This window comes from Streptococcus sp. SN-1 (genome assembly GCF_041154385.1).
GTDB lineage: Bacteria > Bacillota > Bacilli > Lactobacillales > Streptococcaceae > Streptococcus > Streptococcus mitis_CT.
This window is the reverse complement of the sequence record NZ_AP028929.1, coordinates 1,153,429-1,268,771: the sequence shown is the minus strand read 5'-3', so window position 1 is coordinate 1,268,771 and position 115,343 is coordinate 1,153,429. Positions and strand designations below refer to the sequence as shown.

Below are 115,343 nucleotides of genomic sequence, written 5' to 3'. Positions count from 1 at the left end.
CATAAGAAAACGAGCATTTCCAACTGAGGAGGTGCTCGTTTTTTGATAGTTAGAAGTAGTTTTTATCCGTCTATTTAGAGTTGATTACAAGAAATTATTGACTTGAATGTGGATATAAGATTTATTCACTGATTATAATGTTTAAATAGCGTTCCAAAGCAAAGAATTATCCTCATGAGTATGAATCTTATAAATTAACGACCTCCAGACCGTGTTCTGTCAGGCGGTAGATGCTTGAACAGACCTCTTTTAAGAAACGACGGTCATGCGAAACAGTGATGATACCGCCTGGATAGGTTGCAAAGAGTTTTCTGATTTGGGGTTGAGAAGTTGGAGAAAAGTTTCGTGTAGGTTCATCCAACAGGAGAAAGTTTGGTTTGCACAAGACTAAATCCAAAAGCAGGAGTTTACCCTGTTGTCCGCCAGATAAGGAGCGAATTTGATGCTGCATTTCTGGATAACTGAAATTGAGACTGGCTAAGTGAGATTGGATTTTTTGTAGTTCCTCTTTTTCCCCAGTTTTGCTGAAATAGGCTATTGGTGATAAATCCAATTGCAGTTTTTTGTGGTAATCTTGTGGCATAAAACCAAGCGAAATTTCTCTTTTGGCGCTAAGCAGCTGTTGAAACTTGGCTAGCAGAGTCGATTTTCCAATACCATTTGGGCCGATAATACCGATTTTTTCTTGTCCACGGACAGTTAGTCGTAGTTCTTGAACCAAAACTCGCTCGCCAATAGACAAATTTTCTTTTTCCAGTTGGATTAAAACTTTAGAAGCAGGTAATGGTTGAATGTCTGAAAAGAAAAGTTGGATTTGTTCCTCTTCAAGTGGCTTTTGGGTCATGGACTGAGCTGTCTTTTCAAAGCGTTTTTCTTGAGAGAGGACATTTTTCATCTTTTTAGCCAATAGGCGACCGGCAGTACTGTCTTTAGTAGCTCGAAGCACAGTTTCTACATTTTGCTTGACTCGCCGATGTTTTTCCATGGTTTTATCGTAGGCTCTTTGGTCGTTGGCTGCTTGCTGGCTTTGTCTGGCAAAATTAGCCTTTCTCTGCTCACTATAACTATCATAGTCTAAATGCTCTACTAGTGTTTCCGCTTCTTTACGGTGCTTGACCAGTCGCAAGTGAACAATAGTGTCTGCCGTTTCAGAAAGAAAGTCCTCATCATGGGAAATGAAAATAACGGTTTGCCTCATCTTCTGTATCTGTCTTTTTAGCCAATCAACCGTTTCAAGGTCTAGGTCATTTGAAGGTTCATCTAAAAATAGAATCTCAAAGGGTTTGGCTAACTCATGGATGAGCTGAATTTTCAAAGCTTCGCCCCCTGATAGACTGCCAATCTCTTGATCGCTAGCGAAACGGTTGCTATCAAAGTGTAACTCCTCCGCCAAACGATAAAGAATGCTGTAGTCTAAATCAATAGAATCTAAAAAGAAGTAGTCGTGTAGACTTCTCTTTTTCAGCTTCTCGGGAAGTTTTTGAGGAATGTAGGCCAGAGAATGATGGTCAGACTGGATGTCTCCCTTTATAGTGAAATCAGGCAAAGCTTCCCCCATTAAAGTTTTAAGCAAGGTTGATTTGCCATTTCCTTCTTCGCCAATAATAGCGACCTTCTTTCCGTCTTGAATGCTCATGTTTAAGTCTGAGACAAGGTCTCGTAAATCTTTGTTTTGAGTGATGGTCAGGTGATTGATTTTTATCATATGAATTGCCCTTTCTAGAATGTCCATAGTGCATAACAAAAAGCTCTACTTTATCTAGTAGAGTCAAAGTTTATGTCAAAAAAACTCTATTAATACTCTTCAAAAATCTCTTCAAACCACGTCAGCGTCACCTTACCGTAGATATATGTAACTGACTTCGTCAGTCTTATCTACAACCTCAAAGCAGTGCTTTGAGCAACCTGCGGCTAGCTTCCTAGTTTGCTTTTTGATTTTCATTGAGTATAAAATGCCAGAAAAAGAGCATAAAAGAGCACACAAAAAGAGACAAAAACAAAATCTACTAAATAAAGGTTCTTTATTTGATAGACTTAGTTGTTCATGTCTCCCTTACCTCCGAGTATTAGTATCTTTATACTATACCTTTAAGGAAATTTTGTCAACAGAAAACTGGAAATTCCAAGTTCTAAAATCCAAAAACAGGTCCATAAAGAGTCAGTACGTGTTTGACATGCTCGTAATGGAATTTGTCGTAGTTTCGCCAAGCAATGCGTGCTTGGTCGTTCAGTTTTAGGCTACCGAGGCCTATCAGAAGACTGGTACGTTGGTAAAATTTCTCAAGGTCGATTAAGATACTGTTGTTCAACTTTTCCGCTTTTTTGAGCTCTTGCAGAGTAGTATTTAGCAGCTCTTGCAGTCGAATATCATCTGCCGTACCTTGTTTACAGTTTTGGTAGCTTTTATTTAACTCGGATAGGAGTTGGGTTGCATTTGTAATGAGTTCTTTGTCTTCCATAGGGGCATCATCCTTGCTATCATGTATTCTTGCCTATAGTATAGCACCAAAAAATATAGTGATAAATATATTAAAAAAATCGAATTTTAATTACAAAGTTTGGTGGGCTGATTTGTAGCCTTTTCATGGTATAATCAAGAGAGTAAATCTTTATGGAGGAAGTATGAAATTAAATATTCAAGAAATTCGTAAGCAGTCTGAAGGCTTGCATTTTGAACAAACCTTAGACCTAGCCGCAGACCTGCATGCACGTAATCAAGAAATTTTAGATGTAAAATATATCCTTGCAGTTGGGAAAGTACAGTACGAAGACCGTATGTATTTCTTAGATTATCAACTATCTTATACCATTGTTCTTGCTTCAAGTCGCAGTATGGAGCCAGTTGAGTTAGTTGAATCTTATCCAGTAACGGAAGTTTTCATGGAAGGCGCAACCAACCAGCTAGATCAGGAAGTTTTAGATGATGATTTGGTCTTGCCTATCGAAAATGGAGAACTTGACCTTGCTGAGAGCGTGTCAGACAATATCCTACTAAACATTCCTATCAAGGTCTTGACGGCTGAAGAAGAAGCTGGTCAAGGATTTGTGTCAGGAAATGACTGGCAAATCATGACTGAGGAAGAATACCAAGCTCAACAAGCAGTTAAGAAAGAAGAAAACAGTCCTTTTGCTGGCTTACAAGGACTATTTGATGGAGACGAATAATGGTCTTGTCAAAAAAACGTGCACGAAAGGTGCTGGAAGAAATCATTGCTCTGTTTCCAGATGCCAAGCCAAGTCTTGATTTTACCAATCATTTTGAACTCTTGGTTGCGGTCATGTTGTCAGCCCAGACGACAGATGCAGCGGTAAATAAGGCCACACCAGGTCTCTTTGCTGCCTTTCCAACGCCACAAGCCATGTCTGTTGCAACAGAAAGTGAAATTGCCTCACACATTTCTCGCCTGGGACTGTATCGAAATAAGGCTAAATTCCTTAAGAAATGTGCCCAACAGTTACTAGATGATTTTGATGGTCAAGTTCCTCAAACACGTGAGGGATTGGAGAGTTTGGCAGGTGTTGGTCGCAAGACAGCCAATGTTGTCATGAGTGTAGGATTTGGGATTCCAGCTTTTGCAGTGGATACTCATGTGGAGCGTATTTGTAAACACCATGATATTGTCAAAAAATCAGCGACACCGCTTGAGGTGGAAAAGCGGGTTATGGATATTTTGCCACCTGAAAAATGGTTAGCAGCCCATCAGGCCATGATTTATTTCGGACGGGCTATCTGCCATCCTAAAAATCCAGAGTGTGACCAGTACCCACAGTTATATGATTTTAGCAAGTTATAAGATGGGGTTTCAAAAGTTTTTGCTTGATTTTAAGCATGCTTTGTGCTATAGTAATTGATAATTAAATATTCCTTTAAACCTGTCCCGTGAGGCAGGCAAGGAGCGTGATAAAGTAGAAGGGTGAAGTCTATACTGTTTGTAGTAGGGCTTACTTAGCTATACATTTCAAGTCTCCTTGTTTAAGGGGACTTTTCTTTTTGGAGGTTTGTCATGAAGGCAAAAGAAGTTGTAGACGAATTGACCGTCAAACGAGCGATTACGCGTATTACTTATGAGATTATCGAACGCAACAAAGATTTGAATAAAATCGTCTTGGCTGGTATTAAAACTCGCGGTGTCTTTATCGCCCACCGTATCCAGGAACGTTTAGAGCAGCTAGAAAACCTTTCAGTTCCGGTTGTAGAATTGGATACTAAACCCTTCCGTGACGATGTTAAAAGTGGAGAAGATACTTCTTTAGTTTCTGTTGATGTGACAGACCGTGAAGTTATCTTGGTGGACGATGTGCTTTATACAGGCCGCACTATCCGTGCTGCTATTGATAATATTGTAGGTCATGGTCGTCCTGCGCGCGTGAGTTTAGCAGTTCTAGTCGATCGTGGACATAGAGAATTGCCAATCCGTCCAGATTACGTTGGAAAAAATATCCCAACCAGTCGTTCTGAAGAAATCATCGTAGAGATGGCAGAACTTGATGGCCAAGACAGAGTTCTGATTACTGAAGAAGCTTAGAAAGCTAAAGGAGTAGCCATGTCAGAAAATCAACAAGCATTGAACCATGTGGTATCCATGGAAGACCTCACTGTCGATCAAGTGATGAAATTGATCAAGCGAGGAATTGAGTTTAAAAACGGAGCTCAGCTTCCCTATGAGGACCATCCGATTGTCTCCAATCTTTTCTTTGAGGATTCTACACGGACGCATAAGTCCTTTGAAGTGGCAGAGATTAAACTGGGATTGGAACGACTTGACTTTGATGTGAAAACTAGTTCGGTTAATAAGGGTGAGACACTTTATGATACCATCCTGACTCTGTCTGCTTTAGGAGTGGATGTTTGTGTGATTCGTCACCCAGAGGTTGACTACTACAGAGAGTTAATTGCAAGTCCAACGATTACGACTTCCATTATCAATGGTGGAGATGGTTCGGGCCAACACCCTAGCCAGAGCTTGCTTGATTTGATGACCATTTATGAGGAATTTGGCCACTTTGAGGGGCTCAAGGTTGCGATTGCAGGTGACTTGGACCACTCACGTGTTGCTAAATCCAATATGCAGATTTTGAAACGCTTGGGAGCTGAACTTTATTTTGCTGGACCTGAGGAATGGAGAAGTCAAGAGTTTGCAGACTATGGACAGTTTGTAACTATTGATGAAATCATTGATCAGGTGGATGTCATGATGTTTCTTCGTGTGCAACATGAACGTCATGATAGTGGAGCTGTCTTTTCGAAAGAAGACTACCATGCTCAACATGGCTTGACTCAAGAACGTTATGATCGCTTGAAAGAAACAGCAATCCTCATGCACCCAGCTCCAGTCAATCGTGATGTAGAAATTGCAGATCACTTGGTTGAAGCACCAAAATCACGGATTGTCCAACAAATGACCAATGGTGTCTTTGTTCGAATGGCAATCTTAGAATCCGTACTGGCGAGTAGAAACGCCAACTAAAACACAAGACGTTAAAAGACGCCAGTGAGCGTCCACGAGAGGTGAAAATATGACAAAAAGACTTCTAGTATTAGAAGATGGAACAATTTTTGAAGGCAAGGCCTTCGGAGCAGATATCGATGTAACAGGTGAAATTGTCTTTAATACAGGTATGACCGGCTACCAAGAATCCATTACAGACCAGTCTTATAATGGACAAATCTTGACCTTTACCTATCCTTTGGTAGGAAATTATGGAATTAACCGTGATGATTACGAATCCATTATTCCAACTTGTAAGGGAGTTGTTGTTTTCGAAGAAGCACGTAGAGCAAGCAACTGGCGCAACCAAATGACCTTGGATGAATTTTTGAAAGCCAAGAAAATTCCTGGTATTTCAGGGATTGATACGCGTGCACTTACCAAGATTATCCGTAAGCATGGTACCATGCGAGCAACCTTGACTCATGTTGGAGATAGTATGGACCATGTGACGGACCAGCTCCAAGCGACAGTCTTGCCGACAGACAATATCAAGCAGGTTTCTACTAAAACTTCCTATCCAGCTCCAGGAGTTGGTTTGAGCGTGGTGCTAGTGGACTTTGGTCTCAAGCACTCAATCTTACGTGAACTTTCTAAGCGCAACTGTAACGTGACGGTTGTTCCGTATTCGACAACGGCTGAAGAAATTCTCCATCTCAATCCTGACGGAGTTATGTTGTCAAACGGTCCAGGTAACCCAGAAGATGTTCCACAGGCACTGGATATGATTCGCGGTGTGCAAGGAAAAATTCCAATCTTTGGTATCTGTATGGGGCATCAACTTTTTGCAATGGCAAACGGGGCTAAGACTTACAAGATGAAGTTTGGTCACCGTGGATTCAACCATGCGGTACGCGAAATTGCTACAGGCCGTGTAGACTTTACCAGCCAGAACCATGGTTATGCAGTTAGCCGTGAGGATTTGCCAGAACACTTGATTATCACCCACGAAGAAATCAATGACAAGTCAGTTGAAGGTGTGCGTCACAGATACCAACCTGCTTTCTCTGTTCAATACCATCCAGATGCAGCTCCTGGTCCTCATGATGCAAGCTACCTATTTGACGAGTTTATCGAGATGATGGAAGCTTTTAAACAATCAAACTAAGAACGAGTAAAAGCTCGTCGGAGAATTTATGTAACTGAACACGGACGGAAAGCTCGGAATTTAGAGAAACCAACTTGGATTGTCAATCCTTCCTTAGTTTCCTAAAATTCAATCGCTTTCTATTCGTCCTTTGTATCTTATTTAATGTCGCTCTGTGAGGCGACGAATAGAAAGGCAGGTCGTTTCTTTTAGTCGCTATCAGGCGAACTAAAAACTCCCTGCACTAGATTTTTTACCGAAAAGTATCGTTTCGCTAAAAAATCGTCGGAGAATTTATTTAATGGCAACCTGAGAGTTGCCGAATAGAAAGGAGAAGATACATTGTTCGCGGAAGTGAACACGCCCTAAGAACTGTGTGAAAAAGATAAACATTGTCTTGACGCTGAAGGCGTCTGCACCGAGTTTCCTATTTTCACTGTGTTCTTTACGGGCTTTGTATCATAAACTATGCCTAAACGTACTGATATTCAAAAAATTATGGTGATTGGTTCTGGTCCGATTATTATTGGTCAGGCTGCTGAGTTTGACTACGCTGGGACCCAGGCTTGCTTGTCGTTGAAAGAGGAAGGTTATGAGGTTGTCTTGGTTAACTCAAACCCTGCCACCATCATGACGGACAAGGAGATTGCGGACAAGGTTTATATTGAACCGATTACACTTGAGTTTGTAACGCGTATTCTTCGTAAGGAACGTCCAGATGCCTTGCTACCAACCCTTGGTGGTCAGACAGGGCTCAACATGGCCATGGAATTGTCTAAAAATGGTATCCTAGATGAACTTGGTGTTGAGCTTCTGGGAACTAAATTATCTGCCATTGACCAAGCGGAGGACCGTGACCTCTTTAAACAATTGATGGAAGAGCTCAACCAACCAATTCCAGAATCTGAAATTGTTAACACAGTAGAAGAAGCAGTTGCCTTTGCAGCAACAATTGGCTACCCAGTCATCGTCCGTCCAGCCTTTACACTTGGTGGTACTGGTGGTGGTATGTGTGCCAACGAGGAAGAATTGCGTGAAATCGCTGAAAATGGTTTGAAATTGTCACCTGTTACCCAATGTTTGATTGAGCGTTCAATCGCAGGTTTCAAGGAAATCGAATACGAAGTGATGCGTGACTCAGCTGACAATGCCTTGGTTGTTTGTAACATGGAAAACTTTGACCCTGTTGGAATTCACACAGGGGACTCTATCGTATTTGCCCCTGCGCAAACCATGTCAGATTATGAAAACCAAATGCTACGTGACGCGAGCTTGAGCATCATTCGTGCCCTTAAGATTGAAGGGGGATGTAACGTTCAGTTGGCCCTTGATCCCCACAGCTTCAAGTACTATGTCATCGAAGTAAACCCTCGTGTATCGCGTTCGTCAGCCCTTGCTTCTAAGGCGACAGGTTACCCAATTGCCAAATTGGCTGCTAAGATTGCCGTCGGTTTGACCTTGGATGAGGTTATTAACCCAGTCACGGGTTCAACCTATGCCATGTTTGAGCCAGCCCTTGACTACGTCGTTGCCAAGATTCCACGTTTCCCATTTGACAAGTTTGAAAAGGGTGAGCGCCGTCTTGGGACACAGATGAAGGCCACTGGAGAAGTCATGGCAATCGGTCGAAACATCGAAGAATCTCTCCTTAAAGCTTGTCGTTCCCTTGAAATTGGTGTGCACCACAATGAAATGCCTGAGCTTGCAGCAGTTTCTGATGATGCCTTGATTGAAAAGGTTGTTAAGGCCCAAGATGACCGTCTCTTCTATGTGTCAGAAGCTATTCGCCGTGGTTACACACCAGAAGAAATTGCAGAACTTACAAAAATCGATATCTTTTATCTCGATAAACTTCTACATATCTTTGAGATTGAGCAGGAGTTGGGTGCCCATCCACAAGATCTTGAAGTGTTGAAAACTGCAAAATTGAATGGATTTTCAGACCGTAAGATTGCTGAACTATGGAAAACGACAGCTGACCAAGTTCGCCAACTTCGTTTGGAAAACAAGATTGTCCCAGTCTACAAGATGGTCGATACTTGTGCGGCAGAATTTGACTCTGAAACACCATATTTCTATTCAACCTATGGTTGGGAAAATGAATCTATCAGATCTGATAAGGAATCTGTACTAGTTCTAGGTTCAGGTCCAATCCGTATCGGTCAAGGGGTCGAGTTTGACTACGCAACTGTTCATTCAGTTAAGGCTATTCAGGCGGCTGGCTATGAGGCCATCATCATGAACTCAAACCCAGAGACCGTCTCTACAGACTTCTCTGTATCAGACAAGCTTTACTTTGAACCATTGACATTCGAAGATGTTATGAATGTCATCGACTTGGAGCAACCAAAGGGCGTTATCGTTCAGTTCGGTGGTCAAACAGCCATCAACCTTGCGGAGCCATTGGCAAAAGCAGGTGTGACCATCCTTGGTACACAGGTCGCTGACCTAGACCGTGCGGAAGACCGTGACCTCTTCGAGCAAGCTCTTAAAGATTTGGATATTCCACAGCCACCAGGACAAACGGCTACAAATGAAGAAGAAGCAGTGCTTGCAGCTCGCAAGATTGGCTTCCCAGTCTTAGTTCGCCCATCTTATGTTTTAGGTGGACGTGCTATGGAAATCGTAGAAAATGAAGAAGATCTTCGTTCTTACATGCGTACAGCGGTTAAGGCTAGTCCTGACCATCCAGTCCTTGTTGACTCTTATATCGTTGGACAAGAGTGTGAAGTTGATGCTATTTCAGACGGAGAAGATGTTCTCATCCCTGGTATCATGGAGCACATCGAACGTGCCGGTGTCCACTCAGGTGACTCAATGGCCGTTTACCCACCACAAACCTTGTCGCAAAAGGTGCAAGAAACAATCGCAGACTATACTAAACGTCTAGCAATCGGTCTTAACTGCCTTGGAATGATGAACATCCAGTTTGTTATCAAGGATGAAAAAGTCTACGTTATTGAGGTCAATCCACGTGCCAGCCGTACGGTACCTTTCCTTTCAAAAGTAACTAATATTCCAATGGCTCAGGTAGCTACTAAGCTCATTCTTGGTCAAAACCTTGAAGAACTTGGCTACCAAGATGGACTTTACCCTGAAAGCACTCGCGTTCATATTAAAGCACCAGTCTTCTCCTTCACGAAACTAGCTAAGGTAGACAGCTTGCTCGGTCCTGAAATGAAGTCAACAGGTGAAGTTATGGGTTCTGATACGACTTTGGAAAAAGCTCTCTATAAAGCCTTTGAAGCTTCTTACTTACACTTGCCAACCTTTGGTAACGTTGTATTCACTATCGCTGATGATGCAAAAGAAGAAGCCTTGGACTTGGCTCGTCGTTTCCAAAATATTGGCTATGGAATCCTCGCGACAGAAGGGACAGCAGCCTTCTTTGCCAGTCATGGATTACATGCTCAGCCTGTTGGTAAGATTGGTGATGACGATAAGGATATTCCAAACTTTGTTCGTAAAGGAAGAATCCAAGCTATTATTAACACAGTGGGAACCAAACGTACTGCTGACGAAGATGGTGAGCAGATTCGCCGTTCAGCCATTGAACACGGTGTGCCCCTCTTCACAGCCCTAGATACAGCTAACGCCATGCTCAAAGTGTTGGAAAGCCGTAGTTTTGTCACAGAAGCGATCTAGTTGAGAAAAATTTTTCACATTTTTAAAGCCAGCGTTTTCTGACGCTGGCTTTTGCGATATTAGTGCAGGCTATTCAACTATCAGTTCTTCACTCAAGGATGATTATGAATTGTGATACGATAAGAATAAATTGAGAATGGCTTATGATGTTAATCGTTCCCCTTTTTTGTAATTCTAGTATATCAGATCAATATAAATTTGCATGCTACTCCCTTTTGAAAAATGGCTATTTCAGGTTAAAAAAACGACATTTTAGATTTTCTGTTCCAGAAAAAGCTATCGCTATGATATAATTATTTTATGATTATTACCATTCCTATAAAAAACCAAAAAGATATTGGTACACCATCTGATTCAGTCGTTGTTCTCGGCTATTTTGATGGTATACACAAGGGGCATCAAGAATTATTTCGCATTGCCAATAAGGCTGCGAGAAAAGATTTATTACCTATCGTCGTTATGACCTTTAATGAATCTCCAAAGATTGCTTTAGAGCCTTATCATCCTGATCTGTTTTTACATATTTTGAACCCTGCTGAACGTGAGAGGAAATTAAAGCGTGAAGGCGTAGAAGAATTATATCTCCTTGATTTTAGTAGTCAATTCGCTAGTCTCACGGCAGAAGAATTTTTTGCAACCTATATCAAGGCTATGAACGCCAAAATTATTGTTGCAGGTTTTGATTATACATTTGGTTCTGACAAAAAGACGGCAGAAGACTTAAAGGATTACTTTGATGGAGAAGTCATTATCGTTCCACCTGTAGAAGATGAGAAAGGAAAGATTAGTTCAACTCGTATCCGTCAAGCTATTTTAGATGGAAATGTAAAAGAAGCAGGAGAACTTTTGGGGGCACCGCTTCCATCAAGAGGTATGGTGGTTCATGGCAATGCTCGTGGTCGTACGATTGGTTATCCAACAGCTAATTTGGTGCTTTTAGATCGTACTTATATGCCAGCAGATGGCGTTTATGTCGTTGATGTTGAGATTCAAAGACAGAAGTATCGTGCTATGGCTAGTGTCGGGAAAAATGTGACCTTTGATGGAGAAGAAGCACGTTTTGAAGTCAATATTTTTGATTTTAATCAAGATATTTATGGGGAAACCGTCATGGTTTATTGGCTTGATCGCATTCGAGATATGAGCAAATTTGACTCAGTTGACCAATTAGTGGATCAGTTAAGGGCTGATGAAGAAGTAGCTCGGAATTGGTCTTAAGAGTTTGGGTAATTAAAAAAGAGGCTGTTTGTAACCCAAAAGATAGATGAATAAGTCTAACTTTTGAGGTCACTACACTACCTCTTTTATTCTTTTTCAAAGGTGAATCCTTCTCCAAGGATTTCATGGGCTTCTGTAATGGTTATAAAGGCTTGAGGATCGATTCGATGAATCATTTCCTTCATTTTCACAATCTCATTTCTACCGACAATACAGTAGATAATCTTCAAATCTTTTTGACTATAGTAGCCTTGACCAGAAATAAAAGTAACGCCTCTTCCTAGATCATCATTAATCGCTTTAGCAAGTTGGTCAGGACGTTTTGTGATAATCATAAAGCCTTTACCAGCATAGCCACCTTCTCCAATCAAATCAATGACACGAGAAACGATAAAATCAAATAAGAGCGTGTAAGAAACCAATCTCAAGTCCTTGAAGATTAGGAGAATGAGCATGAGAATACAAAAATCTAAGATAAAGAGCAGTTTTCCCATTGATATATGAGTGTATTTATTGAGAATACGAGCTAGAATATCAGTACCACCAGTTGTACCTCCAGCATTAAATATAATTCCAAGACCGATTCCCAATAGAATTCCCGCTATAAGAGCTGTGATTAGTAAATCACCTTGAAGGTCAATATGAAGGGGAATACGCTCGAAAAAAGCCAACCAGGCAGACAAGGCTAAGGTTCCGAGCAAACTAGAATAGAGGGATTTTGCTCCAAATATTTTCCAAGCTAGGATGAAAAGGGGAATGTTAATCAGCAAGTTCATGAGCGAAACAGGGATTTTAAAAAGATAAAAGGTGATGAGGGTAATACCTGTCGCCCCTCCTTCAAAGAGATGACGGGGAACTACAAAATAAGTCAGTCCAAAAGCATAAATAGCAGCACCTAGTAAAATGGTTAAAATGGGGTAAATTTTTTTAATCATAGGACACCTCTTTTCTTATAAGTTGATTATATCAAATTTTTACGGAAAATTTGATTGACTCCATTAGGATTTTTAATCTTTTTTTGATATAATTAGAAGTAAGAAAACCAATCTGAATCCTAAAATAGAAAGATTGATACTATGACAAAAATTAAGATTGTAACCGATTCATCTGTTACTATTGAACCAGAACTAGTAAAACAATTAGATATTACAATTGTTCCATTATCTGTAATGATTGATAATGTTGTTTATTCTGATGCGGATTTGAAAGAGGAAGGTAAATTTCTTCAGTTGATGCAAGCAAGTAAGAATCTTCCTAAGACAAGTCAACCTCCTGTAGGTGTCTTTGCTGAAGTTTTTGAAGACCTATGCAAAGATGGTAGCCAGATTCTTGCTATTCATATGTCCCATGCTCTTTCGGGGACTGTAGAAGCAGCACGCCAAGGTGCCAGCCTATCTACTGCCGACGTGACAGTTATCGATAGTTCCTTTACTGACCAAGCCTTGAAATTCCAAGTTGTTGAGGCTGCGAAATTAGCACAAGAAAGCAAAGATATGGCGGAAATTTTATCTCACGTTGAAGAGGTAAAAAACCATACGGAGCTCTATATTGGTGTTTCTACTCTAGAAAATCTAGTAAAAGGTGGACGAATTGGCCGTGTAACTGGATTGTTGAGCTCACTTCTCAATATCCGTGTTGTCATGCAAATGAAAGACCATGAATTGCAGCCAATTGTTAAAGGTCGTGGAGCTAAAACCTTTAAAAAATGGTTAGATGAGTTGACAACATCTCTCTCTGAACGTTCTGTAGCAGAGATTGGAATTTCATATTCTGGTAATGCTGACTGGGCAAAAGAGATGAAAGAAAGTTTACAAGCCTATGTTGAAAAACCAATTTCTGTTTTAGAAACCGGTTCTATTATTCAGACTCATACAGGTGAGAATGCGTGGGCTATTTTGGTACGTTACCATTCCTAAAAAAATAAAGAAAATGCGAATAAACAGCGTTTTTAACTTGACCTATAAGGGATTTTAGGATATGATTATATTTGTTAATTAGAAATTAATTTGGAGGAATCATTAACATGGCAAACAAACAAGATTTGATCGCTAAAGTAGCAGAAGCTACAGAATTGACTAAGAAAGACTCAGCAGCAGCAGTTGAAGCTGTATTTTCAGCAGTAGCTGACTACCTTGCAGCTGGTGAAAAAGTTCAATTGATCGGTTTTGGTAACTTTGAAGTTCGTGAGCGTGCTGCACGTAAAGGTCGCAACCCACAAACTGGTAAAGAAATCACAATTGCAGCTTCTAAAGTTCCAGCATTCAAAGCTGGTAAAGCTCTTAAAGACGCTGTTAAATAATTAGTCTTTAAAAAGCCTGTCATATCAAGCATTTGAGCTTGTGTGACAGGCTTTTTTGTGGCTCTTTGTCAACTGTAGTGGGTTGAAGAAAAGCTAAGATCGAGAAAGGACACATTTCGTCCTTTCTTTTTTGATATTGAGAGCGATAAAAATCCGTTTTTTGAAGTTTTCAAAGTTCCGAAAACCAAAGGCATTTCGCTTGATAAGTTTGATGAGATTATTGGTCGCTTCCAATTTGGCGTTGGAATAGGGTAGTTGAAGGGCGTTGACAATCTTTTCTTTATCCTTGAGGAAGGTTTTAAAGACAGTCTGAAAAAGAGGATGAACCTGCTTTAGATTGTCCTCAATAAGTCCGAAGAATTTGTCAGGTTCCTTGTTCTGAAAGTGAAAAAGTAAGAGCTGATAGAGATTGTAGTGGTGTCTCAAGTCTTCTGAATAGCTCAAAAGCTTGTCTAGAATTTCTTTATTTGTTAAGTGCATGCGAAAAGTAGGGCGATAAAAACGTTTATCACTGAGTTTACGACTATCCTGCTGTATGAGCTTCCAGTAGCGCTTGATGGCTTTGTATTCATGGGATTTTCGCTCAAATTGATTCATGATTTGGACACGAACACGACTCATAGCACGGCTTAAGTGTTGTACAATGTGAAATCGATCTAGAACGATTTTAGCACATGGAAAAAGCTGTTTAGCCAAGGCATAATAAGGACTAAACATATCCATCGTAATGATTTTCACCTGACAACGAACAGCTCGCTCGTAGCGCAGAAAGTGATTTCGTATGATAGCCTGTGTTCTGCCTTCAAGAACAGTGATGATGTTAAGATTATCAAAATCTTGTGCAATGAAACTCATCTTTCCCTTGGTAAAGGCATACTCGTCCCAAGACATAATCTCTGGAAGACGAGAAAAATCATGCTTAAAACGGAAGTCATTAAGCTTGCGAATGACAGTTGAAGTTGAAATAGCCAGTTGATGAGCGATATCGGTCATAGAAGTTTTTTCAATCAATTTTTGCGCAATTTTTTGGTTGATAATACGAGGAATTTGGTGATTTTTCTCGACGAGAGAGGTCTGTGAGACCATCATTTTAGAGCAATGATAGCACTTGAAACGACGCTTTTTAAGGAGGATTCTGGTAGGCATACCAGTTGTTTCAAGGTAAGGAATTTTCGATGGTTTTTGGAAGTCATATTTCTTCATTTGACTTCCACATTCAGGACAAGATGGGGCCTCATAATCCAGTTTAGCGATGATTTCCTTGTGGGTATCTCTATTAACAACATCCATAATTTGGACATTAGGGTCTTTGATATCGAGTAGTTTTGTGATAAAATGTAATGGTTCCATATGATTCTTTCTAATGAGTTGTTTCGTCGCTTTTCATTATAGGTCATATGGGACTTTTTTTCTACACAAAAATAGGCTCCATAATATCTATAGGGGATTTACCCACTACAAATATTATAGAGCCTTTTTTGTTTGTTTTGGGGCATTTTTGGGGCAAAACACTATTTTTCCCTTTGTTACTTGTTTTAGGATGATATCAATCTGCGTTTTCATTGTTTTATAAGAGAGATGAGTCTTTATTGTTTATCCGTAGGATGATCGACTATTTTAAATAATACTGTATTTCTAGCTTATACTCTTTTAAAATCTCTTCAAACCACGTCAGCTTCACCTTGGATTATATATGTGACTGACTTCGTTAGTCTTATCTACAATCTCAAAGCAGTGCTTTGAGCAACCTGTGGCTAGCTTCCTAGTTTTCTCTTTGATTTTCATTGAGTATTATTTGTCTCAAAATCAAACCATGAAGATGGATAATTGCATTCTATGATATTATATTGATTTTCAGCTGAAGTCATATTAAAAATATTTAAGTAGAAAGAAAAGTCATATACTGTCTATTGAAAATATTATAAATCAGATACAAAGACAGGTGAAACCTTCTGTGTTATACTAGAGATATGTTAGATTTGAAAGAATATGGTATCGTCATGTGGCCGGAGGAGAAGATCCTTTCTTTTCGTGAGAAACTCCTCAACTGGTATGATGGAAACAAGCGAGATTTACCGTGGCGTAGAAGTAAAAATCCTTATCATATCTGGGTGTCTGAAATTATGCTCCAGCAGACCAGGGTGGATACGGTTATTCCTTACTATGAACGGTTCTTGGACTGGTTTCCAACAGTGGAAAGTTTGGCGAATGCGTCTGAAGAGCGTTTGTTAAAGGCTTGGGAGGGACTGGGATATTATTCTCGAGTTCGTAATATGCAGGCTGCAGCCCAGCAGATTATGACTGACTTTGGTGGTCAATTTCCAAACACCTATGAAGGAATTTCCAGTTTGAAAGGAATTGGCCCTTACACGGCCGGAGCCATATCCAGTATTGCTTTTAACTTGCCTGAGCCAGCTGTAGATGGTAATGTTATGCGTGTTTTGGCCCGCCTGTTCGAAGTCAACCATGATATTGGGATTCCAAGTAATCGCAAAATTTTTCAGGCAATGATGGAAATCCTGATTGACCCAGAAAGGCCTGGTGACTTTAATCAAGCCTTGATGGACTTGGGCTCAGATATTGAGGCGCCTGTAAATCCAAGACCAGAAGAAAGCCCAGTTAAGGACTTCAGTGCGGCATATCAGAATGGCACAATGGACTGTTATCCAATTAAGGCTCCCAAGAAAAAGCCTGTCCCAATTTATCTTAAAGCCTTGGTGGTCAAAAATACTCAAGGACAATTTTTACTTGAAAAAAATGAGAGTGAAAAGTTGTTGGCAGGATTTTGGCATTTTCCCTTGATAGAAGTAGATGAGTTTTTGCAAGAGGAGCAGTTTGACCTCTTTCATCAGGTTGCAGAAGAAAGTGTAAACTTTGGCCCCAGTCCAGAAGAGAGTTTCCAGCAGGACTATGACCTAGAAGTTGATTGGCTTGATGTTTGTTTTGAGACTGTCAAGCATGTCTTTAGCCATCGAAAGTGGCATGTTCAAATTGTAGCAGGTCAGGTGAGTGACTTTCATGATTTTTCAGATAGGGAAGTTCGCTGGCTTTCACCAGAAGAGTTCAAGGATGTTCCACTTGCCAAACCCCAACAAAAAATCTGGCAGGCTTATGCACAAGCCAACTTAGACAGTAGCAAAGACTAGCTATTGTGTCTTCTTGCTATTTTTTTGGTATAATAGTAGAGAAAAAGGTGAACATATGAAAAAAATATTAATTGTAGATGATGAAAAACCAATCTCAGATATTATCAAGTTTAATATGACCAAGGAAGGTTACGAAGTTGTAACTGCTTTTAACGGTCGTGAAGCGCTAGAGCAATTTGAAGCAGAGCAGCCAGATATTATTATTTTGGATTTGATGCTTCCAGAAATTGATGGTTTAGAAGTTGCGAAGACTATTCGCAAGACTAGTAGTGTGCCTATTATCATGCTGTCAGCTAAAGACAGTGAATTTGATAAGGTTATCGGTTTGGAGCTTGGAGCGGATGACTATGTGACAAAACCCTTCTCAAATCGTGAGTTGCAGGCGCGTGTTAAAGCTCTTCTTCGTCGCACGGACTTGGTTTCTGTAGATAATCAAGAATCAGATGAAAATAAAACTCAACCCTTGCAAATTGGGGACTTGGAGATTGTTCCAGATGCCTATGTTGCTAAGAAATACGGTGAAGAACTAGATTTAACCCACCGTGAATTTGAACTCTTGTACCATTTGGCTTCTCATATCGGTCAAGTGATTACACGTGAACACTTGCTTGAAACGGTCTGGGGTTACGATTATTTCGGAGATGTTCGGACTGTTGATGTAACTATCAGACGTTTGCGTGAGAAGATTGAAGACACACCAAGTCGTCCTGAGTATATCCTAACACGTCGCGGTGTTGGTTATTATATGAGAAATAATGATTAAACTAATTAAAGATACAGTTTTAACCAGTGATTTTATCTTTATCCTCATTCTACTTGGCTTTATTTTAGTGGTGACCTTGCTCTTACTAGAAAATCGTCGGGATAATATTCGGTTGAAGCAAATCAATCAAAAGGTAAAAGACCTGATTGCAGGAGATTATTCTCAGGTATTGGATATGCAGGGAAGCTCTGAAATCACCAATATTACTAATAATCTCAATGATTTATCAGAAGTAATTCGTTTAACCCAAGAAAATCTGGAACAAGAGAGTAAACGATTACATAGTATCCTATCTTACATGACCGACGGAGTCCTTGCGACCAATCGTCGTGGTAAGATTACTATGATTAATGACATGGCTAAGAAACAGTTAGGTGTTCAGAAAGAAGATGTTCTTAACAAGAGTATCCTAGAGTTACTTAAGATTGAAGATGAGTATGAACTTCGTGATTTGATTACCCAAATTCCTGAGCTCATCATTGATTCTCAGGATGCTAATGGTGAGTATCTAAGCCTCCGTGTTCGCTTTGCCTTGATTCGTCGAGAGTCTGGCTTTATTTCGGGTCTGGTTGCTGTTTTGCATGATACGACGGAGCAGGAGAAGGAAGAACGCGAACGGAGGCTCTTTGTTTCCAACGTTAGTCATGAGCTACGTACTCCTCTAACTAGTGTGAAATCTTATCTTGAAGCCTTGGATGAGGGGGCTTTGTGTGAAACTGTAGCACCAGACTTTATCAAGGTATCTCTAGATGAAACCAACCGTATGATGCGAATGGTGACGGATCTCCTCCATCTCTCACGGATTGATAATGCGACCAGTCACCTAGATGTGGAACTGATTAACTTTACTGCCTTTATTACTTTTATCCTCAACCGTTTTGATCAGATAAGAGGGCAGGATGAAGAGAAAAAATATGATTTGGTAAGGGATTATCCAATTACCTCTGTCTGGATTGAAATTGATACAGATAAGATGACACAGGTGATTGATAATATTCTTAACAATGCCATCAAGTATTCGCCAGATGGTGGAAAAATCACAGTGACCATGAAGACGACTGATGATCAGATGATTTTATCCATCTCAGACCAAGGTTTGGGTATTCCTAAGCAGGATTTACCACGTATTTTTGACCGTTTTTATCGTGTGGATCGTGCTAGAAGTCGTGCCCAGGGTGGAACAGGTCTGGGACTGTCTATTGCCAAAGAAATTATCAAACAACATAAAGGCTTTATTTGGGCCAAGAGTGAATACGGTAAGGGATCAACCTTTACCATTGTGCTCCCTTATGATAAGGATGCAGTGAAAGAAGAAGTATGGGAGGATGAAGTAGAAGACTAGAATGAGTGAAACAGGCTTTAAATACAGTATTTTAGCGTCGGGTTCCAGTGGAAATTCCTTTTATCTGGAAACTCCAAAAAAGAAGCTTTTAGTGGATGCAGGCTTGTCTGGCAAGAAAATTACCAGTCTCCTTGCTGAAATTAATCGCAAACCAGAAGATCTGGATGCTATTTTGATTACGCATGAGCATTCAGACCATATCCATGGAGTGGGTGTTTTGGCTCGCAAGTATGGTATGGATTTGTATGCCAATGAAAAGACTTGGCAGGCTATGGAAAATAGCAAGTATCTTGGCAAGGTAGATTCTTCACAAAAGCATATCTTTGAAATGGGCAAAACCAAAACCTTTGGAGATATCGATATCGAGAGTTTTGGTGTGAGTCATGATGCAGTCGCACCGCAGTTCTATCGCTTTATGAAGGATGATAAGAGTTTTGTCCTTTTGACAGATACTGGTTATGTTAGTGACCGTATGGCAGGGATTGTCGAAAATGCAGATGGCTATCTTATCGAGTCCAACCATGATGTAGAGATTTTACGAGCAGGTTCCTATGCTTGGCGACTCAAACAACGAATCCTATCTGATCTCGGTCACCTTTCTAACGAGGACGGTGCTGAAGCCATGATTCGGACGCTAGGAAATCGCACTAAGAAAATCTATCTTGGTCACTTGTCTAAGGAAAACAATATCAAGGAGCTGGCTCACATGACCATGGTCAACCAGCTAGCACAAGCTGATCTGGGAGTTGGAGTAGACTTTAAGGTTTATGATACCTCACCAGATACCGCAACACCATTGACAGATATATAAAAAGAAGGCGAATGTGCCTTCTTTTTTAGATATCTAGTAGGGATTTGGTGTGGTATAATGTTTACAAATGATATAGGAGAAGTAGTGTGAAAAGAAAATGGTTATTTGAGGATTACTATGACACAACTATTATCATACTTGCGTTAATCTCTGTTATTCTGGTATTGCTTGGATTTGCTGAGATGGTCGATTTGGACAATCCTACGTACAACATTATTGATTTACTACTTTGGGGTGTTTTTGTGGTAGATTATGGCTGGCGGTTCTTTTTAAGTAAAGAGAAATGGCGATTCATAATTGAAAATATCTTTGATCTGCTAGCTATCCTACCTTTAAATGCTATTTTTATAGTGTTTCGATTAGGACGTATCTTTCGCTTAGCAAGGATGACAAAATTACTGAAACTGACTCGTTTACTTAGAATAATTGGACTTACAGGTAAATTAGAAAGAAAAATTAGTAGATTCTTACGAACAAATGGCCTGATTTATATCTTGTATGTTAATATCTTTATCGTGCTAGTAGGAAGTTCAATTTTATCTGTAGTTGAAGAAAAATCATTCTCAGATAGTCTTTGGTGGGCTCTTGTGACAGTAACCACTGTTGGTTATGGTGATATTGTTCCAGTTTCCCTTTTTGGGAAATGGATAGCTGTTTTATTAATGTTGGTAGGGATTAGTACAATAGGAATGTTAACAAGTACCTTAACGAACTTTTTTGTAAAGGAGAATCCAGACGAACAGATACAATTTGATAAACTCCAAGATGAATTATCTAGTCAGAGAATATTAATAGAGAAACAATCTGAAAAGATAGAAGAACTACATCGAATGATAAAAGACTTAGTTGAAAAAATATAATAAAAGTGAGACAAAACTTGATTCGAGGAGAAATCAAGTAAGTCTTGACACAATAAAACGCATAATATCAAGGTCTGGCACTTTACATTATGCGTTTTTGTGATTTTTATTAGAATGGCAATTTCCCGGCGAAAGCACCTAATTTTTTCTTAGTCGTTTCATCGATTTGTTCAAGAGCAGAGTTGATGGCTTGAACGGTCATATCAGAAAGGGTTTCGAGGTCTTCTGGGTCAACGACAGCTGGATTGAAGTCAATGCTGACAACTTTCTTATCTCCAGTTAAGGTCGCTTGAACAAGATCTTGAGCAGATTTGCCAACAAATTGCATAGCAGCAAGTTCTGCTTGGCTTTGTTCCATCTGTTTTTGAAGTTTTTGTGCTTGGCGCATCATGTTTTGCATGTTCATCATGTTGATTTACAGTTTCCTTTTATCTTATTTTCTTTCTTATTTTATCAATTTTGAGGTTAAAAGTCTATTGTTAGTATAAATCCCCCAACATTAAATTTTCTGAAAATCTATTAAAAAATGAGTGGAAACGTGGTATAATGAGACGTAAAATTAATTCAGATTTCCTGAACCGATAGGAGTAAACAATGAAAAAACTAGGTTTTGTCCTTTTATCTTCAGCCTTGCTATTGACAAGCTTGTGCTGTTAGGTTTGAAAAATCAGCAGATACAACCGATTCATCTAAGGTCACAGCCTTGTTTGAAGACAAGCAGAAAATGCTTGATAAGGCCACTGCGGAATATAAGACTTTTGTGCAAGAGCAAATCGATAAACTTTTGACAGATACGGAAGGCTTTGTCAAACTTTTGAAAGAAGGTAAGTTAGAAGAAGCCAAGAAGGTCAATTCACTGATTCGTATGTCTTATGAGCGTTCAGAACCAATCGCTGAGAGTTTTGGTGAGTCAGATGTCAAGATTGACTTCCGTTTGGCAGACTATATGGACGAAAACAAGACCGAGAAAGGTTGGTCAGGTTTCCATCGTATCGAGCGTATCCTTTGGGAAGACAATACAACAAAAGGATCTGAAAATCTAGATAAGGAAGAGTAAATCTGCTCTAATAAAAAAACTTTGTTCTCTAGAAACCATCGTTTGGCTAGCTAGAGTGCAAAGTTTTTTTATTTTCTAGTTAAAATGAAGACTGTATTCTTTATAATCACAAGGCTATTAAGGGAGCAGTTGACATTAAAATGATGATTTTGAGTTTTTATTATTTTTGCTTTGTAGCAAGGTAACATAGTCGCTTTTTGTGTGGAATAAGTGGGAAAGAAAAACAGTTCTTTGAGTTTGATCGATAAAGTAAAGCAAGATATATTGCCCGATAATTTTTCCTCGTGTGGGGTACTTACTATTGATTTTAAGTCCGATTTTTTCATCTGCATCAAAGCCAGCTTCAGGAAAGGTTTCTAAACTTTTTAAGCCGTCTAAAATTTTAACCACAGTATTTTTAGCAGACTGAGGTGATAAAAGAACAGTAGTGATATAATCATGAATACTGTCAATTGCCTGACTCACTTCAGTAGATAGAATCACTTTATAAGCCATATCGTAGCCTCATATCGTCTAGGGAAGTTCCTTGTCCGGATTCATATTCTCTTAAGGCGCGTTCCGATTGGGCTTGTAGTTCCTGAATCAATCGCTCACGATGTAAATCTTCTGCAGTTTTTATTGGCAAATCCTGTTCGAGAACAATCTGCTCGATAAAAAGACTAATAGCATCAGTCATGGTCATTCCTTTTTCCCTGATGATAGCTCTAGCTTGTTCCATTGATGACTCATTGATTTTAAAATTGTACTGCTTAGTAAGTGATGTAGTCATGGCATATCTCCAATCTATACTATATATAGCTAGTATATATCTTTTCTATTTTTTAGGCAAGGAAAAACTTTGTAGTCTAGAAAGTATCGCGTGGCTAGCTAGAGTGCAAAGTTTTTTTGAGTCTGGAATATGAAAACAGCAGTTAATTTCAAGAAACAAAAAAAGAACAGCCGAAGCTGTCTTTTTATCATTATTTGAGACCGTATTTTACAAAGGTATACTCTGTAATATTTAAATCCTTATTAAATCAACGTTTCTAAAGGGAAAGTAGCTGTAAAATATTATATATATAGCGTATTATTAAACCAAGACGGTACCAAAAAGGTACCAAAAATTAAGGTTTCGGAGCTTATAAAATAAAGAAAGATGTCTCAGGTATTTGAGATTTTTTTTTGCAAAGAAAAAACTCTTGAATATAATCCAAGAGTGAAACGAACAGGACCGATGGTAGTCAGGGGTCTTTACAGCACAAGGCTGAAGGCAGTCCCATACCAGTACCAGAAAATGGCACCTTTGAACGATCTGTTACCAGTCGTCCTACGTTATCCTATCCTTAGTTATAGTTTAGGATAAATAATAAAGAATGTCAACAATAATTTATATTACCTTAGGTGGTTGGAACAATTGGCTTATACTTGATTGTTTTATTCCAATTTCCTTTTGACAACAAGTAACCTATGACTTCTTATTCCTGTTGTAATCGGTCGGCAACTTTCCAGTCTGCCGACACGACCCAACTAGTCTAATTCGTCATAGCTTGCTGTCAAAAGTTTTCTCGGCATAAAGAGGTTGTTCAGCGTTCTAGAGTTTGTTCGTAGATTTTTTTGATGACTTTGACAGCACCAACAAGTTTAATAGGTTTGAAAGCATTAAGTTGTTTTGTAAGGTTTTGGAATTCCTTTTGTTTCATGTAGTTTTTAGCCTGATTTCTCCATACCCCAAGCTTTCTGCTGGCTATATTTAGACGGTCACGAAGTTGTGAAATTTTATTTTTCAAGCTATTGTTTTCAATTTCTAAAATTCGTTTTTGATTTTTAGTTTCTCGAAGTTCGTCTAATATCTCATTTTTATTACTTGCTACATTTCTCAGTAGATTTAATTCCTTATTTTGTTGCTGGACAGTTTGTGACAGTTGGCGGTTCTCGTAGAAGTGTTGGATTACAGATTTTATTAGATTATTAAGTGTTTCAGGGGAGAGTTTAATTTTGCCATCGAGAGTTTTTTTACCTATCGTTCCACTTTCAAGCTGACTGATGTTCAGTCCGTCGAAGTTTTGATATTTTTGAAGGTACTCTCGAAGTTGCTTGGTAAGTTCGTTGATAGTACCTTGTTTTGTCTTTATATCTTGGTTCATACTATCAATTGTTTCACTTTTACTACCTATGATGCTGTCTACGATATCTAGATCTTCTTTTTTGATATTAATTTCTTTTTCAAGATGTGATAGTGTATCTTGTTTTTCACTTAGCTCATGATCTAGGTTTGATAGCATTTCATTTTTTTCTTCGTTTATGAATTTAAGTTCTTCGAGTTTGTTTTTTATTTCCTCGTCAACTATTTTTATATCTTCAACTTTATTTTTCAAATCTTTATTCATTTGGTTTAGTTGGGTGTTAAATTCTATTGTTTTATCGAATTTTTCGTCAATTTGTTTTTCGATTTTTTGAAGAACCTCTTGCTTGTCCTTGTATTCCTGTGTTGATAAATGTTTTTTTGTACTATCAAGTTCTCCTCGTTGAAGATGAAAACCATGTTGAGATAAATACTTGGGGAGTTCATCTTGGATTTTTTTCAACTCTTCACGATTAAAAATTGATTTGGATGATAACTTTCCTTGCTTCATTGGTACAATTCCCATATGCATGTGTGGTGTGTTTTCGTCTAGGTGAACACTAGCATAGGCAATATTTTCTAAACCATAGTTTTCAGCGAAATAATTTTTAGAAGTTTCAAAAAATCTTCTTGTCTCCTCGGGAGTAAGTTTAGCAAAAAAATCTTTATCAGATGTTATAATCCATTCATCGCAGAGAACCGCATCTTTTCGAATAGCTCGTTTAGAAATTTTGTTCTCGTCTATATAGTTTTTGATTTGCTTTTCGTACGACACAGAGCGGTCACGATCCGTCAACTCATAGTTGAGGTGTGACCTGCTCGTGTCGATGTCTTTGTTTGAGTGCTTTTCAAAAATACGTTCATTGTGTTTGTAAGCTCCACCTAAATTACCTGATTTGTACTTCGTCATTCTGGCTACAACGTAACTCATAATTCGTCCTTTCTCGGCTCAAAGGGTCGCCGAGCGTGTGGCTAAAAATTGCCACACATAAGCAAGCCTCTATGCAGTGTTCTTTACTGAGAACGGCACTACTTCCAAGTAAAGTATAACGCACTATACTTTACCTCCGGAAAAGTGTGCGGTCTCCGACGGTTTTGCTCTCTCGAAAGAGAGCAATCGGACTGTCGAAACAGTCCGATGAAAAGAGAAGTTCGAGCCACAAACTTCTCTTTTTGTTTCGCTCCGAAGAGCGAAAGGCATTCCGAAGAATGCCTAACGACCCCCATAAAAAGCAAGTTGTTTTTCTAGTTTGGGTCGTTCTTTATGTAACAGATTTTTCATCAATTGCAAATAATCAGTATCGGAAGTTTGATGAGTTTCCAAAATTTTCTTGTATTTACTTCTAGTGTTTTTGCTAACTTTATTCCAGATTCCTTTATCACGTGTTAAAGCTAATAGATAAAGTTGTGTTTCAATTCCTAGAGTTTCAAAATAAAACGGTTTGAATATAATAGTGTCAATAACCTCAAAAATATTTTCAACGGAGCGACTTCGTAACTGAAATTCTAATCTCCACCAATGTTCATATTGTTGTGCGTTTTGTCGTTCATCTTCACTTCCGTTCGTCAGTTGTTCAACTTTTTTATCGTATAGTCGAATTTGTTTTTCTGACCTTGAAGCTCCTAGATATTTTGTTTCAAGCTTACCATTTTTATCTCTCCATTCTTTTGTTGCAGTAGGTCGTCCCTTCTTTTCTAAAATGAATTCACTACAATCAAGATTAAAAAAATCAAAAGCTAAGTCAGCTCGAGTGATTGAAATATCTTCGAGATATGGTATAATCGTATTAAGAATTTCAGTATCAACTGTTCGGAGTTTGTTAGGATTAAACTCCATTCGGAAAGGGCGAGCATTTCGAGCTTGTCCTTTTAGTTTATCATACTCTAAATGGAGGATAACTTGCCCCCCAGACTTGGTATAGGCTTGAAACATATCTGTCATAGCTTTTTGAGTGATGATTGCAATATGGTTGCTAACTAATTTTTTAAAATTATTGAAACTACTGTGGCGTATTTCAGCAGTTATAGTAATATTATCTAAACTAACTTTTAAATCCAAATAAACCTCCTTTCTTTTAGAGGTCGCCTATCGGCGCCTCTTTTTTGTCTGCGTAAAGACCTCCGTAAAATGACATTCTTGGGGGAGCAACCCCAAGCCGACTTCGTCGGACCATTTTCATTTTGCTACGGTCAAACTTGCCAAAAAATGGGTGTAGTAAAATCCCACGAAATGGGAACATAGCGTGCTGTTAGAAGCGCACGCGTTATAAATTTTGACGAAGCTCAAAAAGTTAGTCTCAAATTTTCGTTTTCAAAATATTTTCATAGTCGTTTTCATAAGTACCTTAACTCATCTGGACAGTAAAAATATCTGTATCTTTTTCTTCAAAAAACTCATTGATATCGACTTCAAAAATATCGGCCATAGCTTCAATACAATTTTGAGGAGGGAGAAGTGATAAGCTGCGATATTTTTTTAATTTGTTACAGAATCTGTTGAAGTCCATAGTTGTTGTTTCTACAGTATGCGTCAACTTAAAGATATTCTGATACAGTGTTAGATATCTTATGTTGGCTTTAGAGCGATAAAAGGAAACATTGTTCCAAAATGTACGACCTAGAGAAATTTCATTAGCTTTTCTAAGAAGTGCTTTCCTTTCATATTCTTTCTGCTGTCGTGTCAAAAACTGACTTAAGTCATCAACCCAAATATTACTTAAAATATGACTATCTGTTTCCAGCAAAGGTAAATCTAAGTATTTCTTCTTGTCCATCAAAATCGTATCTACAAAGCTTTTCATAGTAGTCTTATTATCTAGCTTATAGTGCCAACTTGTCCGTTTGAGAAAGCTGAAACAGTCTTCTGTTTTTGTAAAAAAACGAAGAAGATCAGCTTGAGTCAGTTCATCAATAGTATAGCTCTGAAATAGAATGTTATGCTTTAGTAGCCATTGCTCTATGTTATGACGTCTTACGGCATTATTATCAAAATATAGCTTTAGCATGTTTAAATCTCCTTGATATAAATTCTTGTCGGTAAACTTCCTCTTGTTTCAGATATACGTTGTTCACATTCAATTAACCCACATAATTCTAAAGCGTTACGATAATAAATAAATGTAGGCTTGCTACACTGTAATATCCGTAATAGGCCTTTGTTAGAGAATTCTATATAGACATCTCCATTTTCATCAAATTGTCCTCTTTCAGCTGCTTTTCGTTGCTCATCACATAAAATGGCATAAGTCAATCTTGCCTTATCTGAAAGAAAAATATAGTGAGGGTCAGTATATAAGACTTTAGGTATTAAGTAATAATCTTTTTCATAATCAATCATATATCTCACCTCTCATATTGTTGTAACCATTGAGCGACTTTGTGTTTATCGTACAGGGTCACTCCGTCAATTACCATGTGGGGCATACCTTCACGTTGCCATTTGACAACGGTAGTAGTTGATACATCAAGCCAACGGCATAAACCTGACATTCGTAGCATAGGTTTATAAAGTTCCTGATCTTCAAAAGCTTTTTCGATAGCTTTCTGAAGCATAGTATCGTAACGGGCAAGCAACTTCTTTTCTGTTGCTTTTGGGAGGTGGATAGTAAAGTTTTCTGTCATATTCTGACCCCTTTCTTAATTTTATAAACCCCGAATCAGATACACAAATGTGTATCTTGAGTTAAATTATAATCTCTTTTGTGTTCTGTGTCAAGAGTTTTTTCTCTTTTGTGTAATTTGTGTTATAATATGCTTAAAAGGAGGATGATTATTTGACAAACTTTCAAACACTTGTTAAAAACAGTAAATTATCTCTTAAAGAAATAAGTGAGGCAACTGGTATAGGATACTCTACTCTTGGAAATTACAACCAAGGGAGTAGAAGTCCAAATGCTAAAAATGCGCAAATTCTATCAGAATATTTTGGAGTGTCTATACCTTACTTGCTGGGGCTTGATGATAATCCTGTATTAAAAGATCCAGGTGCACCAAAAGAAATGATCAAAGATTTCTATAAAGTGTTGACAAAAGGTACGAGTATAGAGCATAAAATTACTAAATGGACTCCATTTGGTGATGAACTTGCCATTATACTTAAAGAACTCAATCAGTCAGAGGCATTGTCTGACTACATTGATTTTTTAGCAAGTAAAAAGGACTTGCACCCTGTTTTGGTGAAAGCTGTTAAGGAATTTATAGCTGATGAGAAACAAGGTCTTATTCCTTTCCTGATTAACAAATCAGGAGCAGAAGACTCTCCTTATCATTATGTATGGGAGGCATGGATAAATTCTGACGAATATAAGAGATTGCAGGAAGAGAAACAGAGTAAGAAATAACTGACAATCATGATTTCTTTATTTTATAAGCCCCGAAACCTTAAAAAATAAAGGAGAAATTAGAATGTCTATTATTAAATATAAGGCTAAAAAGTCTAAATCAGGGTATCTTTATAAGGTCAGAATCTATAGGGTGATTGATGGCAAACGTAAAGACTTCTTTAAAGGCAGTTTTAAGAGCCGTAGAGAAGCTAGACAGTATGAAGCTATGATTTACCACAAAAAAGCGTTAGGAGACCTCTCAGAACTTCTGAGAGTTTCTGAGAGACGTTTTGATGAAGTTTTTGAGGAATGGTTCAAAACTTATCAAAACACAGTAGAGAGGACGACAAGCGTCCGTACAGATGATTTGTTTAGAATTCATATCTTGCCAGTTCTTGGAAAGGTGAAAATTTCCAAAATTACTCCTTGGCAATGTCAGGACTTTATTACCGAAAAAGGTCAGACTTTTAGGAATATCAAACAGGTCAAATCTTACACTAGTCAAGTGTTTGATTTTGCTTTGAAAATGAAATTGATTACAGACAACCCAATGAAACAAGTGATACTCCCAAAAAGAGAGCGGAAGAAGTCAGATAACTTCTTTAGCGTTGAGGAGTTGCATGAGTTTTTAGACATTATTAAAGCAGAAGAGCCTTATAAAAACTATGCCTTATTTCGTTTGTTAGCTTATAGTGGCTTAAGGAAAGGGGAGCTGTATTCTTTGAGGTGGTCCGATATTGATTTTGATAATCAATTACTTTCTATCAACAAAAACTTAGGTAGAATCAAGGGGAAAGCCGTTGAGAAAAGCACCAAAAACAAGTTTTCAATACGGCAAATTCCTTTAGATACTGAGACAGTCTCGATTTTGAAAGAGTGGAAACAAAAGAGCAGAAAAGAAAAGGGGCAACTGTCAGTTACCCCATTGATTGATAGTGATTATATGTTTACGTTTGTTGGCCGAGATGGAAAGATAGAGCCTCTATATCAGGACTATATAAATAGTGTTCTAAAGCGGATTATCAGGAAACATGGCTTGAAGAAGATAACTCCTCATGGCTTCAGACATACTCATGCAACCTTGATGATTGAAGTAGGGGTTGACCCTGTCAATGCGGCTAAAAGGTTAGGGCATGCAAGTAGTCAGATGACTCTGGATACTTATAGCCATTCTACAGTAGCAGGAGAGAAGAAAGCTATCACAAAATTTGTAGATTATCTGGATAGTGCAAAAGGTTAGTTTTCCAAGACGGTACCAAAAATGGTACTAAAAACAAAAAAAGCCAATTCCAATTTCTTGGAAAAGGCTTTGTATCAACGTTTTTAAGCAATAAATGCGGTTGATTATTTGAGACCGTATTTTTTGTTGAAACGATCCACGCGTCCATCTGCTTGAGTGAACTTTTGACGTCCAGTGTAGAATGGGTGTGAGTCTGATGAAATTTCCACACGGATCAATGGGTAAGTTTCGCCTTCGAACTCAACTGTTTCGTTAGAGCGTTTTGTTGAACCGCTAAGGAATTGGTAACCAGTAGTTGTGTCCATGAAGACAACTGGGCGATATTCTGGATGGATATCTTTTTTCATTTTGCAATATTTCCTTTCTGCCATGGTCTCTTTGCGAGCCATAGATTGTTACCATACTAGTCTATCAGATTCTGAAAAGTTTGGCAAGTATTTTATCAGTTTTTAAGCAAGTTTTTTAACTTTTGGTAGATGATTTCGTTTTCCTCTAGGCTATAGGAATTAGCACCACTTGCTAGAGGGTGGCCTCCACCATCATGTTCCTTGGCGATTTCATTGATAGGATGAATTTTACTGCGTAAGCGAACACGGTAGTGGCCATCAGCCTGTTCTACAAAAATTCCCCAGAGACTGACGCTGTCAATACGTCCAGGTGCACCGACAATGGCTGCAGTTTCAGCATCGGTAACATTGAATCGTTTTAAGATTTCCTGACTCAGGATAACGCGAGCAGCACCATTTTCATCCACTTCCAGATGGTCGTAGATGTAGCCTTGAAGTTTAGCAATTTTGTAACTCATAGTGTCCATTTTGCGAGTGAGAGCCGCAAAGTCAAAGTTATGTTCTCTCAGATAGGCAGCCAGGCGAAGAGTCCGTACAGTGGTAGAAGGGTAGAGGAAACGACCTGTATCACCAACAATACCTGCAAAGAGCAACTCAGCAGCACGATCTGACAAGGCCAGTTGAGCTGTTTGGGCAAATAGGGTAATCATCTCGCTAGCGCTACTTGAACTAGTATCTACCCAAGATAGGTCACCATATACATCATCATTTGGATGGTGGTCAATTTTAATGAGAAAATCACCTTGACTATAGCGCTTATCATCGATACGAGCAGTATTAGCTGTATCACAGACGATGACAAGGGCACCTTGGTAAGCACTGTCTTCAACAAGATCCATCTCAGCCATCCAAGTTAGAGTTGGCTCATCATAACCAACGGCTTTGATGGTTTTTTCAGGGAAATGATATTCCAGCAAGGCTTTCAAGCCCACCTGACTTCCCAAGGCATCAGGGTCTGGTTTCATATGACGGTGAATGATAATCGTGTCGTATTCTTTGATTTTTTCTAAAATTTGATGGCAAATGTCCATAAATAACCTCAATTCTTTCTCATTTCATTGTAGCACAAGAATTTTTATTTTTAAAATGAAAAAGATGTGATATAATGGAGAAAGATAAATTGAGGAGGACGATATGGCATTAGCAAAAATTGTATTTGCCAGTATGACCGGTAATACCGAAGAAATTGCAGATATTGTAGCAGACAAATTACGTGACTTGGGCTTGGATGTCGATGTTGATGAATGTACAACTGTTGACGCTTCAGACTTCTTGGAAGCAGACATCGCTATCGTTGCGACCTATACTTATGGTGATGGTGAATTGCCAGATGAGATGATGGACTTCTACGAAGACCTAGCAGATCTCAACTTGAATGGTAAAATTTACGGAGTTGTCGGTTCGGGTGATACCTTCTACGATGAATTCTGTAAGGCTGTCGATGACTTTGACCGTGTCTTTGTGTCAACAGGAGCAGAAAAAGGTTCAGAGTGTGTTAAAGTTGATCTTTCTGCTGAGGAAGAAGACATTGAACGCTTGGAACAATTCGCAGAAGAATTGGCTGCTAAAGTAGGATAAGCATAAAAGTGTGCTGATGTAATCAATCAGTGCATTTTTCTTATCGTGAGTTGGGATTTTACTAGCCTATTTGGTGGCTTTTTGATACAATAATTCAAATAAAGGAGGAGACTGTATGGATTTAGATATTATTCGCCAAGAAATTGATCAAATCGACGACCAAATTGTTAAACTTCTAGAAGAACGAATGCATTTGGTTGAGGGGGTAGTTGCTTATAAGAAAGCATCAGGTAAACCGATTTTAGATACCAAGAGAGAATCAATTATCTTTGAAAAGGTTAGAAGTCGTGTAGGAGATAAGCGCTATCAGGAGACTATTGTAGCGACTTTTTCTGACATACTCAAACGTTCGCGTGATTATCAGGATCAAAACATCAAATGAAAAAAGAACAATTTTATCCGCTAGGGATTTTTCTAGTTGCTATGTTGGGCGGACTTGTCCGCTACCTAGTTTCCACTTGGTTACCATCCAGTCCTGACTTTCCTTGGGGAACCCTTCTTGTTAACTATCTAGGCATTTTCTGCTTGGTGTATCTTGTTAAGGGCTATTTAGTCTATAAGGAAACCAGTAAAGGCGTTATTTTAGCACTGGGGACGGGCTTTTGTGGAGGTTTAACAACCTTTTCTAGTCTCATGCTTGATGCTGTGAAACTGCTTGATACAGGGCGTTATCTGAGTTTGGTCATGTATTTGCTTTTGAGCATTGGTGGAGGCCTACTTTTGGCTTATTTTCTAGGGAGGAAAAAATGGTAATGGTCTATCTTGCAATCGCTTGTGGTCTTGGAGCCCTGGTACGGTATTTCTTTTCCCGCTATAATCAAGCTTCTAAATTGCCACTTGGAACACTCATAGCCAATCTTTTGGGTTGTTTTTTAATTGGATTATTTTACAATCATGTGGAATCTAAGGAAGTCTATGCTATTTTAGCAACAGGATTTTGTGGAGGTTTGACAACCTTCTCTACCTTGAATGACGAACTCCAAAGGTTGCTGAGCGATAGGAAAGTCTTTTATTCTTACCTAGCCTTAACCTACCTAGGTGGTTTAGTTGCGATTTTTTTAGGAATTCTGCTATAAATTTCTTTACTTTTTTGTGGAAATTTGGTAAACTGTATCTTGTGTGTAATGGACGCACAAAAATACAGTTTATCCGCTGAGGAAGATTCCTCAAGATTGACAAAGATAGGAGAATAAAATGAATCCATTAATCCAAAGCTTGACTGAAGGTCAACTTCGTACAGATATCCCATCATTCCGTCCTGGTGACACTGTTCGTGTACACGCGAAAGTTGTCGAAGGTAACCGTGAACGTATCCAGATTTTTGAAGGTGTTGTTATCGCACGTAAAGGTGCTGGCATCTCAGAAAACTACACAGTTCGTAAAATCTCTAACGGTGTAGGTGTTGAGCGTATCTTCCCAATCCACACTCCACGTGTTGAAAAAATCGAAGTTGTTCGTTACGGTAAAGTACGTCGTGCGAAATTGTACTACTTGCGTGCTCTTCAAGGTAAAGCAGCTCGTATCAAAGAAATCCGTCGTTAATTCGACTAAAAAACTCTGCTTCTTCAGCAGAGTTTTTATCTAGCTCCCTTAGTTCAATGGATATAACAACTCCCTCCTAAGGAGTAGTTGCAGGTTCGATTCCTGCAGGGGGCATTTTTAGAAATGTAAAGAAGCATGAAGAATATTCAAAGTGTTTGTTTATGGGCAATCATCACAATTTAGTTTTTTAAAATAGGTTAGTATTTTTGGAATCTTTGACCAAATTTTGATCAATGATTACAGAATAAAGTGGATCTGCATAGTAACTTTGACATCTATTAGTTAAAAAATAAGGACTTCCTTTATTAGAATGTCCTTATTTTTATTATGGAATTGGGACAAATGAGGTTAAGTCCCAGATCTATGAACTCAGAAAGTAAGTACAAAGCTTTAAACAGCTTTCAAAAAGATTTGGTGTGGATTTTTCGGGCTAAGGTATGTGACAAAATGAATTGATTATTATGAAATAGAGAGCCTAAAAAATGGGGAAAATCGATATTGTTTCCCTGAATTTGATATGTTGTAAAAGATTATTTCTGGTCTGTTAAAAATATCAATAACAAAATTTAAACATGATAGTCTAATATCTAATCCATTTAAAGTGAATACGTTTATCAATCGTTTGAGTAAGAAAATCTCAAAAGAAGAAGGGCTAGGTTTTCAAAAATAACCTATCTAGTCATTGCTTATATATAATTTGTATCTTTTGGTTTATTAATTTGTATTTAAAATTTAATCATGTTACAATTGAAATCGAATAGAAAAGGAAAATGCAAACGTGGGCACATTATTAGCAACAAGATTAAAAAATAGACGAAAAGAATTAAAAATGTCTCAGCGAGAATTGGCTGAGGGGATATGTAAACAGGGACAGATTAGTCGATTAGAAAATGGAGAATTTACTCCAGGAGCAGACTTTTTATATGCTCTGTCTAAGAAGTTAAAAGTTAGTATAGATTATTTTTTTAATGAGCAGATTGTAGAAGAGATTGATGAACTATCAGAGTTTAAGAAGTTAGCCCAGACATTTATCACAAATCGAAATTATGAGTCTTTGAAATATATATATGAATTAGAGAGTGTAAAGGTACATCGCTTCTCTCTAGTAAATAAATTTTATATGGAGTGGATAAAATCTCTTATAGATTTTTATTTCTATGGGCAAAAAGAGGAGGCTGTGGCAAGATTGGAGAAGGTACTGTCTCAGTTAAGTGTAACCGACTTGACCTACCTTCAAGTTACAAATACTCTATTCAATTTTTATTATGATATTGAAGATTTAGAGAGTTTTAATGAAATTAGAGAAAAGTTAGAGTATCAAGTAAATCAACTCAAGTTAAACACAATCGAAGAATTAAACCTTTCTATTAAATTTAATTATAATGTTTGTCGCTATCTATGGTTGCAGAATAATACTGAAGAGGCTATTACTAAAATCACAGATACGATAAAGCAATGTAAGACGTATAGAACAACATATCTTTTGGCTGATTTGTATGTATTGATGGGAAATGTCAGTAAGAATTTTTCTTCTAAAGTTGCAGTAAAAGAGTACTTTGAAACGGCTTATTTCCTATATAAGCTTGAGGGCAATATGTCAATGGCTCTTAAAATCGAGCATTATATTGCAGATATGACAGAATAGTAAAGACGATGCTCAATTAAGCATCGTTTTTTTAATCCAAAATAATACAAATATGTATTTAATGAAAATAAATAAAAAAATATTATCAAAATAATTGACATAATAACATCGAAGTGCTAAACTAAAGGCAAAAAATAAAAGGAAAAAACGCTGTGAATATCAATAAGAAAACGTTTTATACCATTACTTTTGGTGAGTTTATATCAAATGTTGGAGATAGATTTCAGAAAATTGCTTTTCCAATCTTAATTTACCAAGAGTTTCATTCGTCTTTTGCAATGGGAGGAATGGTGATTATTGAATTGTTACCTCAATTCTTGTTGGGATTCGTTATGGGTTACTTATTAGATAATTTCAATAAGAAAAAAATACTATTATGGTCTACATTAATACCTGCATTATTATGTAGTGTAATACCGATATTATCTAAATATTCAGTTTCTATATTTTTTTACTATGTTATTGCATTTTTGATACCTTTATTTTCGACACTTTTTCAAACAGGATTCTCAGTCATTACTCCTGCTTTATTTGAGAAGGAAGAATTACAAAAATATAATTCTCAATTTCAAGGTGTACGAACTATTTCAAAATTAATTTCTCCAGCTCTAGCAGGGGTATTAATGTTAAAGTTTAATATTAATAGTATTTTTTTTATAAATAGTGCTTCTTTCTTATTGTTATTTCTTTCAATACTAATTTCATATATTCCAGATCAAGAACATAAGGAGAATGGTAATGATGATATAAAAGAAATTTTTGTAGGTTTTAAAGAGAACTTTACAAATATTAAGTTGAGGATTACTTTACTCTTTACTATTGTTGTGAATATCGCTATGCTAGGCTTCAATGCAACGATTATTTATTATTTACAGGATCAATTAAAATTATCAAATAGTCTTGTTGGGATTGTTTACTCCATTGCTGGATTTGGTAGTTTGATAGCAGTAACCCTTCTTTCTACTTTTTTGAATAAGAAGGATACCTTTATCTTAATGAATATATCAATGGCAACTATCCCACTTGTCATTATGGCAAGCGGAATAGTAGAAAATTGGATTTTTTTTGGAATTTGTTACTCAATTTTGAGTGGACTAATTACAATAGCTTCTGTCTCAATTACAACAATACAGCAACAAGAAAGTACTGAGTATAATATTGGTAAAATACTTTCTAGTTCTTTTGTAATAGCTACCATTTTTGCTCCTTTTGGAGGGATACTGGCTGCTTATTTTAATTGGCTTTTAAACCCGAGATTAAGTCTAGTTATTTTGGGATTACTAAGCAGTTTATTGGTTATTCTTATAAAGAGTTATGAAAAAAAGCTAACTAAGAAAAGAACTGCAATATTTATAAAGGAAGATTAGTGGATTAATTATCATTAGAAAAAATAATATTAATTCGTAGTAAAATAAAAAATTGAAAAAGGTTTTATATAATGTACTACCTTTTTCAGATTTAATAATTATTGAGGGGATAGAACTAGAGAACAAAAATACTGAATTTTAAACTGCACCCCAAAAGTAAGATTTTTTCTGTCTAACTTTTGGGGTCAGTACATTATCTCTAACTTCTGGGGTGCTTTTTCTATATTCAAATTATTTTACAGTACCCATGTACGGATGGCATGGGCAACGCCAGATTCATCGTTAGATTTAGTGATGTATTTGGCGATTTTTTTGATTTCTGGATTTCCATTTTCCATGACAACAGGGTTGCCAACGACTTCCAGCATGGCGCGGTCATTTTCTTCGTCTCCGATTGCCATGGTTTCATCTTTGATCAATCCTAGTTTTTCAGCCAAGTGAGTGATGGCTGAACCTTTGTCTACATTCTTTTTAAGGAGTTCGAGGTAGAATGGAGCAGATTTGTTGATGGAGTAGCGTTCGTAAAATTCTGCTGGAATTTTTTTAATCGCAGCATCGAGAATCTCAGGCTCATCGATGAACATACATTTGACAATTTCCTTGCCAGCCATTTCTTCAGGTGTACGGTAGAAGATGGGCATGCTGACGAGGGTTGATTCGTGAACGGTGTATTTTCCGATATTGCGATTGGCAGTGTAGATACCGTCCTTGGTAATGGCGTGCATGTGGACACCGAGTTTACGACTGAGAAATTCCATATCCAGATAATCCTCATAGGTCAAGGATTCGCTGATAATCTCATGGCCAGTAGCAGTTTCTTGGACAAGGGCACCGTTGAATGTTACGACATAGTCCCCCTCGTCTCTCAACTGCAAGTCATCCAGCAGTTTGGCAACACCAGCGATAGGGCGGCCAGTTGCAATCACGACTTTGACACCAGCTTCTTTGGCATCTTGGATGGCAGAAAAGACCTCAGGAGTAATCTCCTTTTTACTATTGACTAGGGTTCCGTCGATATCAACGGCAATTAGTTTAATACTCATAAATTTCCTCTTCTAGTTTTTATTTGGGGTAAAATGATCGTTCTCAATCAAGTGTAAAAATTGCTGGGTAATGCTAGCAAAGATACTATTTTGGTCTAACATTTCTTTCGGGAAATAGAAACGATTATCTCCGTGACGACTACCAGCAAGGGATTGGACGATAGGAGACAGGCTAGAGAGTTCGGCCAGTTCTCCATTCTTTTGTAAAATCTCAATCTGTGTCCGTGGATTTTCAGATTCGGGACGATAGATATCATAAGGGAGGTCGAAGTTCTTATGAATGGCAGTGTAATAGTCTGGATCAAAGCCGATATCCTCAACTAATTTTCTCATGCTGGCGAGTTGGTCTTGTTCCTCTTGTGAAAAGGTAATGGATTTAAAGACCTTGCGGTTGACAAAGCGTTGCGACAGGTCTGCAAGAATCTTATCAGGACTGGTCATCCAGAGCTGGAAGTAGGTATTCATCACACCATCATCTAGAGCCAGATAGTCAGATAAGGTCACATTTTTTTCAAAGAAAGGTAGGAGGTGTGGGGAAGTTCGTGCAAAGAAGTCTTTGTCCTCAGGATAGAGTTCCTTGGCGCGCTTGAGGAGATTCTGTAGGAGAACTTCCATGGCGCGTGTTGCGGGGTGGAAATAAACCTGCATGTACATCTGGTAGCGACTGAGGACATAGTCTTCGATGGCGTGCATGCCATTGCGCTGAAAGGCGATACCATTTTCGACAGGACGAATGACTCGGAGTATGCGAGTCAGGTCAAATTCCCCATAGGATGCTCCTGTAAAATAGGAGTCACGCAAGAGATAGTCCATGCGGTCTGCATCAATTTGACTAGAAATGAGTTGCACGACCTGCTTGTTAGGATAGGTATGGTCGATGACACTGGCCACCTTTTCTGGAAAATCTGGCGCCACTTGTAGCAGAACTTGGTGAATCTCTGTCTCAGGACTTTGGATGATTTCCTGAGTAATGGCCTCATGATCTGTATCAAAGAGATGTTCAAAAGTATGGGAGTAGGCACCATGCCCAAGGTCATGTAGGAGAGCAGCTGTCATGGTCAAGAGGGACTCGGCAGGATTCCATTCCTCAGGATATTTTTCTTCAAAAATCTCCGTGATACGTCGTGCAATTTCATAGACTCCTAGACAGTGAGAGAAGCGACTGTGTTCTCCACCGTGGAAGGTATAACTGGAAGTTCCCAGTTGCTTGATACGGCGCAAACGTTGAAATTCTTTTGTATTGATCAAGTCATAGATGATTTGATTATTGACATGGATGTAGTTGTGAACTGGGTCACGGAATACTTTTTCGTTCATATGACCATTATAGCAAAATCCTGCTCTTTTTGGTAAAATAGTAGGACAAGAGACAAGAAAGAGGACCTGATGTGAAGATTCGGATGCGAAATAGGATTCAGTTTGATGAGCAGTTGGAAGTGATTGACCAGCTTTATGACGTGGAAGTGCATGAAAAAGGAGATTATAGCTACCTGCTTTTTTATAATGAGGAAAAGGAAAAAGTAGTTATTAAATTTCATGATCAAGAACTGGTGATGAGTCGATTTTCCAATCCCAAGACCATTATGCGCTTTCTAAAGGATAGTGATAGTTTAGCCTATATTCCCACACCTATGGGTATGCAGGAGTTTATCATCCAAACGAGCCATTATCAAGTTGATAGGCAAAAGATTGAACTAGATTATCAACTACAAAATCAAGAGGGACATCCCTTTGCCAGCTATCAATTGGAAATTACTTGGGGCTAGGCTCATGTCTTTTTCAAATTTAGCTAGCTATCTTCTTGGATTGGCTCCCTAGTGTGGTAGATTAGGCTATTTTTTGGTATAATAAAAGTTATGGAAATCGAAAAAACCAATCGTATGAATGCGCTCTTTGAATTTTATGCGGCGCTTTTGACAGATAAGCAAATGAATTATATAGAGCTTTACTACGCTGATGATTACAGTCTTGCTGAAATTGCCGAGGAATTTGGTGTCAGTCGTCAGGCTGTCTATGATAATATCAAGCGGACAGAAAAGATTTTGGAAGATTATGAGATGAAATTGCACATGTACTCGGATTACATTGTCCGTAGTCAAATTTTTGACCAGATTTTGGAGCGCTATCCCAAGGATGACTTTCTGCAGGAGCAGATAGAAATTTTAACAAGCATTGATAATAGAGAATAAGAGGAAGAAACATGGCATTTGAAAGTTTAACAGAACGTTTGCAGAACGTCTTTAAAAATCTACGTAAAAAAGGAAAAATCTCAGAGGCTGATGTCCAAGAGGCAACCAAAGAAATTCGCTTGGCCTTGCTCGAGGCCGATGTTGCCTTGCCTGTTGTAAAGGACTTTATCAAGAAAGTTCGTGAGCGTGCAGTCGGACATGAGGTTATTGATACCCTTAATCCTGCGCAACAGATTATTAAAATCGTTGATGAGGAACTGACAGCTGTTTTAGGTTCTGATACGGCTGAGATTATCAAGTCACCTAAGATTCCTACAATCATCATGATGGTTGGTTTGCAGGGGGCTGGTAAAACAACTTTTGCTGGTAAATTGGCCAACAAACTCAAGAAAGAAGAAAATGCCCGTCCTTTGATGATTGCGGCGGATATTTATCGTCCTGCTGCCATTGATCAGCTTAAGACCTTGGGACAACAGATTGATGTTCCTGTCTTCGCACTTGGGACAGAGGTTCCAGCTGTTGAGATTGTACGTCAAGGTTTGGAACAAGCCCAAGCTAATCATAATGACTATGTCTTGATTGATACGGCAGGTCGTTTGCAGATTGATGAGCTTCTGATGAATGAGCTTCGTGACGTGAAAGCACTGGCTCAACCAAACGAAATTCTGCTCGTCGTTGATGCCATGATTGGTCAAGAAGCAGCCAATGTGGCGCGTGAGTTTAATGCTCAGTTGGAAGTGACTGGGGTGATCCTTACTAAGATTGATGGGGATACTCGTGGTGGTGCGGCTCTATCGGTTCGTCACATTACTGGAAAACCAATCAAGTTCACTGGTACAGGTGAAAAGATTACAGATATCGAAACCTTCCACCCAGACCGTATGTCTAGTCGTATCCTTGGCATGGGGGATATGCTCACTTTGATTGAGAAAGCTTCTCAAGAATACGATGAGCAAAAAGCCCTTGAAATGGCTGAGAAGATGCGTGAAAACACTTTTGATTTTAATGATTTCATCGATCAGTTGGATCAGGTGCAGAACATGGGGCCAATGGAAGACTTGCTCAAGATGATTCCAGGTATGGCCAACAATCCAGCCCTTCAAAACATGAAGGTAGATGAGCGCCAGATTGCTCGCAAACGTGCTATTGTGTCTTCAATGACACCTGAAGAACGTGAAAATCCAGATTTGTTAAATCCGAGCCGTCGCCGTCGTATCGCTGCTGGTTCTGGAAATACCTTTGTCGAAGTCAATAAATTTATCAAGGACTTTAACCAGGCTAAACAGCTCATGCAGGGTGTCATGTCTGGAGATATGAACAAGATGATGAAGCAGATGGGAATCAATCCAAACAACCTTCCAAAAAATATGCCAAATATGGGAGGAATGGATATGTCTGCCCTTGAAGGAATGATGGGACAAGGTGGCATGCCTGACCTGTCAGCTCTCGGAGGAGCAGGAATGCCAGATATGAGCCAGATGTTTGGTGGCGGACTAAAAGGTAAAATCGGTGAATTTGCCATGAAACAGTCCATGAAACGCATGGCGAATAAAATGAAAAAAGCGAAGAAGAAACGTAAGTAAGACAAAGGAAGGCCGCGGGGCTTTCCTTTTTTGGAAAGAAGAAAAATGAGCACTTCCATAGTTGGAAATGCTTGTTTTTTGATGTGTTTAGACTCTTATACTCAATGAAAATCAAAGAGTAAACTAGGAAGCTAGCTGTAGGTTGCTCAAAGCACTGCTTTGAGGTTGTAGATAAGACTGACGAAGGCAGTCACATATATAATCCAAGGAGACGTTGACGTGGTTTAAAGAGATTTTCGAAGAGTATTAGTCTTTATTTTCGTATGGCAAGATTAAGTTCAAGATGATTCCTGTCATAGCTGATAGGGCAGTTCCTGAAAGGGTAACTGGACCAAGTTTAAGGATCCTCCAAGTCCAAGGAGCAACATAGCGCTTGCGATGATGAGGTTACGCATTTGAGCGAAATCAACACGTTCTTTGATCAAGACTTTCAAATCGTTGCTGGCGATAACCCCATAGAGAAGGATTGACATACCACCAAGTACAGTTGACAAAGAGCCAAAAAAGGAACCAAAATGGTTCCTAAAACTATTATTAATTACTTGCTCCAGATGTAGCGTCTGCGCCACCACCGTGACCTCCAGCATCACCTGAATCAGAAGCTCCAGATGTAGCATCTGCACTGCCATGTCCTCCAGCAGGAGCTGCAGCATTTCCACCAACTAGACGTTGACCAGTTGTATTGAGGTACCAGTCAAGCCATGGTTGGAAATTAAAGATGATTTCATTGATTCCAGCATATGAACCATCTGGATAGTACATTGCTTGGTAATTATGGGTATTAATAACGCCTTCTGGTGTTCCTGGCACAATTGTACGGACATATTCTTGATCCCCGTTACGCAATACGCCGACAACCCATTCAACGTTTTTCATTCTAGAATCTGGCAATGAACCGTGTACAGTTCCTAAACGGTTTCCTGATTGAGCACGTACACGTTTACCAAACATTGTATTTGGATCTTGGTGGGCGTTATTAAAGTACAAGAACTGGTTATTATCATCTGCAAATGTCAATTCAAATGGCATTGCTTTCAAGAACATGTCAATTTGGTTAACTGTCAAGATACCGTGGTCTAATTTAACGTAAGTATCTCCAGAAACAGCTCCAACAAGTTCAGCTGCTTTTTCTACCCATTCAGGATCATCTGGATCAACACCTTGAATGGTAGTTGCAATTGAATTTGTACAATATAAATCTTCTGGTGCAATTGGTTTTGGTTTTTTCAATTTTGAAACGACTCCCACATATTTTACAAAGTTGTCCAAGCATGTTTCAAGGAAATTAATAGTTCCTTCATTTGTGATATTGCCCTCTGTGTCAAATGCTTCTTTGGCTTTACCAAGAAGGAATTCATTTCCTGGAAGAGTGTAGGCATTGACACCTGGGGCGTCAAGAATCTTACGAAGGTGAACTTGGGCACGAGAAGTACCTTGGTCATAGTAAGAAGCTCCCACAATCATGACTGGTTTGTTTTCAAATGGATGAACTTCGTATGAAAGCCATTCAAGAACAGATTTAAGAGAAGCTGAGATTGTGTGGTTGTGCTCAGGAGTAGCAATAATGACACCATCAGCACGAGTAATTCTGTTATACAAGAGACGCAATTGGAAACTTTCATCCCATTTTTCGTCTTGGTTGAACATTGGAACTTCGTCAATTTCGAGAACTTCTAATTCAAATTTGAGTTTGAAGTGACGACGGATGAATTCCAAGAGTTTACGGTTATATGATTGATCGTAGTTTGATCCTACAAGTCCAACAAATTTCATTCTTTTTGGTCTCCTATCTTACAAATTTTCCCAGTCAAATTCTTCAGCATCTTTGCGAAGTAGGGCTTGTGCGTTGCGCAATCTTTCTGTGATTTTTACAAAGATACGGAAGTCGTCAAAAGTGGCATCCAGTTTTTTAATAACATCAAGATCTACTAGATCTCCACTTGGATTAAAGGCTTGAAGAGAATGTGAAAGCAAGAATTCATCAGGAAGGACACTTGCTTTGATTTCTGGTGCGTTTAAGATTTGGCGAAGTTGTAATTGGGCGCGTGATGAACCAAGTGTACCGTAAGAAGCACCTGTAATCATGATTGGTTTGTTCAAGAGTGGGTAAATACCATAAGACAACCAAGCAAGAGCGCTCATCAAAACAGCTGGGATAGAGTGGTCGTACTCAGGAGTACCGATAATAACGCCATCTGCCTCTTCGATTTTAGCAGCAATTTCCAGAATTTCAGCAGGTACTTGCTTGTCAGCTGGCTTGTTAAAGACAGGGATATCCTTGATTTCAACAAGTTCAATTTCAGCTTTGTCAGCAAAGTGTTTTTGCATGTATTGAAGCAATTGACGGTTTGTAGAACGTTTTGAATTTGTTCCAACAATAGCAATAAGTTTTAACATGAGATTTCCTTTCTCTTTTTACATAATACGATTTTAAAACTCCATTGAAACAGTTGTCTCTATAGAGTAGGAATTCCTGAAGAACAACTTAGGTGGCCTTCCTTATCAATCAGAATCGCTTCGATTCCCTCCAAACTTTCGACTTGCCAAAGGATAGAAGCAGGTCTTTCTCCAAATAAACGAGTTGTCCAGATTTCACCATCGACTGATTTATCAGAGATGATTGTGAGACTAGCGAGTTCTGTTTCAACAGGATATCCTGTATGGCTGTCAAAAATGTGATGGTAATCTTGTCCATCGACGGTCAGGTGACGTTCATAAATGCCTGAAGTCACGACAGATTGATTGACAACAGGGATGGTCATTAAGTGATTTCCCCTCGGATTGGCGGGGTCTTGAATCCCGATTTGCCAAGGTTGATTCCCTCTTGCCTGATTTTTTCCAATGGTCAGGATATTCCCTCCCAGATTAATCAGGGCAGAAGTCACACCCTCTTTCCTAAGAAATTGGGCAACCTTATCCGCACTGTATCCTTTGGCTAAACAACCTAGATCGATCTTCATTCCTTTCTGTTTTAAAAACACAGTGGAAGTAGAAGAATCTAACTCGATAGAATGAGGATTGATTAAAGGGAGCACCGATTCAATTTCTTGAGGTTGGGCAACTTTGGCATCTGAAAAACCGATACGCCAGGTTTGAATTAAGGGACCAATGCTGATGTTGAGATGGCTAGAGGGCGCTAGGCTATGCTCTAACCCAAGTGAAATCAGTTCAAACAGGTCTGGATGAACCTTGACGGGGGCTATTCCAGCTTGATGATTGATTTCCATCAACTCAGATTCTTGGCTATTGGCGTTGAAGCGGTATTCAAACTCTCTGAGTAAATCAAAGGATTTCTGGAGCAAGATATCTGCTCGCTCATCCACTAATGAAATAGTGATAGTGGTTCCCATTAGGCGTTCAGAATGTGAACTAAGAGGCAAGCTACCAACTCCTTTCTCTTATGAAAAGAAGGTTGAAATATAGTAAATTTATGAAAAATGAACCCCTTACATTTTCTTTCCATGATACTAGCATACCATAAAGTCAGCGTTTTCACAAATAAAATTTGTAAAGATGTCAAGAAATATGCTCAGGAAATGAAGAAAAATTGCAAGAATCCGTGTTAAGATACAGATTATTTACAATTTTTTACAAAAAAATAGGAAAAATCGGCCAAACTCTTGTAAACGCTAACAGTAAATGTTATACTAGTAGGGTAAATTTAGAATGAAGGTAGGAAATTTTTTATGAGTAAGATCGTTGTAGTCGGTGCTAACCACGCTGGTACAGCATGTATTAATACTATGTTGGATAATTTTGGAAATGAGAACGAAATCGTTGTATTTGACCAAAACTCTAACATCTCTTTCCTAGGATGTGGAATGGCCCTCTGGATTGGTGAACAAATTGACGGTGCTGAAGGCTTGTTCTATTCTGATAAAGAAAAATTGGAAGCTAAAGGTGCTAAAGTCTACATGAACTCACCAGTTCTTTCAATCGACTATGATAACAAAGTAGTTACAGCGGAAGTTGAAGGAAAAGAGCACAAAGAATCATATGAAAAATTGATTTTCGCTACAGGTTCTACACCAATCTTGCCACCAATCGAAGGTGTTGAAATTGTTAAAGGAAACCGCGAATTTAAAGCAACTCTTGAAAATGTACAATTCGTGAAATTGTACCAAAACGCTGAAGAAGTGATTCACAAATTGGCTGACAAGAGCCAACACCTTGACCGTATCGCCGTTGTTGGTGGTGGTTACATCGGTGTTGAACTTGCTGAAGCCTTTGAACGTCTTGGAAAAGAAGTTGTCCTTGTTGATATTGTTGATACTGTCTTGAACGGTTACTATGACAAAGACTTCACACAAATGATGGCGAAGAACCTGGAAGACCACAATATCCGCTTGGCTCTTGGTCAAACTGTTAAAGCAATCGAAGGTGACGGTAAAGTTGAACGCTTGATTACTGACAAAGAAACTTTTGATGTGGATATGGTTATCCTTGCAGTTGGTTTCCGTCCAAACACAGCTCTTGCTGATGGTAAGATTGAACTCTTCCGCAACGGTGCCTTCCTTGTAGATAAGAAACAAGAAACTTCAATTCCAGGTGTATTTGCAGTTGGTGACTGTGCGACTGTCTATGATAATGCTCGTAAAGACACTAGCTACATTGCCCTTGCTTCAAATGCTGTTCGTACTGGTATTGTTGGTGCCTACAATGCTTGTGGACATGAATTGGAAGGAATCGGTGTGCAAGGTTCAAACGGTATTTCAATCTACGGTCTTCACATGGTTTCAACTGGTTTGACTCTTGAAAAAGCTAAAGCTGCTGGTTATAATGCAACTGAAACAGGCTTTAACGATCTTCAAAAACCAGAATTCATGAAACATGACAACCATGAAGTAGCAATTAAGATTGTCTTTGACAAAGATAGCCGTGAAATTCTTGGTGCCCAAATGGTTTCACATGACATTTCAATCAGCATGGGGATTCACATGTTCTCACTTGCTATCCAAGAGCATGTAACAATTGATAAATTGGCCTTGACAGATCTCTTCTTCTTGCCACACTTCAACAAACCATACAACTACATTACAATGGCTGCCCTTACAGCTGAAAAATAAAAATGAATGAACTATCTGGCCTTAACTTAAGGTCAGATAGTTTTTTCATCATTCTGTACCCATACAATTATCTTTTTTTTATCTTGTGATTCATTCTAATCTAACTTAAAATGAAATGGTAGCTACCAATATAAATGATGAGGAAAAAGAAATGACTGAAAATCGTTATGAACTAAATAAAAACTTGGCACAGATGCTCAAAGGTGGGGTTATCATGGACGTTCAGAATCCTGAACAGGCCCGTATTGCAGAAGCTGCTGGTGCGGCAGCTGTGATGGCCTTGGAGCGGATTCCAGCTGATATTCGTGCAGCTGGTGGAGTTTCCCGCATGAGCGATCCAAAGATGATTAAGGAAATCCAAGAAGCGGTTAGTATTCCAGTGATGGCCAAGGTTAGAATCGGGCATTTTGTTGAAGCTCAGATTTTAGAGGCTATTGAGATTGACTATATCGATGAGAGTGAAGTTTTATCGCCAGCTGACGACCGTTTCCATGTGGACAAGAAAGAATTCCAAGTTCCTTTTGTCTGTGGTGCTAAGGATTTGGGTGAAGCCTTGCGTCGTATCGCTGAAGGTGCTTCTATGATTCGTACCAAAGGAGAACCAGGTACAGGGGATATCGTCCAAGCTGTTCGTCATATGCGTATGATGAATCAGGAAATTCGCCGTATTCAAAACTTACGTGAGGACGAACTTTATGTTGCTGCTAAGGACTTGCAAGTCCCTGTAGAATTGGTTCAATACGTCCATGAACATGGGAAATTGCCAGTTGTAAACTTTGCGGCTGGAGGTGTTGCAACGCCAGCTGATGCTGCGTTGATGATGCAATTAGGGGCAGAGGGTGTCTTTGTCGGTTCAGGTATTTTTAAGTCAGGAGATCCTGTTAAACGAGCGAGTGCTATTGTTAAGGCTGTGACTAACTTCCGTAATCCTCAAATTCTAGCTCAAATCTCTGAAGATTTAGGAGAAGCCATGGTGGGTATTAATGAAAATGAAATCCAAATTCTCATGGCAGAGCGAGGAAAATAGATGAAAATCGGAATATTAGCCTTGCAAGGTGCTTTTGCAGAACATGCAAAAGTACTAGATAAATTAGGTGTCACTAGTGTAGAAATTAGAAATCTAGATGATTTTCAGCAAGATCAGAGTGACTTGTCGGGTTTGATTTTGCCGGGTGGTGAGTCTACAACCATGGGCAAGCTCTTACGAGACCAGGATATGTTGTTTCCTATCCGGGAAGCAATTCTATCTGGCTTACCAGTGTTTGGGACCTGTGCGGGCTTGATTTTACTGGCTAAGGAAATCATTTCTCAGAAAGAAAGTCATCTTGGAACTATGGATATGGTGGTCGAGCGCAATGCCTATGGGCGCCAACTAGGAAGTTTCTACACGGAAGCAGAATGTAAGGGAGTCGGTCAGATTCCAATGACCTTTATCCGTGGTCCAATTATCAGCAGTGTTGGAGAAGATGTAGAAATTTTAGCAAGAGTTGATAATCAAATCGTTGCAGCTCAAGAAAAAAATATGTTGGTAACTTCTTTTCATCCAGAATTGACGGATGATGTTCACTTGCACCAGTACTTTATCAATATGTGTGACAAAAAGATAGTGGAATAAAAAGTGATAAATCAAGTTTCGATTCGCTTTTTCCAAAGAATCATTTTTTAAGTCATCTGACAGTATTCTGTGATTTTAGATTTATTTACGATAAATTAGAAAAGAATGATTGTTTTGACTTAGGGCATAAAGCTTATATGCTGAATATGGTGTTCAAGTGTCTTTTATTGAAAGCACTTTAGAGGATGGAGTTAAAATACTATTCTATACTGCTTAATACTCTTCGAAAATCTCTTCAAACCACGTCAGTTTCACCTTGCCGTAGGTATGGTTACTGACTTCGTCAGTTCTATCCACAACCTCAAAACAGTGTTTTGAGCTGACTTCGTCAGTTTTATCTGCAACCTCAAAGCTGTATTTTGAGCAACCTGCGGTTAGCTTCCTATTTTGCTCTTTGATTTTCGTTGAGTATAAAAATGATGTATAGGACTGGTCAAAAAGATCACTTCGAAAATAGCAAAAAACGAGTATCTCTACAGATGGAGATACTCGTTCTATTATGTGTGAAGCTATGAGTCTGTCTTGCTCCATAGGATGCGCGTAGAAGTTTATACCAAAAAAATTCCAAAAGCGACACAATAAAGGAGATTAAGACAATTTTAAATTTTTTTTGAGATGTAGGTAATGAGTTAAAATCAATGGCGGTTAAACAGGGTGAAAAGGATCAAGCAAAAAGTCTTTAAAATCAAAAAAACGCATAATATCAGGTGTTTTACAACGTTTTTTATTTTATTCTTTGGTATTCTTTTGCAAAAAAAGAATACAACATTTTGTTGTATCCTAAATATTAAATCAAGTCCTGAATTTTCTTAAGTTTTTATCATATTTTCTGTTATAATTAAGGTGCCTTAAGAAAAATAATGAAAAAACTAAATGTTTTTCATATAGTTTTCATTGTTTTAATAGTTTAAAGTCAATCTTATTTTTCTCTAATAGAAAATAATGAAAAAGTAGGTTTAGAAAGAGGTAAGTATCTATGTCTTCTCATAAAAAAGTGTCACTCTCTGAGATTAATCAATCTATCGATACTCCAAATAACAATCATTTCTGGCAAAATTTAAAGGCCTTCTTGGGTCCAGGTGCCCTTGTCGCAGTTGGTTATATGGATCCAGGAAACTGGATAACCAGTGTGGTTGGAGGTGCATCCTATAAGTACAGTCTCTTATTTGTCATCTTGATTTCATCACTCATTGCTATGCAACTTCAGCAGATGGCAGGAAAGCTTGGAATTGTAACTCAAATGGACTTGGCTCAAGCAACGGGTCATCATTCACCCAAATGGCTTCGTTATAGCTTATGGGTGATTTTGGAGTTGGCCTTGATGGCGACAGACCTGGCAGAAGTTCTAGGTTCAGCGATTGCTCTCAATCTTCTTTTTAAGATTCCGATTATGATAGCCATCCTTTTGACGGTTCTAGATGTCTTTCTCTTATTGCTTTTGATGAAATTTGGCTTTAAGAAGATAGAAGCTATTGTGACAACACTGATTTTAACGATTTTAGCAATCTTTACTTATCTGGTAGCTTTATCAAATCCAAGTTTCCAAGGAATCGCTGAGGGTTATTTACCCAATTCGACCTTATTTGAGAGTCCTTTGCCAGGTCATGAAAGTCAATTAACTTTAGCTCTGGGGATTGTAGGTGCGACGGTTATGCCTCATAACCTCTATTTGCATTCTTCCTTGTCTCAAACTCGGAAAATCAATCACAAGGACAAGGATGATGTTCGAAAAGCGGTGCGCTTTATGACCTGGGATTCAAATCTCCAATTATCCTTGGCCTTTGTGGTTAACTCCCTTCTATTAATTCTCGGGGCGGCTCTCTTTTTCGGCCATGCATCTGAGATTTCTGCCTTCTCTCAAATGTATAATGCCTTGCAGGATTCTACTATTGCAGGAGCTATAGCTAGCTCGACCTTATCAACCTTGTTTGCCTTGGCTTTATTAGCCAGTGGTCAAAATTCGACAATTACGGGTACCTTGACTGGACAAATCGTTATGGAAGGTTTCTTGCATATGAGATTACCTCAATGGTTCATTCGTTTGGCAACTCGTCTCTTTGCCTTGTTGCCTGTCATGATTGTAGCGGTTCTGTTTGGTCATCAGGAAAAAACATTGGATCAGTTATTGGTTTATTCACAAGTCTTTCTTTCGATTGCTCTTCCATTTTCAATCTTCCCACTGATTTATCTAACTTCTAAGAAATCACTGATGGGAGAATTTACCAATGCCAAATGGAATACCATCCTTGGCTATATCGTTTCCATTATCTTAACAATTCTCAATGTGAAATTGTTATTTGATATTTTCTAAGAAATTCACCCGAGTTATAAAACAATCATATAAGAAAAAAGATACCCAAGATTTCTTGGGTATCTTTTTTAAAATAAACGGAAGACATGGGATTCGAACCCACGCACGCTGTTACACGCCTACCGCGTTTCCAACACGGCCTCTTAAGCCTCTTGAGTAATCTTCCAATACTTACTCAAATAGTCTACCATAAAGGCTCTTATCTTGCAATAAAAATTCTGGAAATAAGAAAAATGATAGAATTTGAAAGAAAATGATAAAAAATGCTTGACTTTGAAAGGAAGTATGATAGAATGAATAGTGTAAACGATAACAGGAGGTGATTCAGTGTTAAAAACAGAGAGGAAACAACTGATTTTAGAGGAGTTAAATCAACACCATGTAGTTTCTCTAGAGAAATTAGTTAGTTTGCTAGAAACGTCAGAATCAACGGTTCGAAGAGATTTGGATGAATTGGAAGCGGAAAACAAGCTTCGTCGCGTGCATGGTGGAGCAGAATTGCCCCATTCCTTGCAGGAAGAAGAAACCATCCAAGAAAAATCTGTCAAAAACCTTCAAGAGAAGAAGTTGCTAGCTCAGAAAGCAGCCTCTCTCATCAAGGAACAAGATGTCATCTTTATCGATGCTGGAACAACAACTGCCTTTTTGATTCATGAATTGGTTAATAAGAATATTACTGTTGTGACTAATTCGATTCACCACGCCGCTCAGTTGGTTGAAAAGCAGATTCCTACGGTCATGGTTGGAGGTAGTGTCAAGATGGCGACAGATGCGAGCATCGGGGGCGTTGCTCTTAACCAGATTAACCAATTGCACTTTGACCGTGCCTTTATCGGGATGAATGGTGTGGACGATGGTTATTATACGACTCCTGATATGGAGGAGGGGGCTGTGAAGCGTGCTATTTTAGAGAATGCTAAACAGACCTATGTCTTGGTGGATTCGTCAAAAATAGGACAAACTTGCTTTGCCAAGGTAGCACCACTCAAACGCGCTATCGTTATCACAAGTCAAGGGCATGAGCTCTTGCAGGCTATTAAGGAGAAAACGGAGGTAATAGAAGTATGATTTATACAGTCACACTCAATCCATCTATTGACTATATCGTGCGTTTGGATCAAGTCCAGGTCGGTAGTGTCAATCGTATGGACAGTGATGATAAGTTTGCTGGTGGGAAAGGAATCAATGTCAGCCGTGTCTTGAAGCGCTTAGATATTCCAAATACAGCGACGGGCTTTATCGGAGGCTTTACTGGTAAATTTATCACGGATACTTTGGCTGATGAAGAAATCGAGACACGTTTTGTCCAAGTGGCAGAAGATACTCGTATCAATGTTAAAATCAAAGCAGATCAAGAAACAGAAATCAACGGAACGGGTCCAACTGTTGAACCAGCCCAGTTAGAAGAATTGAAAGCTATTTTATCTAGTTTGACTGCAGATGATACGGTCGTGTTTGCTGGTTCAAGTGCTAAAAATCTAGGCAATGTCATCTATAAGGATTTGATTGCCTTGACACGTCAGACGGGTGCGCAAGTGGTTTGTGACTTTGAAGGACAGACCTTGATTGATAGTTTGGACTATCAGCCGCTTTTGGTCAAACCAAACAATCATGAACTTGGAGCTATCTTTGGAGTGAAACTCGAAAGTTTAGATGAAATCGAGAACTATGCTCGTCAGTTACTGGCCAAAGGAGCTCAAAACGTCATTATCTCTATGGCTGGTGACGGTGCCTTCCTTGTCACATCTGAGGGAGCTTACTTTGCTAAACCAATCAAGGGAACTGTGAAAAATTCAGTTGGAGCTGGTGATTCTATGGTTGCCGGATTCACAGGTGAATTTGTCAAATCCAAAGATGCAGTAGAAGCCTTCAAATGGGGAGTAGCTTGTGGAACAGCAACTACCTTCTCGGATGACTTAGCAACAGCAGAATTTATTAAAGAAACATATGAAAAAGTTGAGGTAGAAAAACGATGAAAATTCAAGACCTATTGAGAAAAGATGTCATGTTGCTGGATTTGCAAGCAACTGAAAAAACAGCTGTCATCGAAGAGATGATTAAAAGTTTGACAGACCACGGTTATGTGACAGATTTTGAAACATTTAAAGAAGGCATTTTGGCTCGTGAAGCTCTCACTTCTACTGGTTTAGGTGATGGTATCGCAATACCTCACAGCAAAAATGCTGCTGTCAAAGAAGCGACTGTTCTCTTTGCTAAGTCAAACAAGGGTGTTGACTACGAGAGCTTGGATGGACAAGCAACCGACCTCTTCTTTATGATTGCAGCTCCAGAAGGTGCTAATGACACTCACTTGGCTGCCTTGGCAGAATTGTCTCAATACTTGATGAAAGATGGATTTGCTGACAAACTTCGCCAAGCAACATCAGCTGACCAAGTCATTGAGCTTTTTGACCAAGCTTCAGAAAAAACTGAGGAACCTGTTCAAGTACCTACCAATGACTCTGGTGACTTTATCGTTGCTGTTACAGCTTGTACAACAGGTATTGCCCACACTTACATGGCCCAAGAAGCTCTTCAAAAAGTAGCTACTGAAATGGGTGTTGGAATTAAGGTCGAAACCAACGGTGCTAGCGGTGTTGGAAATCAACTAACTGCAGAAGATATCCGCAAGGCTAAAGCTGTTATCATTGCGGCAGACAAGGCCGTTGAAATGGATCGTTTCGATGGCAAACCATTGATCAATCGTCCAGTTGCTGACGGTATCCGCAAGACAGAAGAGTTGATCAACTTGGCTCTTTCTGGAGATGCTGAAGTCTACCGTGCTGCTAATGGAGCCAAAGCCGCAACAACCTCTAACGAAAAACAAAGTCTTGGTGGTGCCTTCTACAAACACTTGATGAGTGGTGTCTCTCAAATGTTGCCATTCGTTATCGGTGGTGGTATCATGATTGCCCTTGCCTTCTTGATTGACGGTGCTTTGGGTGTTCCGAATGAAAACCTTGGTAATCTTGGTTCTTACCATGAGTTAGCTTCTATGTTCATGAAAATTGGTGGTGCAGCCTTTGGATTGATGCTCCCAGTCTTTGCAGGTTATGTTGCCTACTCTATCGCTGAAAAACCAGGTTTGGTAGCAGGTTTCGTGGCTGGTGCTATTGCCAAAGAAGGTTTTGCATTTGGTAAAATTCCTTATGCTGCAGGTGGTGAAGCAACTTCAACTCTTGCAGGTGTCTCATCTGGTTTCCTAGGTGCCCTTGTTGGTGGATTTATTGCAGGTGCTTTGGTTCTTGCTATCAAGAAATACGTTAAAGTTCCTCGTTCACTTGAAGGTGCAAAATCAATCCTTCTCTTGCCACTTCTTGGGACAATCTTGACTGGATTTGTTATGCTAGCTGTTAACATCCCAATGGCAGCAATCAACACTGCTATGAATGACTTCCTAGGCGGTCTTGGAGGCGGTTCAGCTGTCCTTCTTGGTATCGTCCTTGGTGGAATGATGGCTGTTGACATGGGTGGACCAGTTAACAAAGCGGCTTATGTCTTTGGTACAGGTACGCTTGCAGCTACTGTTTCTTCAGGAGGTTCTGTAGCCATGGCAGCAGTTATGGCTGGAGGAATGGTGCCACCACTTGCCATCTTTGTCGCAACTCTTCTCTTTAAAGACAAATTTACTAAGGAAGAACGCAACTCTGGTTTGACAAACATCATCATGGGCTTGTCATTTATCACTGAGGGAGCGATTCCATTTGGTGCAGCTGACCCAGCTCGTGCGATTCCAAGTTTCATTCTTGGTTCAGCAGTAGCAGGTGGCCTCGTTGGTCTTACTGGTATCAAACTCATGGCGCCACACGGAGGAATCTTCGTTATCGCCCTTACTTCAAATGCTCTCCTTTACCTAGTTTCTGTCTTGGTAGGAGCAATCGTAAGTGGTGTGGTCTATGGTTACCTACGCAAACCACAAGTATAAAAATTAGATATAAAATCAAAAGATTGGACCGTTTGGTGCAGTCTTTGTCTCTTTCCGAAATGCCTGTGAAATATGGTATAATAGAAGAATGGCAAACAAGAATACAAGTAAAACAAGACGGAGACCGTCTAAAGCAGAACTCGAAAGAAAAGAAGCGATTCAACGAATGTTGATTTCTTTGGGAATCGCGCTTTTATTGATTTTCGCAGCCTTCAAATTAGGGGCTGCAGGTATAACCCTTTACAATTTAATTCGCTTGCTGGTGGGCAGCCTAGCTTATCTAGCAATATTTGGTATCTTGCTCTACCTCTTCTTTTTCAAGTGGATACGAAAACAGGAAGGGCTCTTATCTGGATTTTTCACCATATTTGCTGGCTTGCTCTTGATTTTTGAGGCCTATTTAGTTTGGAAATATGGTTTGGATAAGTCGGTACTAAAAGGGACCATAGCCCAAGTTGTGACGGATTTAACAGGCTTTCGAACGACCAGCTTTGCTGGAGGGGGCTTGATTGGGGTCGCTCTTTATATGCCAACCGCCTTTCTTTTTTCAAATGTCGGTACTTACTTTATTGGTTCTATCTTGATTTTAGCTGGAGCCCTCCTAGTTAGCCCTTGGTCTGTTTACGATATTGCTGAATTTTTCAGTAGAGGCTTTGCCAAATGGCGAGAAGGACATGAGCGTCGAAAAGAGGAACGCTTTGTCAAACAAGAAGAAAAAGCTCGTCAAAAAGCTGAGGAAGAGGCTAGATTAGAACAAGAAAAGGCTGAAAAAGCCTTACTCGATTTGCCTCCTGTTGATATGGAAACAGGTGAAATTCTGACAGAAGATGTTGTGCTTGACGTTTCACCTGTTCCAGAAGAAGAATGGGTAGAACCAGAAATCATCCTGCCTCAAGCTGAACTTGAATTCCCTGAACAGGAAGATGGCTCTGATGATGAAGATGTACAGGTTGATTTTTCAGCCAAAGAAGCCCTCGAATACAAACTTCCAAGCTTACAACTCTTTGCCCCAGATAAACCAAAAGACCAGTCTAAAGAGAAGAAAATCGTTCGTGAAAACATCAAAATCCTAGAAGAAACCTTTGCTAGCTTTGGTATCAAGGTAACGGTTGAACGGGCTGAAATTGGGCCATCAGTGACCAAGTATGAAGTTAAGCCAGCAGTAGGTGTAAGGGTCAACCGCATTTCCAATCTAGCAGATGACCTTGCTTTAGCCTTGGCTGCCAAGGATGTCCGAATCGAAGCACCTATTCCAGGGAAATCTTTAGTGGGAATTGAAGTCCCTAACTCTGAGATTGCGACAGTTTCTTTCCGCGAACTATGGGAACAATCTCAAACGAAAGCAGAAAATCTCTTGGAAATTCCTTTAGGAAAGGCTGTTAATGGAACCGCAAGAGCTTTTGACCTTTCTAAAATGCCCCACTTGCTAGTCGCAGGTTCAACGGGTTCAGGGAAGTCAGTAGCTGTTAACGGCATTATCGCTAGCATCCTCATGAAGGCGAGACCCGATCAAGTTAAATTTATGATGGTCGATCCCAAGATGGTTGAGTTGTCTGTTTACAATGATATTCCCCACCTCTTGATTCCAGTTGTGACCAATCCACGTAAGGCCAGCAAGGCCCTTCAAAAGGTTGTGGATGAAATGGAAAACCGTTATGAACTCTTTGCTAAGGTGGGAGTTCGGAATATTGCAGGCTTTAATGCCAAGGTAGAAGAGTTTAATGCCCAGTCTGAGTACAAGCAGGTTCCGCTACCACTCATTGTCGTAATTGTAGATGAGTTAGCTGACCTCATGATGGTGGCCAGCAAAGAAGTGGAAGATGCCATTATCCGTTTGGGGCAGAAGGCGCGTGCTGCAGGGATTCACATGATTCTTGCAACCCAGCGTCCATCTGTTGATGTCATATCTGGGTTGATTAAAGCCAATGTCCCATCACGTGTGGCGTTTGCAGTTTCATCAGGTACAGATTCCCGTACTATTTTAGATGAAAATGGAGCTGAGAAACTACTTGGACGTGGAGATATGCTCTTTAAACCAATCGATGAAAATCATCCAGTTCGTCTGCAAGGATCCTTTATCTCGGATGATGATGTCGAACGTATCGTAAACTTCATCAAGGCTCAGGCGGATGCGGATTACGATGAGAGTTTTGATCCAGGTGAGGTGTCTGAAAATGAAGGAGAATTTTCAGATGGTGAATCTGGTGGGGATCCGCTTTTTGAAGAAGCCAAGGCTTTGGTAATCGAAACCCAGAAAGCCAGCGCCTCTATGATTCAGCGTCGTTTATCAGTTGGATTTAACCGTGCGACCCGTCTCATGGAAGAGCTTGAGATGGCAGGTGTCATTGGTCCAGCTGAAGGTACTAAGCCAAGAAAAGTATTGCAACAATAAATTTCTCTCTTATACGGAAATGTGAACCTGACGTGATTTGAAGAGGTTTTTGAAGCGGATTATCTATGATGTATAATTAATTGAATCTAAAATAGTACGAAACGACTTTTAAAGCATGAAATTGATTTGAATTCCCTAATAAATTTGTTCACATTTTATTCAAACATTATATCAAGCTGAAACAGATTTAGAATTTCTTTTAGATATATGAAGACTCCCCTTATAGTTTCTAGTGAATATTTGTTTTTCACTAGAAACTATAAGGGGAGCTTTTGTACTCATGTATGAGATAGATTTCTTTTTTTGTTTTATTAAGCTACATAGCTCACTTTTCAGCAGGAATCAGCTATTGTATTCGCTAGCTGTTAGCTGACATCAATTCACTACTGTTTAAAATTTTGAGAGTTCTGCAGTTTTTGAGTTCAGTTTCTGTTTATTCACCAAAGAAAAATGGTGGAGCGAACCGTTTCAGCTCTTCAAAGCAATGTTGGGCTGCCTCTGCATCTTCACAGATGACAAGGCAGACATCATCACCACAGAGGGTAGCAATAGCATCAGGGAAACTCAAAGCATCAATGATAGAACCAAATGATTGAGCCAGTCCAGGAAGGGTTTTTAGTAGGACTTGGTGTTGAACTGGGCGCATCAAGACAAGGGCATCTTCCATGTAGAGTTCGAGACGTTTTTCCCATTTTGAGATAGAGCCTGTATTTAGCACATAGTAAGAGTTATCTTCTTCTCGTACTTTTGACAGGTTCATACTTTTAATATCTCTCGAAAGTGTCGCTTGTGTAACTTGAATATCATTATCGGCAAGAAGAGATTGTAACTCAGCTTGTGTGTGAATCTTATTTTTCGTTACAAGAGCTCGTATGAGTTGGTGTCGGTGTTCAGATTTATTCATAATAATTTAACTCCTTTTTTAGTGAGGTAGGATAAGTGTAGACTGTTCAAGATCAACAGTCAGCTGGTAAGCGGTATTGTCACGTATGGTGATTTCAAAGTCAGTAGTATAGAGGACTAAACGAAGAGTATCTCCTTCTTTTAACTTGTAAATAGTAGGTTGTAGTTCAAATTGCACATCTATCCATTCATCTGCAGTAATATCCTCTACTAACAGTAAATCATTTCTATTTTGTAAATTGAGGTAACCTTTTGTCACGACTCGTTGTGCATTTGGTCTAAATGGTAATTCACAGAGATTTTCCAACATGTGGTAGCGTCCATTATCAATGGTTCTAGCACTTAAAATAGCTGGATAAGGTTGTAGGTATTTCTTCTGTCCAAATTCAAGCAGTTGTGCAGATAAGAGCCCCTTATTTGTACTGGATTTGATACGAAGATTGAGTTGGGCACGACCGTTCAAGTGAAGATCTTTGGTTACAGGAAGGTCAATAGTAATCTGATTGACTTTCCCTTGATAGAGTTCTGTATTGAAGGTCTGGTATGTTTTACCATAACGTTCAAAATCCTTATCTGAGTATTGGTTTTGAATAATTTGCTCTTCTTGACCAAGTGAGAAGGATTCAAAGCTTTCTTGCCCACCGAAGTTATCAAGTGATAACCAAGTCTGAGGGGCTGTATTGTCCTGCCAGATAACAGTAGGAAGTTGGAAATCTGTATCTTGTCCCAGTAATTTCTTTGTCAACAAAGCATTCATGGACTCACGGAAGTCAATGGATTGCCAGTTGTTCATATAAACATGGGCACCATTATGGAAAAAGAGATGCTTATTGATATGAGATGGAAGAGCATGGAACATCTGGTAAACATGAAGTGGTTTGACATTCCAATCCTGTGAACCGTGGGTAAAGATAACATCTGCCTTTACTTTATGGGCATTGAGCAGATAATTGCGGTCATGCCAAAACTGATTGTAGTCGCCAGTCTTGCGATCCAGTTGCTCTTTTACTTTTTCCAAATCAGCTTGGTGAGCATCATTACCACGAATATAGTCGCCAGCTAAGAGATTACGAGAGTAGGTTAGTTCAGCAAGGGAGTCAAAATCCTCACCTGGATAACCACCTGGGCTAGTGACCAGACCGTTTTCACGGTAGTAGTTGTACCATGAAGAAATACCAGCCTCGGCAATGATGACTTCTAAACCATCGACACCTGTAGTCGCAAGACCATTGGACATGGTACCAAGATAGGAAAGTCCAGTTGTGGCCACTTTTCCGTTTGACCAGTCAGCCTTGACTTGACGCTGGCGCGTGTGATCAGTAAAGGCACGGCAACGACCATTGAGCCAATCGATGACATTTTTATAAGCCTCGATTTGTTGATAGTCGCCATTAGTCATGAAACCAGTAGAGTCTTTGGTACCAACACCTGAAACATATAGATTAGCAAACCCTCTTGGAAGGAAGTAGTCGTTGAGAGTATAGCTAGCGTTGATGTGCGTTAGCTTTTCCTCAGATTTTGACACAAGCTCAGCTTGACCTTGAGGTTGGGCGATATTTAGTTGAGGTTCCTCTAGCTCAATCTTATGAGCAGGTTTAACCTCAAGTTCTTGCTCCATCTTGTAGAGAGCCTTATCGCTTGCCTTGTCATTGGTTCCCTGATGATAAGGACTGGCTGTCATGATGGCAGGGATTTGCCCCTCATAACGTGGACGAATAATGCTAACCTTGACTAAGTCTGGTAGACCTTTTTGGTCAGTATCGACACGAGACTCAACGTAGACCACTTCTCGAATAACATCATGGCTGGAAAAAGTTGCTAAACTCTTGCCGTTAAAGTAGTGGTAGTCATTATCCTCAGGAATAAGACCATCACTAACAAGTTGGTCGATAAGGGTATTCCCCTTTTTGGTGCGAGTATTGAGTAACTGATAGAGATTTTCAATCAAGTCACCATATACAATGGGAAATTCAGTTTTTTTACGAAAAGCTTCACTATCTTCGAAGTCAACCAAATAAGAAAAGCCTAAAAGTTGAAAAGCAACAGTATAAAAAATATCTGCTGTCAGTTCATCTTCTGATTGAAAAAATGTTAGCAGGTCTGTTTTTTTATCAGCTGCTAGGATGGAAAGTGGGTAGTTGGTGTCTTGATAAGTGAAAAAGAAACGACTTAGAAAAGACTCCAATATCTTTTTATTTGTTGACTCAGATGGAAAATCAAATCCATACTTTTTTAATTCATATAAAATAGTATCTCTTGGAAGTGATAAATAGCTGAATTGATTAAAGCGCATAAAACCTCCTTGTAAAATAATAATTAAGGTTATTATATCAAAAAAATAGGAGAAAGGGAATCATTAAGTGAGAAAGAAATTAATTAAAGAATAATGAATATTATTTATATGAAAAACAGGTACAACTCTATAGTTCAAAACAAGTTATAATAGTAAATAGATTAACTTGATGTGTCTTTCTATTTTAAAAGATATATTCACTTCTTGGGATAAAAAAGTAAAAAAATTACCGGATCATTTGATTCTTTAAATGTATTTTTGCTTTTTTCATTCAAAAAATTTTACTTTAAGGATAAAATAGAGATAGGAGTCATTGCTTTTGTCTTTCTCTTTTTGAAAATGGTATAATATAGTGAGAAGGATAGAGGAGAAGTGTAAATTGATCGCACAACTAGATACAAAAACAGTCTATAGTTTTATGGAGAGCGTCATTTCGATCGAAAAGTATGTGAGAGTAGCTAAAGAATACGGCTACACTCATCTGGCTATAATGGATATTGATAATCTTTATGGTGCTTTTGACTTTCTAGAGGTTACAAAAAAATATGGCATTCATCCTTTATTAGGGCTTGAAATGACTGTATTTGTGGATGCTCAGGAAGTGAATTTGCGCTTTTTAGCTCTATCTAGTGTGGGCTATCAGCAGTTGATGAAGCTTTCAACAGCCAAGATGCAGGGGGAGAAAACTTGGTCAGTCCTGTCCCAGTACCTGGAGGATATCGCGGTCATTGTGCCTTATTTTGAAGAGCTTGAATCACTAAATCTAGGCTGTGATTACTATATAGGGGTTTACCCAGAAACACTGGCCAGCGAATTTTATTGTCCTATTTTGCCACTTTATCGGGTCAATGCCTTTGAAAGTAGGGATAGAGAAGTTCTTCAAATTTTAACAGCGATTAAAGAAAATCTACCGCTCAGAGAAGTTCCTTTGCGCTCACGACAAGATGTCCTTATATCAGCAAGTTCTTTAGAGAAACTATTCCAAGAACGTTTTCCTCAAGCCTTGGACAATTTAGAAAAGCTGATTTCAGGTATTTCTTACGATTTGGATACGAGTCTGAAACTGCCTCGTTTTAACCCAGCTAGACCAGCAGTAGAGGAGTTGAGAGAGCGTGCTGAACTGGGGCTTGTTCAGAAGGGATTGACTAGTAAAGAATATCAAGATCGACTAGACCAAGAATTGGCTGTTATTCATGATATGGGCTTTGATGATTATTTCTTGGTTGTTTGGGATTTGCTGCGTTTTGGACGTTCGAATGGCTATTATATGGGTATGGGACGGGGTTCTGCAGTTGGTAGCTTGGTTTCCTATGCCTTAGATATCACAGGGATTGACCCAGTAGAGAAAAATCTGATTTTTGAACGCTTTCTCAATCGTGAACGCTATACCATGCCTGATATTGATATTGATATTCCAGATATTTATCGTCCAGATTTTATCAGGTATGTTGGAAATAAATATGGCAGTAAACATGCTGCACAAATCGTTACTTTTTCTACCTTTGGAGCAAAGCAGGCCTTACGAGATGTTTTAAAACGTTTTGGTGTGCCAGAGTATGAATTATCTGCAATTACCAAGAAAATCAGTTTTCGTGATAATCTTAAGTCAGCCTATGAAGGGAACCTACAGTTTCGTCAGCAAATCAATAGTAAGTTAGAATACCAAAAAGCCTTTGAAATTGCCTGCAAGATTGAGGGTTATCCAAGACAAACCTCTGTCCATGCGGCTGGTGTTGTAATCAGTGACCAAGATTTGACCAACTACATCCCCCTAAAGCACGGTGATGAAATTCCACTGACTCAGTATGATGCTCATGGAGTTGAAGCTAGCGGGCTTTTGAAGATGGACTTTTTGGGACTGCGAAATTTGACCTTTGTCCAGAAGATGCAAGAATTACTTGCAGAAACAGAAGGTATTAAGATAGTTATCAACGAGATTGATTTGGAAGACAAAGAAACGCTAGCTCTTTTTGCTTCTGGCAATACAAAAGGTATCTTTCAATTTGAGCAACCTGGTGCCATTCGCTTGCTCAAACGTGTGCAACCAGTTTGTTTTGAAGATGTCGTAGCGACTACTTCCCTAAATCGACCAGGTGCTAGTGATTATATCAATAATTTTGTAGCTAGGAAACATGGGCAGGAAGAAGTGACTGTTCTAGATCCAGCTCTGGAGGATATTTTGGCTCCAACCTACGGAATTATGCTCTATCAGGAGCAGGTTATGCAGGTTGCCCAGCGATTTGCTGGATTTAGTCTTGGGAAAGCCGATATTTTGCGTCGAGCTATGGGGAAAAAGGATGCTTCTGCTATGCATGAGATGAGGGCTTCCTTTATTCAAGGCTCCATAGAAGCTGGTCATACTGCGGAAAGAGCAGAGCAGGTTTTTGATGTTATGGAGAAGTTTGCAGGCTATGGTTTTAACAGGTCACACGCCTATGCCTACTCAGCCTTGGCCTTCCAGTTGGCTTATTTCAAAACGCATTATCCAGCCATTTTTTATCAGGTCATGTTGAATTCTGCCAACAGTGATTACTTAACAGATGCCTTAGAAGCAGGCTTTGAAGTAGCGCCTCTCTCCATCAACACCATTCCCTATCACGATAAAATTGCTAACAAGTCCATCTATCTAGGTCTGAAATCGATTAAGGGAGTCAGCAAGGATTTGGCACTTTGGATTATTGAAAATAGACCTTATTCTAACATTGAAGATTTTATAGCTAAATTACCTGAAAATTATTTGAAACTTCCTTTGCTGGAACCCATAGTAAAAGTTGGTCTTTTCGATTCATTTGAAAAAAATCGTCAAAAAGTATTCAATAATTTAGTTAATCTATTTGAATTTGTAAAAGAGTTAGGAAGCTTGTTTGGGGATACAATTTATAGCTGGCAGGAATCGGAAGATTGGACGGAACAAGAAAAATTCTATATGGAACAAGAGCTTTTAGGGATAGGTGTCAGCAAACATCCCCTACAAGCTATTGCAAGTAAGGCTATTTATCCGATTACCCCAATTGGGAATTTGTCAGAAAATAGCTACGCTATTATTTTGGTTGAAGTTCAGAAAATAAAAGTAATTCGTACCAAAAAGGGCGAAAACATGGCTTTCTTACAGGTAGATGACAGTAAGAAAAAATTGGATGTCACTCTCTTTTCAGACTTATATCGTCAGGTTGGGCAGGAAATAAAAGAGGGAGCCTTCTATTATATAAAAGGAAAAATCCAGTCACGTGATGGCCGTCTGCAAATGATTGCACAAGAAATAAGAGAAGCAGTTGCTGAACGCTTTTGGATACAGGTAAAAAATCATGATTCGGATCAAGAAATTTCACGTATTTTAGACCAATATAAAGGCCCAATCCCAGTCATTATCAGGTATGAAGAGGAGCAGAAAACAATCGTTTCTCCCCATCATTTTGTAGCTAAATCCAATGAATTAGAAGCGAAATTGAATGAAATGGTTATGAAAACGATTTATCGCTAAAAATACGGAAAATAGAAGAATTTTAAAATCAAATGTGGTATAATCAATAAGAATGTTAAAAGAAAAAGGAGCATAACCAATATGAAACGTATTGCTGTTTTGACTAGTGGTGGAGACGCCCCTGGTATGAATGCTGCTATCCGTGCAGTTGTTCGTCAAGCAATTTCAGAAGGAATGGAAGTGTTTGGTATTTATGACGGATATGCTGGTATGGTTGCCGGTGAAATTCATCCCCTAGATGCAGCTTCAGTAGGAGACATCATTTCTCGTGGTGGTACTTTCCTTCACTCAGCTCGTTACCCAGAATTCGCTCAACTTGAAGGGCAACTTAAAGGGATTGAGCAATTGAAAAAACACGGAATTGAAGGTGTAGTTGTTATCGGTGGTGACGGATCTTACCACGGCGCTATGCGTTTGACTGAACATGGCTTCCCAGCTATCGGTCTTCCAGGTACAATCGATAACGATATCGTTGGTACTGACTTTACAATCGGTTTTGACACAGCGGTTACAACTGCTATGGATGCTATCGATAAGATTCGTGATACATCATCAAGTCACCGTCGTACTTTTGTTATTGAAGTTATGGGACGTAACGCTGGTGATATCGCTCTTTGGGCTGGTATTGCAACTGGTGCTGATGAAATCATCATTCCTGAAGAAGGATTCAAGATTGAAGATATCGTAGAAAGCATTAAATGTGGTTATGAGTGTGGTAAAAAACACAATATCATCGTCTTGGCAGAAGGTGTGATGTCAGCAGCTGAATTTGGTAAAAAACTAAAAGAAGCTGGGGATACAAGCGACCTTCGTGTGACAGAACTTGGACATATTCAACGTGGTGGTTCTCCAACTGCGCGTGACCGTGTATTGGCGTCACGTATGGGTGCGCATGCTGTTAAACTTCTTAAAGAAGGCATCGGTGGTGTTGCGGTTGGTATCCGTAACGAAAAAATGGTTGAAAATCCAATTCTTGGTACTGCAGAAGAAGGAGCATTGTTTAGCCTTACTGCAGAAGGTAAGATTGTGGTTAACAACCCACACAAAGCCGACATTGAGCTATCTAGCTTGAATAAGAGCTTGTCATAATTTACAATTTAGTTAATAAGACCAAAAAGGTCATATATAAAGGAGTCACAAAAATCATGAACAAACGTGTAAAAATCGTTGCAACTTTGGGTCCTGCGGTAGAAATCCGTGGTGGTAAAAAATTCGGTGAGGACGGATACTGGGGTGAAAAACTTGATGTTGAAGCTTCAGCTAAAAACATTGCTAAATTGATTGAAGCTGGTGCTAACACATTCCGTTTCAACTTCTCACACGGTGACCACCAAGAACAAGGTGAGCGTATGGCAACTGTTAAACTTGCTGAAAAACTTGCAGGTAAAAAAGTTGGTTTCCTTCTTGATACAAAAGGACCAGAAATCCGTACAGAATTGTTCGAAGGTGAAGCTAAAGAGTATTCATACAAAACTGGTGAGAAAATCCGTGTTGCAACTAAACAAGGAATCAAATCAACTCGTGAAGTGATTGCATTGAACGTTGCTGGTGCTCTTGATATCTATGATGATGTTGAAGTTGGTCGTCAAGTTTTGGTTGACGATGGTAAACTTGGTCTTCGTGTGGTTGCTAAAGATGATGCAACTCGTGAATTTGAAGTTGAAGTTGAAAACGATGGTATCATCGCTAAACAAAAAGGTGTGAACATTCCTAACACTAAAATTCCTTTCCCAGCTCTTGCTGAACGCGATAACGACGATATCCGCTTTGGTCTTGAACAAGGTATCAACTTCATCGCGATTTCATTCGTACGTACTGCAAAAGACGTAAACGAAGTTCGTGCAATCTGTGAAGAAACTGGAAACGGACATGTTCAATTGTTCGCTAAAATCGAAAACCAACAAGGTATCGATAACTTGGATGAAATCATCGAAGCTGCTGATGGTATCATGATTGCTCGTGGTGACATGGGTATCGAAGTACCATTCGAAATGGTTCCAGTTTACCAAAAAATGATCATCACAAAAGTGAACGCTGCAGGTAAAGTTGTTATCACTGCAACAAACATGCTTGAAACAATGACTGAAAAACCACGTGCAACTCGTTCAGAAGTATCAGACGTATTTAACGCTGTTATCGACGGAACTGACGCAACAATGCTTTCAGGTGAGTCTGCAAACGGTAAATACCCACTTGAGTCAGTAACTACAATGGCTACAATCGATAAGAACGCTCAAACTCTTCTTAACGAATACGGACGTTTGAACTCAGATTTATTCGAACGTAACTCTAAGACAGAAGTAATGGCTTCAGCTGTTAAAGATGCTACTAACTCAATGGACATTAAATTGGTTGTAACTCTTACTAAGACAGGTCACACTGCACGTTTGATCTCTAAATACCGTCCAAATGCTGACATCTTGGCATTGACATTCGACGAATTGACAGAACGTGGATTGATGTTGAACTGGGGTGTTATCCCAATGTTGACAGATGCTCCATCATCAACTGATGATATGTTCGAAATTGCTGAACGTAAAGCAGTTGAAGCAGGTCTTGTAGAATCTGGTGATGATATCGTTATCGTTGCTGGTGTACCAGTTGGAGAAGCTGTACGTACAAACACAATGCGTATCCGTACAGTACGTTAATTAATAGAAAAATAGCCTATCATATCAAGCTTTCTAGCCTGTATGATGGGCTTTTTTGTATATGAGCAAAGTTTTTACTTTTGAGTTAATGTAACTGTAGCTAAAGAGTAAATCGTTGCGTGTTCCATACTTTTTGTGATGTGAGTATACATCCGATTGGTAGTCTTTTTGTCTTCATGCCCAAGCCATGACATGATAGTTTTTAAAGGGATGTTATTTTTTGAACGAAAATTTCATAAAATGTTTAGTTCTTATAGTGGATTACAGCTAGAATAGTACGCTGTGGCTGCTAAAATATTTCTAGAAATTAATTTGTTCATATATTATTTCAATCTACTATAATACAGAAAAAAACAACTCCCTGATGATTCAAGGAGTTGTCTATAGTTAAATTAGTTTTTTGAAGCTGCTTGGAATTCTGGGTTTTTCCATGCTTCGTCAATGATAGCTTGCAATTCTTTAGCAGATGCTTGCATTTTTTGAGTTTCTGCGTCGTTCAATGGGATATTTACTGGACGAACGATACCATGTGCACCAACAACAGCTGGTTGACCGATAAAGACGTTCTCAACTCCGTATTGACCTTCTTGGAATACTGAAAGTGGAAGTACCGCGTTTTCATCGTCAAGGATTGCTTTAGTGATACGAGCAAGGGCTACTGCGATACCGTAGTATGTTGCACCTTTTTTGTTGATGATTGTGTAGGCTGCATCACGAACACCTTCGAACAATTCAATCAATTCAGCTTCTTGAACATTTTGAGTGTCTTTAAGGAATTCTTCAAGGTTTACACCAGCGATGTTAGCATGTGACCAAACAGCGAACTCAGAGTCACCGTGTTCACCCATGATGTAGGCGTGAACTGAACGAGCATCAACATCCAATTTTTCAGCAAGTGCTTGACGGAAACGAGCTGAGTCAAGTGAAGTACCTGAACCGATAACGCGTTCTTTAGGGAAACCAGAGAATTTCCAAGTTGAGTAAGTCAAAACGTCAACTGGGTTAGCAGCAACAAGGAAGATACCTTTGAAACCTGATTCAACAACTTGAGTTACGATTGATTTGTTGATAGCAAGGTTTTTACCTACAAGGTCAAGACGAGTTTCACCTGGTTTTTGAGGAGCACCTGCAGTAATCACAACAAGGTCAGCGTCTGCACAGTCAGAGTATTGAGCTGCATAGATTTTTTTAGGTGAAGTGAAGGCAAGTGCGTGACTAAGGTCAAGTGCGTCACCAACAGCTTTTTCATGCAATTGTGGAATTTCGATAATTCCAAGCTCTTGTGCAATTCCTTGGTTAACAAGTGCAAAAGCGTAAGATGAACCTACAGCACCATCACCGACAAGGATAACTTTTTTGTGTTGTTTAGTTGAAGTCATTGTTCTAAACATCTCCTTAATTTTATTCAGGGATTTCCCCAGTTATTTTAATTCTATCACTTTTAAAAAGCTTTGTCACGAATATGCCTTGGACTTCTTGATGTAAACGTTTTAGCTGGTGTGGATACCTGAAATATAGTGGACATTGTGGTATAATATTATTAATTACTAATTGTGAAATGAGGCATTTATTAATGCAGGATAAAAATTTAGTGAATGTCAATCTGACAAAGGAGATGAAGACGAGCTTTATTGATTACGCAATGAGTGTTATCGTAGCGCGGGCTCTTCCTGATGTTCGAGATGGCTTGAAACCGGTTCACCGTCGGATTCTCTACGGAATGAATGAATTGGGTGTTACTCCAGACAAACCCCATAAAAAATCTGCTCGTATTACAGGGGATGTCATGGGTAAATATCACCCACACGGAGATTCCTCTATCTATGAAGCCATGGTCCGTATGGCTCAATGGTGGAGCTACCGTTACATGCTTGTCGATGGGCATGGGAACTTTGGTTCCATGGATGGTGATGGTGCTGCCGCCCAACGTTACACTGAGGCACGTATGAGCAAGATTGCTCTAGAGATGCTTCGTGATATCAATAAAAATACAGTTGATTTCGTTGATAACTACGATGCCAATGAACGTGAACCCTTGGTCTTGCCAGCTCGTTTTCCAAACCTTTTGGTCAATGGAGCAACTGGTATTGCCGTTGGGATGGCGACCAATATTCCCCCTCATAACTTGGGTGAAACGATTGATGCAGTGAAGTTGGTCATGGACAATCCTGAAGTGACTACCAAGGACTTGATGGAAGTCTTGCCTGGTCCAGATTTTCCGACAGGTGCCCTTGTTATGGGGAAATCAGGCATTCATAAGGCTTATGAAACGGGTAAAGGTTCTATTGTCCTACGTTCTCGTACCGAAATCGAAGAAACTAAGACTGGTCGTGAGCGCATTGTTGTAACAGAATTTCCTTATATGGTTAATAAAACCAAGGTGCACGAGCATATTGTTCGTTTGGTTCAGGAAAAACGCATTGAGGGCATCACAGCAGTACGTGATGAGTCAAACCGTGAAGGTGTTCGGTTCGTTATTGAAGTCAAGCGCGATGCCTCTGCCAATGTTATCCTCAACAATCTCTTCAAGATGACCCAGATGCAAACCAACTTTGGTTTCAATATGCTTGCTATCCAAAATGGTGTACCCAAGATTTTGTCCCTTCGTCAGATTTTGGATGCTTATATTGAGCACCAAAAAGAAGTGGTTGTTCGTCGGACACGTTTTGATAAGGAAAAAGCAGAAGCGCGTGCTCATATCTTAGAAGGTCTCTTGATTGCGCTAGACCATATCGACGAAGTGATTCGTATCATCCGTGCTAGTGAAACGGATGCGGAAGCACAAGCTGAGTTGATGAGCAAGTTTAAGCTTTCTGAACGTCAAAGTCAAGCCATTCTTGATATGCGTCTTCGCCGTTTGACAGGTTTGGAACGTGATAAGATTCAGTCAGAGTATGATGACTTATTGGCTCTGATTGCAGATTTAGCAGATATTCTTGCTAAGCCAGAACGTGTTTCTCAAATTATCAAGGATGAATTAGATGAAGTCAAGCGTAAGTTTGGAGACCAACGTCGTACGGAATTGATGGTCGGTGAAGTCTTGAGTCTTGAAGATGAGGATCTAATTGAAGAAGCTGATGTCTTGATCACTCTTTCTAACAAAGGATACATCAAACGTCTGGACCAAGCTGAGTTTACTGCTCAAAAACGTGGGGGGCGTGGTGTTCAAGGAACAGGTGTTAAGGATGACGATTTTGTTCGTGAGTTAGTGTCAACTAGTACCCATGATCACCTACTCTTCTTTACAAATAAAGGACGTGTCTATCGCCTTAAAGGATATGAAATTCCTGAATATGGCCGTACTGCTAAGGGATTGCCAATTGTCAATCTTTTGAAATTGGATGAAGGTGAAAGTATTCAGACCATCATCAATGTTGAGTCTGAACGTAGTGATGATGCTTACCTCTTCTTCACAACCCGTCATGGTATTGTGAAGAGAACCAGCGTTAAGGAATTTGCTAATATCCGTCAGAATGGACTTAAAGCACTTAACCTCAAGGATGAAGATGAGTTGATTAATGTCTTACTGACAGAAGAGGATACGGACATTATCATTGGTACCAAGTTTGGTTATTCAATTCGCTTTAATCAATCAGCCGTTCGTGGTATGAGTCGTATCGCCACTGGTGTGAAAGGTGTTAACCTTCGTGACGGAGACACAGTTGTTGGTGCTAGCGTAATTACTGATCAAGATGAGGTTCTTATCATTACTGAAAAAGGATATGGTAAGCGTACAGTCGCGACTGAATATCCAACAAAAGGTCGTGGTGGTAAAGGGATGAAGACGGCTAATGTGGCTGAAAAAAATGGTCCTCTATCAGGTCTCTTGACTGTGAAAGGTGATGAAGACTTGATGATTATCACTGATACAGGTGTCATGATTCGAACCAATGTTGCTAATATTTCACAAACAGGACGCTCAACTATGGGAGTTAAAGTAATGCGTCTGGATCAAGATGCTAAAATTGTGACCTTTACTACGGTTGCAGCGGCAGAAAAAGAAGAAGTTGGGACAGAAAACGAAACAGAAGGTGAAGCATAATGTCTCAAAAAAATAATAAGAAGAAAAACAAACGAAAAAATCTGCTGACAAATATCCTAGCAGGATTTCTGATACTACTATCAATTGCTTTGATTTTTAATGCTAAAATTCGTGATATTTTCATAGTTTGGAATACCAATAAGTACCAAGTTAGTCAGGTATCAAAAGAAAAAATAGAAGAAAATCAGGATACAGAAGGAAATTTTGATTTCGATTCTGTCAATGCTATCTCTTCTGAAGCGGTTCTAGCTTCTCAATGGGATGCTCAAAAATTACCAGTTATCGGCGGAATTGCAGTCCCTGAATTAGAAATGAATCTACCAATTTTTAAAGGGCTTGATAATGTCAATCTCTTCTATGGTGCTGGTACGATGAAACGCGATCAAGTGATGGGGAAAGGAAATTATAGTCTAGCTAGTCATCATATTTTTGGTGTCAATAATGCTAATAAAATGTTATTTTCTCCTTTGGATAACGCTAAAAATGGTATGAAGATTTATCTAACTGATAAAAATAAAGTTTATACCTATGAAATCCGTGAAGTCAAACGTGTGACACCGGATCGTGTTGATGAAGTTGATGATAGAGAAGGGATTGATGAGATTACATTAGTAACCTGTGAAGACCTTGCTGCTACAGAACGTATTATTGTAAAAGGCGATTTGAAAGAAACAAAAGATTATTCACAAACATCTGATGAAATCCTAACAGCTTTCAATCAACCATATAAACAATTTTATTAATACAAATCAGTGAAATCCTGGATTTCACTGATTTTTTTAATATTTTCATAAGAATAAACTTTTATGAAATACAGAAAACGCTTCCTTAATTTTAACGTTTGTGATATAATTATCAGGTAAAAAATTTTTAGGAGTTTATTATGGTTTCTTCAGAATTTATTTCAAAGATTGAATTTGCTTGCAAGAAGAAAGAAAGTCTTTATAGTCAAAGCAAATTTAAGTATGCGATTCGTTCTATGTTCGCAGGTGCATTTTTAACCTTCAGTACAGCTGCTGGTGCAGTTGGTGCGGACTTGATTAATAAAATTGCGCCAGGTAGTGGACGATTCCTCTTCCCATTTGTCTTTGCTTGGGGCTTGGCCTACATTGTTTTCTTGAATGCCGAGTTGGTAACATCAAACATGATGTTCTTGACTGCTGGTAGTTTCTTGAAAAAAATCTCTTGGAGAAAAACAGCTGAGATTTTACTTTACTGTACCTTGTTTAACCTTATCGGGGCTTTGATAGCAGGTTGGGGCTTTGCTCATTCGGCAGCCTATGCACATCTGACTCACGATAGTTTCATCTCAGGGGTTGTTGAGATGAAGTTAGGCCGCTCAAATGAATTAATCTTGCTTGAGGCTATTTTGGCAAATATTTTCGTAAATATTGCGATTCTTTCATTTGTTTTGGTCAAAGATGGTGGTGCCAAACTATGGCTTGTTTTATCAGCAATTTACATGTTTGTATTCTTAACAAACGAGCACATCGCTGCGAACTTCGCTTCTTTCGCGATTGTGAAATTCAGTGTTGCTGCTGATTCAATTGCTAACTTCGGTGTTGGAAATATGCTTCGCCACTGGGGTGTAACCTTCATCGGAAACTTTATAGGAGGAGGCCTCTTGATGGGTCTTCCATATGCCTTCCTCAATAAAAATGAAGATACTTATGTAGATTAAGAAAATGAGCACGATTAAGTCGTGCTTTTTTCGTTTTTAAAATAAAGTAATAGCTATTTCTTATATCAAAATATAGAAAACTGATATTGGTAAACTATAACTTAAGGTGCTACAATATCCTTAATCAAACTATTTGGAGGTCGTTTTATGACTCGTGATTTTAAATTTGAAACTTTGCAACTACATGCTGGTCAAGTTGTGGATCCAGCTACCAAGTCTCGTGCAGTGCCAATTTATCAGACAACATCCTTTGTTTTTGATGATACGCAGGAAGGTGCGGATCTTTTTGCCTTGAGAAAACCAGGGAATATCTATACCCGTATTACCAATCCTACAACAGCGGCCTTTGAAGAAAGAATCGCTGCACTTGAAGGTGGTGTTGGAGCTCTTGCAACAGCATCAGGTATGGCTGCGGTGACTTATACGATTTTGGCTCTTGCCCATGCTGGTGACCATGTAGTGGCAGCATCAACTATTTACGGTGGAACCTTCAATCTCTTGAAAGAAACCCTTCCTCGTTATGGGATTACAACAACCTTTGTGGATGTGGATAATTTGGAGGAAGTGGAAGCAGCTATCAATGACAATACCAAGCTTGTCTTGATTGAAACCTTGGGCAACCCCTTGATTAACATTCCAGACCTGGAAAAACTGGCTGAGATTGCTCATAAGCATCAGATTCCACTCGTTTCTGATAATACCTTTGCTACACCTTATTTGATTAACGTTTTTTCTCACGGTGTAGATATTTCCATTCATTCTGCGACTAAGTTTATCGGTGGGCATGGTACGACTATTGGTGGAGTGATTGTCGATAGCGGTCGTTTTGACTGGGCAGCTTCAGGGAAATTCCCTCAATTTGTTGAGGAAGACCCAAGCTACCATAATTTGAGCTATACTCGTGATGTGGGTGCAGCAGCATTTATTATCGCTGTCCGTGTCCAATTGCTTCGTGATACAGGGGCGGCCTTGTCACCATTTAATGCCTTCCTCTTGCTACAAGGACTTGAAACACTCTCTCTTCGGGTAGAACGCCATGTGCAAAATGCTGAGAAAATTGTTGATTTCCTTGTCAACCATCCTAAGGTAGAAAAAGTTAACTATCCAAAATTGGCAGATAGTCCTTATCATGCCTTGGCTGAGAAATACTTGCCAAAAGGTGTGGGCTCAATCTTTACCTTCCATGTCAAAGGTGGGGAGGCAGAAGCTCGCAAGGTAATTGATCATTTAGAAATTTTTTCTGACCTTGCAAACGTAGCAGATGCTAAATCTCTTGTTGTCCATCCAGCTACAACCACTCACGGTCAATTGTCAGAAAAAGATCTTGAAGCAGCAGGCGTCACACCAAACCAAATCCGTTTGTCTATCGGACTTGAAAATGTAGAGGATTTGATAGAAGATTTGCGCTTGGCCTTGGAAAAAATTTAAAGTAAAAGAAGATAAACAGTGGGTTTCGACTCACTGTTTTTGATTTTCCCTCGGGCATGATATAATGGTTACAGAAGTCTAGAAAGAGGAAAGTTATGAATGAAATCAAATGTCCCAATTGTGGGGAAGTCTTTACAGTAAATGAGAGTCAGTATGCGGAACTTCTGTCCCAAGTGAGAACGACAGAGTTTGATAAGGAATTGCACGACCGGATGAAGCAGGAGCTGGCCTTGGTTGAGCAAAAGGCCATGAATGAACAACAGTCTAAACTTGCTCAAAAAGATCAAGAAATTGCGCAATTACAGAGTCAAATCCAAAACTTTGATACAGAAAAAGAATTGGCTAAGAAAGAAGTTGAGCAGACAAGTCATCAGGCTTTATTGGCTAAGGACAAGGAAGTACAGGCCTTGGAAAACAAATTGGCGACCTTGCGTTTGGAGCATGAAAATCAACTCCAAAAGGCCCTTTCTGACCTAGAAAAAGAACGAGACCAGGTTAAAAACCAACTGCTTTTGCAGGAAAAGGAAAATGAATTATCTTTGGCTTCAGTTAAGCAAAACTATGAAGCACAGCTCAAAGCAGCGAGTGAACAAGTCGAATTTTACAAGAATTTCAAAGCCCAGCAATCTACAAAAGCCATCGGGGAAAGTCTGGAACAGTATGCAGAGAGTGAGTTTAACAAGGTCCGTAGTTTTGCCTTTCCAAATGCTTACTTTGAGAAGGATAACAAGGTTTCAGCGCGTGGGTCTAAGGGTGACTTTATCTTCCGTGAGTGTGATGAAGATGGAGTAGAGATTATCTCCATTATGTTTGAGATGAAAAACGAAGCGGATGGAACAGAGAAGAAGCACAAGAATGCAGATTTTTACAAGGAATTGGACAAGGACCGTCGGGAGAAGAACTGTGAATATGCGGTTTTGGTGACTATGCTTGAGGCCGATAATGACTACTTTAACACAGGGATTGTTGACGTTAGTCACGAGTATGAAAAGATGTATGTGGTTCGCCCCCAGTTCTTCATTCAGCTGATTGGACTCTTGCGTAATGCGGCGCTTAATTCCCTAAAATACAAGCAAGAGCTGGCCTTGGTTCGCGAACAAAATATTGACATCACTCATTTTGAAGAGGACTTGGATGCCTTTAAGCTAGCTTTTGCTAAGAACTATAATTCGGCTTCGACCAACTTTGGTAAGGCAATTGATGAAATTGACAAGGCTATCAAACGCATGGAAGAGGTTAAGAAGTTCCTGACAACATCTGAAAACCAACTCCGTCTAGCTAACAACAAATTAGAAGATGTTTCTGTTAAAAAATTGACCCGTAAAAATCTAACCATGAAAGCGAAATTTGAAGCACTGAAGGGGGAGTGAGGAAATAAGTTATGGAAGATGATCTTAATTATGAAAATTTGATAGATGATGTAACCGAGGCTATAAAAAAGTTAAACTTAGTAATTTTTATTGGCGCAGGAGTTTCAATTGCTCAAGGTTATCCTAATTGGAACAATTATATTGAACATCTTATTAAGTATTGGCAAGGACAAGTTTTATCGGTAAGTGGTGAAAAAAGGCTTGGAAGAGAACATCACGTAGTTTTTGATTTAATTAGCAAATCTAGTATTAGTAATAAACGTAAAGTGGATCTAGTAAACTATGAATTAAAAAAAGTTTTTGGTGAAGATTTTGAAAAGCGACGACTAGATTTTGAAAAAGGATATTTTAAAAATCTGCTACCATATTCAATAGTTAATCAAACAGTAGAATCTTTAGCGAGTTTAAATGCAATATTTATTACTTCTAACTACGACTATGAAATTGAAAATCATATTAAACGTTTAAAAAATTCTGTAGTTACTATTAATGATCTCAATGAATTTACTAAGAACAAGAAAGGGAAACTACAATTTGGTGATGTTCTACATATCCATGGAACACCAGATTGTGATGTAAAGTATTTTGTAAGTTCATCCGCAGATTATTCAAAAACCTATTTAAAAAATAGGGAAAATTTTGAAAATCTAGTAACATGGTTTAAAGAGACAAAACCTACTGTTTTATTTATTGGAGCAGGTCTTGAAGAAGATGAAATTTTATCTTTACTTTGTAAAGATAGTAAGAACTATGCCTTGATGAAGTCAGAGAACACAGGTAATCAGAGAGCTGATGAACATTATAGAGGTGTTGTTGAAGGATTTTTTAGCTCAGAAAACCATACTCAGATTATTTGGTACGGAGATGAATTTGAGAAATTACCTCTTTTTGTAAAAAAATTAGTTGCTGATATTAATGAAAAATTGGGCATACATGATTTTTATAATCAGTGGAACAATCTTTTGAATCCTTCTATAAATCAAGAAGAGTATAATAAAAATCTAGATAGTATTTCTAATGATTTTAAGTATCTAAGCTCTGTTTTAGATAAGGTTATTGAAAATGATAATAATCAACTAGATCAGCTAATGTTAAATGCTCTGTTTCGGGGTGAAACTCTAACAGTAATTAAAAAAAATTTTGTCCTTGCATTTTGGAAGTTTATTGTTAAGAATATTGAAAAGTTAAGTGATAATGAGTGGGATGTGATTTATAAAATAATTTATGAGGGCTCTCAAAATTACTTTATAGATGATGTATTCTTTGTCTATAATTATGCGATAGATAATAAAATTTCTAGTTTTACAAATAATAATAAGCTTAATGAACTGAGAGAAATTATATCCAAAGATGGATATATCGTTAATTCTAACTTTAATAAAGATAAAACTCTTTTGGGTTACTGGCTAGTAAGTACTTTTGAACAGCAAAATCGTGATTTATATACAGAGGAAGATAGTGAAGTAGAAGTTAACTTAAATTACGAATGTGTTAACAAATTAATGTCCATACTAAATAATCCAGAATTTTCAAGTTATAATTACTACTCTATAGAGTATCAATTAAAAGAGTATGATGTTGTTAAATTTCTTTATGATCTTCTAAAGTCCAAAAAATTATTTATTGAAGAGGAAGAGTTTTTAGAAAGTGATTCTGAAGACTTAATAAGTACTATATTAATTCAAAAATTGCTTGTTCAATTGGATAATGAAATTAATTTGGATTTAGAATTTATCAAGAGGTTAATTGATAAAATTGATTTTTCAAATATTCACTTTGGAGAGGAATTAAACACTTTTATTAAAGAACACAGAAGTATTATTAGAGAAAAAAATATTGAAATACCAAAAAAACCTTATAGAAATTGGATATCTTCACTAGAAGAAGGTTGTGTTTCACAATTTTCATATTTAACTCAAGAAAATCTTGTAGAGTACGATGAATCTAGAGTATTAGAGATATTAGTCAACGCAGAAAAGGAACAAAGAGGCTCTTCGTTTTTAGAAGAAAAGACGATAAATGAAACGGAAAATTTCTTGATTACTGTTTTAAAAGAATCAAATGAAATATCTAAAAAGGTTTCTAATTTATTGAAAAATCATATAGATGACTTATATCCAAAATATAAGAGATTATATGTAAAAATTATCAGTTCTCCTGAAATAGAAGAAAATTTGAGAAATATTGTTAGAGAAAAATATTTAAAAAGATTTAACAAAGAAAGTTTTGATTCTAACGATCAGAAATTTTTTGAATATCATATAAAACAACAAAATACGGATATAGATATTTTTGAAAAATTACTTAGTATCAATGTGAATGAACTCTCAACACCAAAAGGTGATAATAAACAATTAGATATACTTCATTTTATAAATAGTGAAATGGGATCGTATTTTCAATGTTTAATATCATTATTTATAAATCATTCAGGTTATAGAGATGTAATTATTCAAATAATAAATTCAGTAATAGATACCGATTATAGGGAGTTTGCTCAAGGTATTTTATTAAATGAATACAATCCAAACAGAATCAATGTAACTTACAACACCTTTTTAGGATTTGCGTATTATCATTCTACAATTACTGTCGAAGCTGCGGATGTTTTCACAGATGTAGTAAGGGATATTCTAAACAAAAAAATTGAGGACAATCAAATTCTTTATAAAGTTTATCTAGTTGCTTTAGAGAGGGTAGATCCAACTATTGATTCGTTTTCTATATCAAAGAATAACTATAGTCAAATGATAAATATCATTTTTACAGAAGACTATGAATTTAGATATTCTAAAGAATGGTTGCGAGCATTATTCAAATCTGACCCAAGTGCGAACTATCTGGTGACAATTTTTTATTTATTATATAATGAAAATCTTAAAGAAAATAGATTTGCTTTATTCATAGAGGAATTAAGTGATTATGTAACAACTTATAATCAGAAATTATCTTTACGAGGAATGAATTATAAATTAAATCATGAAGAACTTAACAATTTTGATTTGTTGAAAAAAATGTTTCTGAAATTAATGGAGACTGATAAGATAGAGAATGATATTTTCTATCTAGATGGCATCAAAAGTATACTCCCATTATTATCTTTAGATGAAAGACGAAATGTATTACAACATATTCAAAAACAGAACAATTGTCCTCCTCCAGAGATTGAGGAATTACAAAGAATTATTGTTAATTAAAATTTGTAAAAAAGAGAATAAAAGGTAGACGACGCCTCTGTAAAAATTGACCCGGAAAAATCCAACCATGAAAGTGAAATTTGAAGCATTGAAGGGGGAGTAGATAGCAAGACATGAACGGTATTATCAACTTAAGAAAAGAAGCGGGGATGACCTCGCATGATGCGGTTTTTAAACTGCGTAAGATTTTGGGAACTAAGAAGATTGGTCATGGTGGGACCTTGGATCCGGATGTGGTGGGTGTTTTGCCCATTGCGGTTGGCAAAGCGACACGCATGGTCGAGTTTATGCAGGATGAGGGCAAGGTCTATGAGGGTGAAATCACACTTGGCTATTCCACGACGACTGAAGATGCCAGTGGTGAAGTAGTCGCTGAGACACCTGTTTTGTCACCTTTAGATGAAACCATTGTGGATGAAGCGATTACGAATCTGACTGGGCCTATTACCCAGATTCCGCCTATGTATTCAGCTGTTAAGGTCAATGGTCGTAAGCTCTATGAGTATGCGCGTGCCGGTCAGCAAGTGGAGCGTCCAGAACGTCAGGTGAACATTTATCAATTTGATCGGACAAGTCCGATTTCTTATGAGTGTCATCTTGCACGTTTTACTTTCCGTGTGAAATGCAGTAAAGGTACTTATATCCGTACCTTGTCGGTTGACTTGGGAGAGAAGCTGGGTTATGCGGCTCATATGTCCCATTTGACACGGACTAGTGCAGCGGGTTTACAATTAGAAGACGCTCTTACCTTGGAAGAAATTGCTGAAAGAGTGGAGGCTGGTCAACTGGACTTTCTCCACCCTCTAGAGATTGGGACAGGGGATCTTGTTAAAGTTTTCTTAACTCAAGAACAGGCTGCAGAAGTACGCTTTGGTCGTTTTATCGAGCTAGAACAGTCGGATAAGGAATTGGCTGCCTTTGAAGATGACAAATTGCTAGCCATTCTTGAAAAACGGGGGGATCTTTACAAGCCAAGGAAGGTTTTTAGCTAGTATAATTGAAGTGTAAGAATTGGAATTCTTCCCCTAAACTATCCAAACCAGACTATAAATTTTGTAAAAAATGTGATAGAATAGACCACGGATAAAAAAACGGAGGATAGCATGCAAAATAGACCAATCATTATCGGAGTGACAGGTGGTTCTGGTGGAGGTAAGACCAGTGTTTCAAGAGCCATTTTATCGCATTTCCCTGATGAAAAGATTTCCATGATTGAGCATGATTCATACTACAAGGATCAGTCTCACTTGACCTTTGAAGAGCGTATCAAAACTAACTATGACCATCCTTTTGCCTTTGATACAGACTTGATGATCGAGCAGATTAAGGAATTGTTGGCGGGTCGTCCAGTGGATATTCCGACTTATGACTATACAGAGCATACACGAAGCAGCAAAACCTATCGCCAAGAACCTCAAGATGTCTTTATCGTTGAGGGGATTTTGGTCCTGGAGGATAAGCGTCTGCGTGATTTGATGGATATCAAGATTTTTGTGGATACAGATGATGATGTGCGCATTATTCGTCGTATCAAGCGCGATATGGAAGAACGTGGCCGTAGCCTTGATAGCGTTATTGACCAGTACTTAGGTGTGGTCAAACCAATGTACCATCAGTTTATCGAACCAACCAAGCGTTATGCTGATATCGTCATTCCTGAGGGAGTCAGCAATACTGTTGCTATCGATCTTTTGACAACCAAGATTGCAAAGATTTTGGAAGAAGCTCGAAACAGCAAATAATCAGATGTGGAGGCCTTGCCTCCTTTTTCTATTTTTCCTTCATAATGGTACATAAATGGAGATTTTTAGGCATATTTTTGGTATAATAATACCTATGAAAGAGCAAGAAAATGAATAGTAGGTGGAGATGGAAAAGTATTTATCGGTAACAACTTTGACCAAGTATCTGAAAATGAAATTCGATAAAGACCCTTACTTGGAACGGGTCTATTTAACTGGTCAAGTTTCCAACTTTCGTAAACGACCTACTCACCAATATTTCTCCTTAAAAGATGACCACGCAGTCATTCAAGCGACCATCTGGTCTGGAATTTATCAGAAATTAGGTTTCGACCTGGAAGAAGGAATGAAAATCAATGTGATTGGGCGTGTGCAGGTCTATGAACCAAGTGGTAGCTACTCCATCATCATTGAGAAGGCAGAGCCTGATGGAGTTGGTGCGCTTGCGATTCAGTTTGAACAACTCAAGAAAAAATTGACAGAAGAAGGTCTGTTCCAAGAACGCTTCAAGCAACCTTTGCCCCAATTTTCTAAGAGAATTGGTGTGGTAACCAGTCGTAGTGGAGCCGTTATTCGAGATATTATCACGACCGTCAGCAGGCGATTCCCAGGTGTCGATATCCTGCTTTATCCAACTAAGGTGCAAGGTGAAGGATCTGCGGAGGAAATAGCTCGAAATATCGCTCGAGCCAATCAACGGGACGATTTGGACTTGCTGATTATTGGTCGTGGTGGAGGTTCTATCGAGGATCTTTGGGCCTTTAACGAAGAAATTGTGGTACGAGCTATTTTTGAATCTCGTTTGCCAATCATTTCTAGTGTGGGACATGAGACAGATGTGACTTTAGCAGATTTTGTGGCAGATCGCCGCGCTGCGACGCCAACAGCTGCAGCTGAACTAGCAACACCTGTGACCAAGTTGGATCTATTAGCTCATTTGCAAAATCAGGAAAAACGGATGGCAACAGCAGTCCGAAATGTCCTATATAAGAAACAAGAAGCTTTGAAAAAATGCAGTCAGTCTGTTATCTTTAGACAGCCAGAGCGTTTGTATGATGGCTATATGCAACGCTTGGATCAACTGCAACTGCGTTTAAAACAAAGTTTACGTACACGGATTTCTGATAACAAACAAGTCGTCCAAGCACGGACGCATCGACTAGTCCAGTTATCACCTGTTACCAAAATTCAGCGTTATCAAGACCGTCTAGGTCAGTTGGACAAGCTTCTCCGTAGCCAAATGGCGCTGGTTTATGATGCCAAGGTTGCTGAAGTGAAGCGACTTTCAGAAGCCTTGCTCATGTTAGATACTAGCCGAATTGTGGCGCGTGGTTATGCTATTGTCAAAAAAGAAGAGACCGTGGTTGATTCGGTTGAGAGTTTGAAGAAAAAAGACCAAGTGACGCTTTTGATGCGAGATGGTCGAGTAGAATTAGAGGTTAAAGATGTCAAAACAAAAGAAATTTGAGGAAAATCTAGCAGAACTGGAGACTATTGTCCAAAGTTTGGAAAATGGTGAAATTGCTTTGGAAGATGCGATTGCTGCCTTTCAAAAGGGCATGGTCTTATCAAAAGAACTCCAAGCAACGCTGGACAAGGCTGAAAAAACCTTGGTTAAGGTCATGCAAGAAGACGGAACAGAAAGTGATTTTGAATGAAAAAGCAAGAAAAATTAGCTCTTGTCGAGTCGGCTTTGGAAGCCTTTTATGGAGACCAGCAGTTTGCCTCTAGTTTGCGGGAGTCTGTTCTCTATTCCATTCATGCTGGTGGCAAGCGTATTCGACCTTTTCTTCTGCTAGAAGTTCTGGAAGCCTTGCAGGTCGCTATTAAACCGGCTCACGCGCAGGTAGCTGCGGCCTTGGAAATGATCCATACAGGGAGCTTGATTCATGACGATCTCCCAGCTATGGATGATGACGATTACCGTCGGGGACGCTTGACCAACCACAAGAAATTTGGAGAAGCAATGGCAATTTTGGCAGGAGATGCCTTGTTCCTAGATCCTTATGCCTTGATAGCGCAGGCGGATTTGCCAAGTCAGATAAAGGTAGACTTGATTGCCAACTTATCTCTTGCTTCAGGAAGTCTTGGCATGGTAGCAGGCCAGGTTTTGGACATGGAAGGCGAACACCAGCACTTGTCTTTGGCAGAACTCCAGACTATTCATTCCAATAAGACTGGGAAGTTACTAGCCTATCCCTTCCAAGCGGCAGCTATTATAGCTGAATTGGCACCTGAAATCCAAGCAAAACTGAAAACTGTTGGGGAATTGATTGGACTTGCTTTTCAAGTTCGAGATGATGTACTGGATGTGACTGCTAGTTTTGAGGAAATTGGCAAGACACCTCAAAAGGACCTGCAGGCAGAAAAGTCAACCTATCCAGCCTTGTTGGGATTGGAAGAGGCTATTTCCTTTTGTAACCAGACCTTGGATCAAGCTAATGCAAAATTAGACGAAATTGCTGAGCAGGTTCCCTTTGAGATAGAATCGATTGTAGAAGTAGTAGAAAGTTTGAGAATCAATGGCTAAGGAAAGAGTGGATGTACTAGCTTATAAACAAGGCTTGTTTGAAACGAGAGAGCAAGCTAAGCGCGGTGTCATGGCTGGTCTAGTCGTAGCAGTTCTTAACGGAGAACGGTTTGACAAACCAGGAGAGAAAATTCCAGATGACACCGAACTAAAACTCAAGGGGGAGAAACTCAAGTATGTTAGCCGTGGTGGCTTGAAACTGGAAAAGGCCTTGCAGGTTTTTGATTTGTCAGTGGAAAGGGCAACAACGATTGATATCGGGGCTTCTACTGGAGGGTTTACCGATGTCATGTTGCAAAATGGTGCTGAACTTGTCTTTGCAGTTGATGTCGGTACCAATCAGTTGGCTTGGAAATTACGTCAAGACCCACGAGTTGTCAGCATGGAGCAGTTTAATTTCCGCTATGCTGAAAAGACTGATTTCGAAAAGGAACCGAGCTTTGCCAGTATTGATGTGAGTTTCATTTCCCTCAGTCTGATTTTACCTGCCCTGCACCGTGTCTTGGCTAATCAAGGTCAGGTTGTGGCTTTAGTAAAGCCTCAGTTTGAGGCAGGCCGTGAGCAGATTGGAAAAAATGGAATCATTCGTGATGCCAAGGTGCATCAGAATGTTCTTGAATCTGTCACAACCATGGCAGTAGAGGAAGGCTTTTCAGTCCTTGGTTTGGACTTTTCTCCCATCCAAGGTGGACATGGAAATATAGAGTTTTTAGCGTATTTGAAAAAAGAAGAGTCAGCAAGTAATCGTGTTCTTGCTGAAATTGAAGAAGTAGTAGAGAGGGCGCATAGTCAATTTAAAAATGAATAAAAAAGAGAGACTTGAAAAAATTAGACGATTTGTGACAGATTATCAAATCGGCACGCAAGAAGAAATTGTAGAATATTTGAAAGAAGCAGGAATCACTGCCACTCAAGCGACGGTATCACGAGATATCAAGGAGCTGGGAATTGTCAAAATTCCTTTGAGAGACAACACCTATGTCTATGAATTGCCAAAATCAATCGTAAAAAGTTTGCAACTGGCTGAAGACAATATCGAATCGGCTGAATTGATGGATAAGATGATCAATCTCCAAGTCATTCCAGGAAATACAGCTTTTGTAAAAGCTCAGTTAATCGAGACTTTTGCAGACAAGATTTTTAGCTGTTTAGCTGATGATAGCTCAATTTTAGTCATTGCCAGAAGTGAAAGTCTAGCTGAGGAAATCTTTGAACAAGTAAAAAATTGGTAGGTCTGTATGTTACTTGAAATTTCGATAAAAAACTTTGCCATTATTGAGGCTATTTCCCTTAATTTTGAAAAGGGGATGACTGTCCTGACTGGTGAAACGGGTGCAGGGAAGTCGATTATCATTGATGCCATGAATATGATGTTGGGAGCTCGTGCGACGACAGATGTTATTCGTCATGGTGCGCCAAAGGCAGAGATTGAGGGGCTTTTCTCAGTTGAGAATAGTCGCCTTTTGCAGGAAATTTTTGATGAGCAAGGTTTGGAATTGGGGGATGAGATTATCATCCGTCGAGAAATCTTGCAAAATGGTCGGAGTATTAGTCGTGTTAATGGCCAGATGGTCAATCTGTCTGTTTTGCGTGCTATTGGACAGCATCTGGTAGATATACATGGCCAGCATGATCAAGAGGAGTTAATGCGTCCTCAACTTCATATCCAGATGTTGGATGAATTTGGTGATGCAGCTTTTTGGGAATTGAAAGAGACCTATCAAACGAGTTTTGATGCCTACCGTAAAATGCGTAAGCAGGTTCTGGAAGTCAAGAAAAACCAACAGGAACACAAGGCACGTATTGAAATGTTGGAATTTCAAATGGCAGAGATTGAGGCAGCAAATTTGCAGGCTGGAGAAGACTTGGCTCTCAATCAAGAGCGTGATAAACTGCTCAATCATAAAAATATTGCGGATACGCTGACCAATGCCTATAGTATGTTGGACAATGAAGATTTTTCAAGTCTGGCCAATGTTCGTTCTGCCATGAATGACATGGAAAGTGTCGAAGAGTATGACCCTGAATACCGTGAAATTTCGAGTTCTCTGTCTGAGACCTACTATGTCTTAGAAGATATTAGCAAGCGTCTGGAAGCTATTATTGAGGACCTTGATTTTGACGGCAATCGTCTCATGCAGGTTGAGAATCGTTTGGACCTTCTTCATACTATTACCCGTAAGTATGGTGGGACTGTTGATGATGTTTTGCTTTATTTTGCCAAGATTACGGAAGAATACAATCTCTTGACAGGTAATAACCTTTCGTCTGAGGACATGGAAGCAGAGCTTAAGAAGTTGGAAGTCAATCTTGTCGATTTGGCAGGTCAACTTGCATCTGCTCGTCATGACCTGGCCCAGCAGCTAGAAGCAGAGATTAAACAAGAACTGCAAGACCTGTATATGGAAAAAGCCCAGTTTCAGGTTCGTTTTAACAAGGGCAAATTCAGTCGTGAGGGAAATGAAACGGTCGAATTTTACATTTCAACCAACCCTGGTGAAGACTTTAAACCCTTGGTCAAGGTTGCGTCTGGTGGGGAATTATCTCGTCTCATGCTAGCCATTAAGTCTGCTTTTTCTCGTAAAGAGGGCAAGACTAGTATTGTCTTTGACGAAGTGGATACGGGAGTTTCAGGTCGTGTGGCTCAGGCTATTGCGCAGAAGATTCACAAGATTGGCCAGCATGGTCAGGTTCTGGCTATTTCCCATTTGCCACAAGTGATTGCGATTGCGGATTATCAATTCTTTATTGAGAAGATTAGCAATGACCATTCAACAGTTTCGACTGTTCGTCTCTTGACGGTTGAAGAGCGAGTGGAAGAAGTTGCCAAGATGTTGGCAGGTGATGATGTGACAGAAGCTGCCCTATCGCAAGCCAGAGAATTGTTGAGAAACAGGGAGAAGTAAGATGACAGACTATTATGTAATTGGAGATGTTCACGGAAAAGCTGGGATGCTGGAAGACCTTCTCAAAACATGGGATGGTCAGACCCAGTTGCTTTTTCTAGGGGACTTGATTGACCGTGGTGAAGATAGTCGCCGTGTCCTAGAGATGGTTAAGGACTTAGTGGACAATCGAGGAGCTATCTGTTTGTCTGGAAATCACGAGTATATGTTTCTGACTTGGCTCGATGACCCAGAAGAAAGCTATGATCACTATCGTCGCAATGGTGGAGATACAACCATTAACTCTATCCTAGGTCGTCCTTTGGATGCACCGGTTGATGGAGTTGAGGATGCCAAGCGTGTTGCTACTGAAGCAGCAGACTTGGTCGAATTTATTCGTCAAATGCCATTTGTGGTAGAGACAGACAAGTATATCTTTGTGCACGCAGGTATTGATTTGACCTTAGACGACTGGCATGAAACCACAGATTACAAGAAAGTATGGCTTAGAAAACCATTCCACGAAGCAGAAAATCATACTGGAAAAATCATTGTCTTTGGCCATACACCGGTCTATGGTTTGTTAAAGCAAGAGCGTGGTACTGCTGAGCTTTGGACTACAGAAGATGGCAAGATTGGAATGGATGGAGGAGCTGTTTATGGTGGTGTCCTTCATGGGATTGTCTTTACTGACCAAGGAATGACAGAACACCACTTTATTGAGAATGACGGCTTTGTTGCTGAAGATTAGTACTCCTAGCAGGGTATGGTCTTGTCAAAATATCAAAAACAATTTATAATAAATAGATACCCTGAAAGGAAGAGAATCATGAACTTAGAAGAATTGAAAAAACGACAGGAGAAGATTCGTAACTTCTCTATTATCGCCCATATTGACCATGGGAAATCGACTCTAGCAGACCGCATTTTGGAAAAGACAGAGACGGTTTCAAGTCGTGAAATGCAGGCTCAGCTCTTAGATAGCATGGATCTAGAACGGGAACGTGGGATTACCATTAAGTTGAATGCCATCGAGCTGAATTATACTGCAAAAGATGGGGAAACTTATATTTTTCACTTGATTGACACACCTGGGCACGTAGACTTCACCTATGAAGTTTCACGTTCGCTAGCTGCCTGTGAGGGAGCTATTTTGGTGGTCGATGCCGCTCAAGGTATTGAGGCTCAAACCCTTGCCAACGTTTATCTGGCCTTGGACAATGATTTGGAAATCATGCCAGTCATTAATAAAATTGACCTGCCAGCAGCAGACCCTGAGCGCGTGCGTACTGAGATTGAGGATGTCATTGGTTTGGATGCCAGTGAAGCAGTTTTGGCTTCTGCTAAGGCTGGTATTGGTATAGAAGAAATTCTAGAGCAAATTGTAGAAAAAGTACCAGCACCAACGGGTGATGTGACGTCGCCTCTTAAGGCTTTGATTTTCGACTCTGTTTACGATGCATACCGTGGGGTTATTCTCCAAGTGCGTGTCATGGATGGAGTTGTTAAACCTGGTGATAAGATTCAGCTCATGAGCAATGGCAAGACCTTTGATGTTACGGAAGTTGGTATTTTTACTCCGAAAGCAGTTGGTCGTGATTTCCTTGCGACTGGGGACGTTGGTTATATTGCAGCTTCTATCAAGACGGTTCAGGACACTCGTGTGGGTGATACCGTTACCTTGGCAACCAATCCTGCAGCAGAGCCATTACATGGTTACAAACAGATGAATCCTATGGTTTTTGCGGGTCTCTATCCAATCGAATCAAACAAGTACAATGACCTACGTGAAGCGCTTGAAAAATTGCAGCTGAATGATGCTAGTCTCCAATTTGAACCAGAAACATCTCAGGCACTTGGATTTGGTTTCCGTTGTGGTTTCCTTGGACTTCTTCATATGGATGTTATCCAGGAACGTTTAGAGCGTGAGTTCAATATTGACCTCATCATGACAGCTCCGTCTGTTATTTACAAAGTTAATTTGACCGACGGTGAGTCTATGGATGTGTCTAACCCATCTGAGTTTCCAGACCCAACTAAGATTGCGACCATTGAAGAGCCTTATGTTAAGGCGCAGATCATGGTACCACAGGAGTTCGTCGGAGCAGTGATGGAGCTAGCTCAGCGCAAGCGTGGGGACTTTGTGACTATGGATTATATCGATGATAACCGTGTCAATGTTATCTATCAAATTCCACTGGCTGAAATCGTCTTTGACTTCTTTGATAAGCTTAAGTCTTCAACTCGCGGTTATGCAAGCTTTGACTATGAATTGTCAGAGTACCGCCCATCTAAGCTAGTGAAAATGGATATCCTTCTCAACGGAGACAAGGTGGATGCCCTCAGCTTTATTGTTCACAAGGACTTTGCCTACGAACGTGGGAAACTCATCGTTGATAAACTTAAGAAAATTATTCCTCGTCAACAATTTGAGGTTCCTATCCAAGCAGCAATTGGACACAAGATTGTCGCTCGTACTGATATCAAGGCCCTTCGTAAGAACGTACTTGCCAAGTGTTACGGTGGTGACGTTTCTCGTAAACGCAAACTCCTTGAAAAACAAAAAGCTGGTAAGAAACGCATGAAAGCTATCGGATCAGTAGAAGTTCCACAAGAAGCCTTCCTTAGCGTCTTGAGTATGGATGAAGAATAAGTTGTCATAATTGCTTTTCCTTGTTCATAGGAAATTTATATAAGAATCAATCTTAAAGCAGGCTTAAATAGTCTGCTTTTTTATTTCTAGAACAGAAAAATTGTTTGAATTGTTTGTTTATATGTTTGTTTTTATGCAACAAGCTATAAAAACAACAAAAATATAAAAAAAGAGACAAAAAACAACAAAAAAATATTGACAACGATTTCATATAGTGTTATACTTATAGCATAAAGTTAATGGAAAGAAGGGGAAACCTTATGGGATTAGATCATTTCTTTGACAAAAACCTTGTGTTTTGCTTAGAAGCGGATAATCAAGAACATCTCTTTGATCAGGTAGCAACTTTATTGGAAGAACGAGAAATCGTAACTCCAACTTATCGTGAAGCCTTGATCACGCGTGAAAAGTCATTTCCAACTGGCCTAGATATGGAATTTTTGGGTAAGGATTTGCCGAATGTGGCTATTCCTCATACAGATATTGTTCATAATCTAGCTGAAAAAGTTGTGGTTGTTCGATTGGATAAACCGGTGACTTTCCACAATATGATTGCACCAGATAAGGAAGTAGAAGTATCTTTACTCTTCTTTATCATTAATAACTCAAGTTCAAGTCAAACGAACATTCTTGCTCAGTTGATGGACTTCTTTACTGGAAATGGTCATCTTGAAGACCTATCAAAAATTTCTGAACCAGAAGCTCTCTATGCTTATATTGCTGAAGCAATCGCTTAATCTTGTCTATTAAAAATATTAAATCGGAGGAAATCCATATGATTAAAATTCTTGCTGCCTGTGGTGCAGGTGTTAACTCAAGCCACCAAATTAAAAGTGCTCTTGAAGAAGAACTTTCAAACCGCGGTTTTGATGTTCACTGTGATGCAGTCATGGTCAAAGACGTTAACGAAGATCTTATCAAAGGTTATGACATCTTCACACCAATTGCTGCGACAGATCTTGGTTTTGATCCAGGTATTCCAGTTATCGAAGCTGGACCAATCTTATTCCGTATCCCAGCTATGAGTGCTCCAGTATTTGACAATATTGAAGCAGCTATTAAAGAACACGGATTAAGCTAATTCTAATTTGTTAACATTCATATAACATAAAAAGGGAGGAACTGTTATGGATGCAATCTTTGACCTAATCAAAAAGGTCTTTACACCCGTCTTAGATATGGGTGGTCCTGTCATCATGTTAATCATTTTGACAATATTGGCTCTACTTTTTGGAGTGAAATTCTCCAAAGCGCTTGAAGGTGGTATCAAACTTGCCATCGCTCTTACTGGTATCGGTGCTATCATCGGTATGCTGAATGGTGCTTTCTCAGCATCACTAGCAAAATTCGTTGAAAACACTGGTATCCAATTGAGTATCACTGACGTTGGTTGGGCACCACTTGCAACAATCACTTGGGGATCTGCTTGGACACTATACTTCTTGCTCATCATGTTGATTGTCAACATAGTGATGCTAGCTATGAAGAAAACTGATACACTTGACGTTGATATCTTTGATATCTGGCACTTGTCTATCACAGGTCTTTTGATTAAATGGTATGCAGACAACAATGGTGTGAGCCAAGGAGTTTCACTCTTTATTGCTACAGCAGCTATCGTCCTTGTCGGTGTGTTGAAAATTATCAACTCTGACTTGATGAAACCTACATTTGACGACCTTCTTAACGCACCAAGTTCATCACCAATGACATCAACTCACATGAACTATATGATGAACCCAGTTATCATGGTTTTGGATAAGATTTTTGAAAAATTCTTCCCAGGTCTTGATAAATATGACTTTGATGCTGCTAAATTGAACAAAAAAATCGGTTTCTGGGGTTCTAAATTCTTCATCGGTTTCATTCTTGGTATTGTTATCGGTATTATGGGAACTCCACATCCAATTGAAGGTGTTGCAGATGCAGATAAATGGCGTCTTGTTATCAAAGGATGGTTGTCTCTTGGTTTGACAGCCGGTGTATCTTTGGAACTCTTCTCACTTATCGGTTCATGGTTCATCGCTGCCGTAGAACCACTATCACAAGGTATTACAAACGTTGCTACTAAACGTCTTCAAGGACGTAAATTCAACATCGGTCTTGACTGGCCATTCATCGCTGGTCGTGCTGAAATCTGGGCTTGTGCTAACGTGCTTGCACCAATCATGTTGATTGAAGCGGTGCTTCTTTCAAAAGTCGGAAATGGTATCTTGCCACTTGCAGGTATCATCGCTATGGGTGTTACTCCAGCTCTCTTGGTTGTAACACGTGGTAAATTGCTCCGCATGATTATTTTCGGAACACTCTTGTTGCCACTCTTCCTTCTTTCAGGTACACTTATCGCACCATTTGCAACAGAACTTGCTAAAGGTGTAGGTGCCTTCCCAGCAGGTGTTAGTGAAACTCAATTGATTACTCACTCAACTCTTGAAGGACCAATCGAAAAACTTCTTGGTTGGACAATTGGTAACACTACAACTGGTGATATCAAAGCAATCCTTGGTGCGGTAGTCTTCCTTGTGTTCTATATCGGTATCTTTGCATGGTACAGAAAACAAATGATCAAACGTAACGAAGAGTACGCAGCAAAAGCAAAATAATGCGCTCCTATAAAATGTAAATTGTTGAAACTAGGTTGTCATACCTTCTAGGAGTGACAGCCTAGTTTTTTATAAACTATCAAGAATTCGGAGAAAATAATGGTAATTGAATTAAGATCAGAACAATTAAGAGTTCAATTTAACAGTTTTGGTGGGGCTCTTTCTTCTATAAAAGATGCTGAGGGACTGGAGTATTTGTGGCAAGGGGATGCCACTTATTGGAGTGGACAAGCTCCTGTTCTCTTCCCCATTTGTGGTTCTTTGAGAGAGGATACAGCCCTCTATATAGATGAGAAAGGACAAGAAAGCAAAGGAAACATTCCTCGTCATGGTTTGGTTCGTAAGAAAGAATTTGAATTAGTCGAACATACAGACAAGAGTGTAACTTTTGCAATTGAAGACGATGAGAATAGCTATCAAAACTATCCTTATCATTTCCGCCTAGAGATCACTTATAGCCTTTCTGGAAAGACAGTGCGGACTCAATACAAGATCTTTAATAAAGAAACTAGCAAGGTCATGCCTTACTTTATTGGTGGACATCCAGGATTTAATTGTCCTCTATTTGATGATGAGGTCTATGAAGATTATTATCTAGAGTTTGAGAAAGAAGAGACTTGCTCTGTTCCACGTCCTTTCCCAGAAACTGGTATGTTGGATTTTCAAGATAGAAGTCCATGGCTAGAGGGGCAAAAAGAAATAGATCTTAGTTATGATCTTTTCAGCACAGATGCAGTCACCTTAGATAAATTGCAATCTAGAACAATTGCCCTTCGTTCTCGTAAACATGCTAAGGGATTGAAAGTACACTTTGCAGAGTTTCCAAACCTCATCATCTGGTCAACTTTGAATAAGGGACCTTTCATTGCTTTTGAACCATGGTCTGGCTTGTCAACATCCCTTGAAGAAGGAGATCATCTAGAAGATAAGAAGAATGTTCGTCTGCTAGAACCTGGTCAAGTGGATCAAATTGGTTTTGACATCGAAATTTTTTAGTTAAAAAACACAAAAACAAACACTAACTGTTGACTTTTTCAGGAAATAGGAGTATATTATGTTTGTAAGCAACAAATGATGTTTGTAACAAACAAACAATCGCTTGTTATATTCTCTTTCGTGGAGAAGAATTATTTCTAGGAAACAGCTTTCCTAAATTTGAATAAGGTGTCATTCATCTCATTCAATCCAATTTGTCAATAAACTGCTAGAAAGCTTTTGTAGGTAAACTGTTAACTATAAAAGGTTTTACTAGCCTAGAAAAATAAAAAGGAGTATACAATATGTCTATTGTTATCGGTGCAGATGCTGCAGGTTTGAGATTGAAAGAAGTTGTGAAAGACTTCTTGGAAAAAGAAAACTTCCACGTTGTGGATGTTACAGCTGAAGGTCAAGACTTTGTTGATGTGACTCTTGCTGTTGCTGCAGAAGTAAACAAAGAAGAACAAAACCTTGGTATCGTGATTGATGCTTATGGGGCTGGTCCATTTATGGTCGCAACTAAGATCAAAGGAATGGTTGCTGCAGAAGTATCTGACGAACGTTCAGCTTATATGACTCGTGGTCACAACAACTCACGTATGATCACTATGGGTGCACAACTTGTTGGTGATGAGTTGGCTAAAAACATTGCTAAAGGATTCGTTAACGGTAAATACGATGGTGGACGTCACCAAATTCGTGTCGACATGTTGAACAAAATGTGCTAATTAGATTACAGTAAGAAAGGTAAGTTAAAAATGAGAATTGCAATTGGATGTGACCACATCGTAACAGATGAAAAAATGGCGGTTTCAGAATTTTTGAAATCAAAAGGATATGAAGTCATTGACTTTGGTACATATGACCATACACGTACTCACTACCCAATCTTTGGTAAAAAAGTAGGGGAAGCTGTAACTAGCGGTCAAGCTGATCTTGGAGTATGTATCTGTGGTACTGGTGTTGGTATCAACAACGCTGTAAATAAAGTTCCTGGTGTTCGTTCTGCCTTGGTTCGTGATATGACAACAGCCCTTTATGCTAAAGAAGAATTGAACGCTAACGTTATCGGTTTTGGTGGTAAGATTACTGGTGAATTGCTCATGTGTGATATCATCGAAGCTTTCATCCATGCTGAATACAAACCATCTGAAGAAAACAAGAAATTGATTGCGAAAATTGAACACCTTGAAAGTCACAATGCTCATCAAGCAGATGCAAACTTCTTTACAGAATTCCTTGAAAAATGGGATCGCGGAGAATACCACGACTAAGAGGTGACCTATGATTTTAACAGTCACAATGAACCCATCCATTGATATTTCCTATCCTTTGGATGAGTTGAAGATTGATACTGTCAATCGTGTGGTGGATGTCACCAAAACGGCTGGTGGTAAGGGCCTCAATGTTACCCGAGTACTTTCAGAATTTGGCGATTCTGTTCTTGCTACTGGTTTAGTGGGTGGCAAACTTGGTGAGTTTTTGGTTGAGAATATCGATAATCACGTAAAGAAAGATTTCTTCTCAATTCAGGGAGAAACTCGTAACTGTATCGCTATTCTCCACGGAGACAACCAAACAGAAGTGCTTGAAAAAGGTCCTGTTGTATTGGAACAGGAAGGTCAAGACTTTTTGGAACATTTCAAAAATCTCCTAGAGTCAGTTGAAGTAGTAGCTATCTCAGGTAGTCTGCCAGCTGGCCTTCCAGTTGATTACTATGCGAGCTTGGTAGAACTTGCTAATCAAGCTGGTAAACCTGTAGTGTTGGACTGCTCTGGTGCAGCTCTTCAGGCAGTTCTTGAATCACCACATAAACCGACAGTCATCAAACCAAATAATGAGGAATTGTCTCAGCTTCTAGGAAGAGAAGTTTCTGAGGATTTGGATGAATTAAAAGAAGTCCTTCAAGAACCTTTGTTTGCAGGTATTGAATGGATTATCGTTTCACTTGGTGCCAATGGTGCCTTTGCCAAACATGGTGATACTTTCTACAAGGTAGATATTCCTAAAATTCAGGTAGTCAATCCTGTCGGATCTGGAGATTCTACTGTAGCAGGGATTTCTTCAGGACTACTTCATAAAGAATCAGATGCAGAACTACTCATCAAGGCAAATGTCCTTGGTATGCTCAATGCTCAAGAAAAAATGACTGGTCATGTTAACATGGCCAACTATCAAGCTCTATATGATCAATTAATAGTAAAAGAGGTATAAAATGGCTTTAACAGAACAAAAACGTGCACGCTTAGAAAAACTTTCTGACGAAAATGGTATCATCTCAGCTCTTGCATTTGACCAACGTGGTGCGTTGAAACGCCTCATGGCTCAACATCAAACAGAAGAACCAACTGTGGCTCAAATGGAAGAACTTAAAGTTTTGGTAGCAGATGAATTGACTAAATACGCTTCATCTATGCTTCTTGACCCTGAGTATGGACTTCCAGCAACTAAAGCTCTTGATGAAAAAGCTGGTCTTCTCCTTGCTTATGAAAAAACAGGTTACGACACAACAAGCACAAAACGTTTGCCAGACTGCTTGGATGTTTGGTCTGCAAAACGTATTAAAGAAGAAGGTGCAGATGCAGTTAAATTCTTGCTTTACTATGACGTAGATAGCTCAGACGAACTCAACCAAGAAAAACAAGCTTACATCGAACGTATCGGTTCTGAATGTGTGGCTGAAGATATCCCATTCTTCCTTGAAATCCTTGCTTACGATGAAAAAATTGCTGACGCTGGTTCTGTAGAATACGCTAAAGTAAAACCACACAAAGTTATCGGTGCTATGAAAGTCTTCTCAGACCCACGCTTTAACATTGATGTCTTGAAAGTTGAAGTTCCTGTTAACATTAAATATGTTGAAGGCTTCGCTGAAGGTGAAGTGGTTTATACACGTGAAGAAGCAGCAGCCTTCTTCAAAGCACAAGATGAAGCAACTAACTTGCCATACATCTACTTGAGTGCTGGTGTATCAGCTAAACTCTTCCAAGATACTCTTGTATTTGCTCATGAATCAGGTGCAAACTTTAACGGAGTTCTTTGTGGCCGTGCAACATGGGCTGGATCAGTTGAAGCATACATCAAAGATGGTGAAGAATCAGCTCGCGAATGGCTTCGTACAACTGGTTTTGAAAATATTGATGAACTCAATAAAGTTCTTCAAACAACAGCGACTTCATGGAAAGAACGCGTGTAAGAAAATTCTCCTAGTTTAGGAACATGAATCTAAAAAATTTAAAAAAAAGTTGCATGTAAAGGTTTACAAAACAACTTACTTGTGTTATACTTAAATCACAAGTTAATACGAGGTGAGTGTTACTAAGTAATATTAGGCATGATCACGGATGAATTAGAAATCGGCTGATTTTCTAGTTCATTTGTGGTCATTTTTTGTACTCATATACCTTTAAGATATAAAAGGAGGTTGACATGTATCGAATTCTAAATCCAATGAATCACAATGTTTCACTTGTCAGAAATTATAAAGGAGAAGAGGTGATTGTAATTGGTAAGGGGATTGCATTCGGAAAGAAGAAGGGGGATTTGATTGCTGAACATCAGGTTGAGAAAATCTTTCGGATGAAGACCGAAGAGTCCAGAGAAAACTTTATGGCTCTCCTCAAAGATGTTCCGCTTGATTTTATCACAGTGACCTATGAGATTATTGATAAGCTTTCCAAGAAATATCACTATCCGATTCAAGAGTATCTCTATGTAACCTTGACAGATCATATTTACTGTTCTTACCAAGCTCTAACACAAGGAAGGTACAAGGATAGTAATCTGCCAGATATTTCTACCAAGTATCCTGTCGCTTTTCGAATTGCAAGTGAGGCTTTTGAAATTTATCGTCAGAAGCTAGCAGATCATTTTCCTGAGGACGAAATTATTCGGATTGCTTATCATTTCATCAATGCTGAGGGTGAGAATGAAGTCCAAGTGGTTGAGTCGATTGATAAGAGGAAAGAAATTCTCAGGAATGTTGAGGAAGTTCTAAAGGAATATGCAATTCAGCGAACCAAAGAGAATAACCATTTCTATGATCGCTTTATGATTCATTTGAATTATTTCTTGGATTATTTAGACAGATCTAGAGATGATAACCAATCACTTCTGGATATGGAAGATCATATTAAACAATCCTATCCAAAAGCCTTCGAGATTGGTTCCAAGATCTATTATGTGATTACGCAACATACGGGTCTTGATTTGTATAAAAGTGAACGAGTTTATCTAGTTCTACATATCCAACGTTTATTGTCATAAAAATTTAATTAAAACTATATAAGGAGAATTCTATCATGAATAGAGAAGAAGTAACATTGTTAGGTTTTGAAATCGTAGCCTATGCTGGCGATGCTCGTTCAAAACTATTGGAAGCTCTAAAGGCTGCTGAGGCTGGTGATTTTGTAAAAGCGGATAGCTTAGTTGAGGAAGCTGGTTCTTGCATTGCAGAAGCCCATCATGCCCAAACCAGTCTATTGACTAAGGAAGCTTCTGGTGAGGACTTAGCATATAGTGTGACCATGATGCATGGTCAAGACCACTTGATGACAACCATCTTGTTAAAAGATTTGATGCACCACTTAATCGAACTTTATAAGAGAGGAGTTAAGTAATGAATAAACTAATTGCATTTATCGAGAAAGGAAAGCCTTTCTTTGAGAAATTATCCCGTAATATCTATCTTCGTGCTATTCGAGATGGTTTCATTGCAGGAATGCCAGTCATTCTATTCTCAAGTATCTTTATCTTGATTGCCTTTGTACCAAACTCATGGGGATTTAAATGGTCTGATGATGTTGTTAATCTCCTCATGAAACCTTACAGCTATTCAATGGGGATTCTGGCTCTCTTGGTAGCTGGTACAACAGCTAAATCATTGACCGACTCAGTAAACCGTAGCATGGAGAAGACAAATCAAATCAACTATATGTCAACATTGTTGGCAGCAATTGTTGGTTTGTTGATGTTGGCAGCTGACCCTATCGAAAATGGCCTAGCTACTGGATTCTTGGGGACAAAAGGTTTGCTTTCAGCCTTCCTTGCTGCCTTTGTTACTGTAGCCATCTATAAGGTTTGTGTTAAGAACAACGTCACTATTCGTATGCCTGACGAAGTTCCACCAAATATCTCACAAGTCTTTAAAGATGTGATTCCATTCACTCTATCAGTGGTTTCTCTTTATGCTCTTGATTTACTAGCACGTCATTTTGTTGGTGCAAGCGTAGCTGAATCAATCGGTAAATTCTTTGCACCACTCTTCTCAGCAGCAGACGGATACCTTGGTATTACCATTATCTTTGGTGCCTTTGCCTTCTTCTGGTTTGTTGGGATTCATGGTCCATCTATCGTTGAACCAGCTATCGCAGCTATTACCTATGCCAATGCCGAAGTCAACTTGAACCTTCTCCAACAAGGGATGCACGCTGACAAGATTCTTACTTCTGGTACACAAATGTTTATCGTTACCATGGGTGGTACTGGTGCGACACTGGTTGTTCCATTCATGTTCATGTGGTTGACAAAATCCAAACGTAACCGTGCAATCGGTCGTGCTTCAGTAGTTCCAACCTTCTTCGGTGTAAATGAACCAATCTTGTTTGGTGCACCACTTGTATTGAACCCAATCTTCTTCATTCCATTTATCTTTGCTCCTATCGCGAACGTTTGGATCTTTAAATTCTTTATTGAGACTCTTGGAATGAACTCATTCACTGCTAATTTACCATGGACAACTCCAGCTCCACTAGGTCTAGTTCTTGGAACTAACTTCCAAGTTCTATCATTCATTCTTGCTGCCCTTCTAATCGTGGTTGACGTAGTCATTTACTACCCATTCCTTAAAGTATATGATGAACAAATTCTTGAAGAAGAGCGTTCAGGTAAGTCTAATGATGAATTGAAAGACAAAGTTGCTGCCAACTTCAACACTGCAAAAGCAGATGCTATTCTTGAAAAAGCGGGTGTAGAAGCAACACAAAATACCATCACTGAAGAAACAAATGTCCTCGTTCTCTGTGCAGGTGGAGGGACAAGTGGACTTCTTGCAAATGCTTTGAACAAGGCAGCTGCAGAATACAATGTCCCTGTGAAAGCAGCAGCAGGTGGCTATGGTGCTCACCGTGAAATGTTGCCAGAGTTTGATTTGGTTATCCTTGCCCCTCAAGTTGCTTCAAACTTTGAAGATATGAAAGCAGAAACAGATAAACTCGGTATTAAACTTGCCAAGACAGAAGGCGCTCAATACATCAAGTTAACCCGTGATGGAAAAGGTGCTCTAGCATTCGTGCAAGCTCAATTCGATTAACGATAGGGACTCTGAAACAGTCTCCTCTCGTTACGGAAATCGCTATTGCGAATTTCCTAATCGCCTTGTTAATTCGTCGGTAAAAAGATATCGTTTTTACCTTCTCATGTCACAATTCGATTAATAATAGGGACTCTGAAATAATCTCCTATCGTTACGGAAATCGCTATGGCGAATTTTCTAATCGCCTTATTAATTCGTCGGTAAAAAGATATCGTTTTTACGTCCTCATGTCACAATTCGATTAATAATAGGGACTCTGAAATAGTTTCCTCTCGTTACGCAAATTGTTATTGCGAACTTCCTAATCGCCTTGTTAATTCGTCAGTAAAAAGATATCGTTTTTACCTCCTCATGTCACAATTCGGTGACTTGCTACAAGAAGTGAGATGGAGAAGGATGGCTCACTGACTCCTCTCCTCTCACTTTTATTTTATTTAAATCAAGAAATAGGTGAAAAAATGACAAAAACATTACCAAAAGACTTTATTTTTGGTGGCGCAACAGCTGCCTATCAAGCAGAAGGCGCTACGCATACTGATGGTAAAGGACCAGTAGCGTGGGATAAGTATCTTGAAGATAACTACTGGTACACTGCAGAACCAGCCAGTGATTTTTACAATCGATACCCAGTTGACCTCAAGTTGGCAGAAGAGTATGGTGTCAATGGTATTCGAATTTCTATTGCCTGGTCACGTATTTTCCCGACTGGTTACGGCCAAGTAAATGCTAAAGGTGTTGAGTTTTATCATAATCTATTTGCGGAGTGCCACAAACGTCACGTTGAGCCCTTTGTAACTCTTCATCACTTTGACACGCCAGAAGCTCTCCACTCAAATGGAGACTTCTTAAACCGTGAAAATATCGAACACTTTGTAGACTACGCTGCATTCTGTTTTGAAGAATTTCCAGAAGTAAACTATTGGACAACCTTTAATGAAATTGGACCAATCGGTGATGGTCAATACTTGGTTGGTAAATTCCCTCCAGGTATTCAGTACGACCTTGCCAAAGTTTTCCAATCGCACCACAATATGATGGTTTCTCATGCGCGTGCAGTCAAGCTATATAAAGATAAAGGCTATAAAGGTGAAATTGGTGTTGTTCACGCTCTGCCAACTAAGTATCCTTTGGATCCTAAAAATCCAGCAGATGTTCGTGCAGCTGAGTTGGAAGATATCATCCACAATAAATTTATCTTGGATGCAACTTATCTAGGTCGTTATTCAGCTGAAACGATGGAAGGTGTCAACCATATCTTATCAGTCAATGGTGGTAGCTTAGATCTTCGTGAAGAAGATTTCACAGCATTAGAAGCTGCGAAAGACCTGAACGACTTCCTTGGAATTAATTACTATATGAGTGACTGGATGGAAGCATTTGATGGAGAAACTGAAATTATCCATAATGGTAAGGGTGAGAAAGGAAGCTCTAAATACCAAATCAAAGGTGTTGGTCGTCGTGTAGCTCCTGACTATGTACCACGTACAGACTGGGATTGGATTATCTATCCTCAAGGTTTATATGACCAAATCATGCGCGTGAAGAAAGATTATCCGAACTACAAGAAGATTTACATCACTGAAAATGGTCTTGGATATAAAGATGAGTTCGTTGATAACACTGTTTACGATGATGGTCGTATTGATTACGTGAAGCAACACTTGGAAGTTTTGTCTGATGCGATTGCAGATGGTGCTAATGTAAAAGGTTACTTCATTTGGTCATTAATGGATGTCTTCTCATGGTCAAATGGATATGAGAAACGTTACGGTCTCTTCTATGTAGACTTTGAAACTCAAGAACGTTATCCGAAGAAATCAGCTCACTGGTACAAGAAAGTAGCGGAAAGTCAGATTATAGACTAGTAGAATTAGTAATTAGATATAGAATTTTAGTGAGGCAAAAAGATGTTCAAAGATTTTATCCAATCTATTTATGAAAAAGTTTATATTATCAATTTTGATAAATGTTCTCAAATACCTTGTTTGACTAATGAGGAGCTGAAAAGACTTGGGAAATGGTATGTCTCTACCGGTAAAGAATGGATTTGCGATTCAGACTATGAGCTAGAAGAATTTAAAAATATCTTTTTAAATTTTATTAATCCTGAAGAATGGGATGATATCTCCTTTGATTCAGATTTTATGCCGTTTCAACAATCATAAAGAATCTAGGAAACTCTTTGTAAAAATCTTCATCAAAATATGCGTCATATCAAGATTCTTATTTTCTTGATATGACGCATTTTATTTTTTATCAATCCTCAGTTTTATGGTTTAGAAAGAATAATTTTTGTTTGTTTTGAAAGTTGTTCAAACGTTTCTTTGCTCAGTTTAGAATCTGAAACGATGGTATCAATATCAGAGATATTGTAGAAGGTATAGAAATCAAATTTATTGAACTTACTATTGTCAGCTAGTAAGTATTTTTTATTGGAATTGTTGAGGGCGATGCGTTGAGATTCACCTTCCTCTTCACTAAAGGTCGCAATCGCATTGTCCTTAATACCATTACAGCTAACGAAAGCTTTAGAAAATTGGAGATTAGCTAGGTTTTGCAAGGTTAGTGTTCCCACAAAGGCTCCAGTGATAGAGCGGTAGTTTCCACCGATTAAAATCAAATCTGTTAGTTTTCGTTCGTTTAAGATGAGAAAGACTGGTAAACTGTTTGTTACAACACGAATATTATCAATTGGAAGTTCACGGGCAAAAGATTCCAAGGTTGTCCCTGGACCAATAAAAATGGTTTCACCTTCATCGATTAAATGGCCTGCAAAACGGCTGATTTCTTGTTTTTCTGCGATTTGTAAGCTTTGTTTTTCAATGTTGGAACGTTCATTATTTAAAATAGAACCTGTGCGAATTTTCTCAGCTCCCCCGTGTACTCGAACAAGTAAATCTTTGTCTGCCAACTCTTGCAAGTAGCGTCTAGCAGTCATATCTGACACATCCAAGCGAGTCATGATTTCTTTTACAGTAATAGTTCCCTTTGTATTTACCGTTTCTAGAATATTATCTAGTTTTTCCTGCTTTAACATCGTTATCACCTCTATTTCTATTACTATTTTATCATAAAGTATTCAATCAATCAATTTAAAAAACAAAAGAAAACAAAAACAAAAATATCATGGTTGTTTTAAACAAACCATGATATTTGTTATCAGTTCTGGGATAAGTGAATTAGTCCAAACCGTAGTTGTAGTCATCGTCTTGCATGGCTTCAACTTCGCCAAGAAGGTAACCATTTCCGACTTGAGAGAAGAAGTCGTGGTTAGATGTTCCTGTTGAAATACCGTTCATGACGATTGGATTGACATCATCTGCTGAGTCTGGGAAAAGTGGATCTTGTCCCAGGTTCATGAGTGCCTTGTTAGCATTGTAGCGAAGGAAAGTTTTGACTTCTTCCGTCCAACCAACACCGTCATAGAGGCTCTCTGTATAACCTTCTTCATTCTCGTAAAGAGTATAGAGCAGATCGTACATCCATTCTTTGAGTTTTTCTTGCTCATCTTCAGGTAATTCATTGAAACCAAGTTGGAATTTGTAACCAATGTAAGTTCCGTGAACAGACTCATCACGAATGATCAATTTAATGATTTCCGCAACGTTGGCTAGTTTGTTGTTACCGAGATAGTAGAGGGGAGTGAAGAAACCAGAGTAGAAGAGGAAGGTTTCGAGGAAGACGCTGGCAACTTTCTTTTCAAGTGGGCTACCGTTTAGGTAGATTTCGTTGACAATCTCAGCCTTCTTTTGTAGGTAAGGATTGGTATTGGTCCATTCGAAAATTTCTTCAATCTCAGCCTTAGTATTTAAGGTAGAGAAGATTGATGAGTAAGATTTAGCGTGGACAGATTCCATAAATTGGATGTTATTGAAAACAGCTTCCTCATGTGGTGTACGGATGTCTGCGCGAAGGGCTTGAACCCCTGTTTCAGATTGCATAGTGTCTAGAAGGGTTAAACCACCAAAGACTTTGCCAACCAAGTCTTTTTCTACACTTGATAGCTTTCTCCAGTCATCCAAGTCATTTGACAAAGGAATACGTGTATCAAGCCAGAATTGCTCCGTCAGTTTTTCCCAAGTTGATTTGTCGATGACATCTTCGATGGCATTCCAGTTAATGGCTTTGTAGTAAGTTTCCATTTGAAATCTCTTTCTGTGTTTAATATTGCGAACTCACAATTGTTTCTATTTTATCATAATTCTAGAGGAGTATCGCACAAAAAGTCGGAAGCCCGACTTTTTTATTTTTTCATAGTATAGATGCTTATTCCAGTCTAGTTTAGCAGGGTGAATGAATCACTAATCTGAGAAAATGGAGTTTCCTCAAGCAAAGATTAAATCACACAGCTTTCACATTGGTTAGCACCGACTTCCCCACCGTCATCTGTAAAGGTCCGGACGTAGTAAATAGACTTGATACCCTTGTTAAAGGCATAGTTACGAAGGATAGACAAGTCACGTGTCGTTTGTTTGTTTTCTTTCTTCCATTCGTAAAGACCTTTTGGAATGTCACTACGCATGAAGAGTGTGAGTGAAAGTCCTTGGTCCACGTGCTCAGTTGCAGCTGCATAGACATCAATCACTTTACGCATATCCATGTCGTAAGCAGAAGTGTAGTAAGGAATGGTTTCTGTTGACAAGCCAGCAGCAGGATAGTAGATTTTACCGATTTTCTTTTCTTGACGTTCTTCGATACGTTGCGTAATCGGGTGGATAGAAGCAGAAACGTCGTTGATATAGCTGATAGAACCATTCGGTGCTACAGCAAGACGATTTTGGTGGTAAAGACCATCTGCTTGAACCTTGTCACGAAGTTCAGCCCAGTCAGCAGCACTCGGAATAAAGACATCTTTGAAGAGTTCTTTAACACGGTCTGATTTTGGAACAAACTCGCCAGTCACATACTTGTCGAAGTAGCTTCCGTTAGCATAGTCTGATTTTTCAAAGTTATGGAAGGTAATACCACGTTCACGCGCAATATTGTTTGACTCAACCAAGGTCCAGTAGTTCATAAGCATAAAGTAGATGCTGGTAAACTCAACAGACTCAGGTGATCCATACTCAATCAGTTGTTGGGCAAGGTAGCTGTGAAGTCCCATGGCACCAAGACCAAAGGTATGAGCTTGGCTATTTCCGTGGTCGATAGTAGGAACAGCTACAATGTGTGAACTATCTGTAACGAAAGTAAGGGCACGAACCATAGCACGGATTGAGCGACCAAAATCAGGTGAGGTCATCATATTGACTACGTTGGTTGAACCAAGGTTACATGAAACGTCCGTTCCCATTTGAAGGAATTCTTGAGCATCGTTGATCAAGCTTGGTTCTTGGACTTGAAGAATCTCAGAACACAAGTTACTCATGATAATCTTACCATCAACAGGATTTGCACGGTTAGCCGTATCGATGTTGACTACATAAGGGTAGCCAGACTCTTGTTGCAATTTAGAGATTTCAGTTTCCAAATCACGCGCCTTGATTTTTGTCTTACGGATTTTTGGATTTGCGACCAATTCATCGTATTTTTCAGTGATGTCGATGTAGTTAAATGGCACACCGTATTCAAGTTCTACAGAGTATGGGCTGAAGAGGTACATTTCTTCATTTTTACGTGCTAATTCGTAGAATTTATCGGGTACTACAACACCAAGTGAAAGGGTCTTAACACGAACTTTTTCATCGGCGTTTTCTTTCTTAGTTGAAAGGAAGGCGATAATATCTGGGTGGAAGACGTTGAGGTAGACAACACCAGCACCTTGACGTTGACCCAATTGGTTTGAGTAAGAGAAGCTATCTTCGAAAAGTTTCATAACTGGAACGACCCCAGAAGCAGCTCCTTCATAGCCTTTGATAGGTGCACCAGCTTCACGAAGGTTGCTGAGGGAAATTCCCACACCACCACCGATACGTGAAAGTTGAAGAGCTGAGTTGATAGAACGTCCAATAGAGTTCATATCATCTGTGACCTGAATCAAGAAACAGGATACCAACTCCCCACGACGAGCACGTCCAGCATTCAAGAAGGAAGGAGTAGCAGGTTGGTAGCGTTGGTGGATGATTTCATTGGCAATATCGATGGCAATAGCTTCATTCCCATCAGCAAAATAAAGGGCGTTAAAGAAGACACGGTCTTCCATGCTTTCAAGATAATATTCACCGTCGTTAGTTTTCAAAGCATACTGATTGTAAAATTTATAGGCTGCCATGAAAGACTTGAATTGGAAGTTTTGGTCTTTGATAAATTGAGACAATTCTTCCAAAAATTCTGGACGGTATTTCTTGATAAAGGCTGTTTCGATGTAGTTGTGTTCAATGAGGTAGTTGATTTTATCCTTGATTGAATCAAAAACCATAGTGTTTGGAACTACATTTTCTTTAAAGAAGGCATCCAAGGCTTCCTTATCTTTATGAAGCATGATTTGTCCATTGACAGGACGGTTGATTTCGTTATTGAGACGGAAGTAAGTCACGTCCTCAAGATGTTTTAATCCCATAAAATTTCCCTTATCTAATTACAAAAGAAAGGCTTCTAAGTTAGCCCTAGAAGCAGTTTCTTCTGGATGATGTACTAAGATTATGCTAATTGTTTCAGTTTTCCTGGTTGGAAACCTGAAAAGACTTCAGTTGGTGTTTGGATAACAGGAGCTGCGCTGAAACCGAGCTCTTTAACTTGATCGATGTATTCAGGTTGCTCATCAAGATTGATTTCACGATAAGCGACATTATTACTGTCCAAGAAGCGTTTGGTCATTTTACATTGGACACAGTTGTTTTTAGAATAAACGGTTACCATTGTGTAACTCCTCTTTCAAAATAGATTACTTTCTTAGTATATCAGAAAATAAATTTTTGTCAATGATTTAAAACTAAATATAGTGGTCAATTTTTCTACTCAAGGCCACAAAACACAATATGTAGTGTTTGTTTTGTGAAATAGTAATGATTATCCTACAAGTAGTTTTTTGGAAAACTATATCCTGTGTTTTGTTATCTAGAATAGAAGATTTTCAGGAAGTTATCTGAAAGGAAATCGAATAAATCCCATAAAATGCTTGAAAAAAATCCTAGAAGATGATATAATACCAAATTGTAAGGGTTATCACATATAACTCAAAAAAGAAAGAACAAAAGGAGAGTCAAACTATGGCTTCTAAAGATTTCCACGTAGTGGCAGAAACAGGTATTCACGCACGTCCAGCAACATTGTTGGTACAAACTGCTAGCAAATTTGCTTCAGATATCACTCTTGAGTACAAAGGTAAATCAGTTAACCTTAAATCAATCATGGGTGTTATGAGTCTTGGTGTTGGCCAAGGTGCTGACGTAACTATCTCAGCTGAAGGTGCAGATGCAGATGACGCTATCGCTGCAATCTCAGAAACAATGGAAAAAGAAGGATTGGCATAAGGAAAATGACAGAAATGCTTAAAGGAATCGCGGCATCTGACGGTGTTGCAGTTGCAAAAGCATATCTACTCGTTCAACCGGATTTGTCATTCGAGACTATTTCAGTCGAAGATACAAACGCAGAAGAGGCTCGTTTGGATGTAGCTCTTGAAGCTTCTCAAAACGAGCTTTCTCTTATCCGTGAGAAAGCTGTAGGTACGCTTGGTGAAGAAGCGGCTCAAGTTTTTGACGCTCATTTGATGGTTCTTTCTGACCCAGAATTGATTGGTCAGATTAAAGAAACAATCCGTGCTAAGAAAGTCAATGCAGAAGCAGGTCTTAAAGAAGTGACTGACATGTTCATCACTATCTTTGAAGGTATGGAAGACAACCCATACATGCAAGAACGTGCAGCGGATATCCGCGACGTGACAAAACGTGTATTGGCAAACCTTCTTGGTAAGAAATTGCCAAACCCAGCTTCTATCAACGAAGAAGTAATCGTAATTGCGCATGACTTGACACCATCTGATACAGCTCAATTGGACAAAAACTTTGTAAAAGCTTTTGTAACTAACATCGGTGGACGTACAAGCCACTCAGCTATCATGGCACGTACACTTGAAATTGCAGCTGTATTGGGAACAAATAACATCACTGAAATCGTTAAAGACGGTGATATCCTTGCCGTTAACGGAATCACTGGTGAAGTGATTATCAACCCAACAGATGAACAAGCGGCTGAATTTAAAGCAGCTGGTGAAGCTTATGCTAAACAAAAAGCTGAATGGGCACTTTTGAAAGATGCTCAAACAGTGACTGCTGACGGTAAACACTTCGAGTTGGCTGCTAACATCGGTACTCCAAAAGACGTTGAAGGTGTTAACAACAATGGTGCAGAAGCTGTTGGACTTTACCGTACAGAGTTCTTGTACATGGATTCTCAAGATTTCCCAACAGAAGACGAGCAGTATGAAGCATACAAGGCTGTTCTTGAGGGAATGAATGGTAAACCAGTCGTTGTTCGTACAATGGATATCGGTGGAGATAAGGAACTTCCTTACTTCGATATGCCACACGAAATGAACCCATTCCTTGGATTCCGTGCCCTTCGTATCTCTATTTCTGAAACTGGAGATGCAATGTTCCGTACACAAATCCGTGCCCTTCTTCGTGCTTCTGTTCATGGTCAATTGCGTATCATGTTCCCAATGGTTGCCCTCTTGAAAGAATTCCGTGCAGCTAAAGCAGTTTATGAAGAAGAAAAAGCAAACCTTCTTGCTGAAGGTGTTGCAGTTGCGGATGACATCCAAGTTGGTATCATGATTGAAATCCCTGCAGCAGCTATGCTTGCAGACCAATTTGCAAAAGAAGTAGACTTTATGTCAATTGGTACAAACGACTTGATCCAATACTCAATGGCAGCAGACCGTATGAATGAGCAAGTTTCATACCTTTACCAACCATATAACCCATCAATCCTTCGCTTGATCAACAACGTTATCAAGGCAGCACACGCTGAAGGTAAATGGGCTGGTATGTGTGGTGAGATGGCTGGTGACCAAAAAGCTGTTCCACTTCTTGTCGGAATGGGCTTGGATGAGTTCTCTATGTCAGCAACATCAGTCCTTCGTACACGTAGTTTGATGAAGAAATTGGACACTGCTAAGATGGAAGAGTACGCTAACCGTGCCCTTACAGAGTGTTCAACAATGGAAGAAGTTCTTGAACTTCAAAAAGAATACGTTAATTTCGATTAATGTCATTAACCTTGTAACCTAGTTGCAAGGTTTTTTTGACGCATTTTAGAAAAGTATAGTCTTATAAAGTACACTTTTAAATGCTCCGGAGGCATGGTATAATAGGGGAAAGTAATTAGAATAAGAGAGAAGCCATGTCTAAAGAAATTGATATTGAGTACTACCACCAGCTAGCCTTGCAAAAGCAGAAGGAGCATCGAAAAGTTTTAGCAAATTTAAAGAAAAAGCCACCAAAAAATCTAGATAAGATAGCCCAGCAGATTCACGAGGAAGTCTTTGCGGAGATTGATTGTACGGCCTGTGCTAACTGTTGTAAGACATTGGGGCCTGATTTTAAAGAAGCGGATATTACACGAATCGCCAAGTATTTTAAGATGAAATTACCTGCTTTTGAAGCGGAGTTTCTGCAGGTAGATGAAGATGGTGATAAGGTTTTTAAATCCATGCCTTGTCCCTTTCTAGGAGGAGATAATCTCTGTTCCATCTATGATGTTCGTCCCAAGGCCTGCCGAGAGTTCCCCCATACAGATCGCAAAAAGATCCATCAAATCAACCATTTGACGATTAAGAATACTTTGACCTGTCCAGCAGCCTATCTCTTTGTTGAGAAATTAAAGGATAAGTTATAGAGATTTAAAGGATAAAAAATTTCTAATAATAACTAACAATATGAGGGGAGAACTCTGTGCCTAGACCGAAAACAAAAGAGGAGCTAGTGCTGGCCTCTAAGGAAAACTATGAAAAGCTCAATCGTTTCATCTCCCAACTAAGTGAAGATGAGCTACAGACTCCATTTGATTTTTCAAAAGACCAAAAGAAAAAGGAAGCGCACTGGAAACGAGATAAAAATCTAAGGGATGTCCTGATTCATCTCTACGAATGGCAACAGTTACTTTTGACCTGGGTACATTCTAATCAAGAAGGTCACGAAAGACCTTTTCTTCCTGAGTCTTATAATTGGAAAACTTATGGAGAAATGAATGTCGCTTTTTGGAAGAAGCACCAGAAAACATCTTTAGAAGAAGCGAGTAGGCTACTAGAGCAATCGCATAAAGAGGTTTTAGCGTTGTTGGAAAACTTTATCGATGACGAACTCTTTACCAAAAGTGTTTATAAGTGGACGGGAGGGACAAGTCTAGGTTCCTACTTTGTCAGTAGCACTTCCAGTCACTATGATTGGGCTCTGAAAAAACTCAAAGCTCATCAGAAGAATTGTAAGGGATAGATGGACTGTTTGAAATAGAAAGAATGAGTTCTTTTAAACGTAATACTCTTCGAAAATCAAATTCAAACTGCGTCAACGTCGCCTTGCCGTACTCAAGTACAGCCTGCGGCTAGTTTCCTAGCTTGCTTTTTGATTTTCATTGAGTATAAGATAAAAGCAAAGGGCCATCAAGTGATGTAGCCCTTTTGAGTTATACAAGCAAATTACCATGCAAAAGCTGTCGTTGGAGCATTGAGCGCTTCTAACCACTGTTTATTTTTTACGGGGCAAAGAGTTACGGATATACCTGCCATATCTAGACTGGTCATAAATGTTCCTGATTTTATAAAGATAATAGTGACTCCTTCAATTTCTAAGAGTTGAAGGAGATCATTGATAAATATGCCCATTTCTAAGTTGCTGGTAGTGCCTAGATTATTTACAAGCAATATAAATTGATCACCCTTTTTCCAATGATAGTGCAATCTTAATTTACTTATAATTTCATTTGCAAGGATTTCCGATGATTGGAATGGGACGATACGATAACCTTCTTCGCCATGTATGCCAATACCATAAGAAATATTTCCTTCTTCCAAGTTAAATAGTGGAAGGGTGGCTTGAGGGAGACTAGCAGATTTCGTTGCAAAGCCAATCGTTGCGATTTCAGGAGCAAGCTGATGACCTAAATCAGTTAGTTGCTCTATTTCGGCACCGTTCTGAGCCGCATATCCTAAGATTTTATGAAGCAAAATTGTCCCTGCGAGCCCTCTTCCTCTAATTTGAAATCTATTGTGAGGTTCAATGGAAATATCGTCGTGTGCTAGACTATAGCCGACTTTAATTCCTTCTTTTCTAGCAGTGTTAATGGCCGAGCTAAATTCTTTGATGTCTGCTTCGAAATTTTTTACAATGATGAAGACACCGTGACCATTGTTTAAAAAACGAATGGACTCTAAGATTTCAGTTCTTGTGGGAGGAGTAAATAATTGGCCATAGATAGCAGCAGTAAGCATTCCTTCTCCCACATATCCAATATGAGCAGGTTCGTGACCGGAACCTCCACCCGACAATATTGGAACCTGATGAGGATTGCGATTTTTTTGATAGACTAAAGGTAAGGTAGGGTGTTTTTCTAATTCAGGATGACTGCTGACAGTTGCTGAAATGTAACTTGAAATAATTTTCTGTTTATGATTTGAAATAAATGTCATTGTGGTCTCTTTCCAATAATTGTCATGATGAGAAAGTCTGGTTGTGGAACTGGACTTTTTTTATTGACATAAGCCTTCACGATCTCTGCTAGAGCATGTGAATGATAGTCTAACAAAAAACAAGTATAAGCAGATGAATCGATATCAATCTGACCGTATTCTTTTAAAATTTTTGATACAAGCAAGCGACAGTAGCTGATAAAGTGGTCATAGAAGTTATTTTGCCCTTGAATATCAAAAAGTTGAATATAAAAGTCACGCTCTTGTTCGAAATAAAAAAATAATTCTTGTAATAGTTTTTGGCCTGAAATAAAGTCCAAGTTATTGGTGATATACTCGGTTAAGTCATTTTCAAATATCCAGTCTAGCAGTTCATATTTGTCAAGAAAGTGATTATAAAAGGTCTGTCTACGAATGCCAGCTGATTCCATGATATCTACAATGGAGATTTTATCAAATTCTCTAGTAGCTAATAGGTCTCTAAATGCCTTGGCAATCCGTTTTTTTGTAATAAGTGATGATGCCATAGGAAACCTTTCTTTTACTTACTTCATTTTACCAAAAAAATGTTTTAAACGGGTTTAAAAGGGGACAAATAATAGAATCTGTCCCTTATCATCCAGCAGTAAAAAATATATAATGAAAGCGAAAACAAAGGTAAATGCCGAAAGGAGTTTCTCATGAAAAAAATTATAAATGAACCGACACAAGTTGTTGATGAAATGTTGCAGGGATTATCATTCATGCATGATGACTTGGTTCAACGCTTAGATGGTTTTGATGTCATCGTTAGAAAGGCAGAAAAGACAGGAAAAGTTGGACTCATTTCAGGTGGAGGTTCAGGACATGAACCAAGTCATGCTGGATTTGTAGGAGATGGAATGTTGTCTGCTGCCATTTGTGGAGCAGTCTTCACTTCACCTACTCCGGACCAAATTTTAGAAGCCATTAAGGCGGCTGATGAAGGTGCTGGAGTTTTCATGATCATCAAGAACTATTCTGGTGACATTATGAACTTTGAAATTGCACAAGAACTTGCTGAAATGGAAGGTATTGATGTAGCAAGTGTTGTGGTTGATGATGATATCGCTGTTGAAAATAGTCTCTATACCCAAGGGCGTCGAGGTGTTGCAGGTACTATATTAGTCCATAAAATTTTGGGTGCTGCAGCTCGTTCTGGTAAATCATTAGCTGAAATGAAGGACTTGGCCGATAAACTTGTCTTAGAAATTAAAACAATTGGGCTAGCCTTGTCTGGAGCAACCGTTCCTGAAGTTGGGAAACCAGGTTTTGTTCTAGAAGATGATGAATTTGAATATGGAGTTGGTATTCACGGTGAGCCAGGATATAAGAAAGAGAAAATGCAACCTTCAGCACAATTGGCCTCAGAGCTGGTTGAAAAATTATCTGAAGGTTTCCAACTTAAGGCTGGTGAACGCTATGGCCTTCTCATCAATGGTTTAGGAAGCACTCCTCTTATGGAGCAATACGTATTTGCAAATGATGTGGCTAAATTACTCCATGAAAAAGGTGTTGAGTTGGCGTTTAAGAAAATTGGAAACTATATGACATCAATTGATATGGCTGGCTTGTCATTAACATTGATTCGATTGGCAGATGATGAGTGGTTGGATGCTCTAAATGCACCTGTTACTACCCCAGCTTGGTAAAACTCAAGGAGGAAATGTCGCATGAATGCTGAACAAGCTCTTGAATGGATGAAGCTTTTTAATGAAAAGATTCAGGAACAGAAAGATTACCTTAGTGAGCTAGACACTCCTATAGGAGATGGAGATCACGGTGGAAATATGGCGCGTGGCATGGCTGCAGTTATGGAAAACTTAGAAGGAAAGCAATTTGAGACCAGCAGTGATGTGTTTAAGCTTGTCTCAATGCAACTACTGAGTAAGGTAGGCGGTGCTTCTGGTCCCTTGTATGGCTCTGCTTTTATGGGCATGGCCAAGGCTGATTCTAATTCGAAAATAGAGGAAATCTTACAAAGCGGTTTGGATATGATTGTCAAACGTGGGAAAGCAGAAGTTGGAGAAAAGACAATGGTTGATGTTTGGACTCCTGTTATTGCTGCCTTGTCTGCTGGCCAATTGACTCAAGAGGTTATTGATAAGGTAGTGAATGCTACCAAAGATTTACTTTCAACTAAAGGAAGGGCATCTTATGTAGGAGAACGTTCTCTTGGACATATTGATCCTGGATCATTCTCATCAGGATTACTCTTTACTGCTCTTTTAGAAACTGGGGTGGTTTAATGGGAAGTGTTGGTCTTGTTATCGTTTCACATTCCAAACACATTGCAGAAGGTGTTGTTGAACTGATTAGTGAAGTAGCTAAAGATGTTCCGATTACTTATGTAGGAGGAACCGAAGATGGAGGAATTGGAACGAGTTTTGATCAAGTAGATAGGGTTGTTTCCGACAATCCAGCAGATACTTTATTAGCCTTTTTTGACCTAGGTTCTGCTAAAATGAACTTAGAAATGGTGGCTGATTTCAGTGATAAAAGTATCGTCATCAATAGGGTTCCAATTGTAGAAGGTGCCTATACTGCAGCTGCTCTTCTTCAGGCTGGTGCAGAACTGTCAGTTATTCAAATACAGTTGTCGGAGCTTGAAATCAATAAATAAGGAATTTTACTATAACTCTTTTTATAGGTGGGCTATTGATTATCTCAACTATCAAATTTTAAGTAAATAATTTCAAAATCAGAAAGGGATTGCTTTGGGCAGTTCCTTTTTAATGTAAAAGGAGTGGAATCATAGCGTTTCTAAATTGTTAATACTCTTCGAAAATCTCTTCAAACCACGTCAACGTCGCCTTGCCGTACTCAAGTACAGCCTGCGGCTAGTTTCCTAGTTTGCTCTTTGATTTTCATTGAGTATAATAATTCAAAACTGATTGTGATGGGACTATTCTAGCCTTAGAATCCTTCAAAAATTAAAATTTAAGGCAATCAATGGCTTAGAATAGTGAGAAAACATTTAGTTTATAGTAATTCTAGGTCTAGAATTGCATATATATTTATGAAGTCAGGGTGTTCGATTGTTAGGATTGTTCTATTCTGAACGATTTGAGCTGTCAATTGTATAGAATAGTAGTTTGCCAATGAATTTTGTTGAAAGATTCCTTGTTTTATGGTAGTCTAAAGTAAAAGAAAGCCCTACTATTATATTTGTATCTTTAATCTGACTTGGTTTAGGTCTAGAAGAGGGATGGATATTTTGGGTTTCCAAATAATAATAATATTTTCACTTGCAAAAAATGTATTTCAACTTTACCTAATGTAGAAGAAGGAAATATCATAAAATGCTTATGACTTGTTTGAAAGAGAATGTAAACTAAAAATGGATCCCCTTTATATATTAGGAGTAGGTAGATGAGTAATCTAGAGTCGATTCGTAAAGCGCATATCATCGTGTGGGGTGCCTATCTATTTTTATCATTAAGGGCGCCGCTAATTAGCAGCACTGAGTATATCTTGCTTATTTTTTTAGCATTTCTCTATTCAATAGTATCGTTACCTATATACTCTGTGAAGAATAAAATAGTATCCACTTGTTTGGCTATAAACTCGATTCTGTTAATGAGTTTTCCAATTTTAATCAATAAATTTTTCCCAGGAAACGTTTCTACTTATATCGTATTAATAAGTATTTTTATTCTGGAGTTCTTAATCTTTAATAAAATTGGTAGAGATTTTGATACTAGATTAGCTAGTGAATATAGGAAAATCAGTCAGTTTAAAAGTAAGATGTCTCAATCTCCTTGGATAAAATATTTAGAGATTTCTAGTTTTATATTAACTATATTTCCATTTATTCTTCATGGTACAGTTGATAATCGTGTATTGGCTCTTATCTTTTTGATAAAAATTTGTGTAGATACTACGATAAAGCTTCTATTAAACAGAATCTTTAATTCAAGTGAGATGATGAAAAGGAGGATATTTTCTCTTTTCGCAGTAGATTTGATTGTCTATTTATTTTTAGGCTATGTTTTAGCAATGCAAAAAGATGGATACCTATTTTCAATTCTACTAATTTTTTCTAATTTCTCACTTCCCTTTATCAGAGAAAAAGAGTATGAACTATTTAGAAATAAGAAGTGAGATAAATAGGCTTAAATCTTAGTTCTCTTTAAAATCAAATCAGGTAGAGAAAGGATATCTTATCTAGGTAACAAAGTGCTTTAAACACAGTCGACGATTACTTATTAGAGAACTATCCTAACCATGCATCGTTAAAGAGGAGAAATCTTATGAAACTCGTATCACCAAATAATTATGTTGCTATTGAGTAAGGAGAGATGAGGTGTCTTGATGGGGGATTATCTCTACATAAAGACGGGGGAATGTTATAGTAAACGTAGCCATTGCTTATTTTATGGGAGACTCAACATGTTTAAACTAAGTGATAAAGTCAGAGTGGCATCTGCTCTTTTAGGGGCAAGTTCCATATTGATTAGTATGTATCTTATACCTTTTATTAAAACTGAGAATAAATTTTGGGAGATACTTTTATTTATTTTAGGTGTATTGCTAATTGGAATTGCATTACTAAGTCATAAAAAAATTAAATTTTGGAAATAGCGTTAGTGAGAAGAACAGGATGATAGTATTATGATGGTTGTTTTAATTTTGATGGTTGTGGTGTTTTTGTATTATGTAATTACAGAGTATTTTCAGAATAGTTATATTGACTGTATACTATTTCTAACATTGCTGATTTCTCATTTGATATGGGATTACTATTTTTTGCCCATTGAAGTCTTAATAGCATTAAGTGGAGTAAATTTGTTGTCAAGATTTTTCAAAAAAAAGAGAAGTCAATAGATTTGCTAGTGGATTACTAAGATGAAAGGTAAAATTGGAATATTTAAAATGAAACATTTTTTTGCAGGAATTGGTGAGATAAGATTTATTAGTTATCTATTGTCTCTATGTGTAGGACTAGCCCCTCTTTTTCATATCTATGTAATAGGCTCTGAAATGAGTTTTGTGAAAATAGTGTTATCTATTTTGGGAATTATATTTGTTTGTATTTTAACTATTGCTCGAATTTATAGAAGATTTTTCTATAATTCACTAGAATAGCATGGGTTAGTTAATCCATTAGAACTATTATTCTTTGTGATACTATACCACTTTTAAGTTTTTACATTAAACAACCGAATGAAGTGAAACTTGTTTATCTTAGAAAGGAAAACTCTCAAATTGTCCTACAAATTTCTACTCTTCGACCTCGACCACACTCTTCTTGATTTTGATGCTGCTGAGGATGTGGCTCTAACGCAACTCCTAAAAGAAGAAGGAGTTGTGGATATTCAGGCCTACAAAGACTTTTACGTTCCCATGAACAAGGCTCTCTGGAAGGACTTGGAGCAAAAGAAAATCAGTAAACAAGAGCTGGTTAACACGCGCTTTTCTCGTTTATTTTCTCATTTTGGACAGGAAAAAGACGGTAGTTTTCTAGCCCAGCGTTACCAATTTTACCTAGCCCAGCAGGGGCAAACACTATCGGGCGCTCATGAACTCTTAGACAGCCTTATCGAGCGAGATTATGATCTATATGCTGCGACAAATGGCATTACTGCCATTCAAACAGGGCGTTTGGCTCAATCTGGACTAGCACCTTATTTCAATCAAGTCTTTATCTCTGAACAGTTGCAAACACAAAAGCCTGATGCTTTTTTCTATGAAAAAATCGGTCAGCAGATTGCTGGATTTGATAAAGAAAAAGCCCTGATGATTGGAGATTCTCTAACCGCCGACATTCAAGGCGGCAATAATGCGGGGATTGACACGATTTGGTACAATCCTCATCACCTCGAAAATCCCACACAAGCCCAGCCAACCTACGAAGTCCATTCCTACCAAGACTTGCTGGATTGTTTAGATAAACTGTAAAAAGTGGTTTCCATAGCCACTTTTTGCTATAATAGAGGCAGTAAAAACGAAGGAGTTGGCTATGAAACACTCGTCTTGGCATGATTTGATTAAGGCGCAATTACCTGAGGGTTATTTTGGGAAAATCAATCAGTTTATGGAGCAGGTCTATGCTCAGGGGACTGTTTATCCGCCCAAGGAAAAGGTTTTTCAGGCTCTCTTGACAACACCGCTAGAAGAGGTTAAGGTGGTAATTCTAGGGCAAGACCCCTATCACGGGCCAGGTCAAGCGCAAGGCTTGAGTTTTTCGGTTCCAGATGCTATTCCATCTCCGCCATCCTTGCAAAATATCTTGAAAGAATTGTCAGATGATATTGGGGTTAAGAAATCTCATGATTTGACAGCTTGGGCTGAGCAAGGAGTCTTGCTTCTTAATGCTTGTTTGACGGCTCCTGCTGGACGGGCCAATGGTCATGCTGGTCAGATATGGGAGCCCTTTACTGATGCTGTGATTCAGGTGGTCAATCATATAGATAGACCAGTCGTTTTTGTACTCTGGGGAGCTTATGCACGCAAGAAGAAGGTCTTGGTTACCAATCCTCATCACTTAATTATCGAATCAGCCCATCCCAGTCCTTTGTCGGTTTATAGAGGATTTTGGGGTTCCAAGCCTTTTTCCAAGGCTAATGCATTCTTAAAAGAAACAGGACAAGAGCCAATCGATTGGCTTAGATAAGGAGAAAATATGCCTCAGTTAGCGACAATTTGCTACATTGATAACGGGAAAGAACTGCTTATGCTCCACCGCAATAAGAAACCCAATGATGTCCATGAAGGGAAATGGATTGGTGTGGGTGGTAAGCTAGAGCGAGGAGAGACGCCTCAGGAATGCGCTGCGCGTGAAATCCTCGAAGAAACAGGGCTCAAAGCTAAGCCAGTTCTAAAAGGTGTTATCACTTTTCCTGAATTTACGCCAGATTTAGACTGGTACACCTATGTTTTTAAAGTGACGGAGTTTGAGGGCGACTTGATTGATTGCAACGAGGGAACGCTGGAATGGGTTCCCTATGACGAGGTTTTGAGCAAGCCGACTTGGGAAGGTGACCATACCTTTGTTGAGTGGCTTTTAGAGGATAAACCCTTCTT

At 39.0% G+C, this 115,343-nt stretch carries 108 protein-coding genes, 2 tRNA genes and 2 pseudogenes (1 of these 112 running past the window's edge); 82 read left to right on the top strand and 30 right to left on the bottom strand.

What is annotated here, in order from left to right; genetic code table 11:
- Nucleotides 1-187 precede the first annotated feature (187 nt).
- Together ACAM22_RS05620 and ACAM22_RS05615 are read right to left on the bottom strand one after the other, a co-directional pair.
- Nucleotides 188-1,705: an ATP-binding cassette domain-containing protein gene (locus ACAM22_RS05620; protein ID WP_369606493.1), complete on the bottom strand. Its 1,518-nt coding sequence runs from the start codon at nucleotides 1,703-1,705 to the stop codon at nucleotides 188-190.
- 424 nt (nucleotides 1,706-2,129) lie between these two features.
- The gene (locus ACAM22_RS05615) at nucleotides 2,130-2,459 is read right to left on the bottom strand and encodes a hypothetical protein (protein ID WP_060805711.1); all 330 of its coding nucleotides are present in this window, start codon (nucleotides 2,457-2,459) and stop codon (nucleotides 2,130-2,132) included.
- Between the two features lie 163 nt (nucleotides 2,460-2,622).
- On the opposite strand from ACAM22_RS05615, the gene ACAM22_RS05610 reads away from it, so the two are divergent.
- From ACAM22_RS05610 to ACAM22_RS05580, 7 genes are all read left to right on the top strand, one after another.
- Nucleotides 2,623-3,165, top strand: coding sequence for a DUF177 domain-containing protein (locus ACAM22_RS05610; RefSeq protein WP_369606492.1), 543 nt, complete (start codon nucleotides 2,623-2,625; stop codon nucleotides 3,163-3,165).
- A complete protein-coding gene (gene nth / locus ACAM22_RS05605; RefSeq protein WP_060805713.1) occupies nucleotides 3,165-3,794 on the top strand; it encodes an endonuclease III in 630 nt (209 codons plus the stop codon). Before ACAM22_RS05610 ends, nth begins: the two co-directional genes overlap by 1 nt.
- Before the next feature lie 210 nt (nucleotides 3,795-4,004).
- A complete protein-coding gene (pyrR, locus tag ACAM22_RS05600) occupies nucleotides 4,005-4,526 on the top strand; it encodes a bifunctional pyr operon transcriptional regulator/uracil phosphoribosyltransferase PyrR (RefSeq protein ID WP_000644747.1) in 522 nt (173 codons plus the stop codon).
- An 18-nt stretch (nucleotides 4,527-4,544) separates the two neighbouring features.
- Entirely contained in the window at nucleotides 4,545-5,468 is a 924-nt protein-coding gene (locus tag ACAM22_RS05595) for an aspartate carbamoyltransferase catalytic subunit (RefSeq protein WP_004260121.1), read from the top strand.
- A 49-nt stretch (nucleotides 5,469-5,517) separates the two neighbouring features.
- Complete coding sequence (locus tag ACAM22_RS05590) at nucleotides 5,518-6,597, top strand: carbamoyl phosphate synthase small subunit (RefSeq protein ID WP_077805018.1); 1,080 nt, start codon at nucleotides 5,518-5,520, stop codon at nucleotides 6,595-6,597.
- 447 nt (nucleotides 6,598-7,044) lie between these two features.
- Nucleotides 7,045-10,221, top strand: a complete 3,177-nt coding sequence (gene carB / locus ACAM22_RS05585) for a carbamoyl-phosphate synthase large subunit (protein WP_369606491.1) — start codon at nucleotides 7,045-7,047, stop codon at nucleotides 10,219-10,221.
- A 300-nt stretch (nucleotides 10,222-10,521) separates the two neighbouring features.
- The gene (locus ACAM22_RS05580; RefSeq protein WP_369606490.1) at nucleotides 10,522-11,439 is read left to right on the top strand and encodes a bifunctional riboflavin kinase/FAD synthetase; all 918 of its coding nucleotides are present in this window, start codon (nucleotides 10,522-10,524) and stop codon (nucleotides 11,437-11,439) included.
- Nucleotides 11,440-11,525: 86 nt separating this feature from the next.
- Here ACAM22_RS05580 and ACAM22_RS05575 read toward each other — a convergent pair whose 3' ends face one another.
- Nucleotides 11,526-12,374, bottom strand: coding sequence for a YitT family protein (locus ACAM22_RS05575; protein ID WP_101782020.1), 849 nt, complete (start codon nucleotides 12,372-12,374; stop codon nucleotides 11,526-11,528).
- A gap of 141 nt (nucleotides 12,375-12,515) precedes the next feature.
- Between ACAM22_RS05575 and ACAM22_RS05570 the strand changes: the two genes are divergently transcribed.
- Both ACAM22_RS05570 and ACAM22_RS05565 read left to right on the top strand, forming a co-directional pair.
- A complete protein-coding gene (locus tag ACAM22_RS05570; RefSeq protein WP_369606489.1) occupies nucleotides 12,516-13,355 on the top strand; it encodes a DegV family protein in 840 nt (279 codons plus the stop codon).
- Between the two features lie 107 nt (nucleotides 13,356-13,462).
- Nucleotides 13,463-13,738: an HU family DNA-binding protein gene (locus tag ACAM22_RS05565; RefSeq protein ID WP_001284642.1), complete on the top strand. Its 276-nt coding sequence runs from the start codon at nucleotides 13,463-13,465 to the stop codon at nucleotides 13,736-13,738.
- Nucleotides 13,739-13,831: 93 nt separating this feature from the next.
- Here the strand turns inward: ACAM22_RS05565 and ACAM22_RS05560 are convergent, their stop codons facing one another.
- Nucleotides 13,832-15,088: an ISL3 family transposase gene (locus ACAM22_RS05560; RefSeq protein ID WP_212574075.1), complete on the bottom strand. Its 1,257-nt coding sequence runs from the start codon at nucleotides 15,086-15,088 to the stop codon at nucleotides 13,832-13,834.
- A gap of 620 nt (nucleotides 15,089-15,708) precedes the next feature.
- On the opposite strand from ACAM22_RS05560, the gene mutY reads away from it, so the two are divergent.
- From mutY to ACAM22_RS05535, 5 genes are all read left to right on the top strand, one after another.
- Nucleotides 15,709-16,884, top strand: a complete 1,176-nt coding sequence (gene mutY / locus ACAM22_RS05555; RefSeq protein WP_101785038.1) for an A/G-specific adenine glycosylase — start codon at nucleotides 15,709-15,711, stop codon at nucleotides 16,882-16,884.
- Between the two features lie 55 nt (nucleotides 16,885-16,939).
- Nucleotides 16,940-17,647, top strand: a complete 708-nt coding sequence (yycF, locus tag ACAM22_RS05550; RefSeq protein ID WP_101785036.1) for a response regulator YycF — start codon at nucleotides 16,940-16,942, stop codon at nucleotides 17,645-17,647.
- Nucleotides 17,640-18,989 (top strand): cell wall metabolism sensor histidine kinase VicK, encoded by a 1,350-nt coding sequence (vicK, locus tag ACAM22_RS05545; protein WP_101785034.1) that lies wholly within the window; start codon nucleotides 17,640-17,642, stop codon nucleotides 18,987-18,989. Before yycF ends, vicK begins: the two co-directional genes overlap by 8 nt.
- A 1-nt stretch (nucleotide 18,990) precedes the next feature.
- A complete protein-coding gene (locus tag ACAM22_RS05540) occupies nucleotides 18,991-19,800 on the top strand; it encodes an MBL fold metallo-hydrolase (protein WP_000004961.1) in 810 nt (269 codons plus the stop codon).
- 86 nt (nucleotides 19,801-19,886) lie between these two features.
- Complete coding sequence (locus ACAM22_RS05535; protein ID WP_285300906.1) at nucleotides 19,887-20,660, top strand: ion channel; 774 nt, start codon at nucleotides 19,887-19,889, stop codon at nucleotides 20,658-20,660.
- A 109-nt stretch (nucleotides 20,661-20,769) separates the two neighbouring features.
- On the opposite strand, the gene ACAM22_RS05530 is transcribed toward ACAM22_RS05535, so the two are convergent.
- Nucleotides 20,770-21,069, bottom strand: coding sequence for a YbaB/EbfC family nucleoid-associated protein (locus tag ACAM22_RS05530; protein WP_000981526.1), 300 nt, complete (start codon nucleotides 21,067-21,069; stop codon nucleotides 20,770-20,772).
- 185 nt (nucleotides 21,070-21,254) lie between these two features.
- Between ACAM22_RS05530 and ACAM22_RS05525 the strand changes: the two are divergent.
- A pseudogene (locus ACAM22_RS05525) lies at nucleotides 21,255-21,699 on the top strand (imelysin family protein); the annotation flags it as partial.
- Nucleotides 21,700-21,852: 153 nt separating this feature from the next.
- Here ACAM22_RS05525 and ACAM22_RS05520 read toward each other — a convergent pair.
- The 7 genes from ACAM22_RS05520 to ACAM22_RS05490 form a co-directional block, all read right to left on the bottom strand.
- Nucleotides 21,853-22,212: a type II toxin-antitoxin system RelE/ParE family toxin gene (locus ACAM22_RS05520; protein WP_261029296.1), complete on the bottom strand. Its 360-nt coding sequence runs from the start codon at nucleotides 22,210-22,212 to the stop codon at nucleotides 21,853-21,855.
- A complete protein-coding gene (locus tag ACAM22_RS05515) occupies nucleotides 22,202-22,486 on the bottom strand; it encodes a type II toxin-antitoxin system RelB/DinJ family antitoxin (RefSeq protein ID WP_218774794.1) in 285 nt (94 codons plus the stop codon). The genes ACAM22_RS05520 and ACAM22_RS05515 overlap by 11 nt, the downstream gene beginning before the upstream one ends.
- 793 nt (nucleotides 22,487-23,279) lie before the next feature.
- On the bottom strand, nucleotides 23,280-24,749 hold the full coding sequence (mobV, locus tag ACAM22_RS05510) for a MobV family relaxase (RefSeq protein ID WP_261050035.1): 1,470 nt from the start codon (nucleotides 24,747-24,749) through the stop codon (nucleotides 23,280-23,282).
- 282 nt (nucleotides 24,750-25,031) lie between these two features.
- Nucleotides 25,032-25,877: a replication initiation factor domain-containing protein gene (locus ACAM22_RS05505; protein ID WP_261050028.1), complete on the bottom strand. Its 846-nt coding sequence runs from the start codon at nucleotides 25,875-25,877 to the stop codon at nucleotides 25,032-25,034.
- Nucleotides 25,878-26,163: 286 nt separating this feature from the next.
- On the bottom strand, nucleotides 26,164-26,823 hold the full coding sequence (locus tag ACAM22_RS05500) for a hypothetical protein (protein ID WP_261050026.1): 660 nt from the start codon (nucleotides 26,821-26,823) through the stop codon (nucleotides 26,164-26,166).
- Between the two features lie 2 nt (nucleotides 26,824-26,825).
- The gene (locus tag ACAM22_RS05495; RefSeq protein WP_261050024.1) at nucleotides 26,826-27,155 is read right to left on the bottom strand and encodes a replication initiator protein A; all 330 of its coding nucleotides are present in this window, start codon (nucleotides 27,153-27,155) and stop codon (nucleotides 26,826-26,828) included.
- Between the two features lie 5 nt (nucleotides 27,156-27,160).
- Nucleotides 27,161-27,439: a DNA-binding protein gene (locus tag ACAM22_RS05490; RefSeq protein WP_261050022.1), complete on the bottom strand. Its 279-nt coding sequence runs from the start codon at nucleotides 27,437-27,439 to the stop codon at nucleotides 27,161-27,163.
- A 152-nt stretch (nucleotides 27,440-27,591) separates the two neighbouring features.
- On the opposite strand from ACAM22_RS05490, the gene ACAM22_RS05485 reads away from it, so the two are divergent.
- Both ACAM22_RS05485 and ACAM22_RS05480 read left to right on the top strand, forming a co-directional pair.
- Nucleotides 27,592-28,158 (top strand): helix-turn-helix transcriptional regulator, encoded by a 567-nt coding sequence (locus ACAM22_RS05485; RefSeq protein WP_261050021.1) that lies wholly within the window; start codon nucleotides 27,592-27,594, stop codon nucleotides 28,156-28,158.
- A 64-nt stretch (nucleotides 28,159-28,222) separates the two neighbouring features.
- Nucleotides 28,223-29,380, top strand: coding sequence for a site-specific integrase (locus ACAM22_RS05480; protein ID WP_261050019.1), 1,158 nt, complete (start codon nucleotides 28,223-28,225; stop codon nucleotides 29,378-29,380).
- A 104-nt stretch (nucleotides 29,381-29,484) separates the two neighbouring features.
- Here the strand turns inward: ACAM22_RS05480 and ACAM22_RS05475 are convergent, their stop codons facing one another.
- Both ACAM22_RS05475 and ACAM22_RS05470 read right to left on the bottom strand, forming a co-directional pair.
- The gene (locus ACAM22_RS05475; RefSeq protein ID WP_000710764.1) at nucleotides 29,485-29,727 is read right to left on the bottom strand and encodes a type B 50S ribosomal protein L31; all 243 of its coding nucleotides are present in this window, start codon (nucleotides 29,725-29,727) and stop codon (nucleotides 29,485-29,487) included.
- Between the two features lie 95 nt (nucleotides 29,728-29,822).
- On the bottom strand, nucleotides 29,823-30,758 hold the full coding sequence (locus ACAM22_RS05470; protein WP_369606488.1) for a bifunctional oligoribonuclease/PAP phosphatase NrnA: 936 nt from the start codon (nucleotides 30,756-30,758) through the stop codon (nucleotides 29,823-29,825).
- 103 nt (nucleotides 30,759-30,861) lie between these two features.
- On the opposite strand from ACAM22_RS05470, the gene ACAM22_RS05465 reads away from it, so the two are divergent.
- The 8 genes from ACAM22_RS05465 to ACAM22_RS05430 all read left to right on the top strand — a co-directional run bounded on the left by ACAM22_RS05465 (nucleotide 30,862) and on the right by ACAM22_RS05430 (nucleotide 35,859).
- A complete protein-coding gene (locus ACAM22_RS05465) occupies nucleotides 30,862-31,305 on the top strand; it encodes a flavodoxin (RefSeq protein ID WP_001162128.1) in 444 nt (147 codons plus the stop codon).
- Between the two features lie 115 nt (nucleotides 31,306-31,420).
- Nucleotides 31,421-31,687: a chorismate mutase gene (locus ACAM22_RS05460; RefSeq protein ID WP_101782013.1), complete on the top strand. Its 267-nt coding sequence runs from the start codon at nucleotides 31,421-31,423 to the stop codon at nucleotides 31,685-31,687.
- Nucleotides 31,684-32,058: a fluoride efflux transporter CrcB gene (gene crcB, locus ACAM22_RS05455; protein ID WP_369606487.1), complete on the top strand. Its 375-nt coding sequence runs from the start codon at nucleotides 31,684-31,686 to the stop codon at nucleotides 32,056-32,058. Before ACAM22_RS05460 ends, crcB (ACAM22_RS05455) begins: the two co-directional genes overlap by 4 nt.
- The gene (gene crcB / locus ACAM22_RS05450; RefSeq protein ID WP_369606486.1) at nucleotides 32,052-32,381 is read left to right on the top strand and encodes a fluoride efflux transporter CrcB; all 330 of its coding nucleotides are present in this window, start codon (nucleotides 32,052-32,054) and stop codon (nucleotides 32,379-32,381) included. Before crcB (ACAM22_RS05455) ends, crcB (ACAM22_RS05450) begins: the two co-directional genes overlap by 7 nt.
- Before the next feature lie 118 nt (nucleotides 32,382-32,499).
- Complete coding sequence (gene rplS / locus ACAM22_RS05445; RefSeq protein ID WP_001068669.1) at nucleotides 32,500-32,847, top strand: 50S ribosomal protein L19; 348 nt, start codon at nucleotides 32,500-32,502, stop codon at nucleotides 32,845-32,847.
- A 42-nt stretch (nucleotides 32,848-32,889) separates the two neighbouring features.
- Nucleotides 32,890-32,961, top strand: a tRNA-Arg gene (locus ACAM22_RS05440).
- Nucleotides 32,962-33,625: 664 nt separating this feature from the next.
- Nucleotides 33,626-34,492 carry a helix-turn-helix domain-containing protein gene (locus tag ACAM22_RS05435; RefSeq protein ID WP_369606485.1) on the top strand — a complete coding sequence of 289 codons (867 nt, stop codon included), beginning with the start codon at nucleotides 33,626-33,628 and terminating at the stop codon, nucleotides 34,490-34,492.
- Between the two features lie 152 nt (nucleotides 34,493-34,644).
- Nucleotides 34,645-35,859, top strand: coding sequence for an MFS transporter (locus ACAM22_RS05430; protein ID WP_369606484.1), 1,215 nt, complete (start codon nucleotides 34,645-34,647; stop codon nucleotides 35,857-35,859).
- A 236-nt stretch (nucleotides 35,860-36,095) separates the two neighbouring features.
- On the opposite strand, the gene yidA is transcribed toward ACAM22_RS05430, so the two are convergent.
- Complete coding sequence (gene yidA / locus ACAM22_RS05425) at nucleotides 36,096-36,902, bottom strand: sugar-phosphatase (protein ID WP_369606483.1); 807 nt, start codon at nucleotides 36,900-36,902, stop codon at nucleotides 36,096-36,098.
- Between the two features lie 12 nt (nucleotides 36,903-36,914).
- Nucleotides 36,915-38,219: an HD domain-containing protein gene (locus tag ACAM22_RS05420; protein WP_369606482.1), complete on the bottom strand. Its 1,305-nt coding sequence runs from the start codon at nucleotides 38,217-38,219 to the stop codon at nucleotides 36,915-36,917.
- A 71-nt stretch (nucleotides 38,220-38,290) separates the two neighbouring features.
- Here ACAM22_RS05420 and ACAM22_RS05415 point away from each other — a divergent pair, with 71 nt between their 5' ends.
- The 3 genes from ACAM22_RS05415 (at nucleotide 38,291) to ffh (ending at nucleotide 40,674) form a co-directional block, all read left to right on the top strand.
- Entirely contained in the window at nucleotides 38,291-38,668 is a 378-nt protein-coding gene (locus ACAM22_RS05415) for a DUF1934 domain-containing protein (RefSeq protein WP_369606481.1), read from the top strand.
- Nucleotides 38,669-38,758: 90 nt separating this feature from the next.
- A complete protein-coding gene (locus ACAM22_RS05410; RefSeq protein WP_000402066.1) occupies nucleotides 38,759-39,091 on the top strand; it encodes a putative DNA-binding protein in 333 nt (110 codons plus the stop codon).
- 11 nt (nucleotides 39,092-39,102) lie between these two features.
- Nucleotides 39,103-40,674, top strand: a complete 1,572-nt coding sequence (ffh, locus tag ACAM22_RS05405; RefSeq protein WP_000863612.1) for a signal recognition particle protein — start codon at nucleotides 39,103-39,105, stop codon at nucleotides 40,672-40,674.
- A gap of 246 nt (nucleotides 40,675-40,920) precedes the next feature.
- On the opposite strand, the pseudogene ACAM22_RS05400 reads toward ffh, so the two are convergent.
- The 4 genes and pseudogenes from ACAM22_RS05400 to ACAM22_RS05385 all read right to left on the bottom strand — a co-directional run.
- Nucleotides 40,921-41,171, bottom strand: a pseudogene (locus ACAM22_RS05400) (uracil permease); the annotation flags it as partial.
- A 37-nt stretch (nucleotides 41,172-41,208) separates the two neighbouring features.
- Complete coding sequence (locus ACAM22_RS05395) at nucleotides 41,209-42,447, bottom strand: NAD(P)H-dependent oxidoreductase (RefSeq protein ID WP_369606480.1); 1,239 nt, start codon at nucleotides 42,445-42,447, stop codon at nucleotides 41,209-41,211.
- Between the two features lie 18 nt (nucleotides 42,448-42,465).
- Nucleotides 42,466-43,071, bottom strand: coding sequence for an NADPH-dependent FMN reductase (locus ACAM22_RS05390; protein WP_369606479.1), 606 nt, complete (start codon nucleotides 43,069-43,071; stop codon nucleotides 42,466-42,468).
- A gap of 59 nt (nucleotides 43,072-43,130) precedes the next feature.
- A complete protein-coding gene (locus ACAM22_RS05385; RefSeq protein WP_369606478.1) occupies nucleotides 43,131-44,054 on the bottom strand; it encodes an FAD:protein FMN transferase in 924 nt (307 codons plus the stop codon).
- 306 nt (nucleotides 44,055-44,360) lie between these two features.
- Here ACAM22_RS05385 and nox point away from each other — a divergent pair, with 306 nt between their 5' ends.
- The 4 genes from nox to ACAM22_RS05365 all read left to right on the top strand — a co-directional run bounded on the left by nox (nucleotide 44,361) and on the right by ACAM22_RS05365 (nucleotide 49,666).
- Nucleotides 44,361-45,740 (top strand): H2O-forming NADH oxidase, encoded by a 1,380-nt coding sequence (gene nox / locus ACAM22_RS05380; RefSeq protein ID WP_369606477.1) that lies wholly within the window; start codon nucleotides 44,361-44,363, stop codon nucleotides 45,738-45,740.
- Between the two features lie 151 nt (nucleotides 45,741-45,891).
- Nucleotides 45,892-46,767 (top strand): pyridoxal 5'-phosphate synthase lyase subunit PdxS, encoded by an 876-nt coding sequence (gene pdxS, locus ACAM22_RS05375; protein ID WP_000138517.1) that lies wholly within the window; start codon nucleotides 45,892-45,894, stop codon nucleotides 46,765-46,767.
- Nucleotides 46,768-47,355 carry a pyridoxal 5'-phosphate synthase glutaminase subunit PdxT gene (pdxT, locus tag ACAM22_RS05370; RefSeq protein ID WP_261052000.1) on the top strand — a complete coding sequence of 196 codons (588 nt, stop codon included), beginning with the start codon at nucleotides 46,768-46,770 and terminating at the stop codon, nucleotides 47,353-47,355.
- Nucleotides 47,356-48,331: 976 nt separating this feature from the next.
- Nucleotides 48,332-49,666, top strand: a complete 1,335-nt coding sequence (locus tag ACAM22_RS05365) for an Nramp family divalent metal transporter (RefSeq protein WP_084891632.1) — start codon at nucleotides 48,332-48,334, stop codon at nucleotides 49,664-49,666.
- 78 nt (nucleotides 49,667-49,744) lie between these two features.
- Here ACAM22_RS05365 and ACAM22_RS05360 read toward each other — a convergent pair.
- Nucleotides 49,745-49,832 (bottom strand) — tRNA-Ser (locus ACAM22_RS05360).
- Nucleotides 49,833-49,993: 161 nt separating this feature from the next.
- Between ACAM22_RS05360 and ACAM22_RS05355 the strand changes: the two genes are divergently transcribed.
- The 4 genes from ACAM22_RS05355 (at nucleotide 49,994) to ACAM22_RS05340 (ending at nucleotide 55,983) form a co-directional block, all read left to right on the top strand.
- Entirely contained in the window at nucleotides 49,994-50,734 is a 741-nt protein-coding gene (locus tag ACAM22_RS05355) for a DeoR/GlpR family DNA-binding transcription regulator (protein WP_000920651.1), read from the top strand.
- Entirely contained in the window at nucleotides 50,731-51,642 is a 912-nt protein-coding gene (pfkB, locus tag ACAM22_RS05350) for a 1-phosphofructokinase (protein WP_369606476.1), read from the top strand. Before ACAM22_RS05355 ends, pfkB begins: the two co-directional genes overlap by 4 nt.
- On the top strand, nucleotides 51,639-53,591 hold the full coding sequence (locus tag ACAM22_RS05345; protein ID WP_369606475.1) for a fructose-specific PTS transporter subunit EIIC: 1,953 nt from the start codon (nucleotides 51,639-51,641) through the stop codon (nucleotides 53,589-53,591). Before pfkB ends, ACAM22_RS05345 begins: the two co-directional genes overlap by 4 nt.
- Nucleotides 53,592-53,679: 88 nt before the next feature.
- Complete coding sequence (locus ACAM22_RS05340; protein ID WP_369606474.1) at nucleotides 53,680-55,983, top strand: DNA translocase FtsK; 2,304 nt, start codon at nucleotides 53,680-53,682, stop codon at nucleotides 55,981-55,983.
- 433 nt (nucleotides 55,984-56,416) lie between these two features.
- Here the strand turns inward: ACAM22_RS05340 and ACAM22_RS05335 are convergent, their stop codons facing one another.
- Nucleotides 56,417-56,887 (bottom strand): arginine repressor, encoded by a 471-nt coding sequence (locus ACAM22_RS05335; RefSeq protein WP_084889551.1) that lies wholly within the window; start codon nucleotides 56,885-56,887, stop codon nucleotides 56,417-56,419.
- Nucleotides 56,888-56,905: 18 nt separating this feature from the next.
- Nucleotides 56,906-59,179: a Xaa-Pro dipeptidyl-peptidase gene (locus ACAM22_RS05330; RefSeq protein WP_369606473.1), complete on the bottom strand. Its 2,274-nt coding sequence runs from the start codon at nucleotides 59,177-59,179 to the stop codon at nucleotides 56,906-56,908.
- Between the two features lie 379 nt (nucleotides 59,180-59,558).
- Here ACAM22_RS05330 and ACAM22_RS05325 point away from each other — a divergent pair, with 379 nt between their 5' ends.
- The 3 genes from ACAM22_RS05325 (at nucleotide 59,559) to pyk (ending at nucleotide 65,311) form a co-directional block, all read left to right on the top strand.
- A complete protein-coding gene (locus ACAM22_RS05325) occupies nucleotides 59,559-62,660 on the top strand; it encodes a DNA polymerase III subunit alpha (protein WP_369606472.1) in 3,102 nt (1,033 codons plus the stop codon).
- An 81-nt stretch (nucleotides 62,661-62,741) separates the two neighbouring features.
- Nucleotides 62,742-63,749 (top strand): 6-phosphofructokinase, encoded by a 1,008-nt coding sequence (pfkA, locus tag ACAM22_RS05320; RefSeq protein WP_000820862.1) that lies wholly within the window; start codon nucleotides 62,742-62,744, stop codon nucleotides 63,747-63,749.
- Between the two features lie 56 nt (nucleotides 63,750-63,805).
- The gene (pyk, locus tag ACAM22_RS05315; RefSeq protein WP_261012427.1) at nucleotides 63,806-65,311 is read left to right on the top strand and encodes a pyruvate kinase; all 1,506 of its coding nucleotides are present in this window, start codon (nucleotides 63,806-63,808) and stop codon (nucleotides 65,309-65,311) included.
- Between the two features lie 392 nt (nucleotides 65,312-65,703).
- Here the strand turns inward: pyk and ACAM22_RS05310 are convergent, their stop codons facing one another.
- On the bottom strand, nucleotides 65,704-66,690 hold the full coding sequence (locus ACAM22_RS05310; RefSeq protein WP_000204726.1) for an L-lactate dehydrogenase: 987 nt from the start codon (nucleotides 66,688-66,690) through the stop codon (nucleotides 65,704-65,706).
- 194 nt (nucleotides 66,691-66,884) lie between these two features.
- On the opposite strand from ACAM22_RS05310, the gene gyrA reads away from it, so the two are divergent.
- The 29 genes from gyrA (at nucleotide 66,885) to ACAM22_RS05165 (ending at nucleotide 98,898) form a co-directional block, all read left to right on the top strand.
- Complete coding sequence (gyrA, locus tag ACAM22_RS05305) at nucleotides 66,885-69,353, top strand: DNA gyrase subunit A (protein ID WP_369606471.1); 2,469 nt, start codon at nucleotides 66,885-66,887, stop codon at nucleotides 69,351-69,353.
- Nucleotides 69,353-70,096, top strand: a complete 744-nt coding sequence (srtA, locus tag ACAM22_RS05300) for a sortase SrtA (protein WP_369606470.1) — start codon at nucleotides 69,353-69,355, stop codon at nucleotides 70,094-70,096. The genes gyrA and srtA overlap by 1 nt, the downstream gene beginning before the upstream one ends.
- A gap of 140 nt (nucleotides 70,097-70,236) precedes the next feature.
- Nucleotides 70,237-71,034: a formate/nitrite transporter family protein gene (locus ACAM22_RS05295; RefSeq protein ID WP_000254773.1), complete on the top strand. Its 798-nt coding sequence runs from the start codon at nucleotides 70,237-70,239 to the stop codon at nucleotides 71,032-71,034.
- Nucleotides 71,035-71,181: 147 nt separating this feature from the next.
- The gene (locus ACAM22_RS05290; RefSeq protein WP_369606469.1) at nucleotides 71,182-72,462 is read left to right on the top strand and encodes an O-acetylhomoserine aminocarboxypropyltransferase/cysteine synthase family protein; all 1,281 of its coding nucleotides are present in this window, start codon (nucleotides 71,182-71,184) and stop codon (nucleotides 72,460-72,462) included.
- 95 nt (nucleotides 72,463-72,557) lie between these two features.
- The gene (locus ACAM22_RS05285; protein WP_369606468.1) at nucleotides 72,558-73,832 is read left to right on the top strand and encodes a DUF2130 domain-containing protein; all 1,275 of its coding nucleotides are present in this window, start codon (nucleotides 72,558-72,560) and stop codon (nucleotides 73,830-73,832) included.
- A gap of 11 nt (nucleotides 73,833-73,843) precedes the next feature.
- A complete protein-coding gene (locus ACAM22_RS05280) occupies nucleotides 73,844-77,029 on the top strand; it encodes a hypothetical protein (RefSeq protein ID WP_369606467.1) in 3,186 nt (1,061 codons plus the stop codon).
- 113 nt (nucleotides 77,030-77,142) lie between these two features.
- Nucleotides 77,143-78,021: a tRNA pseudouridine(55) synthase TruB gene (gene truB / locus ACAM22_RS05275; RefSeq protein ID WP_369606466.1), complete on the top strand. Its 879-nt coding sequence runs from the start codon at nucleotides 77,143-77,145 to the stop codon at nucleotides 78,019-78,021.
- Nucleotides 78,022-78,132: 111 nt separating this feature from the next.
- Nucleotides 78,133-78,771 carry a uridine kinase gene (gene udk, locus ACAM22_RS05270; RefSeq protein ID WP_001181365.1) on the top strand — a complete coding sequence of 213 codons (639 nt, stop codon included), beginning with the start codon at nucleotides 78,133-78,135 and terminating at the stop codon, nucleotides 78,769-78,771.
- A 127-nt stretch (nucleotides 78,772-78,898) separates the two neighbouring features.
- Nucleotides 78,899-80,239, top strand: coding sequence for an exodeoxyribonuclease VII large subunit (gene xseA, locus ACAM22_RS05265; RefSeq protein ID WP_369606465.1), 1,341 nt, complete (start codon nucleotides 78,899-78,901; stop codon nucleotides 80,237-80,239).
- Nucleotides 80,217-80,429, top strand: a complete 213-nt coding sequence (locus tag ACAM22_RS05260; protein ID WP_000043226.1) for an exodeoxyribonuclease VII small subunit — start codon at nucleotides 80,217-80,219, stop codon at nucleotides 80,427-80,429. The genes xseA and ACAM22_RS05260 overlap by 23 nt, the downstream gene beginning before the upstream one ends.
- Nucleotides 80,426-81,301 carry a polyprenyl synthetase family protein gene (locus tag ACAM22_RS05255; protein WP_369606464.1) on the top strand — a complete coding sequence of 292 codons (876 nt, stop codon included), beginning with the start codon at nucleotides 80,426-80,428 and terminating at the stop codon, nucleotides 81,299-81,301. The genes ACAM22_RS05260 and ACAM22_RS05255 overlap by 4 nt, the downstream gene beginning before the upstream one ends.
- Nucleotides 81,294-82,109 (top strand): TlyA family RNA methyltransferase, encoded by an 816-nt coding sequence (locus ACAM22_RS05250; RefSeq protein WP_261051938.1) that lies wholly within the window; start codon nucleotides 81,294-81,296, stop codon nucleotides 82,107-82,109. The genes ACAM22_RS05255 and ACAM22_RS05250 overlap by 8 nt, the downstream gene beginning before the upstream one ends.
- Nucleotides 82,102-82,533 carry an arginine repressor gene (locus ACAM22_RS05245; RefSeq protein WP_173274545.1) on the top strand — a complete coding sequence of 144 codons (432 nt, stop codon included), beginning with the start codon at nucleotides 82,102-82,104 and terminating at the stop codon, nucleotides 82,531-82,533. Before ACAM22_RS05250 ends, ACAM22_RS05245 begins: the two co-directional genes overlap by 8 nt.
- A 6-nt stretch (nucleotides 82,534-82,539) precedes the next feature.
- The gene (recN, locus tag ACAM22_RS05240) at nucleotides 82,540-84,207 is read left to right on the top strand and encodes a DNA repair protein RecN (protein WP_369606463.1); all 1,668 of its coding nucleotides are present in this window, start codon (nucleotides 82,540-82,542) and stop codon (nucleotides 84,205-84,207) included.
- A 1-nt stretch (nucleotide 84,208) separates the two neighbouring features.
- Entirely contained in the window at nucleotides 84,209-84,937 is a 729-nt protein-coding gene (locus tag ACAM22_RS05235) for a metallophosphoesterase family protein (protein WP_369606462.1), read from the top strand.
- A 78-nt stretch (nucleotides 84,938-85,015) separates the two neighbouring features.
- Complete coding sequence (lepA, locus tag ACAM22_RS05230) at nucleotides 85,016-86,839, top strand: translation elongation factor 4 (protein WP_084926386.1); 1,824 nt, start codon at nucleotides 85,016-85,018, stop codon at nucleotides 86,837-86,839.
- Between the two features lie 260 nt (nucleotides 86,840-87,099).
- Nucleotides 87,100-87,576 carry a PTS sugar transporter subunit IIA gene (locus tag ACAM22_RS05225; RefSeq protein ID WP_000521972.1) on the top strand — a complete coding sequence of 159 codons (477 nt, stop codon included), beginning with the start codon at nucleotides 87,100-87,102 and terminating at the stop codon, nucleotides 87,574-87,576.
- Nucleotides 87,577-87,614: 38 nt separating this feature from the next.
- Nucleotides 87,615-87,920 carry a PTS sugar transporter subunit IIB gene (locus tag ACAM22_RS05220; protein WP_000590547.1) on the top strand — a complete coding sequence of 102 codons (306 nt, stop codon included), beginning with the start codon at nucleotides 87,615-87,617 and terminating at the stop codon, nucleotides 87,918-87,920.
- Between the two features lie 46 nt (nucleotides 87,921-87,966).
- The gene (locus ACAM22_RS05215) at nucleotides 87,967-89,442 is read left to right on the top strand and encodes a PTS transporter subunit IIC (RefSeq protein ID WP_369606461.1); all 1,476 of its coding nucleotides are present in this window, start codon (nucleotides 87,967-87,969) and stop codon (nucleotides 89,440-89,442) included.
- A gap of 99 nt (nucleotides 89,443-89,541) precedes the next feature.
- The gene (locus ACAM22_RS05210) at nucleotides 89,542-90,438 is read left to right on the top strand and encodes an aldose 1-epimerase family protein (protein WP_369606460.1); all 897 of its coding nucleotides are present in this window, start codon (nucleotides 89,542-89,544) and stop codon (nucleotides 90,436-90,438) included.
- Nucleotides 90,439-90,722: 284 nt separating this feature from the next.
- A complete protein-coding gene (lacA, locus tag ACAM22_RS05205) occupies nucleotides 90,723-91,148 on the top strand; it encodes a galactose-6-phosphate isomerase subunit LacA (protein ID WP_000029277.1) in 426 nt (141 codons plus the stop codon).
- Between the two features lie 30 nt (nucleotides 91,149-91,178).
- Nucleotides 91,179-91,694: a galactose-6-phosphate isomerase subunit LacB gene (gene lacB, locus ACAM22_RS05200; protein WP_369606459.1), complete on the top strand. Its 516-nt coding sequence runs from the start codon at nucleotides 91,179-91,181 to the stop codon at nucleotides 91,692-91,694.
- Between the two features lie 10 nt (nucleotides 91,695-91,704).
- Nucleotides 91,705-92,634, top strand: a complete 930-nt coding sequence (locus tag ACAM22_RS05195; RefSeq protein WP_369606458.1) for a tagatose-6-phosphate kinase — start codon at nucleotides 91,705-91,707, stop codon at nucleotides 92,632-92,634.
- Between the two features lies 1 nt (nucleotide 92,635).
- The gene (gene lacD, locus ACAM22_RS05190) at nucleotides 92,636-93,616 is read left to right on the top strand and encodes a tagatose-bisphosphate aldolase (protein WP_261042318.1); all 981 of its coding nucleotides are present in this window, start codon (nucleotides 92,636-92,638) and stop codon (nucleotides 93,614-93,616) included.
- Nucleotides 93,617-93,849: 233 nt separating this feature from the next.
- Entirely contained in the window at nucleotides 93,850-94,686 is an 837-nt protein-coding gene (locus tag ACAM22_RS05185; protein ID WP_369606457.1) for a PRD domain-containing protein, read from the top strand.
- A 35-nt stretch (nucleotides 94,687-94,721) separates the two neighbouring features.
- Nucleotides 94,722-95,039, top strand: a complete 318-nt coding sequence (locus ACAM22_RS05180) for a PTS lactose/cellobiose transporter subunit IIA (protein WP_369606456.1) — start codon at nucleotides 94,722-94,724, stop codon at nucleotides 95,037-95,039.
- Nucleotides 95,039-96,730: a lactose-specific PTS transporter subunit EIIC gene (locus ACAM22_RS05175; RefSeq protein WP_369606455.1), complete on the top strand. Its 1,692-nt coding sequence runs from the start codon at nucleotides 95,039-95,041 to the stop codon at nucleotides 96,728-96,730. The genes ACAM22_RS05180 and ACAM22_RS05175 overlap by 1 nt, the downstream gene beginning before the upstream one ends.
- A 461-nt stretch (nucleotides 96,731-97,191) precedes the next feature.
- Nucleotides 97,192-98,598 carry a 6-phospho-beta-galactosidase gene (gene lacG / locus ACAM22_RS05170; RefSeq protein WP_172931988.1) on the top strand — a complete coding sequence of 469 codons (1,407 nt, stop codon included), beginning with the start codon at nucleotides 97,192-97,194 and terminating at the stop codon, nucleotides 98,596-98,598.
- A 42-nt stretch (nucleotides 98,599-98,640) separates the two neighbouring features.
- Nucleotides 98,641-98,898: a DUF3884 family protein gene (locus tag ACAM22_RS05165; RefSeq protein ID WP_369606454.1), complete on the top strand. Its 258-nt coding sequence runs from the start codon at nucleotides 98,641-98,643 to the stop codon at nucleotides 98,896-98,898.
- Between the two features lie 104 nt (nucleotides 98,899-99,002).
- Here ACAM22_RS05165 and ACAM22_RS05160 read toward each other — a convergent pair whose 3' ends face one another.
- From ACAM22_RS05160 to nrdH, 4 genes are all read right to left on the bottom strand, one after another.
- Nucleotides 99,003-99,770: a DeoR/GlpR family DNA-binding transcription regulator gene (locus ACAM22_RS05160; RefSeq protein ID WP_000917573.1), complete on the bottom strand. Its 768-nt coding sequence runs from the start codon at nucleotides 99,768-99,770 to the stop codon at nucleotides 99,003-99,005.
- Nucleotides 99,771-99,912: 142 nt separating this feature from the next.
- A complete protein-coding gene (nrdF, locus tag ACAM22_RS05155) occupies nucleotides 99,913-100,875 on the bottom strand; it encodes a class 1b ribonucleoside-diphosphate reductase subunit beta (protein WP_369606453.1) in 963 nt (320 codons plus the stop codon).
- A gap of 194 nt (nucleotides 100,876-101,069) precedes the next feature.
- Nucleotides 101,070-103,229, bottom strand: coding sequence for a class 1b ribonucleoside-diphosphate reductase subunit alpha (nrdE, locus tag ACAM22_RS05150; protein ID WP_369606452.1), 2,160 nt, complete (start codon nucleotides 103,227-103,229; stop codon nucleotides 101,070-101,072).
- An 80-nt stretch (nucleotides 103,230-103,309) separates the two neighbouring features.
- Nucleotides 103,310-103,528: a glutaredoxin-like protein NrdH gene (nrdH, locus tag ACAM22_RS05145; protein ID WP_000259240.1), complete on the bottom strand. Its 219-nt coding sequence runs from the start codon at nucleotides 103,526-103,528 to the stop codon at nucleotides 103,310-103,312.
- 350 nt (nucleotides 103,529-103,878) lie between these two features.
- Between nrdH and ACAM22_RS05140 the strand changes: the two genes are divergently transcribed.
- The 4 genes from ACAM22_RS05140 to ACAM22_RS05125 all read left to right on the top strand — a co-directional run bounded on the left by ACAM22_RS05140 (nucleotide 103,879) and on the right by ACAM22_RS05125 (nucleotide 107,106).
- The gene (locus tag ACAM22_RS05140; RefSeq protein WP_000146947.1) at nucleotides 103,879-104,142 is read left to right on the top strand and encodes a phosphocarrier protein HPr; all 264 of its coding nucleotides are present in this window, start codon (nucleotides 103,879-103,881) and stop codon (nucleotides 104,140-104,142) included.
- A 5-nt stretch (nucleotides 104,143-104,147) separates the two neighbouring features.
- Nucleotides 104,148-105,881 (top strand): phosphoenolpyruvate--protein phosphotransferase, encoded by a 1,734-nt coding sequence (gene ptsP, locus ACAM22_RS05135; protein WP_261048157.1) that lies wholly within the window; start codon nucleotides 104,148-104,150, stop codon nucleotides 105,879-105,881.
- Between the two features lie 134 nt (nucleotides 105,882-106,015).
- Nucleotides 106,016-106,510 (top strand): YkgJ family cysteine cluster protein, encoded by a 495-nt coding sequence (locus ACAM22_RS05130; protein ID WP_000031471.1) that lies wholly within the window; start codon nucleotides 106,016-106,018, stop codon nucleotides 106,508-106,510.
- Between the two features lie 56 nt (nucleotides 106,511-106,566).
- Nucleotides 106,567-107,106, top strand: a complete 540-nt coding sequence (locus ACAM22_RS05125) for a ClbS/DfsB family four-helix bundle protein (protein ID WP_369606451.1) — start codon at nucleotides 106,567-106,569, stop codon at nucleotides 107,104-107,106.
- A gap of 203 nt (nucleotides 107,107-107,309) precedes the next feature.
- Here the strand turns inward: ACAM22_RS05125 and dhaQ are convergent, their stop codons facing one another.
- Together dhaQ and dhaS are read right to left on the bottom strand one after the other, a co-directional pair.
- Nucleotides 107,310-108,299 carry a DhaKLM operon coactivator DhaQ gene (gene dhaQ, locus ACAM22_RS05120; protein ID WP_369606450.1) on the bottom strand — a complete coding sequence of 330 codons (990 nt, stop codon included), beginning with the start codon at nucleotides 108,297-108,299 and terminating at the stop codon, nucleotides 107,310-107,312.
- Nucleotides 108,296-108,826, bottom strand: coding sequence for a dihydroxyacetone kinase transcriptional activator DhaS (gene dhaS, locus ACAM22_RS05115; RefSeq protein ID WP_000168605.1), 531 nt, complete (start codon nucleotides 108,824-108,826; stop codon nucleotides 108,296-108,298). Before dhaS ends, dhaQ begins: the two co-directional genes overlap by 4 nt.
- Before the next feature lie 153 nt (nucleotides 108,827-108,979).
- Here dhaS and dhaK point away from each other — a divergent pair, with 153 nt between their 5' ends.
- The 10 genes from dhaK to ACAM22_RS05065 form a co-directional block, all read left to right on the top strand.
- Nucleotides 108,980-109,969 carry a dihydroxyacetone kinase subunit DhaK gene (gene dhaK / locus ACAM22_RS05110; protein ID WP_369606449.1) on the top strand — a complete coding sequence of 330 codons (990 nt, stop codon included), beginning with the start codon at nucleotides 108,980-108,982 and terminating at the stop codon, nucleotides 109,967-109,969.
- 21 nt (nucleotides 109,970-109,990) lie between these two features.
- Nucleotides 109,991-110,566 (top strand): dihydroxyacetone kinase subunit DhaL, encoded by a 576-nt coding sequence (gene dhaL / locus ACAM22_RS05105; RefSeq protein WP_369606448.1) that lies wholly within the window; start codon nucleotides 109,991-109,993, stop codon nucleotides 110,564-110,566.
- Entirely contained in the window at nucleotides 110,566-110,940 is a 375-nt protein-coding gene (dhaM, locus tag ACAM22_RS05100; protein ID WP_369606447.1) for a dihydroxyacetone kinase phosphoryl donor subunit DhaM, read from the top strand. The genes dhaL and dhaM overlap by 1 nt, the downstream gene beginning before the upstream one ends.
- A 749-nt stretch (nucleotides 110,941-111,689) precedes the next feature.
- The gene (locus tag ACAM22_RS05095) at nucleotides 111,690-112,421 is read left to right on the top strand and encodes a hypothetical protein (RefSeq protein ID WP_369606446.1); all 732 of its coding nucleotides are present in this window, start codon (nucleotides 111,690-111,692) and stop codon (nucleotides 112,419-112,421) included.
- A 288-nt stretch (nucleotides 112,422-112,709) separates the two neighbouring features.
- Nucleotides 112,710-112,901 (top strand): hypothetical protein, encoded by a 192-nt coding sequence (locus ACAM22_RS05090; RefSeq protein ID WP_369606445.1) that lies wholly within the window; start codon nucleotides 112,710-112,712, stop codon nucleotides 112,899-112,901.
- 30 nt (nucleotides 112,902-112,931) lie between these two features.
- Nucleotides 112,932-113,144, top strand: a complete 213-nt coding sequence (locus ACAM22_RS05085; RefSeq protein ID WP_369606444.1) for a hypothetical protein — start codon at nucleotides 112,932-112,934, stop codon at nucleotides 113,142-113,144.
- A gap of 48 nt (nucleotides 113,145-113,192) precedes the next feature.
- Nucleotides 113,193-113,405, top strand: coding sequence for a hypothetical protein (locus tag ACAM22_RS05080; RefSeq protein WP_369607017.1), 213 nt, complete (start codon nucleotides 113,193-113,195; stop codon nucleotides 113,403-113,405).
- A gap of 120 nt (nucleotides 113,406-113,525) precedes the next feature.
- On the top strand, nucleotides 113,526-114,218 hold the full coding sequence (locus ACAM22_RS05075) for a YjjG family noncanonical pyrimidine nucleotidase (protein WP_369606443.1): 693 nt from the start codon (nucleotides 113,526-113,528) through the stop codon (nucleotides 114,216-114,218).
- A gap of 61 nt (nucleotides 114,219-114,279) precedes the next feature.
- Nucleotides 114,280-114,933: a uracil-DNA glycosylase gene (locus ACAM22_RS05070; protein ID WP_261022813.1), complete on the top strand. Its 654-nt coding sequence runs from the start codon at nucleotides 114,280-114,282 to the stop codon at nucleotides 114,931-114,933.
- Nucleotides 114,934-114,942: 9 nt separating this feature from the next.
- Nucleotides 114,943-115,343, top strand: partial view of an 8-oxo-dGTP diphosphatase gene (locus tag ACAM22_RS05065; protein ID WP_001135768.1) — the 5' portion only. It continues 64 nt past the right edge of the window; only the first 401 of its 465 coding nucleotides appear in the window; its start codon is at nucleotides 114,943-114,945; the stop codon falls past the right edge of the window.

Bases quoted from the DNA above. Each gene is read 5' to 3' on its own strand.
- ACAM22_RS05620 (WP_369606493.1), bottom strand. From the start codon at position 1,705: ATGATAAAAATCAATCACCTGACCATCACTCAAAACAAAGATTTACGA.
- ACAM22_RS05615 (WP_060805711.1), bottom strand. From the start codon at position 2,459: ATGGAAGACAAAGAACTCATTACAAATGCAACCCAACTCCTATCCGAG.
- ACAM22_RS05610 (WP_369606492.1), top strand. From the start codon at position 2,623: ATGAAATTAAATATTCAAGAAATTCGTAAGCAGTCTGAAGGCTTGCAT.
- nth (WP_060805713.1), top strand. From the start codon at position 3,165: ATGGTCTTGTCAAAAAAACGTGCACGAAAGGTGCTGGAAGAAATCATT.
- pyrR (WP_000644747.1), top strand. From the start codon at position 4,005: ATGAAGGCAAAAGAAGTTGTAGACGAATTGACCGTCAAACGAGCGATT.
- ACAM22_RS05595 (WP_004260121.1), top strand. From the start codon at position 4,545: ATGTCAGAAAATCAACAAGCATTGAACCATGTGGTATCCATGGAAGAC.
- ACAM22_RS05590 (WP_077805018.1), top strand. From the start codon at position 5,518: ATGACAAAAAGACTTCTAGTATTAGAAGATGGAACAATTTTTGAAGGC.
- carB (WP_369606491.1), top strand. From the start codon at position 7,045: ATGCCTAAACGTACTGATATTCAAAAAATTATGGTGATTGGTTCTGGT.
- ACAM22_RS05580 (WP_369606490.1), top strand. From the start codon at position 10,522: ATGATTATTACCATTCCTATAAAAAACCAAAAAGATATTGGTACACCA.
- ACAM22_RS05575 (WP_101782020.1), bottom strand. From the start codon at position 12,374: ATGATTAAAAAAATTTACCCCATTTTAACCATTTTACTAGGTGCTGCT.
- ACAM22_RS05570 (WP_369606489.1), top strand. From the start codon at position 12,516: ATGACAAAAATTAAGATTGTAACCGATTCATCTGTTACTATTGAACCA.
- ACAM22_RS05565 (WP_001284642.1), top strand. From the start codon at position 13,463: ATGGCAAACAAACAAGATTTGATCGCTAAAGTAGCAGAAGCTACAGAA.
- ACAM22_RS05560 (WP_212574075.1), bottom strand. From the start codon at position 15,088: ATGGAACCATTACATTTTATCACAAAACTACTCGATATCAAAGACCCT.
- mutY (WP_101785038.1), top strand. From the start codon at position 15,709: ATGTTAGATTTGAAAGAATATGGTATCGTCATGTGGCCGGAGGAGAAG.
- yycF (WP_101785036.1), top strand. From the start codon at position 16,940: ATGAAAAAAATATTAATTGTAGATGATGAAAAACCAATCTCAGATATT.
- vicK (WP_101785034.1), top strand. From the start codon at position 17,640: ATGATTAAACTAATTAAAGATACAGTTTTAACCAGTGATTTTATCTTT.
- ACAM22_RS05540 (WP_000004961.1), top strand. From the start codon at position 18,991: ATGAGTGAAACAGGCTTTAAATACAGTATTTTAGCGTCGGGTTCCAGT.
- ACAM22_RS05530 (WP_000981526.1), bottom strand. From the start codon at position 21,069: ATGATGAACATGCAAAACATGATGCGCCAAGCACAAAAACTTCAAAAA.
- ACAM22_RS05520 (WP_261029296.1), bottom strand. From the start codon at position 22,212: ATGGCTTATAAAGTGATTCTATCTACTGAAGTGAGTCAGGCAATTGAC.
- ACAM22_RS05515 (WP_218774794.1), bottom strand. From the start codon at position 22,486: ATGACTACATCACTTACTAAGCAGTACAATTTTAAAATCAATGAGTCA.
- mobV (WP_261050035.1), bottom strand. From the start codon at position 24,749: ATGAGTTACGTTGTAGCCAGAATGACGAAGTACAAATCAGGTAATTTA.
- ACAM22_RS05500 (WP_261050026.1), bottom strand. From the start codon at position 26,823: ATGCTAAAGCTATATTTTGATAATAATGCCGTAAGACGTCATAACATA.
- ACAM22_RS05495 (WP_261050024.1), bottom strand. From the start codon at position 27,155: ATGATTGATTATGAAAAAGATTATTACTTAATACCTAAAGTCTTATAT.
- ACAM22_RS05490 (WP_261050022.1), bottom strand. From the start codon at position 27,439: ATGACAGAAAACTTTACTATCCACCTCCCAAAAGCAACAGAAAAGAAG.
- ACAM22_RS05480 (WP_261050019.1), top strand. From the start codon at position 28,223: ATGTCTATTATTAAATATAAGGCTAAAAAGTCTAAATCAGGGTATCTT.
- ACAM22_RS05475 (WP_000710764.1), bottom strand. From the start codon at position 29,727: ATGAAAAAAGATATCCATCCAGAATATCGCCCAGTTGTCTTCATGGAC.
- ACAM22_RS05470 (WP_369606488.1), bottom strand. From the start codon at position 30,758: ATGGACATTTGCCATCAAATTTTAGAAAAAATCAAAGAATACGACACG.
- ACAM22_RS05465 (WP_001162128.1), top strand. From the start codon at position 30,862: ATGGCATTAGCAAAAATTGTATTTGCCAGTATGACCGGTAATACCGAA.
- ACAM22_RS05460 (WP_101782013.1), top strand. From the start codon at position 31,421: ATGGATTTAGATATTATTCGCCAAGAAATTGATCAAATCGACGACCAA.
- crcB (WP_369606487.1), top strand. From the start codon at position 31,684: ATGAAAAAAGAACAATTTTATCCGCTAGGGATTTTTCTAGTTGCTATG.
- crcB (WP_369606486.1), top strand. From the start codon at position 32,052: ATGGTAATGGTCTATCTTGCAATCGCTTGTGGTCTTGGAGCCCTGGTA.
- rplS (WP_001068669.1), top strand. From the start codon at position 32,500: ATGAATCCATTAATCCAAAGCTTGACTGAAGGTCAACTTCGTACAGAT.
- yidA (WP_369606483.1), bottom strand. From the start codon at position 36,902: ATGAGTATTAAACTAATTGCCGTTGATATCGACGGAACCCTAGTCAAT.
- ACAM22_RS05420 (WP_369606482.1), bottom strand. From the start codon at position 38,219: ATGAACGAAAAAGTATTCCGTGACCCAGTTCACAACTACATCCATGTC.
- ACAM22_RS05410 (WP_000402066.1), top strand. From the start codon at position 38,759: ATGGAAATCGAAAAAACCAATCGTATGAATGCGCTCTTTGAATTTTAT.
- ffh (WP_000863612.1), top strand. From the start codon at position 39,103: ATGGCATTTGAAAGTTTAACAGAACGTTTGCAGAACGTCTTTAAAAAT.
- ACAM22_RS05395 (WP_369606480.1), bottom strand. From the start codon at position 42,447: ATGAAATTTGTTGGACTTGTAGGATCAAACTACGATCAATCATATAAC.
- ACAM22_RS05390 (WP_369606479.1), bottom strand. From the start codon at position 43,071: ATGTTAAAACTTATTGCTATTGTTGGAACAAATTCAAAACGTTCTACA.
- nox (WP_369606477.1), top strand. From the start codon at position 44,361: ATGAGTAAGATCGTTGTAGTCGGTGCTAACCACGCTGGTACAGCATGT.
- pdxS (WP_000138517.1), top strand. From the start codon at position 45,892: ATGACTGAAAATCGTTATGAACTAAATAAAAACTTGGCACAGATGCTC.
- pdxT (WP_261052000.1), top strand. From the start codon at position 46,768: ATGAAAATCGGAATATTAGCCTTGCAAGGTGCTTTTGCAGAACATGCA.
- ACAM22_RS05365 (WP_084891632.1), top strand. From the start codon at position 48,332: ATGTCTTCTCATAAAAAAGTGTCACTCTCTGAGATTAATCAATCTATC.
- pfkB (WP_369606476.1), top strand. From the start codon at position 50,731: ATGATTTATACAGTCACACTCAATCCATCTATTGACTATATCGTGCGT.
- ACAM22_RS05345 (WP_369606475.1), top strand. From the start codon at position 51,639: ATGAAAATTCAAGACCTATTGAGAAAAGATGTCATGTTGCTGGATTTG.
- ACAM22_RS05340 (WP_369606474.1), top strand. From the start codon at position 53,680: ATGGCAAACAAGAATACAAGTAAAACAAGACGGAGACCGTCTAAAGCA.
- ACAM22_RS05335 (WP_084889551.1), bottom strand. From the start codon at position 56,887: ATGAATAAATCTGAACACCGACACCAACTCATACGAGCTCTTGTAACG.
- ACAM22_RS05330 (WP_369606473.1), bottom strand. From the start codon at position 59,179: ATGCGCTTTAATCAATTCAGCTATTTATCACTTCCAAGAGATACTATT.
- pfkA (WP_000820862.1), top strand. From the start codon at position 62,742: ATGAAACGTATTGCTGTTTTGACTAGTGGTGGAGACGCCCCTGGTATG.
- pyk (WP_261012427.1), top strand. From the start codon at position 63,806: ATGAACAAACGTGTAAAAATCGTTGCAACTTTGGGTCCTGCGGTAGAA.
- ACAM22_RS05310 (WP_000204726.1), bottom strand. From the start codon at position 66,690: ATGACTTCAACTAAACAACACAAAAAAGTTATCCTTGTCGGTGATGGT.
- gyrA (WP_369606471.1), top strand. From the start codon at position 66,885: ATGCAGGATAAAAATTTAGTGAATGTCAATCTGACAAAGGAGATGAAG.
- srtA (WP_369606470.1), top strand. From the start codon at position 69,353: ATGTCTCAAAAAAATAATAAGAAGAAAAACAAACGAAAAAATCTGCTG.
- ACAM22_RS05295 (WP_000254773.1), top strand. From the start codon at position 70,237: ATGGTTTCTTCAGAATTTATTTCAAAGATTGAATTTGCTTGCAAGAAG.
- ACAM22_RS05290 (WP_369606469.1), top strand. From the start codon at position 71,182: ATGACTCGTGATTTTAAATTTGAAACTTTGCAACTACATGCTGGTCAA.
- ACAM22_RS05285 (WP_369606468.1), top strand. From the start codon at position 72,558: ATGAATGAAATCAAATGTCCCAATTGTGGGGAAGTCTTTACAGTAAAT.
- ACAM22_RS05280 (WP_369606467.1), top strand. From the start codon at position 73,844: ATGGAAGATGATCTTAATTATGAAAATTTGATAGATGATGTAACCGAG.
- truB (WP_369606466.1), top strand. From the start codon at position 77,143: ATGAACGGTATTATCAACTTAAGAAAAGAAGCGGGGATGACCTCGCAT.
- udk (WP_001181365.1), top strand. From the start codon at position 78,133: ATGCAAAATAGACCAATCATTATCGGAGTGACAGGTGGTTCTGGTGGA.
- xseA (WP_369606465.1), top strand. From the start codon at position 78,899: ATGGAAAAGTATTTATCGGTAACAACTTTGACCAAGTATCTGAAAATG.
- ACAM22_RS05260 (WP_000043226.1), top strand. From the start codon at position 80,217: ATGTCAAAACAAAAGAAATTTGAGGAAAATCTAGCAGAACTGGAGACT.
- ACAM22_RS05255 (WP_369606464.1), top strand. From the start codon at position 80,426: ATGAAAAAGCAAGAAAAATTAGCTCTTGTCGAGTCGGCTTTGGAAGCC.
- ACAM22_RS05250 (WP_261051938.1), top strand. From the start codon at position 81,294: ATGGCTAAGGAAAGAGTGGATGTACTAGCTTATAAACAAGGCTTGTTT.
- ACAM22_RS05245 (WP_173274545.1), top strand. From the start codon at position 82,102: ATGAATAAAAAAGAGAGACTTGAAAAAATTAGACGATTTGTGACAGAT.
- recN (WP_369606463.1), top strand. From the start codon at position 82,540: ATGTTACTTGAAATTTCGATAAAAAACTTTGCCATTATTGAGGCTATT.
- ACAM22_RS05235 (WP_369606462.1), top strand. From the start codon at position 84,209: ATGACAGACTATTATGTAATTGGAGATGTTCACGGAAAAGCTGGGATG.
- lepA (WP_084926386.1), top strand. From the start codon at position 85,016: ATGAACTTAGAAGAATTGAAAAAACGACAGGAGAAGATTCGTAACTTC.
- ACAM22_RS05225 (WP_000521972.1), top strand. From the start codon at position 87,100: ATGGGATTAGATCATTTCTTTGACAAAAACCTTGTGTTTTGCTTAGAA.
- ACAM22_RS05220 (WP_000590547.1), top strand. From the start codon at position 87,615: ATGATTAAAATTCTTGCTGCCTGTGGTGCAGGTGTTAACTCAAGCCAC.
- ACAM22_RS05215 (WP_369606461.1), top strand. From the start codon at position 87,967: ATGGATGCAATCTTTGACCTAATCAAAAAGGTCTTTACACCCGTCTTA.
- ACAM22_RS05210 (WP_369606460.1), top strand. From the start codon at position 89,542: ATGGTAATTGAATTAAGATCAGAACAATTAAGAGTTCAATTTAACAGT.
- lacA (WP_000029277.1), top strand. From the start codon at position 90,723: ATGTCTATTGTTATCGGTGCAGATGCTGCAGGTTTGAGATTGAAAGAA.
- lacB (WP_369606459.1), top strand. From the start codon at position 91,179: ATGAGAATTGCAATTGGATGTGACCACATCGTAACAGATGAAAAAATG.
- ACAM22_RS05195 (WP_369606458.1), top strand. From the start codon at position 91,705: ATGATTTTAACAGTCACAATGAACCCATCCATTGATATTTCCTATCCT.
- lacD (WP_261042318.1), top strand. From the start codon at position 92,636: ATGGCTTTAACAGAACAAAAACGTGCACGCTTAGAAAAACTTTCTGAC.
- ACAM22_RS05185 (WP_369606457.1), top strand. From the start codon at position 93,850: ATGTATCGAATTCTAAATCCAATGAATCACAATGTTTCACTTGTCAGA.
- ACAM22_RS05180 (WP_369606456.1), top strand. From the start codon at position 94,722: ATGAATAGAGAAGAAGTAACATTGTTAGGTTTTGAAATCGTAGCCTAT.
- ACAM22_RS05175 (WP_369606455.1), top strand. From the start codon at position 95,039: ATGAATAAACTAATTGCATTTATCGAGAAAGGAAAGCCTTTCTTTGAG.
- lacG (WP_172931988.1), top strand. From the start codon at position 97,192: ATGACAAAAACATTACCAAAAGACTTTATTTTTGGTGGCGCAACAGCT.
- ACAM22_RS05165 (WP_369606454.1), top strand. From the start codon at position 98,641: ATGTTCAAAGATTTTATCCAATCTATTTATGAAAAAGTTTATATTATC.
- ACAM22_RS05160 (WP_000917573.1), bottom strand. From the start codon at position 99,770: ATGTTAAAGCAGGAAAAACTAGATAATATTCTAGAAACGGTAAATACA.
- nrdF (WP_369606453.1), bottom strand. From the start codon at position 100,875: ATGGAAACTTACTACAAAGCCATTAACTGGAATGCCATCGAAGATGTC.
- nrdE (WP_369606452.1), bottom strand. From the start codon at position 103,229: ATGGGATTAAAACATCTTGAGGACGTGACTTACTTCCGTCTCAATAAC.
- nrdH (WP_000259240.1), bottom strand. From the start codon at position 103,528: ATGGTAACCGTTTATTCTAAAAACAACTGTGTCCAATGTAAAATGACC.
- ACAM22_RS05140 (WP_000146947.1), top strand. From the start codon at position 103,879: ATGGCTTCTAAAGATTTCCACGTAGTGGCAGAAACAGGTATTCACGCA.
- ptsP (WP_261048157.1), top strand. From the start codon at position 104,148: ATGACAGAAATGCTTAAAGGAATCGCGGCATCTGACGGTGTTGCAGTT.
- ACAM22_RS05130 (WP_000031471.1), top strand. From the start codon at position 106,016: ATGTCTAAAGAAATTGATATTGAGTACTACCACCAGCTAGCCTTGCAA.
- dhaQ (WP_369606450.1), bottom strand. From the start codon at position 108,299: ATGACATTTATTTCAAATCATAAACAGAAAATTATTTCAAGTTACATT.
- dhaS (WP_000168605.1), bottom strand. From the start codon at position 108,826: ATGGCATCATCACTTATTACAAAAAAACGGATTGCCAAGGCATTTAGA.
- dhaK (WP_369606449.1), top strand. From the start codon at position 108,980: ATGAAAAAAATTATAAATGAACCGACACAAGTTGTTGATGAAATGTTG.
- dhaL (WP_369606448.1), top strand. From the start codon at position 109,991: ATGAATGCTGAACAAGCTCTTGAATGGATGAAGCTTTTTAATGAAAAG.
- dhaM (WP_369606447.1), top strand. From the start codon at position 110,566: ATGGGAAGTGTTGGTCTTGTTATCGTTTCACATTCCAAACACATTGCA.
- ACAM22_RS05095 (WP_369606446.1), top strand. From the start codon at position 111,690: ATGAGTAATCTAGAGTCGATTCGTAAAGCGCATATCATCGTGTGGGGT.
- ACAM22_RS05090 (WP_369606445.1), top strand. From the start codon at position 112,710: ATGTTTAAACTAAGTGATAAAGTCAGAGTGGCATCTGCTCTTTTAGGG.
- ACAM22_RS05085 (WP_369606444.1), top strand. From the start codon at position 112,932: ATGATGGTTGTTTTAATTTTGATGGTTGTGGTGTTTTTGTATTATGTA.
- ACAM22_RS05080 (WP_369607017.1), top strand. From the start codon at position 113,193: ATGAAACATTTTTTTGCAGGAATTGGTGAGATAAGATTTATTAGTTAT.
- ACAM22_RS05070 (WP_261022813.1), top strand. From the start codon at position 114,280: ATGAAACACTCGTCTTGGCATGATTTGATTAAGGCGCAATTACCTGAG.